Raw genomic sequence first — 80,833 nt, 5'->3', positions numbered from 1 at the left:
GGGGGTTCAATGCCTGGGGCGGCCTTCACGGGGGATTGTATTTCCCCTGGGATCTCGACATGCTGGTGAAACAAAAAGTGCTGGAGATCGAGCGTATGGACCGCTATGATCTTCAGCATTTTATTTTGGAGGGCGGTGCAGTCCATGTGGATGGTGAAGGCACACTGCTGACCACCAGTCAGTGCCTGCTGCACAAGAACCGCAATCCGCATCTGACGAAGCGGCAGATGGAGAAGCTTTTAAGGGATCACCTGAATATTACAAAAATCATCTGGCTGCCCCAGGGCCTGCATAGCGACGAGACAGATGGTCATATTGATGAGGTGGCGGCTTTTGTGAAGCCTGGAGAAGTAGTGATGAGCTGGACGGATGATCCGGATGACCCGCAGTATGCGGTGCTGGGCAGGGCCTATGAAATGTTGAGCCGGGAGAGGGACGCCAGGGGCCGCAGACTGGAGATTCACCGGCTGCATCTCCCGGACCGGTTGATGATAACGGACGAAGAAGCGCGGCGGATTGACACGGCCCATCACAGCTACTACCGGGGAGCAGGCACTGTTTTTGCAGCAACCTATGTAAATTTCTATATCTGCAACGGCGGTGTGATCATTCCCGCTTTTGGCGACCCGAGGGATGCAGAGGCACTGCGTACACTCCGTGGTTTATTCAAGGACCGCAGGGTAGTGCAGATCAATACGCGGGAAATCGCCCTCGGCGGCGGCAATATTCACTGCATCACCCAGCAGCAGCCAAGAGGGTGGTGAAGCTCTGCTGCTTAGCTATAGTAGAACTCTGAACGGCCCTGTTGGCCGTTTCTTTGTGTTGACATCCCTATCTGACTGTATTAATAATAGTAGTACAGTTAATACACTGAGATGCTTGCCAGAAGACAGCATACGAAAGGAGGACTGTCATGTTCGAATTGGACGTCCGCAGCCGCAAGCCGATCTATGAGCAGTTGACCGATAAGGTCAAAGAGATGATCATGCACGGAATTCTGCGGGCAGATGACCAGCTTCCGTCCGTAAGAACCTTATCCTCACAGCTTACAGTGAACCCCAACACGATTCAAAAGGCCTACCGGGAGCTGGAGCGTGAAGGCTATATCTATTCTTTGCAGGGCAAAGGGAGCTTTATAACCCCTTCGCAGCAAGGGCAGAACGAGAGCAAAAGAGCGGAGCTTCGGGAGGAATTGCTGCGCCTGATGGCGGAAGCAGTCTATCTGGGATTCACCGAAAGTGAGATAGGAGCGCTGTACCGCCAGGTGCTGGAGCAAAGAGAGGGAGGGGAGAACCCATGATCGAGATTCGCGGAGTCAGCAAGAGCTTTCAAGGTGAAAAGGCTGTGGACAGCCTGTCGCTGACTGTACATAAAGCAGCCATTTATGGACTGCTGGGCTCCAATGGTGCCGGAAAAACCACGCTGCTGAAGACACTTGCGGGCATCTACCGGCCTGACGAGGGAACGGTCCGCATTGGGAACAAACCGGTGTTTGAGAACCCGGAGGTGAAGCAAAGCCTAATCTTTATGCCGGACAGCCCTTACTTCTTCCCGCAGGCGTCGGTCAACAGCATGGCGGCCTACTACCGCTCGATTTATCCGGGGTGGAGTGACAAGCGTTTTGAGGAGCTGGGGACAGTGTTCCGGCTGGATACGGCACGCAAGCTAAGCCGCTTCTCGAAGGGGATGCAGCGCCAGGCGGCGTTCTGGCTCGCGCTAAGCTGTACACCTGATGTGCTCATCATGGATGAGCCGATTGACGGGCTGGACCCGGTGATGCGCCGGCAGATCAAAAATCTGCTGTTTCAGGAAGTCGCTGAGCGGGAGCTCACTGTGCTGATCTCTTCACATAATCTGCGGGAGATTGAGGATTTGTGCGATCATGTCGGCATTATGCACGGCGGCCGGATGCTGGTTGAGAAGGATCTCGATGACCTGAAGGCGGACACGCACAAGATTCAAGTGGCTTTCCGGGATGAGCGTCATGCGGCGGCACTGGCGGCCAAGCTGCAAATTCTCCATCAAGAGCAGCGGGGCAGCGTGAATCTCTATATCGTAAAAGGCGACCGGGAGCGGATTTCGCAAGCTTTTCATGTCTATGAGCCGTATGTGTTCGATCTGCTTCCCTTGACGCTGGAGGAAATCTTTATTTATGAAATGGGGGATGCCGGGTATGACGCACAGCCGATACTTCTTTAACAGCGGTGTAATCCGCCAGAATGTGCGCCAGCACGGCTGGATCGGAATCATATATACCCTGGGCCTGTTATTTTCACTCCCGTTGCAGCTGTTCATGAGCGGTAATTCAGGTACACAGCCCCAGAAGGTGGATAATCTGTTCCGCGTAGCAGGAGATATTCAGGGGCTGTTCATCGTCGTTCTTCCTGTAGCTGCAGGCTTGTTCGTGTTCCGCTACCTGCAGTCCAAAATGGCCTCCGATCTGTGGCATAGCCTTCCGCTGCGGCGGGAGCATCTGCTTACTGCCCATATGGCGAGCGGACTCGTTCTTCTGCTGCTTCCAGTCTGGCTAACCGCAGCGGTTACCGCCATCGTAACTCCGCTGGGCGGCAATATGTACATCTATTCTGGTGCAGATATTTGGAATTGGTGCCTGATCGTCAGTATTCTTACCCTGTTCCTTTTTGTGTTCAGCACTTTTGTTGGCATATGCACAGGGCAAACAGTGCTCCAGGGAATAATCACTTATATTCTGCTCATTCTTCCGGCAGCATTGTTTCAGCTGGTCAATTTCCATTTGGATACGTATCTGTATGGCTACCCGCAATGGTCCGGGTCCAGCGACAGTCTGTATATCTGGTCACCGCTGCTGCGTCTTATCACTTATACAAATGACATCTTTAGCGTAGCAGAGCTATGCATTTACGCGGCACTGTCGGTTGTATTCATCGCCTTATCCTTTGTGCTGTATCGAAATCGCCACGGGGAGAAGACAGGGCAGGCCATTGCCTTCACCTACTTCAATCCACTATTCAAAGCGGGTGTCATGCTCTGCGCCATGCTTCTCTCGGGGACTTATTTTACCTCTGTGAAACCTCATCAGCTGGGCTGGATGATCTGCGGTTATATTACTGGGGCTATACTGGGCTATATTGCTTCTGAGATGATTATCCGTAAAACCTGGCAGATCCTAACGCGTAAAGTGCCAATGGAGTTTGCAGTGTATGGTATTCTGCTGGGTTTGCTGCTCTACATTCCGGTATCCGGATTAACCGGATATGAGAGCCGGGTGCCCGCGGCGGAACATATCACGGGGGTGTATGCAGGAAGTAATTACCAGATTTACAATGACGATTCCTATCCGCGGGTATACAGTTTCAGAGCAAGCGTAGATTCATCCGGCGTGAATCAAGATCCTCCTTTGGCTAAGCCGGATTTCTACACTACCGATAAACAGTACGTTGAAGCGGTCCGCAGACTTCACCATGCCCTCGTAACGATGCGGCCAACGAATCAGGACTCAGTGATACACGATTCCCCTGGAGCCAGAATGTTCACTCTTGCCTATCAACTGGACAACGGGCGCAAGCTGGTGCGGCAGTACTGGATTCCGGGTGAGGGATTTGAACCGGAGATGAAGTCGGTTATGGAAAGCAAGGGCTTCAAACAGAATGAATATATGCTATATCAACTGGATGAGGACATAGAGAGCATCCGCCTTGGCTCCATTTATACCAATAAAGCTGTTACCATCTCTGATCCACAGGAGGTTAAGGAATTTACCGGGCTATTGAAGCAGGAAATTTTGAACATGAGCTATGAAGATCAGACTGGCGACCAGAAGCCGATCGCTACTACGCAGATGAACAGCAAGCCCAACCATAGAGGGTATGGTTTTTATTATGCCTTCGATTGGAAGCCTTCCTTTCATGAGCTGGGGAACTGGCTCGTTCAGAAGGGATATGCGGATAAGGTCCGTTCTACAGCACAAGATGTCATCTCCGCTGAACTGATCCAAGATGATTATGCCGGCAAGCTCCCTGAAGAGACTAGGTTTGACGCTGAACAACATGTGAAGCTGGCACGCAGTGAGAACCGTGCTGTTATCGTTAAGGGTGCGACAGAGATTAACGATATTCTGAGCCGCCAGCGCAATTTTACAGGCAAGAATGGCGATTATATGGTAAAGCTGGTCTATAAAGGCGGATTCATAGATTATGCTTCGCTGCATGAAGAAGACTTAGCGCCAGGCCTTAAAGCACTTATTCCCTAGAACTGGGTTGACAGAACCTGGAACCGTGGATTATGCTTTTGGAAATATTATGATGCCCACATCGCTAAGCGTATGCTTACGAAGTAATGCTAACCAAACTTTTAGGAGGTCAGGACAGATGAATGAACAAGGAAAACTATCGTACCCGAATCTTATCCATTTGCTTCCCATTTATCTGTCCGCCTCGTTCGGCAGGCTGGCCCTAGCAGCGGTTGATTCATTTCCGGCAGCAGCAAGTGATCTTGTTCACGGGAAGTAATTTGCCTGAATATGCATGAGGCGAAAGCATGGCCATGGACGATGGAGTCCATGGCCTTTTTCGACTTTTTATCTTGAAAAAGATTGGAGGAGATACATCATGTCTGAAATTCATCAATCCATTATCCGCGAGCTTCACGCCATCGAATCCGAGGAGGATGTCCGTATCCTGTACGCTTGTGAGTCCGGCAGCAGGGCCTGGGGCTTCCCCTCCAAAGACAGCGACTATGATGTGCGGTTCCTTTACCTGCGCCGCCCGGAAGCTTATCTCTCGATCTTCGGGCAGCGGGATGTCATTGAGCGTCCAATCAGTGACTTGCTGGATATTAACGGATGGGATCTGAAGAAAGGGCTGACCCTTTTCCGCAAATCCAACCCGCCGCTCCTGGAGTGGCTGCAATCCCCGATTCGTTATGAAGAGAACTATACCGTAGCAGACAGAATCCGCCGCTTGTCGCCGCTTGGATTTTCGCCCAAATCCTGCATTTACCATTATCTGAATATGGCCCGCGGGAATTACCGGACTTACCTTCAGGGCAGCGAGGTTAAGATCAAGAAGTATTTTTACGTTCTCCGGCCAATGCTGGCATGTGCCTGGATTGAGAAGTATCAGGAGGTGCCCCCTCTGGAGTTCACAGTGCTGGTAAAAGACCTGATTCCGGAAGGAACGGAGCTGAGAGAAACGGTCGATAGGCTGCTGGTCCGCAAAATGTCAGGCGATGAACTGAACCTGGAGCCTCGGCTTGAGTGTATTAACAAGTATCTGGAGCAGCAGATCAGCCATTTTGAAGAAGCGGCGGCTCGGTTTGGACCAGGAAACGGGGTAGAGGACCACGTGCTGGACGAACTGTTCCGTTCCGCACTGCTTGAGGTGTGGGGCGGAGAAAGCCGCTGGATCCCTTAGAGAGAAAATCGAGTAACGTAGAAGGAGAGATGGGCGCTATGCATTTAACAATCAGAGCAACGGGTGCGGGTGCGGGCATGCTGTCCCACCTGCTGGCCAAGAACCCCAGTAACCTGTATGAACGGATGGAAAAAGATTCGCGCGTGCGAATCGTCTTTACCGCCTCTTCCGAGGAGGAAGCCGAGGCAGTCATTTATGTCACGCCGGACCCGGTTGAGCTGGTAAAAGGCGATTCTTCGGCGCACAATGATATTACACAGTATATTAATGATCGTGAATTTGTGGTGAGCAGCCTGTTCTGTACTTACATCCGTTCCGCGCTGGGTACTGCACTGAACGGCAAGACGAAGGAAGCTTATGTGCCGTGGGTGGGACGGAAGCTGAATCTGGAGCTGGCCTTAGGCCCTGTAGCATCCAATTTACCGGACCGGACGCTTACGGAGCTGTTCACCGCTCTTGGCTATGAGGTGCTGCTGGAACGGGGCGATGCCGATTATGCCTTTGATCTGAAGAGCCGAAGCTCTGTCCGGTATATCCGGCTGAAAGGCATGCAGACGCTGCAAACAGCGCTCCGGCAGCTGTTCGTGCTGATCCCTGCGCTGGATGACTACAAGCATTACTATATCAGTGATGATGAGGTAGACAAAATCAGGCGCTACGGAGAGGGGTGGCTGGAGGATCACCCGCAGCGCGGGCTGATTCTGAAGCGCACTCTGCGCTTTGCCGGCGCGATCAAGCAGTATGAAGGATGGATGACCAGGGATGACAAGCAGATAGAGAATCGTACGCCGAACATAGCCTTAGCCGCGGGGACAGCGGGCGCCGGATTCCCGGTTGCCCTGGGATCAGACCCCTCTATGGAAACCGCAGAAGCGCCCAAAGTCAGACTGAATGATCTGCGTTATGCTGCGATCGCAGAGATCGTCGAGGGCCTTGTATCCAGGCGCAGAATCGTTGATTTCGGTTCCGGTGAAGGGAAGCTCTCGGCGAGGCTGGGAAGTGTGCCTGGGGTGCATGAGATCAAGGCGGTGGAGCCCTCTGCCTCAGCGCAGCTGCGGGCGATGGACCGCTTCGCCAAGATGGAAGGTAAGTCCGGTGTTACTGTGCCTGAGCCGGTGACAGGATCACTTTTTTATTACGATGAATCGCTGCGGGGCAAGGATGTGATGATTCTCTGCGAGGTCATCGAGCATATCGATGAATACCGGCTTGGCCGGGTGATGGATACGATTTTTCACGAATATGCCCCCGGTACATTGATTATTACTACACCGAACAAGGAATACAACGCAGTGTATGAGATGGATCAGGAGGAGATGCGCCATGGGGATCACCGCTTTGAGTGGAGCCGAGAGGCTTTTGCCGCTTGGTGTTCCCGCTGGACCCCGATCTATAATTATTCTGCAGAACTAAAGGGTATAGGCGAGTTCGATCCGAATTATGGTTACCCGACGCAGATGGCCATATTTACGAAGGGGGAAGCGTTGTAATGACGGACAGACAAGAAGGGCAGCGGGTGATTCCGTTCCCGCATGGAGGCATTGTTGTGCTCGTCGGGCCTTCAAACAGCGGCAAAACTACTCTGCTCCGCAGACTTGTGCAAGAAGGCGTGCTACTGCAGACGGAGATCGTCTCTTCCGATGAATACCGGACACTTGTAGGTGATGTTGAATATATCGACTGGAAAGGACGCTCCCGGGAGGAGGCGGATATCCTCTACAATGATTACCAGCTGCTGTCGAAGCTGGCTTTTGAGGCGATGAATACTGTTGTGTCCATGCGCTCCCGCCTGGGCAAGCTGACAGTGGTGGATGCGACACATCTGCAGCCCGAATACCGCAGGAAATATATCGATTTGGCAGCAGCCTATGATATCCCTTGCGCCGCCTGGATTTTGGATCTTCCGGAGCAGACGCTGCTTGAGCGGGACCGAGATCGGGACCAGCCGCGCGGCAGACAGCGTGTGAAGCAGCAGTTCGTCCAGTTCAAACGTTCACTCCGGGGATTGCGTGATGAAGGCTTCGACTTCACTTATATGCTCAAAGAAACGGAAACTGTGCAGTTTACCCGCAAAACGAACCCGCTGGTCGCTGAAATTGGCAATGGGATCGATGTGATCGGAGATATTCACGGCTGTTATGACGAAATGATGGAGCTGCTGGGACAGCTGGGCTATGTACCGGATGATGCCGGACTCTACCGGCATCCTGATGGCAGGATGCTGATTTCCGTAGGGGATGTGATGAGCCGGGGGCCGAAATCGCTGGATACGATGAGATTCTGGAAAAGGCACTGCGATGCCGGAATCGCCCGCATGATCGACAGCAACCATGGCTGGAAGATTGCCCGCTACCTCAGCGGTCGTAATGTAACCCTGAGCCATGGTGATGAGAATGTTGCGGTGGAGCTTGCGCAGCTAGCAAGTGAATCCGGTGAAAAAGCAGCCGATATGCTGAGGGAAGAGCTGAAGCAATTTCTGCTGTCTGCACCGAGCCATCTGGTCTTGTGCCATGAGGGTGTACGTCGTGTAGTGGTTGCCCATGCCGGAATCCGGGATGAATATATCGGCAAGCAGTCCAGGCGGATACAGGATTTCTGCCGCTATGGAGATACTGACGGCATGGATGCTTCAGGCGCCCCTGTCCGCAAGGAGTGGTATGTAGAGCACAAGTCGGGAGAGCTAATTATCTGGGGACATGACCCAAGGCCATACCCGGCAGTGGTGAAAGATACGGTCAACATTGATCAAGGTGCGGTATTTGGAGGCTCTTTAACGGCCTACCGCTACCCTGAGCAGCAGTTTGTCGGCGTCAAGGCATATAGGGATTATGCGCAGGACCCGGACAGTCCCCTGATCCGCTGGGAACGCGGGAGATTCTCACCCCCTAATCTGCGCAAGCTTGTGGAAGGTTATTCTGTCATGACAGAGGCTTATGGCGAAATTTCTGTGCGCGGTGAATTTGTAAAAGCCGCAATAGACACGGTATCACATTTTACTGTTCCTATGGAGGAACTCATCTACATTCCGCCAACGATGAGTCCGTCACCGGCAGTGTCTGCCGATGAAGCTTACCTGGAGCACCCGCGTGAAGCGATCGCCTACTTCCGCTCGCAGGGCGTGGGGACAATGGTTGCCGAGAAAAAACACATGGGCAGCCGCGCAGTTCTGCTGCTGTTCCGGGATGAAGCCGCTGCTGTGCCTTATGTGGGAAGTGAAGTACTCGGTACGATTTACACCCGTACCGGCAGGGCCTTCTTTGACAAGGATACCGAAGCGGTAGTACTGTCCCGGCTGAATGCAGATTTGCACCAAGCAGATTACTGGGCCTGCCATAATACGGACCTGCTGCTGCTCGATGCCGAAATTATCCCTTGGAATCTGAAGGCGCGTGAGCTGATCGCCACCCAGTATGCCCATGTCGCCGAAGCTGCTGCCATGGACCGCGAGCATGTTCTGGAGAAGCTGCGCGAAGCTGAGATTGCCGGACGTGATGTGTCGGGCTGGGTGCAGGAGATGGAGGGTAAGCTGAAGAACGCCCGTGTATTCCGCGAAGCTTTTCAGCAGTACTGCTGGGATACAAACGGCCTTGCCGGCGTCCGGATTGCCCCGTTCCATACGCTGGCGCACAGCGGGCAGAGCTTTTTTGACCATAGCCATATCTGGCACATGGAGCATAGCCGCGAGCTTGCCGGGTTGTCACCGCTCTTTATGGAGACAGAATACCGGACGATCACCAGTGAAGCAGACGAAGCAGACGTCATCCGCTGGTGGGAGGAGCTGACAGAGGATGGACATGAAGGCATCGTGATCAAGCCGGAGACCTTCATTGCCCGCAACGGCAGATCGATCATTCAGCCTGCCATCAAGGTCAGGGGCCGCAAATACCTGCACATTATCTATGGCATCGATTATCTGCAGCCGGACAATCTGTCCCGGCTCAAGCTGCGCAAAACCAGCAAAAAAGAGCGCCACGCCCTAATGGAATGCGCTCTGAGCGTAGAATCTGTGGAACGCTTCATCCGCAAGGAGCCGCTGGAGCGTGTGCATGAATGTGTGCTTGCCGCCCTTTCACTCGAATCCGATCCGGTGGACCCGCGGCTCTAAGCATAGAACAGTGAAGTTAGACCAAAGACCAAATGAGGTGTAACAAATGTTGAACCCAGATGCAGAGGTTTCACTCAGCAAATTTATGACCAAGATGCTCCGGCATACCCCGTCAGCGTATGGGCTGGTCCTTGATCCTGAGGACGGCTCCTGCCTGCTGGGGGATCTGCTGTGTGTCATCCATGCCGCCCCGAAATGGGCCGGCATCACTGTAGAGGACATCTGTCAGGTTGTCCGAAACAGCGAGAAGCAGCGCTTTGCCATTGAAGGTGAGCGTATAAAAGCGCGGTATGGGCACAGTCATGCCAAGCTTACATATGAGCCGGGAACCCCGCCTCCTATGCTGTATCATGGCACTAATCAATCTGCATTGTCCGCGATCCTGAAAGAAGGGCTGAAGCCGATGGGGAGGCAGTATGTACACTTGTCAGAGGGGCTCCATTTTGCCAGCTTGGCCGGGAGCCGCAGAGGCAGGCTGGTTCTGCTGAGCGTGGATACGGTTAGGGCTGTGCATTTGGGAGTAACCTTCTATTATGCGGGTAATGAGGTATGGCTGGCGGAGCCGGTTCCACCTGCTTGTATTGCCTTACGGGAAGAAGAGTAGCCGGGTACCGCCAGCTTCCAGCTTACAGGAGGGATGTCCCATGGATGAAGTGCCGGATCACCTCGATCACGGCTTGCAGATTGTATTTATCGGCTTCAATCCCAGTCTCCGTTCCGGAGAGCTGGGGCATCATTACGCCAATCCGCGCAATCATTTCTGGCGCATTCTCGAACACTCCGGCCTGACGCCCCGCCTCTATGATGCCTCGGAGGACGGAGAACTGCTCCGGCTAGGCTTGGGCTTCACCAACATCGTTGCCCGCCCGACACGTGGAGCGGAGGACATTACCCGTGGGGAATATGCGGAGGGACGTCAGATTCTCCGGGACAAGCTTACCCGCTACCGCCCGGAGATCGCCTGTTTTGTAGGCAAGGGGGTCTATACGGAATTCACCCGCAGAGCAAAGGCGGACTGGGGGTTTCAGGAGGAGCAGCCCCCGATCGTAGATGGCGTGAGGGAATTCGTGGCTCCTTCGTCCAGCGGCTTGGTACGAATGCCGATGCCGGAGATCGTGGCTATTTACCACAGGCTGTATGAGTATATTCAGGAAAATACTTGATTCCGCCCCACTGGCCGGATACGGGGCTGTAGCTGTATAAGCAAAGTTTCATGGAGTATAGCGATCCGTTAAAAAGTAGTGTTTGCACTACATAGGTCGCCGCTTTTGCTACTCGTAGCGCTCATTCGGCAGACCTGCACTCAACGCAAAACACCCTTGATGTTCAAGGGTGTTTTGCTGTATTACTGTGCCCTTACCCCTATCCCAGTCTGCGTCAGGTCTGGATCAGCAGCAGAATGATTGAGGAGAGCGACAGGCAGACGCTGGCCAGATAAAGGACGGCAACAACCTGCTTCTGGTTCAATCCGGCTTTGAGCAGACGGTAATGAACCTGGGTTGCATCGGCTTGATAAATCGACTTGCCTTGCACGAACCGTTTGATGACGACAAATAAATTGTCGAAGATCGGCACGCCCAGTGCGAGAATCGGGATGAACAGCGACAAGACCGTTGCCTGCTTGAATGCACCATCCAGTGCAATTACAGCCAGGATATAGCCGAGAAAGGTGGCGCCTGCATCACCCATGAAAATTTTGGCCGGGGCCTTGTTGTACCGCAGATAGGCAATGGTGACACCCACGAGAGTGATGGCCATCATGGCTGAGGCGGATTGCCCTTTGGCCAAAGCGACCACAAATAAAGTTACTGCGGAAATGGCCGTCAGCCCTCCTGCCAGACCGTCCATACCGTCCGAAAAATTAATCACAGTCGTCACGCCGAAGATCCAGAGAATGGTAAGCACAAATTGCAGGATTACCGGCAGCGAGATATAATCCCCGGAGAAGGGATTGAAGAATCCGGTGAACGCATTGCCCGACAGAAAGACCAGAATCGCAGCCGCGATCTGAACAATGAACTTCGGCAGCGCCGGGAAGTCCTTGCCCTTGGTTTTGTACCAGTCATCGATGGTGCCTATGGTCAGCAGGAGCACACCGCCAATGAACAGGGCGAGTGTACCCAGCGAGAGATCACGGGTAAACAGCAGGTATGTAATGAAAAATCCGATGAATATCGCATAGCTGGCTGTCAGCGGAATGGGCTCCCTATGTATTTTTCGCTCGACGTCCTGCCGGGGTTTGTCCACAAAATCGAGCCGGAAAGCAAGCCTGCCAAGCGGAGGAATAAGCAAATAGACGATGCAGAAGGACACCAGAAACGCTAGAACGTAAAAAATGACAATCACCGCCGTTACATTTTTTGAAAGAGCCTCTCTGAATTATATCGCAGATGGCAGGTGCTTGTCGACGAGACTCGAAATAGGAGGGAATATGGGAATATGAAATACGAGGTCATTTTATTTGATGCCGATGATACCCTGTTTGACTATGGAATGGCTGAGAGCAAGGCGCTGTACAATGCTTTTGTCCATTTTGGCTTGCCTACGGGCGCCGAGGATTATGCTGCAAGCTACCAAGAAATTAATAGGGCACTGTGGAAAGATCTGGAGCAAGGACGGACCACGTCTGCTGTGCTGCGGGTTGAACGGTTCAACCGGCTGTTTGCTGCGCATAAGCTCGAACTGAGTCCTGAAGCATTCAGTGAAGCCTATTTAAAGTTTCTGGGTGAAGGGACGTACCTGATTGAGGGGGCGGTGGAGCTGTGTCAGGAACTGAGCGGATACAGACTTGCGGTTATCACCAATGGGATCAAGGATGTACAGCTGTCCAGAATTCAGGGCTCGCCGCTAAGTGATACCTTTGAGCAGATCATTATTTCCGAAGAGACAGGCTATCAGAAGCCGGAAGCGGGGATTTTTGATTATGCTTTTGACAAGCTGGGGATCTCTGACCGGAGCAAAGTGCTGATTGTCGGTGATTCGTTGACCTCGGATATTCAGGGTGGAATGGGCTATGGCATCGACACTTGCTGGTTCAACCCGCTGGGCAAAGAAGGCGCTCCGGGCATTCATCCAACCTATGAGATCCGGGAGCTGTCCGGGCTTTTGGAGATTATCCGATAGTCCGGCTATATGGCCCTGAGATTGAAAACTTTCCCAGGTGTTAAATATATTAAGATACAATACTCATACTCTATTATTTAATTCTAATGGGAGAGGATCAACTTGAACAAAAAGTGGCTAATTGCCGCTGTCGCTGCAGGCATGACAATCACCGGATCGGCAGGTGTCTATGCAGGAGCCAAGCTGGAGCAGATCAAGGCCTATCTGAATCACAGTATTGGTGTGGTGGTGGATGGCACCCCTTATTGGCTGAAAGATGGCAATGGTAAAACCTTAACACCGATCACCTACGAAGGTATTACGTATTTGCCGGTCCGTTCAGTCGCCGATGCCCTGAAAGTACCGATAACTTATGATGCCGCGAACTATAAAGTGAGAATTGGCAGCGGCGCCGAGACTGGAGGAGCCACGGGAACAGGCGCTGGGACAACAACCCCCCCGGTGGAGAGCACAGTGCGGCCGGTGAACCTGCCGAAGGATTTTCCGATTCCGGAGGATGCCCTGATTGCGACTACACTGGATACGGACGCCGATGGGGTGAAGAAGGTGGCTTTTACCTACTCCACGCAGGAGACGTTGGAAACGATGGGTTTTGTGTACAGTGAATATGTGCGGATCAAACGGCTGGAGAATGCTTCCCAGACCGTAAGCGCCACTACAGTCAAAATCTCAGGCAGACTGGGCGGGACTAGCCCGCTGTCCATCACCGCCAAAGCTTCAACTGCGCGTCCGGGCTTCAATATCTTCACCATCACTTTCTCGGAGAGCTGATTATCCCTATTGTTTACAAAAAACAGCTGCGCCTTCAAAAGGTCGCAGCTGTTCAGCAGTAATTCCCTTGCTGAGTTGGTCTTCCAGAACCGCAGCGGAGTGCAGCCGCCTTGTAAGCTGTGCAGGTTCCAGCCCAATCACTGGATTATGCCTGCTGCCGTGCATCCGGCCGAATCACTGGATTAAGCTTGCTGCCGAGTATCCAGCGGCTTCAGGTGCGCTTCAATCTGCTCGCGCTTCGCTTCGAGGAAAGGCGGCAGGGCCAGGGACTCGCCCAGATGCTCAATATCCTCATCCGTGGCAAAGCCCGGGCCGTCTGTTGCCAGCTCGAACAGGATACCGCTCGGCTCACGGAAGTACAGGGAGCGGAAATAAAAACGGTCCACGAAACCCGAGTTCGGGAGCTGGTAGCTGCCGATCCGCTCGATCCATTGCTTCAGCTCGTCGGCGTTGTCTACGCGGAAGGCCACGTGATGAACACCGCCGCGTCCGAGCCGTTCCTGAGGCAGATCTTTGCGTTCTTCCAGATGGATCTCCGAGCCGGAGCCGCCTTCGCCGGTCTCGAATACAATGACATCCGGCTGCCCGACAACCGGGGAAGGATAGCTGCCTTTACGGCGGAACCCGAGCAGATCCACAAGTACTTTTGCGGAAGACTCTGCCGTCTCAACGGTCAAATGGACCGGACCCAGACCGAGGATGCCGTAAGCCGCCGGAACCGGACTTTTAGCCCAAGGCTTGCCGCCTGCAACACCCTGATTATGCTCATCCGATACAAGAATCAGGCGCTGCCCCTCGTGATCCCGGAAGGATAGCGTTTGGCGTCCTCCGCGATCTGTGATCTCGTCATGCTCCACCTGGAACTGCTCGAACCGCTGGGTCCAATACTCAAGTGACTTATCGTCCGGCACCCGGAGCGACAGTGCGGAAATACTGTTATTACCGTCACGGTTGCGCCCTGCGTTCGGAATCTCGAAGAAGGTGACTTCCGTACCGGGATTGCCTACTTCGTCCCCGTAGAACAGATGGTAGACGGAGACGTCATCCTGGTTGACTGTTTTTTTGATCAGGCGCAGTCCAAGTACCTCGGTATAGAATTTGAAGTTTTCCGGGGCTCTGGCGGTTAGGGCCGATACATGGTGAAGACCTTTTAATGTTAAACTCATGATAGTTCCTCCTCAAAGGCATGGATTGAAGTACTGATAACAGGGTTTATTATGAATGTGATGTAAAGTATATAATTATTATTAAGTTACTTACATTTTAATAGTAAAATGAATAATTGGCAAGTAAGAATTTCATTACCTTGAAATACAAGGATCTGCAGGGTTTCAACTATAAACGATCCTTCTATACTTGGAGATTAAGGAAGCTGCCTCTTTCAGGGACAGTTAACCCTTCTCTTCTTATCTGCAAAGGAGAGCGATATGATACATACACAAATTAGCTTGATGGAGCAGCTGAAAGGAATGGGGATTGATCCGCAGGGGACACTCCTCGTCCATTCTTCGCTGAAGAGTATCGGGGAAGTCCAGGGAGGTGCAGACACAGTACTGGATGCGCTCTCTGCCTATATGAAACAAGGCCTATTGGTTCTCCCAACGCATACCTGGTCTTATATCGATGCGGATAATCCGCGATTCTCCGTCCAGGAGTCCCCTTCGTGTATCGGCATCCTGCCGGAGCTCTTCCGGAAACGGGCGGACGTTATCCGTTCGTGGCATCCGACCCATTCTGTAGCAGCACTGGGTAAGGATGCGGCTGCATTCACCGCCGGTGATGAGCGCTGGGATACGCCTTGTGCCCGCGGTTCCGTCTATGGCAAACTTCTGGACCGCCAGGCGGACATTATGCTGCTTGGTGTAGATTTGCGGCGGAATACCTTCATCCACGGAATTGAAGAATGGCTCGATATTCCCGGCAGAATGACGGATGAGCATGAGCAACTGTACACGGTGACACCCGGCGGGGAAAAGCTTCCAGTCCCTTCGCGGAGGCACTGCGGACTCTCCTGGTCGCAGCATTTCTGGAAGGTAGAGCGGGTGCTTGAGCAAGGCGGAGCACTGCGCAGAGGCCGTTTTGGAGATGCGCCTGTGATGATCTGCGGGACAGTGGCAACAACGGATATTCTAAGCCGTATGCTGCGCAGCAATCCGGATCTCTTCTCGGACAATGAACCATTGGATGGTTTAGAGGTGCCCGAGCCGCTGCCCAAGACCAAGCGGGCTGTTCCGGATTGACTGCGCACCAGATGTGCCTCCTTGGCTTAGTCAAATAGGTAATGAATTTCAGGTTCTTGTCCGCAATCTGGCGGGCAGCTATCAATGTATGGTATATTATTCTCACAAAAAACATAGTAAGGAGATTGGAAATGGAAAAAACTTTGATTTTTGGACACAAAAATCCGGATACGGATACTATCTGTTCGGCTATCGCTTATGCGGCATTGAAGAAGGAACTGGGCTGGGATGCTGAGCCGGTTCGTCTCGGCGAAGTCAGCGGCGAAACTCAGTATGCGCTGGACCACTTCGGCGTGCAGGCTCCGCGCCTGGTTGAGAATGTAGCAAGCGAAGCTAAACAGGTCATTCTGGTTGACCATAACGAACGCCAGCAAAGTGCGAATGATATCGATCAGGTCCGTGTGGTCGAGGTTATTGACCACCACCGGATCGCTAATTTTGAAACGGCTCATCCGCTGTACTACCGTGCTGAACCCGTAGGCTGCACAGCAACGATCCTTAACAAGCTGTACAAAGAAAACGGAGTAGCTGTTCCAAAGGATATCGCCGGTCTGATGCTGTCCGCCATCATTTCCGACTCCCTGCTGTTCAAATCGCCTACCTGCACCGAGCAGGATGTGGCGGCTGCGCGCGAGCTGGCGGCCATCGCCGGTGTTGACGCTGACAGCTACGGTCTTGCCATGCTCAAGGCGGGTGCCGATCTAAGCGACAAGAGTATCGCCCAACTGATCTCCCTGGATGCCAAGGAATTCAAAATGGGTGAATACAAAGTGGAGATTGCCCAGGTAAACGCTGTAGATGTGAACGATGTGCTCTCCAAACAAGCTGAACTGGAAGCAGCCTTGACTGCAATCATTGATGACAAAGGCCTGGATCTTTTCCTGTTCGTAGTTACAGATATCCTGAACAATGATTCCGTAGGTTTGGCCCTGGGCCGTGTGGCAGGTGCGGTTGAGCAGGCTTACAATGTGAAGCTGGACGACAACAAAGCTGTTCTGAAGGGTATCGTTTCCCGTAAATCACAGATCGTTCCAGTTCTGACTGAAACCATTGCCAAGCTGTAACAGACAGGCCCGGTAAGCGGAGTTATTCAGCAATTCATTGGATAGAGTTATGACACAGCCCGGCTGTGTGCCTTCTTTATGGGAGGCCCGCAGCCGGTTTTTGTATATATAGGCTATCTCAGCAACTTATTTCCGAAAAGAAGGGAAGCTTCTGGTTCAACTCCGTGGAATACTCCTATATGTTTAATGAGAAAGGTAATCGTTTCTAAAATGCAGATTTCCATGGTTTAGCGGACAGCATAATTACAGCAGAAGGTGAATCCTTTTGCCAAAAGGACCCGCAGACTCTATACTTAAGCTTACATCGAAGTGTAAAGGAGCGGAGGAATATGACTAGAACACGAAACAGCGGAGCTCTTCAATATAAATCGTTTGGTCTGGTTCTGCAGGCACTTGTGATTATGGCCCGTAAAGAGGGCAATACCTGTTCCAGCTGTGAAATTGCCGGGCATTTGTCGTCCGAACCCACCGTTCTGAGAAAAGCTCTGGCCAAGCTGACCAAGGAACACATTCTGGTGACCCGTGAAGGGCGGGATGGCGGCTACATGCTGAACCGTTCCCCGGAAGACCTGACGCTGGCTGAAATATACAGCGCCATGGAGGCCTGCGGGGTGCGCAGCAATACTGTGAATGAGACGATGTGCGAGAACGCTTTTGGGCGGCAGATGAAAGGCGCATGCGGAGACATTCTGGAAGAGATGGATCAGAGTGCAGTAGCTGTTCTGCAGAAGTATACCCTGGCAGATCTTGTGCGCCGAACGGAATGTTGACAGGGTGCTTTTTTATGAATTATACTGTGCTTATTAAATCACAGTTAAACGCATGACAATAAAACAGGGATAGGAAGAGGAGGAATAAGTTATGGCAGCAGAACTGAAAGTAGAACAGGAATTCAGCAAGGTGATTCGGGAACGGCGTTCGGTGCGGAAGTATGATCCTTCCTGGAAGATTTCAGATGAGGAGATCAAGGAGCTTCTTGCAGAGGCTACCCTGGCTCCATCTTCCTCCAATCTTCAGCCATGGCGGTTCATCGTCATTACTGATCAGGAAATTAAGGGGAAGTTACTGCCTGTCGCGTTCAATCAGGCGCAAGTAACGGAGGCTTCGGCGGTGATCGCTGTACTTGGAGATACGGAAGCTTACAGCAACGCGGAAGCAATCTATGGTCATGCCAGTGCTAACGGGCTTATGCCGGAGGATGTTGCTGCCGCTATGGCCAAACGCAGCCGTGAAGGCTATTCCAGCCTGCCGAAGGAAAAGCTGGAGGACATAGCCCTGGTAGACGGCGGGCTGGTATCCATGCAGCTGATGCTTGCAGCCAGAGCCAGAGGCTATGACACGGTGCCGATGGGTGGTTTTGACCCTGCGGGTCTCAAAGAGTTGTTCCAGATCTCTGACCGTTATATTCCGGTGATGCTGATTGCGCTTGGCAAGGCTTCAGTGGAAGGACGGCCAACAGGCCGCTTGCCGCTGGAAGAGATTGCTTACTGGAACGGCTTCCAGGCATAAGCCGGACGGACATCCTCTTATTTACGGATATCTCAGTTTTACTGCAAGACGCTCTAAACCCCGGTTTCGCTGTCCCTATGGGGATGGTGAGGCCGGTTCTTTTGGAGATCAGGTATCTTCCTTGATCGAGGACGATGCCTTTTTTGTTGGTCGGAATCTTGTGGGCTGCTGTTCATTTCTGGTTTCCGGCGCTTTCTGCTACACTAGGATTAGCTGGATTGATCCATGAATTATCTCAGGAGGGGATCACATGATACGAGTATACCCGGCGGAATCCGCCCATCATTTTGACCATGGCTGGCTGAAAGGGATGCACAGCTTTTCGTTCGGTGATTATTATGATCCTGCCAACACGGCTTTTGGGCCCATGCGCGTCTGCAATGATGATATCATCGCTCCGGGAAGAGGCTTTGGTGCTCACCCGCACAGCGATATGGAGATTGTCTCCATTGTGCTGTCCGGCACGCTCCGGCATGAGGACAACCTCGGCAATGTGGTTGAGACAACTTTTGGCGGCATCCAGCGGATGTCGGCAGGTACGGGGGCTATCCATACCGAGCATAATCCCTCGGAGTCGGAACCGGTAAGGCTGCTCCAGTTATGGTTCATGCCGCGTACCCGGGGTACAGCACCTTCCTACGGTACTGGCCGTTTTGATCCCGCGAAGCTTGAGGGAAAACTGCTGCCTGTAGTAGCGGCTGTGAGTACAGAAGAGGTTGTGGGGATCGCTCAGGATATGACGATCTATCTGGGCCGGGTGAAAGCCGGAGAGCAGCTGAAACATCAGCAAAATCCCGGACGGCGGATATATGTTTACTTAATAGAGGGGCAGATTGAGCTGGGCGGAAATGTGCTTCGTCATTCCGGAGATTCTGCTCGGATCGAAGAGGTTAGCGGGCTGAGTCTTGTCGCGAGTGAAGATGCTTTTGTCATGCTGATTGATCTGCCCTAATATTTGTATATTCGCACAAGGAGGGAACAGCGATGGAACAGGAGAGAGTTCTAATAAAACATTCTGTAACCGGACGTATGCTGGTCAACAGCACAGAAGGAGTGTCCTACACCTTTGACCAACAGGGAGGTCTGACCCTGATCACTCTGTGTGGGGTATCTGCCGAGAAAGGACAAGCGGTTGTGGAGCTGAAGAGCGAACTGAATGTTTTCCGTTTCGAAGAACCGGAAGCTGGCCCTGCCATCAAACATTGGTATTATGTCGGGGATAATCCAGTGAACTATGATAGCTCTTCCAGATGTCTGAAGATCACTGTGCAGTCGGAAATCGAATATCGTCCGGATCAATACTGGAAATAAGTTTATTTTCATGGGATGAAAAGGATAAAACACATTGACAATATTCTCTAAAAGTACTAGCTTTGTTATGAAACATAACATGAAAAAAGTAGAGATAGGAGTAATGAGACCAATGGAATTGTTTGCAGCAATGGAGCGGGACGACTACGAGGAACTGTTGTTTTGTCAGGACAAGGCATCGGGACTTAAAGCCATTATCGCCATTCATGACACAACACTGGGTCCCGCACTGGGTGGAACAAGAATGTGGACCTATGCTTCGGAGGAGGACGCGATTGTAGATGCGCTCCGGCTGTCCAAAGGAATGACTTACAAGAATGCTGTAGCCGGGCTCAATCTGGGCGGCGGCAAGACGGTAATCATCGGGGACCCCAAAAAAGACAAAAACGAGGCGATGTTCCGTGCCTTCGGCAGATACATACAAGGTTTGAACGGCCGCTACATTACAGCCGAAGATGTGGGCACCACGGAAGCGGACATGGATATCATCCATCAGGAAACGGATTATGTGACCGGGATTTCGGCAACCTATGGTTCTTCCGGCAATCCGTCCCCGGCTACGGCTTTTGGCGTATACCAAGGGATGAAGGCAGCGGCGAAGGCGGCTTTTGGCAGCGATTCTCTGGAAGGGAAGACCGTTGCAGTGCAAGGTGTCGGCAATGTATCCTTCACACTGTGCAAGTATTTGCATGAGGAAGGTGCACAGCTGATTGTAACCGATATTAACAAAGAAGCGGTGAAGCGGGCGGTAGAGGCCTATGGGGCCAGAGCGGTTGATCCTGCAGACATCATCTCTGTCAAAAGTGATATTTATGCGCCCTGCGCCCTCGGCGCGACGATCAATGATGACTCGATTCCGCTTCTTCAGGCGAAGGTTGTCGCCGGTGCTGCCAACAATCAGCTGAAAGAACCGCGTCATGGAGACACCTTACATGAGATGGGAATCGTATACGCTCCTGACTACGTCATTAATGCGGGCGGTGTAATCAATGTGGCTGATGAACTGAACGGATACAATAAGGAACGCGCCTTCAAGCAGATTGCCAAAATCTATGACAGTATTTCGCGGGTGCTGGAAATCTCCTCTACCAGTGGAATACCTGCTTATGCGGCGGCAGATCATCTGGCTCAAGAGCGCATCAACCTGCTGCGGAACAGCCGCAGCACATTCCTGCGTGACAGTCACCATGTGCTCAGCAGAAGATAACAGCTGCGGATATAGTAAAAAGCCTCTTTTCCGGGATGGGAAAAGAGGCTTTTTGCATATGTGCCGGAGATTCATGAGTAGATGTAGCCTGGAAAAAGCCTACTGTACCTTTTGCGGTTCCGGATAAGTTACGCCTAGCGTATCCACGGTGACCTTCTTCATGACCGGCGGTTGTTCCGGACGGTCTGAGCTGTCACGGGGCAAATTCACGATGGCATCTACTACATCCTGGCCTTCGGTAACCTTCCCGAAAGCAGCATATTGGCCGTCCAGGCTTGGATACGCAGCAGCCATAATGAAGAACTGGGAGCCGCCGGAGTTCATATCCTCGCTTCTTGCCATCGACAGTACGCCCTGCGTGTGCGCCAGATTGTTGGTGAAGCCGTTCGCTGTGAATTCACCTGGGATGCCGTAGCCTGGTCCGCCCGTGCCCGTGCCATCCGGATCTCCGCCCTGAATCATGAAGCCTGGAATGACGCGGTGGAAGATTGTTCCGTCATAGAAGCCTTTTTGAATCAAAGAGATGAAGTTATTGACGGTATTAGGAGCGACCTCAGGGTACAGTTCGGCCTTAATGATGCCGCCGTTATCCATCTCTATCGTGACTACCGGATGGCTGGCGGTTGCCACAGGCACACCTTCAGTCGGTGCCGCAGCGCTCTCTTGAGGAGCAGGACTCGCTGCATTGCCCGATGTATTACCCGCTGCACTGCTGCTGTTTCCGCTATTGGCTGAACTGTTGTTATTCCCGGGCTTGTTACCGCAGCCAGTGGCAATCACCAGCAGGAGGCTCATCATCAGCAGCAGGATGACGGGATTTCTTCTTGTACGCTTCACGTTCTTAATCGCTCCTTTGATCTATAATTATCGTAGTTCATCTACCCTATCATACCCCGTTTGTCCTGCTCCTTGCAAAATGAAGGGACGGTATTGGTTGGCACATCCCTGTATGAGAGTTACAATGAAAGGATGATGCTTCCAAGAATACTCAGAAGGGACGTGTGCAGCATGCGTTTTTCATGGAAGCGGAACCTGATCGTGCTTTGGGTAGGGGTGTTTTTTTGCAGTACAGCATATTCGATCTCGATTCCGTTCCTCTCGATCTTTCTGAGCGACCAGCTGGGTGTTACGAATCATTTGGAAATCTGGTCAGGGTTCAGCTTTGGCATTACCTTTCTCGCCAGTGCGCTGATCTCACCTTACTGGGGGTCGCTCGCCGACAAATACGGGCGCAAGCCGATGCTGATCCGGTCGGGCTTCAGCCTGGCGGCGCTGTATTTGATCAATTTTTTCGTGCATGATCCATATGTGTTTATTATCGTGCGTATTTTTCAGGGACTTTTGGCGGGTTTTGTTCCGGCAGCCATTGCGATGGTCGCCACCAATACCCCGGAAGACAAGACAGGTTATGCGCTCAGTATTATGTCTACAGCGGGGGCTACCGGAAGCATTATTGGCCCGCTGATCGGCGGCGTAGTCAGCTATTATTCCAGCAACCGCAGCGCATTTCTGTTCTCGGCAGTGATTGTGCTGGTATCGGCGCTGATCGCCACCTTTTTTGCAAAGGAAGAGAATTATGACCGGTCGGCACCAAGATCGCATGTACGTGATGATATCCGGGAGGCGCGGGCGAATCCCGCGTTTATGACGCTGCTGCTGCTGGCAGGGCTGGCGACCTTCTCCGTGATGATCCTGGAACCGCTGCTGCCGATCTATCTGCTCGACATGGGGGTTTCAAGGAACAGCGCCACCCTAAGCTCCGGCATCGTCTTCTCTGCTGTAGGGATTGCCACAGTAATTATGGCTCCGCAGTGGGGGCGTATCGGCAGCCGCAAGGGCTTTGGATTCATTCTGTTCATCGGCCTGGTCGGCGGAGGTATCGGCAATATTCTGCAGTATTTTGTATCGGGCTATGTAGAGTTTGCCATCCTGCGATTTGCTTACGGCTTGTTCTATGCCGGTGTGCTACCTTCGGTGAACGCGATGATTGTGCAGGTGATAGACCCTGGCTTCCGCGGCCGGGCCTTCGGTCTGAATCAGGCAGCCACCCAGCTGGCAACCATGGCCGGACCGATTATCGGCGGACTGCTGGGTGCGTTTCTTCCAATCCGCTGGATATTTGTTATTAACGGTGTGATGCTCCTCATGGCGGCAGTGCTGGTCAAGACCCGCAAGCTGGAGGCGAAAGTCGCAGCCACCCACCACGGCACCGGACAAATGGTGATACTGGACAATTAATAACAGAAGCTGTTGACAGACGTCTGCCTGAAGGCAACTCTTCAGCGGACGGTGTTTTTGATGCTATCCTTTTTAAGGACCATCGTAGCCGTTTTTATTTGCCTGGCGCAGCTGCTTGACGGTTCCCAGTGTGGTACCTTCAGGAATGCGGACCCACTCACTTTTGGATATTCCAATCTGCTGGGACGTATAGATGCCTGAATGTCCGGAGAACAGGTAGCTTACCAGGCAAGCGATGAACATATAGACTGCCCCACCGGAGCCGAACAGTTCAATTCCCATTAGAAAACAGGCGATCGGTGTATTGGTCGCTCCGCAGAAGACGGCAATGAATCCCAGCGAGGCCAGAAAAGGCGCATATAGATGAAGAAACCCGGCTAAGCTGTTCCCCAGCGTGGCACCTATGGCAAAGAGCGGAGTCACTTCTCCCCCCTGAAATCCGGTTCCCAGGGTAAATGAGGTGAAAATTAGCTTCCATAGAAAGGCGAAGGGGGCAACATCCGTCTGAAACGAATCCTGAATCAGAGGAATCCCGAGACCCAGATAATCTCTGGTGCCGGCAATATAGACCAAGGCAATGATGATGAACCCGCCGAGCGCGCTTTTGAACATAGGATTCTTCACTAATCGGGTGAAGGTTCTTTTCAGATAATGGGTCAGCTCGCTGAATGCAATACTGGCAAGTCCGAACAGAACGGAGGCCAGGATGACTTTGAGCAGTACAATCATGGAAAGCGCCGGAAAGGCATCTACCTGATAATGGATGTGATGTACGTTCCATAGACGGGTAGTCACGATATCTCCGACAAAGCTGGCTGTGAAGCAGGGGAGCAGTGCCTTATGGCTGATCAGACCGATGGCGATGACCTCCAGACCAAACAGTGTTCCAGCCAAGGGTGTTCCAAAAATGGAGCCGAACCCGCCGCTGATTCCGCACATAAGCAGAATTTGACGGTCAAGGGAATTGATGCGGATCAGCCTGCCGAAGGCTTCCGCCAGACTTCCGCCCATTTGCACAGCCGTTCCTTCCCGTCCCGCGGAACCTCCGAATAGATGGGTGACGAGTGTTCCGAACAGGACCAGGGGAGCCATCCGCAGCGGAATCGTCTCATTTCCTTGCTGAATCTGCTCAAGAATCAGATTATTCCCCTTACCGCTGTTTTTGCCGTACCGCATGTACAGATAGCTTACCAAAGCTCCGCCCAGCGGGAGCAAATACAGCAGCCAGGCGTGATTCAAGCGTACTTCTGTCACTGCATCCAAGCTCTTCAGGAAAATGGCTGAGGCTGTACCGGACAGCATACCGACAACGCCGCCAAGTACAATCCATTTCATAAAAGTACCCCATAGGGCCCAATAACTGCTCCTTTCTATAAGCTTCTGCCACCGTGCGTACACTGCTCTCATCTTCCTAGCCCCCAATAAATAATGATGCCACAACATGGTTCCCTAAAATCAAACAGACTCCTACCAGCGAATGGACTGCTGGTAGGAGTCATTAGTCTCTAGAGACGGTTAATGGCGAACTCCATCGCCGTATTGAATTACAACCAATATTAAGGACATCATGTGAAAAAGTCAATGCGAAAAATAACGGTGTTATTCATCCTCACCATTTGAGCCATTCAGAACATCTGTACCCGGCATGACATCGATTGGCGGGGAGACCGGATCAATGGCTGTTCCAGGTTCAATCTCATCGGCATCGGGAATATCTTCAAGCGGAAGCTCTTCATCATCGTCATCTATAAGCTCTTCATCATCGGCGTAATCAATCGCATTGCCGGCCAGTCCGGCAGCTTCAGCAGCAAATATGGCATCCGATTCCAGCACCTCGTCCCGCTCGGATGGCGGAGGAGAAGTCATGCGGGTGACTCTGTCTGCCCGGCGTCCAAGTGCGGGTTCAGGAGCATTGAGGTCGATATCGGCAGCAAGAATAGGATCACCCTCCAAGACGGGATCGGAGCCGTCATCTACCACACCATCCCAATCGACAGGCTTCTCGTGGACCGGGGGTTCCTCAAGCGGGATATCCTGCTCGGATGAAGCTCCGCCCATTTTACTATAACGCTCATATACAAAGTCGGCTTCAGTCTTATTAAATTCATTACCCATCGTAGTTCAGCTCCTTTTGGCGTGATTACTTTTGGCCTCATGTACTATAGTAATTCTATACCCTAATCTCTTGCGGCGAATCTTCATGCCTTCCCCTGCCTATGCTTAATATAATCATTCTGCTGATGGATTAACCATTATTGAAGGGAGCGTTCATTTTATAAGCTGAGATATAACGTCTTTTTTCGAGGATTTTTGCAAGAATAGGCAGGTAAAATGCGAAGGTTGTCGAAAATAAGAGTTGTATGGACTACATAAATCCAACTAAAGATTTACTGAGGTGCCACAATGAAGTTTTCATCAACAAAGGCAGCGGCAGTTATTTTCACAATGCTGCTGCTGATTGTTATAGTGCCTACGGCTATTGCCTCACAGTGGAGCGGCAAGGCGGGAACCTTATTGCCAGGCTGGGAGTTGAAATGGGAAGACTCAGCACTGTGCAATCCTGCTGCAGCAGCTTCGGCCCCTGACAGGGATTGGATCTCAGTTGCCGGGCAATCTGCCAGACCCCTGGCTCCAGCAGGGGCTACAGCCGTTTGGTTTCGCTTTTCTCTCCCGGAGACCGGGGCAAACCCGGCCCTTTTGATTGATAAGGTCTATGGGAATAATCTCAGGGCTTATATGGATAATAAGCTCATTTATGATTCTCAGGATGTAGTGAATTATAATGGGAGCAAGGTGTTGATCCCTTTGTCTGGCGCCGGGGAGCCTTCCCGGCTTTATCTGTGGAGCAGCGGAACCGGTCAGGACTTTGGGGTTGATGGCACAATCACAGCAGGAAGCTACGGCAAACTGCTGGCTGTTTATGTGAAGCAGGATTTGGCGGATATTGTGATTGGTGTTGCTTTTTTATTTATGGGTGCGGCATTGATGGTTTGTTTGCTGTTTCTCAAGCTGGATTTCTTCAAGGGCGGTTTTTTTCTGGTTCTGGTCATTGTTTGCTTTGGCATACTGTTCATCACTTATTCGCCGTTTTTGCCGATTATTTTGCACACCCGGGGACATTGGATAGAGATATGCTTCGATCTGGCGTTATTGACACTGTTGCCGTCGTTTACATTTTACTTTGAGCAAATCTTTGGTCCAGGCCGGCATGGACTGATTATGCGGCTGCGTCAATTTCAGCTGGGCTACTCTCTAATCTGTGTACTATTTCTGGTTATCAACGCTCTGATGTCTTACCGGTTAGACGGAATCTATAGAATCTTCACCGTAAATATTCTGGGTCTATTGATGATGATGCAAGTGATCTATTTGTTGTACGTGGCTGTTCAGGCTGCATTCCGGGGGAATAGCGATGCGGTGATCTTCTCGGTCGGGTTCTCGGTATTTGCTCTATTGACACTAACGGAGCTGGTTCTGTACTATGCCAACGGCAGCTATCACTTGCAATGGTGGAAGTGGGGGGTTATTGTGTTTGTCCTTTCGCTTATTATCATTCTGGGCAGAAGATTCGCCAGCAATCATGAACAAGCACTGGAATATTCCCGGGAGCTGGAGAGATTCAATGATGATCTGCAGCGGTCGGAGAAAATGGAGATTATTAGCGAACTCGCGGCCTCGGTGGCTCATGAGGTACGTAACCCCCTGCAGGTTACCCGCGGATTTTTGCAGATTCTGGGGGAACGCTCCGGCAAGAAGGAGAAGGAATACCTGCAAATGGCCTTAGAAGAGCTGGACAGAGCCTCGCTTATCATCACGGACTTTCTGACCTTTGCCAAGCCTGGACCTGATTCACTGGACAGCTTTGAGGTAGCGGAGGAGCTTAAGCATATCTCGGGCATTCTGGTACCGCTGGCCAACATGCAGGGAGGGGCCATCAAGCTTCAGCTCCAGAGCGGACTCCAGGTACTGGGCAGCACCTCCAAGTTCAAGCAGGCTTTTATCAATCTGATCAAAAACGCCATTGAATCCCTTGAGGAAGATGGGCTGATTACTATTGCTGCATGGAAGTCTGGCGAGCATGTCATTATCAGTGTGCAGGACAACGGGGAAGGGATGAAAGTGAGCGAGCTGGCGCATCTGGGTGAACCGTATTATTCGAATAAAAAGAAGGGGACCGGGCTTGGCCTAATGGTGACGTTCCGGATTATTGAAGCTATGAACGGCTCCATTCAATTTGAGAGCCGTAAAGGTGAAGGCACCCAGGTGATTGTTAAATTACCATCGTCCGCAAATAAATAGGAATTATTTTGGTTAATTCCGTTTTTTTGAAGGGATGGACTGTAGATGGGGCGAAGTACTAACAATAACAGAACAATAGCTTCTGAAATTTACTTCTGAGGTGCTCGCATGCGCTTGTTCGCTAGAATTCTACATCTATCGGTAGTTCTATTCGTACTTTGTATGGCTTGTGGTGTGCTTCAGGCATCGGCAGAAGGTCGGTATGGCTCCACAGAAATCACAAACTGGCAGATGAAATGGGGAAGCCCGGACGGGGAGACAGGCCGGGAGGTTCCGCTTGCGGACGAGCAGGGATGGATGGAGGTCCACGCTCTGCAAGGTACACCTGAGCTTCCCAAGGGAATTTCCTCCGCGTGGACGCGAATAACGTTACCGGAGAACGGGTATACTTCGCCTGCGGTCTACATTAATACGTTATACGCGCTGCATGTTAAGGTGTATGCAGGGGACCGTCTCATTCTGGAGGGCGACCGCAGCTTCATCCATGACAATTATTCCTTGCTTATCCCCCTTAGTACCCAAGACAACGGCAAAACCTTATACATATGGACGGAGACCCTGCAAGACCGCATCGGAATCAAAGATAAAGTGCTGCTGGGTGAGCATAGTCTCCTGATTAAGGATTATTCAAAAAACGGACTGGTCGATGTAGTCTTGGGCGGCGCTTTTCTGTTCGTAGCTATCGTTCTTTTTGTTTGCTCATTTTACTTGAACAAGGAATATTTCCCTATCGCGGCTTCCCTGTCCATAGTTATCGCCTCCACCGGGATTCTATCCATTACTTATTCTCCCTTTACCTACACCTTCTTCAGTTATTTAGGCCCGCTTAGCGTCGTGCTTTTCGATTTGGCACTGCTGTCGCTTCTGCCTGCATTAACCTTTTTATTCGAGAAAATTTTTGGCAGCGGCAAGCGTGGAATCATCCGCCGTTTTCGTAAATTTCAGGTGGTGTACTCCATGTTCTGCATGGTCTGTCTGATTGTGAATTACCTGTCGGGCAACCGGCTGGTGGAATTTTATTATTTTGTGTCTGCCTCCGTGATCGGCATTATCATGATTCTGCAGTTCATCCTTCTGACCGCCTGTGTCGTCCTGTTCTCTCTGCGGGGGAACAAGGATGCAATCACCTTTGCCGTCGGGTTTGGTACTGCTGCCGTGACCGGGGCGGGTGAGCTGGTGTGGTATTACATCCGGCAGGGCAATTATGATCTGATCTACTGGAAGTGGGCGCTGGTGGTGTTCATTCTCTCGCTGATCATCATCCTTGGGCGCCGTCTCGCTTTGAACCATCAGCAGGTTGTCAAATATTCACGGGAGCTGGAGCTGTTCAACAACGAATTGCAGCGGTCCGAAAAAATGGAGATTATCAGCGAGCTGGCTGCATCGGTGGCGCATGAGGTGCGCAATCCCCTGCAGGTGACAAGAGGGTTTCTGCAGCTTCTAAGCGAAAAGTCGAGCGGTGATGAGAGACGGTATTTATTCATGGCCCTCAGCGAGCTGGATCGCGCATCCAATATCATTACGGATTTTCTTACATTTGCCAAACCCGAATTCGAGAAGATCTCCCTGCTCAGTGTCCAGGATGAATGTAAGCATATCGAGAGTATCCTGCTGCCGCTATGCCATTTGAACGGAGGCAAGATGGTGCTTGAGGTCGCCGGAAATTTATGGGTGAAGGGCAATTCCTCCAAGTTCAAGCAGGCATTCATTAATATTATCAAGAACAGTATTGAGTCACTGGGAGAGGATGGGAGCATTCATATTACGGCCTATGCCAAAGGAGATAAAGCATTCATTCATATCAAGGACAACGGGTCGGGGATGGATCCATGGGTTCTGAGCCGGTTGGGAGAGCCTTATTTCTCTTCCAACAAGACCAAAGGAACGGGACTCGGACTGATGGTGACGTTCCGGATTATTGAGGCGATGGGGGGCGAAGTCCGCTTCATAAGCACAAAAGGAGCCGGAACCGAATCCATTACCACTCTGCCTTTGGCAGAAGCGCCGGATGGTTCTGGCTCCTATGAAGCTAAGCTTGGTTAAGATTACCAGGTGCTGTGTAGGCTTACCAGGTGCTGTGTAGGCTTACCAGGTGCTGTGTAGTATTACCAGGTGCTAAGTGTGTTAAAATCCGTTTTCATTACACCTGATGCCGGACTAGGCGGGATAACCAGGTAGAACTCGTTGGATCCTTCTTCAACGGTCTTGAGTGTAATATCATCGGGAAGTTGAATGCCTAGCGCTTCTTGGAGGGCTGCTTTTGGATCTGTGAGTAATCTTTGCTTGAAACCCGGATCTTCCCATGCCTTCTGAATCACTTGATTTCGGAGAATTGCTTCTGACAAAATAATCACCCTTCCCAAAATGGTTATATTTTCCTGATCAGTATAGCATAGCCCAATCTATTATTCTACATCCTATTTCCTATTTACAGATTAATATGTTTGGATAACCAGTAGCTGAGACCCCCGTGCTGCAAAAGCTGCTTTTCGGCTTCAATGGCTGCGGCCATGTGCTGCAGATTCTTAACCATCATCTGGTGGAAGGATATGAGATGAGGGGAGTTGAGCTGGCAATGCTCCAGCTTTCTGTGATTGGATAATGCCGTCTCGGCATACTCGGCAAGTCCGCCTGTGGTATAAATATAATCCTTGACCTGTGTTTTGGTAAGCGCTTCCCTTTGAGTGTTGAAATGACAGCAGACCAGTGACAGCAGACAGTTGTAGCTCCCCCCGGCAAGATCCTGCTCCCAATCCTCGTAGTCGTCCAGCATTTGCAGCGTCAGCAGTATCGTGTGGAGTACATCTTCCGCTTCCGTAATCAATGAAGCATTGCCGGAATACAACAGGACAGCTGTACTGGTAAGCTTCAGCGGACTGGCTTTGTGAGCAATCTTCAGGCGGTCATTCAGAAAATAATCCCCATGCGCCTCACCGGCCATACTGTCAGCCCACTCCAGGATATAACGGTTGAAGCAGAGCCAGAAGAGTGAGTCCGACGGGAATAGCGGTCTGTATCTGTTGAGAAATTCAACATACAGCAGATTGGCAAGCGGGAGCTTGCGGGCTGCACTGTCCTCGCTGCTGTCAATCAAGTCATCCTGAATGAAGAAATACAGCATACAAAAGACATTGCCCACCGACAGTTGCCGGACTTCCGCATCCGTAAGACCATAGCCGTCCCTAAGCCAGAAGGGAAGCAGATAACAGATGTAATTTTTGTGGCTTCCTGTACTAAACACGTTAAACTGTTCGAGATAGGATAGTCCTTGGGCACGAATCGGTTCAGGGAATCCTGAAATAATGATGCTGCAGTCCTTAAATACCAAACGGAGCTCTTCATCGAAATCATGCAGCCAATCCATAGTTTTGTCTCCTGTCATCAGCTTTTTTGAAGGATTTATGGTTCGCATTTACAGGTAATAAATGGTTATTCAAGATGATTATAGTCTTCCCGTCAGGTGTTTTCAATCTAAATTCGAGGGGGAATTCTACTATGGAATGGTATACGTTCGGGCAAATGCTGATGCATATCCGCTTGGGACAAAAGGCGGCCACTCCTGATGGGCGTATAGTGCTTCGGACCTCTGCCGGATTGCTCTGGCAAGGGGGAAGGATGGATGGGGTTTTCGTAGAAATTAAGGATTATCTGTTCTCCGATCTATGGAGGATTTACGAGGATGAAGCGAGCTTGAAGGAGAGCCATAACCGTGATTTTTTGGAGCGGAGAGAGCGGGAAATGTTGGAGAACCAATATGAAGAACAGCGCTGGAACTATATGAAGGAACAAGGAGGGACGAGAGGAGAATAATTCTACTGCGTGGGTTGACCAAGATATTAAGGGTGAAGGGGAATTAGGTATGGATAAAGTAGTATTTGGACTGGTGGGCGGGGGCTGGCGTGCGGAGTTCTATTTAAGGATCGCCCGAGAACTGCCGGAGCGGTTTACCGTTGGGGCCATGTTTGTCAGGAATAAGGAAATGGCAGCAGCTCTTAGCAGAACTTGGGGTGTAAAGGTGTACACCACTATCGAGGAATATATCTCATCGGGAGCTTTTTCATTCACCGTAGTGAGTTTGAAAAAAGATATCAGTACAGCCTACGTGATCCGATTGGCCGAGGATGGGATTCCGGTGCTGGCTGAGACACCTCCCGCTTCAGACCTGGCACAGCTCAAGGAGCTATGGAACCGAGTGGGCCACTCCGCGAAGATTCAGATTGCTGAGCAGTACTTGTTCCAGCCGATGCACGCCGCAAGAATTAGACTCGCTGCATCAGGCAGGCTTGGAGCCGTCAGCCAGGCTCAGGTATCCGCTGCGCATGGTTATCATGGAATCAGCCTGATCCGCCAACTGCTCGGCATGGGCTTCGAGGATGTCAGTATCCGTGCGCAGAATTTCCGCTCCCCGATCCTTCAAGGACCGCAGCGGGGCGGTCCACCTTCCGCCGAAGTACCGGTGCAGGCTGTCCAGACCCTGGCAACGCTGGATTTTGGGGATAAGCTGGGTGTATTCGATTTCACCGGTGAGCAGTATTTTTCCTGGATCCGCGGCAACCGTGTCCTCGTTCGCGGGGAGCGTGGGGAGATAAGGGATCATGACGTATCCTGGCTGCAGGCCTATGACACGCCGCTGTACAGCAAGCTCCGCCGGATCGATGCTGGGCATGGCGGGAATCTGGAGGGCTTTTACCTCAAGGGAATTATGGCCGATGGAGAATGGCTGTACAAGAATCCATATGGACCTGCGCGTCTGTCGGATGATGAGCTTGCCATCGCAGAGAGCCTTACCCGGATGCAGCAATATATCCAAGGCGGGCCATCATTCTATAGCCTGGCTGAAGGAAGCCAGGACCAATATTTGGCGCTGCTGCTGGAACAGGCAGCCGAGAGCGGCGAGACGGTAGTTTCACAGCGTCAGCCTTGGGCGGTGGAATGAGCCTGCGCCGAGGGGAACCGGGTTTGGCCCGTTCAACTACGGCAGCAATGCCGTTGTTGAACGGGCCTCGGTCGGAAAAGGCTTCAACAACGGCAGCAATGCCGTTGTTTGCCCAAAAAAGCTGCCCGTTCGCAGTAATACATGCGGCAGGGCAGCTTTTCGGCTTTTTAACGGTTAGTTTCTTTTTACAGTTACTTGTTCTTACAGGTTAGGTGACGAGTTATAATGCCGCCGAACCGGTTAACTCAGCAGCCAGCCCGATGTACTCGGAGCGGAGCCGGACCAGCTTCGAGACACTTTGCTCCAAACCGCCGGGCCGGTTACGCTGAATCCACAGCTGGCGGTAGTGGTGAAGCAGAAGGTCAAGGTCTTTGATCTGCCGGTGGATCAGGGACGGGTCTAATGTGCCGGCACCCTGTGCCAGATGTTTCTTAATTCGGGCCAGCTGCACTGCATGCTGTACAAAATGAATGCCATTCCGCAGCTCCTCCAGGACAAGACGGGCATCGCCGCATCCAAGCTCCAACTGCTCAAGCTGTGCTTCTATTCCTTCTATATAATGCTCCAATTGATCGAAGTGCCCGTCCGTCAGGTTGGTGACAAGCTGCACCTGATGCAGCGGGGTACGCATCAGCATGGACATTTCCGTATCATTGGGACGGACAACCCCAGATTCATACTTGTAATAGTTGCCCAGATCAAGCAGCAGCTGACCGATTTTGCCCGAGCGGTCATGGAAGACAGCTGTATTCAGATAAGCGGCAACATCTGCTTCAAGATTATTCTCCACGTTCCAGGCTACTGCCGCACCATAGGCGAATCCGGCATAGCTGACGGGCAGGTGCTGCCAATGTCCGAAATCACCCCAGTCGGTGATCAGGTAGCCGATGGCACCATTATTTTTGCCATGCACTGCAGCGCTGCGCAGATTGGCCAGCATGTTATCGCTGCGGCCCGTGAGTGAATTCCAGGAGCTGGTTCCGGGGCATACGTAGAACGGAATCCCCGCTTCCCGGAATTTCAGCGTATCTGCCTCAAACGGGTGGGCTGCGCTGTAGCCCCATTCCATAGCAATGATATCTTTGGGCAGCTGGGGGATAAGCTCGGGGTGCTGGATGATAATATCTCCCCAGAACTGCATCGTTTTGCCGCGCTCCAGGACAAGCTTATGAATCTTCTGTAGGAAAGACAAATACAGCTGACCTTTGCCTGCGGCCCCGGCCGACGCTTTGCTTTTGCCAAGACCCAGTTCATACGTCTCATCACAGCCTACATTGAACTGCTTCGATGTGAAATAAGGAAGGAGGTCGTCATACATGGTTCCTAACAGTTCGAGGACTTCGGGATCTTCGGTATGGAAGGTACCGGGGTGCATGAACAGTCCTTCCGGGTACATTTCGCTGTCGTACATATTCTCCGGGAGCATGAAGCCTTCCGGAATTTCGGCCAGGGTATTGAACTCCGGACGGGTCAGCCAGCCTTCCATGTGCCCGAAGCTGTTTTGATTCGGAACCAGCTCGATATAACGTTCCTTGCAATAGGCGTCCAGCAGCAGAATTTCCTCCCCGGTGATGGGCGTTTCCAGCTCCCAGACCTGTGGAAAGGACTCGTAAGCGAATGGAGAACCTTCTATATATAACTGTAGCTGGTTCAGCTTCAGATCCGCCATGAAATCAATAATGTGGTAAAGGGTTTCGAGCCTCGGGATTTTGTTGCGGCTGATATCGATCATCAGTCCTCTGGCGGCAAAGTCAGGCTGGTCCATAATCTGCAGATACGGGATGCTCCTGCCGAATTGCTGCAAAATTTGTTTTAGCGTAGCTGTAGCATAATAGGCTCCTTCTGGAGAACTGTAAATGATGGCAATTCCGCTCGAATCGATGCGGATTTCATAGCCCTGTGCGGGTAGCAGGGGACTATAACTAAAGTGATAGACGGAACGGGTAGCTGAACGTGTGCCTACAGACAAGGAAAGACTGAGCTGCAGGACCTGCGACAGGATGAGCTGAAGCCTGCGCGCGGCAGGAAGAACGGAACCCTCTGCTTCTCCCGCAAGAACTATGCTTCCTGCGGAGGGATGCTGGAACCGGCCTTCGGACCTGACCAGCACCTGTGGCATAGGAAACAGCTGCAATGGATGATTATCAGACATAGCGTGGACACCTCTTGTTCATGTAGAATATGATCATCTTCAGATTAACCATATCACTCCTGGATAGAGGGAGGAATGCACATCATGTCCGAGGTCATGGATTATATGATCAGTCCATACCCCATAAGGATTATTGATCCCAAAGTAGAGTCTTCCAGGCTCAGGCTGAAGGCGATACAGATAGGTCAAGCGGGTCATCTTCCGGGAAGAATATTGTTTCGTACAAACGTTGTATTCGAACATTGGGCACTTGTATATATTTTATCCGGGAACGGTACCTATAGGGAGAACGGCGGCAAGATACAGCAGGTGCGTGCCGGAAGCCTGTTTTTCTTCCGTCCGGGCTGCAATTACAGCTTCGGACCTCCGCAGGGAGGAAGCTGGGACGAATACTATGTTAATTTCACAGGTACCCGTGTGACCGAATGGCTGGAAGCGGGACTTATTGAGGGGGGGACGGTATTCGAGGCTGCTGCATTTCAGGGGCTCACTTCCCTATTCGAGCAGGTGCTCGGACTGATGGAAGGCGGTGTACCTGCAGATGCGGACAGAGCGGCAGCTATGCTGGAGGGGATATTGCTGGAGTGCTCGCTAATCACTCAAGGCTTTGCCTGGACACGGGAGGCCGACATTATGCCCCAAATCCGCGAAGCGTTGAACACCTGCATCTACGGAACGCCGGATCTTTCGGACATTGCTGCCAGACATCATATTTCCATGTCAACCCTTCGCCGCCTTGTGCGGCACAGCAGCGGATACCCTTTGCATGAGTATATCCACCGGCTCAAAATGGCTGAAGCGAAGCATCTGCTGCTTAACACCTCCCTTCAGGTAAAAGCAATAGCCGGGATGCTGCATTACGCCGATTGTTTTTATTTTTCAAGGTTATTCAAGAAATATATGGGCATGTCTCCGCTCAACTGCCGCAAAAGCTTATAATTACCGACAAATTTCTACTTCATATGACGTAGACGTGTCGGAATTTGCGGTTTTTTCATTGACATCGGCAAAAATTAAATGTTATTATTTAGGGAATATTTGCAGAATCACGATAGTTCTTATAGACTATGCCGGAGATGAAGCCATGAGGGAATTTTACTGCATCAGTTGCCGCAGTCTCCATAAGGTGGATATACACAACCACACCGTACGTATTTTATCCACTGGTTATCATATCGTTGGCGAACAACGCTATCAGATTTGCATTTGTAATTCATCCAAGTTGCCCAAAGCTTTGCCGTCGGTGACCGAGTAGACTTCGAAAGACTGGAACGATTACCACAACCATAGATTTCAGCTGACAAAACAGTCTGTCCCATTTTAAGGGCAGGCTGTTTTTAGTTTAAATGCATGCTGGAATATATTACTTATTAATGAATTCGCTATCTTTAGAAAAGATGGATTGGATTTGATGATCCTTTGAAAAAAAAAGCCCTATTTAATGCAAAAATCATCAAATGTAAACGTTATCAACAAAAACAGGAACTTGTTATTGTGATTTTTCTCATGTATGATGCTTTTAAACAAAGCTTAGAAAAAGCTCGCATTTTCCAAAAACTGGAGAATAGGGTGGTGGGATGAAAATTAAAGCAACCGCGGAAGACAGAATGATTACACTTTACAGAAACATTTCTTTGTCCCTCACATCATTGATGTACCTCCTGGATCATACGGGACCTTCCGTCTTTTATAAATCCCTATTAATCATGCTGTTATTTTTATTTGCCCTAGTATTCACTGTTTATTACCGGAGGCTGCGTAAATGGCCGCGTGTTCTTATGCTTGCAGTGAGCATTGAGATCGCTGGAATCATTGTACTGGCGTTGTGTACTGGCGGATATGACAGTCCGTTTAAACTATACGTGCTTAATCCAGTACTCATCGCAGCAGGTTCCCTGTCCTTTTACTTCAGTTGGAGCCTGTTGTTTGGATATTTTGGGATATTCGCTGTATTTTGTTACTTTTTCATGAACTCATCCGGTAAAACATTTGCAGAAGCAGTGCTTGATAACGGCAACCTGTTTCTAGTCCTGGTACTTACGGTTATAATTATGCAAATGGTCAATCGGATCAAGCGGCAGCGGGAAGCGGCAAACGCACGGACGAACGAAACCATGGAGCATATTAAATCGCTCTATCACATTGTAGAGACTTCAAGTCAGCATGATTTTATGAACATCGGGCAAGTCATTACGGATTATGTGGTGAAGCTTACTAAGCTGGACAAAGCATTGTTCTGGTTTGCAAAGAAGAGTGGGGAGCCTGCCCCTGAGAGCCGTCAGACCGGCTGGCAGCAGGAGGAGGAATGGTTCCTGTTTGCAGAGCTGGAAAAGCATGAGCATGAATGGAGATTGCAGCGCGAACCTGTATTTAAAAGCCTACCCGGACTCGGAGACTTTCTGCTCATGCCTGTGAGAATGAGTACACGTTTTGTGGGCATGATTGGTGTCAAGCTGGAAGCATCGGAGGGGCTGGAAGGCCGCAGATGGTACATCCAGCAGTTAATGTTTCTTTCGGAGCTGAGCGCCATTATTCTGGAGCGTCATGAGCTTGGCGTTATTGAGAACCGGTTGATCATCACCAATGAGCAGAACCGGATTGCCGATGAAATGCATGATAGCGTGTCGCAGAGCCTTTTCGGCATTGTCTACGCAACTCATTCTCTGAAGCAGGCCTGGCGGAAGATGTCCGAATCCGAGCTGGAGGAGCAAATCGAGCTGATCCATGATTCAGCTACCAAGGTTGCAAAGGAGCTACGCATTACCATTTACAGCCTCAGCTCCAAAAAGAGCGGCGGTCCTACATGGCTGGGCATGGTTAGATCACATTTAAAAAGCTTATCCAGGCTGAATGATGTGGAAATTGAGTTAAAAATAACGGGGGATGATTTCAGTCTTCCTTATCCTTACCACAAGGCGCTCTTCCGGATTATATCCGAAGCGACAGGCAATGCCATACGTCATGGTGCTGCCAGCCGGGTGGATGTCGAACTGTCACTTAAGCCGAAATGGATCAGACTTTCGATAAGCGACGATGGCGTTGGTTTCGATACTGATCTGCTCTGGACCGAATCCGAGGATAATACCGGCGGACTAGGCATGAAGAATATGCAGTATCTGGCACAATCCCTAGGCGGTGACTTCCAGTTGTCCAGCAGTGAGAATGCAGGCACCAGAATATTAATTTCGATACCTGTCGGCGTGGCTGAACTAAAAAATGCATAAACTTTAGGCAGGAGGTCGTTCTAGTGAAAATCGTCATTGTTGATGATCACCCATTGGTTAGAAGAGGACTCGCGGCGGTCATTTCCATGCAGTCGAATCTGCATTTCGCCGGCGAAGCAACGAATGGCCAAGAAGCTCTTCTGATCATAGAAGAGACGCAGCCTGATCTTGTGCTTATTGATCTCAAGCTGGCCGATGAATCAGGTCTGGATGTCATCAAAGCAGCGCGTTCACGTGGGGTGATCAGCAAATTCATCCTATTGACCTCATCGGCGAGCCGGGAGGATTTCCTGAAGGCGGAAGAAGTACTGGTTGACGGGTATGTGCTCAAAGAAGCGCTGCCTGAGGAACTGCTGTTTGCCATTCAGCTGGTTCACAAAGGCCGAAAGTATTATGACCCCGGACTGATGGAAGATAAGATGCGGATGAACGGCAACAGTCCAACAGACGAATTGACTCCGAAAGAAAAAGAGGTGCTCATTGAGCTTGGACAGGGGGCAAGCAACCGGGAAATCGCCTCAAGGCTGTTCATCAGTGAGTTCACGGTGAAAAAGCATGTTAGCCAGATTCTGGCGAAGCTTCAAGTGGCTGACCGGACACAGGCAGCACTATACGCGAACGCGGTGGGGCTCACCAAGTATGAAATGTCATACGATTAACTTCCATTTAATTTAAATTATGTAAGAACACGGACGTAATAGTCTGTGTTTTTTTTTGCCTTCAGGAGGTTTTTTCGTACGATTTTTGTATTTCCTCTGATGTTAGAAAAGCCATCTGAACAGAATCTGAACAGGATGTACATGCCCATATGCCTGCGGACGTAGCTATTCATGCCACGGCTTGTCAGGCTTTTCCAGTCTTATGGTACTAAAGTATACCATGCGGTCCCTCTTTTGTAGTAAACCTCCTCACACGAAAGTGAAGATTAAAGTGATGGTATGACCCATGTGGGGATTCCCGGAGATTGATAAAATAAAAGCAAGATATCTGAAACTTTCATGATTGCTTTCAGAATGCAACGAATGCGGAAGGAGGGTTACTGTGGAAAAGACGATTTTAGATTACATTAACCTGATAAAGAAGAGGTTATGGTTAATCACACTGTTTGTATTAATCTCCTGTGCCACCACCTTCTATGTCAGCAAGAACTTCGTCGTGCCTGTCTACTCAGCCTCCGGACAGCTGCTCGTCAACAACGCCGCGAATGTCCCCGAGAGCAACAATCTTAATAATCTGAACTTCAGTCTCAACCTCATCGAGAGCTATAAGGAAATTATGAAGTCGCCAACGATTATGAAGAGCGTAGTAGCAGAACATCCGGAGTTCAATCTGACAGAACAGCAATTGGCTGGCAAGCTGCAGATTAAGTCTTCGGAAAAAAGCCAGGTGATCAACCTGAGCGTACAGGATGAGAGCTACACCAAAGCGGCTACGATAGTAAACGCGGTCTCACAAACATTCATCCGCAGTTTGCCGGCACTGATGAATCTGGACAACGTGGCATTCCTGACACCGGCAGATCCTACTGATGTTCCTGGACCCGTTAACGGCGGATCCACAATGAACATTATCATCAGTTTTGTAGTCTCGCTGATGGCAGCAATCGGAATTATTCTGCTGATGGAAACTCTCAACGGTACACTCCGGACAGAGAAGGAAGCAGAGTTCGATCTCGGACTTCCGGTGATCGCCAGCATTCCTGCGATCCGCAAACGGGACTTAGGAAAGTCGGCAAACGCTAAAGCAAGAGTAGGGGAGGGTGCTTATGTTACGGCTGAATAAAAGTCTGATTGCGGACATCAATCCATCCTCGCATATCTCCGAATCCTTCCGCTCGCTGCGCACTTACATTAGGCAGCTTGGGCTGCTGAAGGGCAGTGGAGGGCAAGTGCTCCTCTTCACTTCTGCTGAACGCGGGGAAGGCAAGACGACGATATTGTCGAATCTTGCAGTTTCCTTTGTACAGGACGGTAAAAAGGTGGCGGTTGTAGACTGCAACCTGAGACGTCCGGGGCTGCACAATGTGTTCGAGGTTGAAGGCAGTCAAGGACTTGCCGCATATCTCGGGGGCATGGAAGAAGCGAAGGACATTGCCGTTTACGGCAATCTGGCCAATCTGGCTGTAATCCCGGCGGGAATTACCAGCGTGAGTCCTCCGGACCTGCTGGGCAGTGAGAGAATGGCAGCCTTGCTGGAGGAACTGAAGGCGAACTTTGATCTGGTGCTGCTTGATTCGCCACAGGCAGTTGAATTCAGCGATGCACGCATCCTGGCTCCTCTGTCTGATGGACTGATTATCGTTGCCAGACACGGCAAGACCAAACGCGAGTCGCTCAAAAAGCTGAAAGGCCTGATGGAGCAGACAGGCGTGAAAATTCTCGGAATTGCTATGAATCAGACCAGATAGTACTTCCAAGCGGGTTTTGTTCTAAAGAGAAAATGAGTGGAGCCAATACTTACAAAACCTGGTGTATGCTTCCGAAGCAAGTTTTGTACGAAGAATATTCGGATGAGGCATATGCTTACAAAACTCTTAGGAGGTAAGTGCGATGAAGAAGGTAAAAAAGGTGATTATCCCCGCAGCAGGACTAGGAACGCGCTTCCTTCCGGCGACGAAAGCAATGCCTAAGGAAATGCTGCCAATCATTAACAAACCCACTATTCAGTACATTGTGGAAGAAGCGATCGCTTCCGGCATCGAAGACATCATCATCGTTACAGGTAAAGGGAAACGCGCAATTGAGGATCACTTCGACAACGCTTTTGAACTAGAGTCCAGACTGCTGGAAGACGGCAAGCTGGAGCTGCTGAAAGAGGTTCAGCGTTCATCGAAAGTTGAAATTCACTATATTCGTCAAAAAGAACCCAAAGGTCTGGGTCATGCAGTATGGTGCGCCAGACGCTTCATCGGAGACGAGCCCTTTGGCGTAATGCTGGGTGACGACATCGTAACCGGCAAAGTTCCCTGCCTGAAGCAGCTGATCGACCAATACGAGGAAACGCAGAATTCAGTCATCGGAGTCCAGGAAATTCCTGATGAATTCACCAACCGTTACGGCATCATTGAACCCGATTTGCAGGATGGACGATTGTACCGGGTTAATAATTTTGTCGAAAAACCGGCGATTGGCACCGCGCCATCCAATCTGGCGATCATGGGACGTTACGTATTCACTCCAAAGATCTTCAAATACCTGGATCTTCAGGAAAAAGGCGCAGGTGGTGAAATTCAGCTCACGGATGCCATTCAGAAGCTGAATCAGAGCGAGCGGGTATATGCTTATAACTTTGATGGTACGAGATACGATGTCGGTGAACGGCTGGGATATATTTTGACTACACTTGAATTTGCACTGCAAAGCGAGGATCTGCGGTATCCGGTGATGGATGCGATGGCTGAATGGCTCAGCAAAGAGGGATTAACTCTGAATAGTTGAAAGCCAAGTTTATACTTTCGAAAAGAGCAAACTTTTAGGAGGAATGAGGAGAAATGAGCATGCAAAAACTGCCGGAAGACTATGAGGCCGTCCTGCCGAAACTTTACATGCTACATGCCAAAGAAGGAAGTAAAGAAATGGATTCCTATCTGGTGATGAAGCGGATTATCGACATTTTTTTCTCCGCTCTTGGCCTTCTCGTGCTGCTGCCGCTGTTCATCGTGGTGGCGATCCTGATTAAGCTGGAAGATCCGAAAGGAAAGGTGTTCTTCCGTCAGAACCGGGTTGGCAAGGATGAGAAGCTGTTTCCAATGTATAAATTCAGATCCATGGTCTCCAATGCCGAGGAGCTGAAAGCGAATCTTTTGGCCTACAACGAGGTCAGCGGCGCGATGTTCAAGATCAAAAATGATCCCCGCATTACCCGTACAGGAAGATTCCTGCGCAAGACCAGCATTGATGAATTGCCACAGCTCTGGAATGTGCTGATGGGTCATATGAGTCTGGTGGGTCCCCGTCCTCCGCTAGTGGAGGAAGTTGCCCAATACACGGAATATGACAAGCAGCGGTTAATGGTTACACCAGGTTGCACGGGCTATTGGCAGGTAAATGCGAGAAACAGTGTCGGATTTGATGAAATGGTTCAGCTGGATCTGACCTACATCCATATCCGCAGCACGATGCTGGATCTCAAAATCATCTTCAAGACAGGCCTGATGCTGCTCGGCTCTAAAGATGCGTATTAATAAAATGGGAATTGGGTGAATGCCGATGCTTGTATACGGAGACGTTCCTAAGATTTCCATAATCATCTGTACCTACAACCGGGCAGCTTTGCTGCTTAAGACGCTTCAGTCGCTGTTGCCGCTGGAGAATCTGGATCAGGCCGAAGTCATTCTGGTGGATAACAGCTCCAAGGATGATACGGCAGCAGTGGTCAAGCGGTTTATGGATACGGAAGGTACAGATATGGATATCCGTTACATTCTGGAGCCGGTACAAGGGTTATCGGCGGCCCGGAATACAGGGATTCTGGCTTCCAAATCGCCGCTCATCGCTTTTCTGGATGATGATGCGATTCCTTGCCGGAATTGGATAACGACAATTGTAGACACGTTTGATCAAAAGCCTGAGGTCATGGCCATGGGCGGCAAGATTGCTCCAATCTTCGAAAGCAAGCGTCCGGATTGGCTGATCAAGCCGTTCGAGCTGCCTTACACCATCGTCGATTTGGGCAACCGCATTAAGGAATATCCGAAACGGCTTCATCCCTGCGGCGCGAATATGGCGATGCGCAAGGTGGCCTTTGATATCAGCCTGTTTCCACTGGAGCTCGGAAGAAAAGGAGATTCACTTCTCTCCGGTGAAGAGACCTGGCTGTTCAATCAGATTGAAAGTCAGGGACATTCGATTCTTTATCATCCGCAGATGGCTGTCGATCATTTCGTACCGGCCAACCGTTTGACGGAGGATTGGATAATGAAAAGATATTACAGTCAAGGCATATCCAACGCGATGAAAAGCGCTGGTGTGAAGGATAATCTGCTCCTGCTGGGTAAGACGGCCGCCAAAATCATCTATGTGATGGCTGACTCGATCCTCTCCAGAAGCCAGGGAAGAAAACTTCTGAACAAATGCCGGTTGGAGAGTATTCGCGGAACTCTTCATATGATCTGGAACCGGAAGAGGGAATCTGCAGCGGGGTGAGGGAGACAATGACGAATTTTGAGTGGGGCTCCAAAATAAATGCTTTACCATACGGAATGCTCTATCTCATGTCCGCACTGTTCCTAGGAACAGCGGTCATCTATCAGCCGGTAATAGCGATAGCAGCCGTACTCCTGATTATATTGCTGGTTGTCTCGATCACTCGTCCTGAACTCATCAGCTATTTCGTCCTGCTCACGACAGCGGTCTCCATCAACTTTCTGTATCCCGGCAGCATGTTCGGCGTTGAGATTCTCTCGCTTTACAAGCTGGTGATCCTGATGCTGCTGGTACCCTGCATTCTGGTGAACGGATTGAAGTTCCGTTTGAGCCCGCCCCTTTGGGCGATGGTGGGGCTGCTATTCATCACCTTTGGCACCTCCATATGGCTGCCGGAGATGAACGGGTCCATTGCAATCAAGGCATTTATCGGTTTGTCCCTTCCTTTTGTCTTCCTCCTGATTAACTGGAAGAGGGAAGTAGCTGAACGGCAAATCCGTATTATCGCTTCGCTCCCACTAATGAGTGTGCTGGCCGGAATCGCCCTGCAAGTCGCACATCTTCACTCATTCCTCGATGTGGAGTTCACAGGCGCTGTACGAGTTCAGGGAGCGAACATTCCGGCGCATCTGGCGATGCTGGCCTTCATGGGCGTGGGAATTGCCTTCATTGAGATCAAGCGCAGTCCGCAGCATGCACGTTACTTCTATACCATGCTGGCGCTGAACTTCCTGATTCTCATTGGAACCGGGACACGCGGACCGATATTGGCACTGGTGTTAATGGCTCTGTACTATTTCTACGATATTTCGCGGCAGTACCTGAAGGGCAGAACACAATTTCTGATTCCGCTCCTGTGCTCGGTTATTCTGATCTTCTCGGCGGTATATCTGCAGCTCGACAACATCAAGAAGCGTTCCTTCGAACGCACGACGGAGACGACGGTTGACTTATCGGGACGTGCAGAAGCCTGGGAGTACTTCCTGAACAAGGCGGCAGATTCTCCGTGGTCGGGCAGAGGACTTGGAGCCGTTACGGTGGCGAACGACGGGACACTGTATAAAGGATTCGTGGTTCCCCACAACGAGTATATCCGCTTTTACTTTGATGGAGGGTATATCGGAGCCATACTGCTTCTCATTTCATTATTGGCTGTGTTTACTCTGGTGTACAGAGCTTTGGCAAAGCCAGTCAAACCATATTATCTGTTCTTCTTAGCAGGGTTTATGATTTATTCGTTTTCCGACAACACGCTGTCGACGGTCCAATCGATTATTCCATTTTGTTGGTACCTGAACTGCCTGTATCGATCTTCACAGCCAACCGATTCCCCACAAAAAGAAGTGATACGATGAACCAAGTGAACATGTTCGATGTCAATTTCGATAACTATGATTTCATGGACCTGCTTGATTACATTGATAAGACTATTCAGGAGCGGTCACAATCGTACATCCTGACCTGCAATGTCGATCATGTGATCAAGCTTCGCAAGGACAAAGAGTTCCAGACCGTCTATTCCGAAGCAGGTGCTGTAGTGGCAGACGGAATGCCGCTCATCTGGGCCTCAAAAATGCTTGGTAAGCCGCTGAAGCAAAAGGTATCGGGAGCAGACCTTTTCAGCCGCCTAGGCAATGCCTTTGAGCAAAGGAAGTACCGGCTGTTCTTCCTCGGCTCTGCACAAGGTGTGCCGGAGCAGGCAACCAAGAATCTTAAAGCGGCCTATCCCGGCATGAATATTGTCGGCTGCTATTCTCCTTCCTACGGCTTTGAGCACAACGATGAAGAGAACCAGCGTATTATCGAAATGCTGACAGAGAGTCAGCCGGATATTGTGTTCGTAGGCGTGGGAGCGCCGAAGCAGGAGAAGTGGATTTACCGGCATTACAACTCTTACGGGGCGCCGATCTCCATTGGCGTGGGAGCGACCTTTGACTTTTTGTCAGGATCGGTGAAGCGGGCGCCGGATTTTATGCAGAAAACAGGACTCGAATGGTTCTGGCGACTCAGCCAGGAACCGGGCCGGCTCTGGAAAAGATATCTTGTCGATGACGCTCAATTCCTGGTTCTGCTGCTCAAGGAGCTGCGCAAACGGGATAAAGCAAAGGGAGGCAGGCTGGAATGAATGTAAGTCTTCCGTCCATGAAGTCAGCAGGAACGCTGCTGCTGATCTGCGGTATATGTCTTGGGCTTCCGCTGATGATCGGGTTTGCCAGTGCGAAGCTCAGCTCTTCCAATAGTCTTCAGGGGATTATCCTGGCGGGAATCCTGTTTCCGGCCTTCCTGCTGGCATTGCTGAAGCCGAAGGCGCTAATCGCCTATACCTTGCTGGTCTGGGCGGTTGCTCCAGAGCTGCGGCGGATCGCTGATTGGTCGGAGGGAGTCTATCATTCTGTATCACTGCTCAGTCTGGCGCCGCTGCTCACGGGTGCTACCCTGGCAATTCCGGTGCTGGGGGAGATTCACCGCATCCGCAAATCCTCCACCCGGATTATCCTGTTGTTCTCGGTGGCACTCGCTTACGGAGCGCTGATTGGCCTGGCGAAGAACGGCATAGGCTCAGTGTACGATCTGGCCAATTATATCGTACCCTTGCTGCTGATTCCGTTCTTCGCGGTAACCCGCTTTAGACCGAAAGACATTGACCGGTTGCTGTATGCTTTTGCGAACATCGCCGTTCTCGTAGCCATTTACGGAATCGTCCAGTATTTGATCGTTCCGCCTTGGGACGCCTTCTGGATGAAGAATGCCGATATGATGTCCATTGGCACACCGTATCCTTTGGAAATCCGGGTTTTCTCCACGCTGAATTCACCCGGACCTGCAGCGACCTTCCTGGTCTTTGCCCTGGTACCGATGATTCTGGAGAAAAGATGGCAGGGTACCCTGCGCTGGATTGGCGTTATGCTCGTTGTCGTCTGCCTCCTGACCACATTGGTGCGTTCAGCCTGGCTGGTCATGCTGGTCATGCTGCTGGTATACATCGCTTCCTCCCCGTCAAAGGGCAAATGGAAGGCGCTGCTCCAACTGGTCTTCGTCGCTGCCGTACTGTTCTGGATTGTCCCTAAGCTTCCGGGCGCGGAAGGGCTGGTCGCCCGTATGGAGACACTGACCTCTGTGCAGGAAGACCACTCCTATAATGAACGCCTGAGTCTATGGCAGAACATGCTTCCGATGGTGGCGTCCAATCCGATCGGCCAAGGCATAGGCAGTGTAGGCCAGGGTACCAAGATCGGCAACGGTGGAGAACTTGGCGAATACGGAAATATGGACAACGGTGTGATCGCCTTACTGCTCACCTTCGGGGTCCTGGGCGCATTGTTCTTCTTTGGTGCCCTGGGCGCAGTCATTAAACAAATTATAGTCAGAGTGACCAGCAGAGACAGTCTTCAGCCATATGCCCGGTTATCACTGGCAGCATGGATGGGAGCAGTGGTCAGTCTGGTATCGGACAACGGTTTTCCCGGACTCAAGGGCTACCTGATCTGGATGCTGATCGGACTAGGGCTTGGGGCCAAAGAGATTATTGATAGCAGAAAGAAGGGAACACCACATGCAGCCATTGAACGCGAAATCACTTCCCACTAGCACCGTCTGGTCCTCGCTTCGGCGGTTTACCAAGAGCAAGGACAACAGCTCCGCAGCTGTGAAGACTATGTTCGTCAGCGTGCTGATCCTGCTGGTGAATATGCTGACCGGTGTGCTGACCGCCCGCTACCTGGGTCCTACAGGACGCGGAGAACAGACAGCTATGGTGAACTGGTCACAGTTTCTGGCGTTCAGCATGAGTTTCGGGATTCCTTCGGCGCTGATCTACAACGCCAAGAAGAATCCGGATGAAGCAGGCGTACTCTATCGGGTGGCCTTGCTAATCGCACTGGCCTTCGGGACCGCAGCCATGATTGTCGGGATTGTGATCCTTCCGTATTGGCTGAAATCCTTCAGCCCGAATGTCGTACTGTTTGCGCAATGGTCAATGATCCTGTGCCCGCTGATCGTGGTCTCACAGATCAACAATGCAGCTTTCCAGTTCAGAGGTGATTACAAGACCTTCAACTGGCTGCGGTATCTGCTCCCGCTGTTGACGCTGGTAGCCATCGGAATTCTGATCCTCACCCATTCGATGAATCCTTTTACAACTGCAGTTGCATATCTGGTACCTTCAGTGCCGGTCTTCATCTGGATGACGGTTACCCTGCTCCGTACCTACAGAGTGAAGATGAAGGATGCTTACAAGAATTTCAAAAGACTGTTCACCTATGGACTCGGTTCCTACGGAAATGATCTGCTCGGACAGTTCTCCTTCTATATCGACCAGATCATTATCGCCGGCCTGCTGCGGCCAGCCGATCTGGGATTATATGCGGTAGCGGTAAGCCTCTCGCGGATGGTCAACTTCTTCTCGAATTCGATCACCGTGGTGCTCTTTCCAAAAGCTTCCGAGCTGTCCAAGGATGAGGCCATTTCCCTTACCTTCAAAGCCTTTCGGATCAGCACAACGTTCACCCTGCTGGGCTCCCTGTTCCTGATGCTGGTTGCACCATTCGTGATTCCGCTGCTGTACGGCAAAGATTTCAACACAGCTCTGACAGTGTTCCGGCTGCTGCTGCTGGAAGTTACGATCAGCGGAGGCACATTGATACTGGCCCAGGTGTTCATGGCGCTCGGCAAACCGAAGTTCGTATCGATCCTGCAAGGGGTCGGATTGATCCTGGTGATTCCGCTACTGTTCCTGCTGGTGCCGAAATTCGGATTGTTCGGGGCAGGGGTAGCGATGCTCTCCTCGGCAGTGCTGCGGTTCTTATTTATTATCCTGAATATCAAATACAACCTGAAGGTCAAGCTGCCCCGCCTTATCATTAACGGGGATGACATTCAGTGGATGAAGACGACGATGAATTCCTATATTCGCAAAAAACCTATGGATACCTAAGCAAGCGAGCAGAGGCACTAAGCGAGCCGCTTCTCTGCTTAAATAATAATGGACGGTGTTGAGAGGAAAGTAGAGAAAGTTTGGAGCTGTAGAAGCGTAGCGTTCGCCTTTGTCTTCTGATTTCAACCGCAGCTGCGGTCTTAAATAAAGAAATCAGAAGACAACAGCGATCGGAAGCCCAAACATTTCTCGAATTGACGACAAACACCGGACTGAAAAGGAGGATACCTTCATGGATTCAGTGAAAAGCGTGCTTGGCAGCCCGGGCAGTTACCCGATATCCGCTGTCATCATTGCTCAGGATGACGAAGTTCGAATATCCAAAGCAATTCAGTCCTGCCGACTATTCGCCGATGAGGTGGTTGTAATCGACGGAGGGAGCAAAGACGGGACGGTGCAACTCGCCGAAAGCTTGGACTGCCGGGTGTTCGTTAACCCATGGCCCGGATACGCGAAACAAAGGGAATTCGGAGTGGAACGCGCCGTCCATGATTGGGTCTTCCTGATTGATACCGACGAAGTGGTCAGCGATGAGCTGGCGCAGGACATTCTGGACCGCAAGCCGGGACTTACAGACAGGGAAGTAGCGTTCTCGCTGTACCGGATCGGTGATTTTCTGGGCAAGTGGCTGGATAAAGGTGAATACCTGGTGCGTCTCTATAACCGCACGGCATATGCCATCCGCAACAGTCTGGTGCATGAAATACCTGAGGTACCAGAGGAAAAGACGGTCAAGCTGAACGGAATACTCTGGCATCAGGGCTTCCGCAGCATCAATGACCATGTCGCCCGCTTTAACAAATATACCGATCTGGAAGCACAAACGGCTTATGCCAGCGGCAAGCCCTTTAAGATCAGCCGCTTGCTGATTCGCCCGCCGGCTCGCTTTTTACAGAAATATTTCCTGCATGGTCTGTACAAAAAAGGGATTTCAGGGTTTGCGGTATCCATATTCTGGGTGATGTATGAATTCATGGTCGGCTTCAAGCATTACGAACTGAACAGCTCCGGCAAGCTGGCCCGGCATAATGCACTGGGTCAGGCGGAAAAAGAGAAAAAAGGGGAGAGAAGCTATGCCGTACAGTGACGGATTGAACATTATGACTACTGGCCTTAGCTGGCCCTCTTTACAGCCAGGCGGACTCAACACGTATTTCAAATCCGTCTGTGAGCAGCTCTCTTCACGCAACAAGGTGCACGCGCTGATCTGCAGTCAAGAGACGCCTGCCACCGCCAAAGAGCTGATTATCCACAACGCCGGCGACCCCAAACAGACCATTTGGAAGCGCAAGGATGCGTTCCAGCGTAAGGCAGCGGATCTGATGGGGAATGGAAGCGGACGTATAGATATTCTCTATTCCCACTTTGCACCTTATGGAATCGGCCCGGCGCTCGAAGCCAAGAAACGCGGCATTCCTGTGGTGATGACCTTCCATGGTCCGTGGAATGAAGAGATGAAGATCGAAGGTCAAGGAATCAAACACCGGGTCAAAACAACCATTGCCAAATCGATTGAACATAAAGCCTATAAGCTTGCGGACAGATTCATCGTACTCAGCGAATACTTCCGCGACATGCTGCACAGCCTGCACGGGGTGCCGCTGCATAAGATCACAGTGATCCCTGGTGCTGCTAATGTGGACCGCTTCATCCCTGCTACGAACAGGCTGGCGATCCGGCGGACACTGAATCTTCCAGAGGGAGCAACCACCGTTCTAACGGTGAGACGCCTGATGAACCGGATGGGGCTTTTACAGCTGCTGGAGGCCTGGAAGCAGGTCGCCGAGCGTTTCCCGAATGCGATTCTGCTGATTGGCGGCAAAGGCCCGTTGCGCGGAGAGCTGGAGGAGAAAATTGCAGACTACGGACTCGGCAACAAAGTAAGGCTGCTGGGATATATTCCTGACCATGAACTAGCCTCTTATTATCAGGCAGCGGACATGTTCGTGGTTCCATCCCAGGCACTGGAAGGGTTCGGACTCATCACCGTCGAGTCATTGTCCTCCGGACTTCCCGTTATGGCGACTCCTGTAGGCGGCAACAAAGAAATTCTGCAGGGCTTCCGGCCGGAGCTGCTGTTCAAGGGTTCATCCAGTGATGATATGGCGGAAGGCATGATTCACATGCTGAGTAACCGTAAGCTGCTGCCGGGCCGTGACGAATGCAGAAACCATGTGCTCGAGAAGTATACCTGGCAGCATGTAGGCGACCAAGTAGAATCCGTATTCCTTGAAACGTTGGGAAAGGGTGTGGCTGCAGGATGCTAAAAGTCGCTTATATCGATCACACCGCCAAATGGAGCGGCGGAGAGGTGGCGCTGTTCAACATCCTCACCAATATCGGTGAAGAGATTGAACCGCTCGTGATCCTCGCTGAAGAAGGAACACTTGCCGAACGTCTCCGGGAGAAAGGCATTGATGTACGCGTCATCCCGATGGATGAAAGCATCCGCAACCGCGGACGGAATGCCGTCAATCTCGGTGCACCTGCTGCCGCGCTTGGACTACTGTCCTATGGCCGCAAGCTGGCTCCCATCCTCAAGCAGGAGAAAGTGGATTGTGTGCATACCAATTCCCTGAAATCGGCATTCTACGGAGCCGTTGCCGCCAAAAAAGCCGGTGTGCCGCTGATCTGGCATATCCGCGATCACATCGGCGCCCCTTACCTCAAGCCGGTTGTCGCCAAGGCGATCCGGCTGATGTCGCGCCTGCTGCCGAACGGTGTCATTGCGAATTCGCATTCCACGTTGAATGCGCTGGAGCTACCCCGTACGAAGAAGACACTGGTTGTCTATTCCGCTTTTGCCAAAGCAATTGGTGAAGGCATCGGCAAAAGGGATCAGAAGGATTTCAACGTTCTGCTGGTAGGCCGGCTCGCGAACTGGAAAGGCCAGCATATCGTCCTGGAAGCGGCTAAGGCTTTTAAGAACGATAGCCGGGTGAAATTCTGGCTGGCCGGGGATGCCCTGTTCGGTGAAGAAGAATACAAAAATGAGTTAATTCAGAAGATGCAGCAGGATCAACTGACCAATGTCAGCCTGCTGGGTCATGTGGAAGATATACAAGGCCTAATGAACAAAGCCGATTTGCTGATCCACACCTCGATTACACCTGAACCGTTTGGCCAGGTGATTGTCGAAGGCATGGCGGCTGGACTTCCGGTCATTGCCTCCAATGAAGGCGGGCCGGTAGAGATTGTGGTTCCCGGTGTCACGGGAATGCTGATCCAGCCTGGAGACCCAGTCGTACTTGCAGACTCCATCACCTGGATGCTGAACCATCCCGAAGAGCGAAAACGGATGGCGGATAGTGGAATGAAACGGGTGAAAGAGCATTTTGTCATCGAAAATACGGTCAAGGATATCGTCGATTACTACAAAGGCTTGCTGGCAGCGACCTGACCTTATGTAAGACAAGAGCTTGTAGCTCGATCAGGAACTAATACATCCATGCGTTCACTACTTGATGATGCTGCTCCATAAAACTTTGAGGATGATTCACATGAAAATTGCGATAGCGCACGATTACTTAATCCAAATGGGCGGGGCGGAAAGAGTAGTGGAGGTATTCCACCACATGTATCCGGATGCTCCGATCTTCACGACGGTTTTTAACGGAAGCCGGCTGACCGACAACCTCAAAGACGCGGATATCCGGGCCTCCTGGCTGCAAAAAATCCCGGGAGTGAAGACCAATTTTAAAGGGGTGCTGCCGCTTTATCCCATGGCCATCCGTGATTTGGACTTTCGCGGGTATGATATCGTCCTGAGTTCCAGCAGTGCTTTCATGAAAAGCATACAGGTGCCCGAGTCTACGTTTCATCTTTGCTACTGTCATACTCCAATGCGGTTCGCCTGGGACTATGACACCTACATGGAGCGGCAATCGAATTCCGGATTGTTCAAAAGACTGCTCAAGGTCTACATGCAGCGCCTTAAGAACTGGGACCAGCGGACTTCGAAGAATGTAAACCAGTTCGTTGCCAATTCGTCCGTAGTAAAAACGCGGATTCAGAATTATTACCACCGGGATGCGGATGTGATTTTTCCACCGATCAACACGGCACGCTTCAGCAGTTCGTCCTCTATAGGCGATTACTACCTGATTGTATCCCGGCTTGTATCCTACAAGCGGATTGATCTGGCGGTGGAAGCCTTCAACCGCAACGGTCTGAAGCTCTATATCGTCGGTGACGGGCCGGACCGCAAGCGTCTGGAGGGCATGGCCAAAGACAATGTATCGTTTCTGGGCCGGCTTGAGGATACGGAGGTTACGGGCCTGATGTCGAAGTGCCGGGCGTTCATTTTTCCCGGAGAAGAGGATTTTGGCATCACGCCACTTGAGGCGAATGCCGCAGGAAGACCAGTGATTGCCTATCAGGCCGGAGGGGCACTGGATACCATCGTACCCTATGTCAACGGCGTATTCTTCCAGCATCAGGAAGTTGATGATTTGCTTAAGGCCATTTACGAAGTGGAGTCCTACGCGTGGGACATTGGGCAGATTATGGGTCATGCGCGTAAATTCGATGAACAGGCGTTTATGGTTCAGTTCAAGCAGTATGTAGAACAGGCCTACGTCAATTTTCTAAAAGGAGGATGAGTGTATGAAGCTGACAGTAATCGGTACCGGCTATGTCGGTCTTGTATCTGGCGTATGTTTTACACTGAATGGGAACCATGTGATTTGCGTGGATAAGGATGAGGAAAAGATTGAAAAGCTGGGCCGGATGGAATCCCCCATCTACGAGCCGGGTATCGAAGCGCTGATAGAAATGAATTTGCGTGAAGGCAGGCTTTCTTTCTCCTCCGATCTTCAGGAATCGGTAAGACGCTCCGATATCGTCATTCTGGCTGTAGGGACACCTTCACTACCGGGCGGCGAAGCGGATCTGAGATATATCGAAGGTGCAGCCATAGAAGTCGCTCAAGCGATGGAAGGCTACAAAATCATCATGACCAAGTCAACTGTTCCTGTTGGCACGAACGAGAAAATCCGTGGTATCATCGCTTCCCATACGAGTCATCCCTTCGATATCGTCTCCGCTCCGGAATTCCTGCGTGAAGGCTCAGCCATCCGCGATACGCTCCATCCTGACCGGATTGTCATCGGACTTGATAACCCGGAGCTTGAGCCAACGATGCGCCAGCTTCACCAGGGCTTCACGGAAAATGTGTTCGTAACGGATATCCGCAGTGCGGAAATGATCAAATATGCATCCAATGCTTTTCTGGCAACCAAGATCTCCTTTATTAACGAGATTGCCAACATTTGCGAAAAAGTGGGAGCTGATGTAACCCTGGTGGCGGAAGGCATGGGGATGGACCGTAGAATCGGCTCCTCGTTCCTGCAGGCCGGCATCGGTTATGGAGGCTCCTGTTTCCCGAAAGATACCAATGCGCTGATCCAGATTGCGGGCAACGTGGATTACGAGTTCAAGCTGCTGAAATCCGTAGTCGAGGTGAACAAGGGGCAGCGGTTCATGATTATCTCCAAGCTGCATGAATCCCTTGGCAACCTGCGTGGCGCAGTGATCGGTGTATGGGGCCTGGCCTTCAAACCGAACACCGATGATGTACGCGAAGCACCCGCCCTTGAAATTGTTGAGGTACTGGTGGCCGAAGGCGCTATAGTGAAGCTGTATGATCCGATTGCTGCAGATAACTTCAGACAGCAGTACGATCATCCGCAGCTCCGCTGGTGCGGTCTGCCGGAAGAAGCGGCAGAAGGCAGTGATGCAGTATGCCTGCTGACCGACTGGAGCATGTTCAAGGATATTGATCTGCATAAGCTTGCGGAGAGCATGCGCCGCCAGGTGCTGATCGATGGCCGCAACGTGTACTCCAAGGAGCAGATCGAGGGCACCGGCCTTGAATACCATTCCGTCGGCCGCCCGCAAATGGGGGGCCTGAGCGGCTACTCCCCCAGCGTAGCCGGAGCGGTCTAAGCGCTGCTAAGTCGGCCCGCTCTCGGCTCTTCCCTGCCGCGCAAACAAGCGGCAATGCCGGATCTTTAGCAGGGCGCTTCGCCTGCTGGGTGAAGCAAGCAGATAGGCTGTTAAGGGAAGAAACGGAGAGGAATTTTGGAACTGTAGGAGCGGAAGCGACCGCCTTTGTCACCGGATTTCAACTGCGCTTAGCAGTCTAATCGAAGAAATCTGGTGACAACAGCGGCCGAAAGTCCAAACATTCCTTGCAGTGACTCCCGCAACAGCTCGATTCCAAGCTTTTCACAAGTCAAAGCGCACAATAACAATCCGATATTTTCGCGACAACACATAAATGAGGAGGGTTCACTTATGAAACTGGTACTTCTATCTGGCGGTTCTGGTAAACGTCTCTGGCCTTTATCCAATGATTCACGTTCCAAGCAATTTCTGAAGGTACTGCAAAGTCCGGCTGGGGAGCCGGAATCCATGGTACAACGTGTATGGAGACAACTGCAGGAGACAGGGATGGCGGAATCCTCGTACCTTGCGACCGGCCGCAGCCAAGTGGAGATGATACAGAGCCAGCTCGGCGCAGAGGTGCCTATCATTGTGGAGCCGGAACGCCGGGATACCTTCCCTGCCATCGCTTTGACTGCAGCTTATCTGTATTCCGTGGCAGGAGTGTCTCCCAGCGAGACAGTGGCCATTTTGCCGGTCGATCCTTATGTGGAGGCATCATTTTTTGACACCGTCGTCCAGCTTGAAGCAACGATGGAACAAAGCGGCGCAAACCTGGCGCTGATGGGGGTTGTTCCTGAGCTGGCTTCCGAGAAATACGGCTATATTATTCCTACCAGTGACGAGGCAGCGGCAAGCGGCTATCTGCAGGTGAGCCATTTCCAGGAGAAGCCGGACCGTGTACAGGCTGAAGAACTGATCAGCAAGGGCGCGTTGTGGAACTGCGGAGTATTTGCATTCCGTTTGGGTTATTTGCTGGATATTTTGCAGCGTAAAGGTCTGCCTTTGAACTATGAGGAGCTGCAGAAGCAATATAAATTGCTGGCTTCCATCAGTTTTGACTACGAAGTGGTAGAAAAAGAGGAGAAGATCGTCGTTCAGCCTTACGCCGGTTTCTGGAAGGATCTTGGCACATGGAATACCCTCACAGAAGAAATGAGCAGCAACCACGTGGGTAAAGGGTTCGTGACTGCCGATTCTGAAGGAACCTGCCTGATCAACGAACTGGATATTCCGATTACAGTCATCGGTGCGAAAGATTTAATCATCGCAGCCAGCCCGGATGGCATTCTGGTCACTCACAAAGCCGAAAGCCCGCGGATTAAGGAAGTGCTGAAGTCTTTTGAACAAAGACCCATGTACGAGGAACGCCGCTGGGGCCACTATAAGGTTATTGATTATGTGAAATATGATGAGGGCAACGAGGTGCTGACCAAGCGGATTTTCATAGCCGAAGGTAAAAACATCAGCTACCAGCTGCATCACAAACGCAGTGAAATCTGGACGATTGTCAGCGGGGAAGCCAGCATTGTGCTGAATGAGAAGATGCATAATGTGAAAGCAGGAGATGTAGTGCGCATACCGGAAGGCACAAAACATGCAATCCTGGCGCTAACCGATGTAGAGTTCATTGAGGTGCAGACCGGTTCAGAGCTGGTCGAAGAGGATAATATCCGCATCACACTGGACTGGAAGGATATTGCTCTTCATCAATTCATTTCTTAAAATAGGAACGCTGATCGCGCTGTAAAATTCGACTGAATCGTCCCGGTTGATGTATAGGATGGGCCTAAACCTAGGGCTAAATTATCTATTTACCCAATTGTGTCAAATCCAAAACAGGTATTAAGAACCATTTATTAAGAAAAATTCATTAATGCTCTAAACTAAAAAATTAATAGAGACGATACTTACGGTAAGAGGGATAAATCCTTCCAAAACGAAAAAGGCAAACCTAATCGAAAGATAGGGACGCAAAGCTATAGGGCCTTCGAAAGAGTGGCAGCCTAGCTACCGAAAGGAAGATGAATTTTGACAACTTACCGTAAGTCGCGTCTGCTGTGCACCATTGTAACTATTGCCCTGTTGTTGACCGTTGTACCACTGGGTTTGGGGGCTGCGCCTTCCACCGTAGCTGCTTCGAGTTCTTCAGCACCGGTTAATCCGGATGCTTCAGCTGAAGCTGTCAAGCTGCTTGACAATCTGTACTCCATTTCCGGAAAAGGCATTATCACAGGCCAGCATGACTACCTGGAGAGCCCGGATGAGTTCAGCAACAAACTGAAGGGAACCAGCGGACAATTCGCTGCCCTCCATGGCTTCGAGCTTGGTGTGATCAGCGGCCAGTCGGAAAGTACTGCAGCAACTCAGCGCAAAAATGTAGTGAACAGTGCGATCAACTGGTATAAAAATGGCGGCATTGTCGCTATGACCTTCCATGAGCAACTGCCAGGGACTTCTTATCTGTGGTCCAATGTGCAGAAGACACTCAGCCAAGAGGACTTCAATAAGTATGTAACACCTGGAACAGCCCAATACAACAGCCTCATCGCCGATCTGGACAAAGTGGCGGTTTCACTCAAAAGCTTGCGGGACGCGGGCGTTCCTGTACTTTGGAGACCTTACCATGAAATGAACGGCAACTGGTTCTGGTGGGGGAAGAAGAACAATTTTGCAGAACTTTGGAATATTATGTATGACCGCTTTGTGGGCGTTCATCAATTAAACAACCTGCTGTGGGTATGGAATCCGAATGCTCCCAACGCCTGGTCTGATCCATATGAACTGACCTATCCGGGAGCGGATAAGGTAGACATCCTTGCAGCAGATATATATAACAATGATTATATGAACAAGTATTATGACGACCTTTTGAGTCTCGCCAACGGCAAACCCATTGCTATCGGTGAAAATGGTGAGATGCCAAGTACAGCCAAGCTCCAGCTTTCCCAGAGAAAATGGGTATACATGATGAACTGGGGAAAAATGCTCTATGAGAATAACAGTACAGATACCATCAAAAATTTCATGAGTGACAGCTATACAGTATCGCTTAATGAATATAAAGCGGAGGTAGTGCAGACACCTGCTCCGACTGCCACACCAACGGCAACGCCAACTGCCACACCGACTGCAACGCCGACTGCCACAGCAACGCCAACGCCAACTGCTACGCCAGTACCTTTACCCACAGCAACGGTAAAGCCAATAACCACTCCGGCGTCCGGTGATAATGTACAAACGCCTGTTGTGAATGGCCTTCACGGAGAGTATTACAATAACATGACGCTTTCAGGCACACCTGCAAAGGTACGTGACGACGCGCTGCTTAATTTCAACTGGCGTCAAGGCTCACCGGACAGCTCCATAAAGGTAGATGGGGTCTCGGCCCGCTGGACAGGGAAAATCAAGCCTTTATACAGCGAGACCTACCAGATTATCACTACTTCTGACGATGGTATCCGTGTCTGGATTAACGGCACAGCCGTAATCGACAGCTGGACCAAGCAGAGCGGAACTGAACGTATCGGAAGTATCGCTATGACGGCTGGACAGCTCTATGATATCAGAGTGGAATATTATGAGAATGCAGGCGATGCCAACATCCGTCTGATGTGGCAAAGCGCAAGCCAGGTCAAAGCGACCGTCCCAACAAGTGCATTGTTTGTAAATACGTCAGCAGCCAGCGTTAGCAAAACATCGTTGGCGCTTGTAGAAGCACCAACGCCGGTGCCAACACCGACACCAACGCCAGTGTCAACACCGACACCAACGCCAGTGCCAACACCGACACCGACACCAACGCCAGTGCCGACACCGACACCAACGCCGGTGCCAACACCGACACCAACGTCGGTGTCAACACCGACACCAACGCCGGTGCCAACACCGGCACCAACGCCGGTGCCAACACCAGCACCAACGCCAACACCGATACCAACGCCGGCTCTAACAGCGGCGGCTCCTGCTGCAAACGGACTGCAGGCGGAATATTTTAATAACATGCAGTTGACCGGTGCTCCGGCAGTTGTACGCACCGATGCTTTGCTGGATTTCAACTGGCGGCTGGGTACACCGGATGCTGCGATTGGCATTGATTTCTTTTCCGTAAGATGGAGTGGCAAGATCAAACCGCTGTATAGCGAAACCTATCAGATTTATACAACATCAGATGATGGTGTCCGCGTTTGGATCAATAACACTCTTGTCATTGACAGCTGGATGAAGCAGAGCGGGACCGAACGCACAGGAAGCATAAGCCTGCAAGCCGGGCAACTATATGATATCAAAGTGGAGTATTATGAGAACCAAGGGGATGCAAGAGCGCGGCTGATGTGGGAAAGTCCAAGTCAAGTCAAAGGGACGGTCCCTGCCAGCGCACTGTTCCTTCCTTCCGCTTCCTAAAGTACTGCTGAATTCATCACCGAACGCCGATACTGGTTAAGACGTTACAATTCTAAAATCCTAAAAGTCCGATGGCCCTGCTAAACAGCAGGGCTACTAAGCTATTAGTCTGTATGGCCTCAGGTTGGTGTAACCCTTGGAGGGAAGACCATCCATAAGCGTCAATACAGCACTTTAGGCTGGAGAGAGGAGATTACATTGAACACTTACCGTAAGTACCGGCTTTTTATTACGATTATACCTATTATTTTCATCCTTTCCCTGCTGCCATGGAGTGAGGTGCGTAGTCTTGCCGTTGAAAGAAGTATAGACATTCCTGCGGAGGCGAAGGCGGAGGCAGTTCCACCAGTGAATCCTGCGGCTTCGAAGGAAGCTGCCAGCCTGCTCAATTATCTGGTTAACCTGGGGGGGAAAGGCATGATTTCCGGGCAGCATGATTATCTGGAGAGCCCGGATGAATACAACAACAAGCTGAAGAATGCAACGGGGGATTATGCCGTCTTGCATGGGTATGAGCTTGGAGCGATCAACAACCAGTCCGAGAGGACTATTGCCCGTCAGCGGCAGGGTGTTGTGGATAGCGCTATCGAATGGTATGAAGATGGCGGCATTGTGGCAATGACGTTCCATCAGAATCTACCCGGCACAACTCCTGAATGGGCGAACGTCCACACGAGTCTTAGCCAGGAGGCGTTCGATGCCTACGTAACTCCGGGCACCCCTCAATACAAAAGCCTCCTTGCTTCCCTTGATGAGATTGCCGTTTATCTGGGGGAATTGCGGGATGCAGGGGTTCCTGTCCTGTGGCGTCCATATCACGAGATGAACGGGAACTGGTTCTGGTGGGGGCAAAAGGATAACTTTTCCAAGCTCTGGGACATCACTTACGACCGTTTGGTCAACAAGCATAAACTAAATAATCTATTGTGGGTGTGGAATCCGAATGCACCGAATGAGTGGGCAGATCCTTATAGTGCCTACTACCCGGGGGCGGATAAGGTGGATATATTGGCAGCAGATATCTACAATAATGATTACAAGCAGTCCTACTATTCAGATTTGCTCAATCTGGCTGATGGCAAGCCTATTGGCATAGGAGAGAGTGGAGAGCTTCCAGACCCTGTCACATTGTCTCAAACCCAGCGTAAATGGGTATATACGATGACATGGGGGAAAATGCTGACTGAAAAAAACGACCTCCAGAAAATCCGAAGCTTTATGACGGATAAGTACACGGTTTCGAGAAAGGAATACATTGAATCCCTAAGCGCCACACCGAACACTCCGGTGCCCGTTATTGCCAAAAAGGGCTTAACAGGAGAATATTTCAACAATGCCGAACTCTCAGGGACGCCTGCACTGATCCGTAATGACAAGAAGATTGATTTTAACTGGCATGGAAACGGTCCGGCTGCGGGCCTTAATAAGGACACATTCTCCGTTCGCTGGACGGGTAAAATTAAGGCAGGCTATAGTGAGATGTATACCTTCACTGCTTCCTCGGATGATGGCATACGTGTATGGATCGGCGGCCAGCTAATCATCGACAGCTGGAAGAAGCAAAGTGGTGTCAGCCGCGAAGGAAGCATGCAGCTAAGCGCAGGAGTCTCTTATGACATTAAGGTCGAGTATTACGAGAACCGCGGAGATGCAAGCATCCGTTTGATGTGGGAAAGTCCGAGCCAGAAGAGTGCGGTCATTTCCCCAAGCGCCCTTTCCTTTCCTTGATGAACGAAGCAGACCAGCCTTTACAGAGTTGAACACGCACCCCGGAAGAAAGCGAGGACAAGGGAATGAGAACTAGGACTAAGAAAAAAACATACAAGCCTCTTCACATACTGCTGAAATTCGTAGCACTGACCGTCTTGTTTCTGTTGTCCGTCTCTGTCTTCGGAGATGAAGGAACGAATAGGGGCAAGGTGGAAGTAGATATGAACAAGCTATCCTCAGCGGGTGATGTGGGACCGGAGCTGCCAGAGGGCACAGTGCTCTGGCAGCTGGGACAGCATGATGGATCTGCTGGAGAATTTGCCGAGACTGGCACCGCGAATGTGGAGGAAACGGTTAATGCCGCTTCTTCCGCTCAAAAAGCCTCTGTACTCCAGAAGATCCCTTCTGGACTCAGGGGGGATACCAATCCCGAACTGCGGATTTCGTACAAGCTGGATAAGATCCCGGTGAACGGGGTCTTATTTCGCGTAAGCATCCTGGATGCATACAAATCCGTTCCGCAGATGAGTGTGTTCTCCAACCGCCAGCTCTCGGGGATCATTCAGATCGCCGGTGTTTCCGGAACGGACAGCAAATATACCTTCCAAAAAACATATGAGCTGTATATTCCGAAGGAGCAGCTGGTTACCGGTACCAATGAGCTGAAGCTGCAGGTAGCGCGCGGAATTTATTCCTCTGACATGGAGGATAAATACAACTGGTGGACCTGGGACAACCTCAGCCTGGAGTCCCTGAAGTCTCCGATCAAGGAGCCGATTCATGGCAGCTACACCCTGACCGGCACTATGGTCAACAATAAGCAGTTTTATTTTGACGAAGGTGCGGTTACGCATCTGCCTTATATTATGAAGTGGCTCGGAGTAGCTTATAGCGGGAATATTATGCGCACCAGCTGTGCCAGCGATGTGGGGCGTTCCTGTTCCAATATGGGGGATTATTACAAGGTCCTCAAAGATTACAATATGCAGGCTGTAGCTTTGTACCTGTATACCGGAGATATCAAGCTTAAGGAAGATGGCTCGTTGCCGGATGATGCGGAGAAGAAGCTAACCGATTATTTCGAACAGTACAGCCCGTACTTCCAGTATTATGAGGTGGATAATGAGCCGGGGCTGTTCAACCGTTCCAAGGCGGTGAACCTGGCTATTGCCGAATGGCTGAACAAAAAAGGCAAGACCATCGCCCCTCATCTGAAGACCGTAGCTCCAGGCTGGGCCTATTGGCCGAATTACAGTAAGGATTCCTGCGGCAATCAGAAGGGCACGGCACGCCAGTGCGGCGATCCGGACGGCTGGGAACGTGATCCGGAGCAGCGGGAGGAGCTGGAGAAAGTCACCGATCTGACGAATGGACATTCCTACGGGGAGTCCTATATTTTCAGCAACGGAGGCAGTTTTACCGAGAATCTCAAAACCTTTGGCGGAGCTGCGGACGGACTTCGCAAAAAAATGCTGACGACGGAGTTCGGAACCTCCGACTCTCATGTGGATGCTTACCAATACGGGGCCTCTGAGCGCACGGCGGCGGTGTTTGACCGGATTATGCGCGCTCATATCGGTTATGTGGATATGTTTGTGCAGCATGCCGCTTTTTTCAAGAATTTTAGTTTGTTCAAATACGGCTTTAATCTGGAAGAGCATGATCCGGCAAAAACGGAAATCTATTATACCAAGAAGGGTGAGGATTCCCGGGTCAGTATCATGAGACGGCTGGATCTGGCCTATGCAACACACGGTGCTCCGCTCAGCTATAACATCACCAATAAGAATGCGTTAGCTGACAAATTGGTCTATGTCCGTGCGGTAGATACCTCTACACTTGAGCCTTTAGCGGGTAGCGGGGCCACCTCAAACAAGGTACTGGTGAACTTTGTGAACTTCGAAGAAGCCCCGCAAACCGTTACGGTGAAGGTGACGATGCCTAAGAAAACCGTGTATGAGGGCGAACGCTTTGGTAATGGCGATACGTATGAAGAAGCCCGAAGCTACGTTTCGGATAAAAAGGCTACACCTGTTCTTGAATTTACAGAAACGCTCGCACCAGGAGAGGCAGTACAGTATATACTGGAGCCCTCATCCGAGGTAGCGGACGTTGCGCCTCAAGGCTTAAACGCGGCAGCCGTCAAAGGGCTGGCTGTTAAGCTGAGCTGGCTGGAGGCCCCTGGAGCAAGTTATGAAGTGCTCCGGGCCGAGGGCTCAAGCAGTGATATGAAAGTGATTGCAAGTGGTATAACCGATACCGGGTATACAGATAGCAATCTGAATGAAGGCACGCTATATACTTACGCGGTAAGAGTGGCGGGCTCAGGAGTAATGTCGGAAAAAACTCAGATTACCGCGACTGGATTGGTTCCTTTGGACCGTTCGGATTGGAAGGTGTCATCCAATGTGAATACGGAAGCCTCTAATCCGGCGAATGCCATTGACGGAGACAGGCGGACTCGCTGGGATACCGGCAAACACCAGGCATCGGGAGAATATTTTCAGATTGATCTTGGCCAAGTACATTCAGTGGAAGCTGTTGATTTGGACTATACCTTATCTTCGTATGATTATCCCCGGGGCTATGAGCTATATATTTCGGATGATGCTAAGAACTGGAACATGATCGTTTCGGGTAAAGGAAAACTGGAGATGACCAAAATTGTGTTTGCCCCGGTCAAAACCAGATATATCCGGATATTGCAGACCGGATCTGGCGGGAATTACTGGTCGATCCAAGAAATGCAGGTATACTCAAGAGAATAGCATCTGGATAACCTCCGTGGATTCACAGAGCCACTGGGGTTTTTTACTGCGAATTGGGAAAGCTGAATACAGCATTGGTTACTTTGGAGGCCCACTGCTTACCAGAAAGGCGGTACCATAGACATGACTCACCTTGCGGACGATATTATTTTAGTGCTGGCTGCGCTGATGCTGGTGGGTGTGCTCTCCACCAAATTCTCCACACGTTTTGGCATGCCGGCGCTGGTGCTGTTCATCGCTGCGGGAATGGTGCTCAGCCGCTTTGTTTTTTTTAACAATGCCTCATTGACACAAGTAGCCGGTATTTTTGCGTTGATCGTTATTTTGTTTGAGGGCGGTATGCAGACCAGCATGAAGGACATCCGGCCTATCATCGCCCCAGCGCTATCATTGGCTACGGTAGGAGTGCTCCTGACGACAGCGATTGTGGGAATATTCGCAAGACTTGTACTGGATGTGCCATGGGCTGAAAGCCTGCTGTTCGGAGCAATCGTGGGCTCCACCGATGCGGCAGCCGTGTTCTCCGTGCTCGGCGGCAAAAATATTGATAAGCGCCTGACTTCTACACTGGAGGCAGAATCAGGAAGTAACGATCCGATGGCTGTTTTTTTGACGGTATCGTTAATTGAATGGATTCAGCATCCCAATACAGCCGTTTGGAGCCTCATGCTGTCCTTTATCTGGGAAATGGGGATAGGCCTGTTCATGGGGATTGCTGTCGGGAAGCTTGCCGTCTATTTGATAAACCGGATTAATCTGGATTCCACCGGGCTGTATCCGGTAATGGCAATAGGATTTGCTGTATTGACCTATGGCCTTGCAGTGACGGTGCACAGCAGCGGCCTTCTGGCGGTATACATCATGGGTCTGACTCTGGGTAACTCCGAGCTGATGTATCACCGTACCATCATGAATTTTAATCACGGCTTTGCATGGATGATGCAAATCGCGATGTTCACACTGCTGGGCCTGCTTGTATTTCCTGATGAGCTGACGGAGATTGCCTGGCAGGGCCTGCTGTTGTCAGTTATTCTCATGCTGGTCGCAAGACCGGTTGGGGTATTCCTAAGCCTGCTGTTTTCCAGGTTCTCGCTCCGGGAGAAAACGCTGATCTCCTGGGCTGGACTTCGCGGGGCGGTACCGATTGTATTGGCGACCTATCCACTGCTGGCGGGGCTTCCCCAAGGGCAATTATTTTTCAATGTAGTATTCTTTGTGGTATTGACCTCGGCAGTCATTCAAGGAACGACCATTTCCCCGTTGGCCTCCAGACTGAAGCTGGTTGGCAAAGACGATGCCCAGCCTTCGCTAATGGAGCTGGTGGCACTCGGCAAGACGGATTCCGAATTCAATCATATTGCCATCGACAAGCATATGCCCATAGCCGGTATGCAGATCGCACAGATGGGGCTGCCCGATGATATTCTCTTTACTGCCATCATCCGCAATAAAAGTATCGTGACCCCGCACGGGAGTACTGTTATTGAGCCTGGTGATACAGTCTATGTGCTCAGCCCCAAATCCAAGCGAGACGAGATGAGATCCATCTTCCGGAGCGGCAAAGGTAAGGCGGCGGAATCCAATATTCCTATGGTTTAAAAACAGATTGCAAAAGAATGAGAAATGTGTTAAATTGTATATAGATTTAGAACGAGTCTAAATACAAATAATATATATAGGTCACATGAGGGTAGTGGAATGAGTACACAAATTAAAAGCCAGACTGAACTGCACGCTGCCTTGAACCGCCAAACCGCAAATTGGACACTGCTTGGAGTCAAGCTGCATCACTATCACTGGTATGTGAGCGGATCGCAATTCTTCACGCTACATGCCAAATTTGAAGAGCTGTATACCGAAGCAGCTACATATGTGGATGATCTGGCAGAACGCCTGCTTGCTATTGGTGGACAACCGGCCTCGACCATGGCACAATATTTAGCCCTGTCTGAGCTTAAGGAAGCCGTTGGCGGTGAAACAGCCAAGGAAATGGTCGCTCAGCTGGTTAAGGACTTTGCTGTTGTGGCTGAAGAGCTGAAGAGCACGATTTCAGCTGCAGAAGAACTGAGCGATCAGCCTACTGCCGACCTGCTGACTGGAATCAGAAGCAGTGTCGAGAAATCCTCCTGGATGCTGAACGCTTTTATGGGATAATACAGAAGCTGAGGAAGTGAAGAGAGCTTCCCGATCGCTTGAGCATAATAGCAATATATACAAAGAGCGCCGCGCGATGTGAATTCGCGGGCGCTCTTTTGCGGGTGTAGAGGCAATCTCATCTGGGCTACTTAATGAAGACTCCGCCGAAAGGAATGGCTTCACGCAGAAACCGCTTGATAATGCCGTCTTCATTATTGTCACGCTCGAAGCGGCGGCTTTGGCGTCCAGCCTGAAACATCACCGGCCCGTGACCGGTCATTTTCCAGTGGTAGCTCATATGCTGGCTGGCTAAGTGATTGCCGTAGACTGTCAGTTCAAGCTTGGCATTTTCGGGATAAGCGATGATACTGCCGGCATCAATATATATTGGATCGAAGGGATGCAGCTCGGCTTCACATACCGTTCCTTCGGTCAGAATACCGATGCTCCCCGGTCCGGAGAACTTGACCTTGATAATGTCGCGTGTCACAAACATGTTCTTCATGCTTAGCACTCTTGTCTGCATGGTGATTCCTTTGCTGTAGAAGAACAAATGCCTGAAATCATAGAGCAAATCGCTTTTCCCGTCCAGATGGAAGGTCTTGACGCGGTAGCCGGGAGGTAAAGCGGCTACAAAGCGGCAGGGGCCGGTCATATCCGAACGGATCAGTTTGCGTTTGCGGTACATTCCCTTGACATCCATCAGCCGGTCCGCACGGCCTGAAGAAGGGCCTTGATATGCGATAATTTGCTGCGGATGCAGCACATGGATCTCCTCGTTCGCTTCTACAGTGAAGGCCACGGCTTGTCCGCTGCCGCTGTCACCTTCATCCTGGATATCAATGTTCATCCTTTACACTCCCTCATGTACTCATTAACCCAGGCGGTCACTTTTTCTGGACCGGTGGCGCATGCCCAGCCGCAGCAGCCGGATCATCAGGAAGTAACCGAGTACAAGTGCAATTCCGGTATAAATAGTATTTTTGATCCGGTTATAGTACTTTTCCCTGGCCGTACGATCATCTTTCAGTTCATTGACCACTTGGCTAAGCTTGCGGTTCTGTTCCTGCAGAGCGGCGTTCTGGGCTTGATAGTCTGCCATCTGCTGCAGGGTCTGGCCCAGTTGGTCTTTAGTCTGCCCAAGCTCGTCCTTCGTCTGCTGAAGCTCCTCCGCCGTTTGCTGATAACTCTCCTGCAGCTTGTTAACCTCACCGGGAAGCTCCGAGAAACTCTGCAATCCATTGTATATATCATTGATATAATTAGCTTTTGCCGCAGGAGCGGGAAAGATGACTGACAATCCCAGGAGCAGCAGTGCTGAAGACAACAATTTGGCATAAGTGCGTTTTACCTTTTGCTTCATTATAAATCACCACCTGTATTAGGCTAGCCTTCCTTCTTTATTTTAGCATAGCAGGACAACATTCGCGCGGCATATGGTGCCGAAGATGGGCCGGATTTGGCGGTTTAAGGGGTTATTTCTCCTGAATGACAACCACCTATCAGTAATACCGCATAAGCCTCCTGATGGTTTCTATTTCATGGTTGAAAAGGTACAGCTGTAAGTGGGCAGCAAAGGCGTATCTGATGTCTACCGTTTCCGCTTAAATTAACGTATACTTTGTACGGAAAGGGGCTGCATGCTATGAATAAATGGCTCAAAACCCTGCTGTTTCTTGCAGGTTCTGCACTTCTAACCCGGTGGATACCGTTCTCCTCGCTGTTTCGTAATCTGGATACCCTGTTCCATGAATTTGGCCATGCGCTGGTGACACTGTTGCTCTCGGGCAGAGTGCTGCGGATTGAACTGTACGCGGATCACAGCGGAGTTACCTATTCGGCAATAGAAGCGGGTGGCAAAGCGATTCTGGTATCACTTGCGGGTTATCTGTTGGCGTCTGTATTCTCGCTCCTGCTATTCTATTTATATACTAGAGGGCGCTATCCATGGGGGCTGATCATGGCCTCCGGCGTGGCCCTGATCATGCTTGTCCTGTATGTGCGGGGCGGCTTTGGAATGCTGTGGCTAAGCGGATTCATCCTGTTAAATCTCATGATGCTGTTGGTCTGGCCAAAGGCCGGCAAATATTATTATTTATTTCTGGCTTTTCTAACCCTGGAGGAATCCGTCACGGGTACACTGTTTCTGGTCTCAGCTGCGGCAATTACACCAGACCGTGCGGGCGATGCGACCAATCTGGCAAGACTTACACCTCTGCCTGCCTTTGTCTGGGCACTCCTGTTCTTTGTATTCTCGCTGCTGTGTGCAAAATGGGCACTCGGGTTCTTTTTCGAGGGGGAACGGAGCAGACGCTACTCGGACAAACTACTAAAATAATGGCAATCTTCCGCCATCTTTAGACAAAAGAATGAGCTTTCGCAAAGAGGCACTCTACTTTACAGGGGAGTGGCTCTTTTTTTGTCGATATTATAGGACCGAACATATATTCCATGACAAGGAGTTGTCCGCCAATATTGGTACATTAATAGAAGACCCAAAAAAAGAAAGAGGTGGAAATATGCAAGCAAGTATTCAACCCATATTTACATGGAGCCAGGAACGGATTTTTGCCGGCGGAACCCAAAATGTCATTCTGCTCATAGAGTGGAAGGGGATTTCGGGGAAGGAAGAATCCCGTAGGCAGAGCCGGAAGGTGGTAGCCCGTGAGATTGAACTTAGGATCTGGCTGGAGGCGCATGTGACCTTCACTGAATGTCATGGCTGCACCGCAGAAGCCGGAGAAGGACGTTCTATACTGCTAAGGCTTGGAAAAATACAATCCAAGGCACGTAAATTTATCGCATTGGAATTCTCAATGGCAGCTAAACCGGCGGGAATTCATGAAGCTCTCTGGCTGCAGTGGCAATACAAGCAGCCTCCGGTAGAACGGATCCGCGAGCTGCCACTGAAAAAACTCAGCTTGGAGTATTCGCATCATACGGATGTGTTGTCAGAAAAATGCTGCTTCCATGTAGAGAAGCATTTGGAGCTGCTGAAGACAAAAAAACTGCTGGAAGAAGCGGTGTTGCATCGGACAAAAAGCTCTGTGCAGACGGACTTCGAGCATCTCCGGAGGCAAGCGGATGACCTGCTGCTCCTGGCGGCCAGATCAGGAGATATGCAGCTTGTGAAGGAAGCGGAAACCGTGTATAAACAGCTTGACGCAGAGGTTAATGTATGGAGTAAGACCGCAACAAGATAGAGAGCTCTCCGGCATATAAGCAATCCTGCCAATACATACATAAGATCAATCCATCATAGAAGTTTGCTTGGATTTGTTGACTGCTAATATGATTTTTATATGTGGTAATATAGTAAAATAGTTCTATTATATTTATTAATTTCGGTTATAAGATCATTGGTTATAGATACATATAACTAATTTACTTAAAATAATGGGTCTATTTTACCATGAACTCAAGGGGAACTGAAAATGACAGACCGATTGATCCGGCTAATGCGCATCATTACGCTAGTACAAGCCAAACCTGGAATTTTGGCCCGTGAACTGGCGGAACGCTGCGGTAACAGCGAGAGAACGATATACAGGGATATGGACGCGCTGAGTGCCATGCACATCCCTATAACCCATTTGGGACATGGGAAAGGATATGCTTTTATAGGTAATTTTGCTTTATATCCTCTGGATTGGTCGGAAGAAGAATCGGCCGCTTTTTCACAACTGCGAGGCATTTTGGATGATATCAAACCCATGCTGCCTCCCAGCTTTGAGAGCGCCTACGAGAAAGTAATGGCCGCAGCCTATAAGCAGAAGGCGGAAAGGGAAGAAACCATGGAAACTGCCAAGAAAGAAGCAGGACAGCTCTGGATGGAAAGAAGCGGATACCAGGATGAGCCGCCCCCCTTTTTGACTGAAATATTGGCCGCCATTATGAAGCAAAGCAGTATTCTAGCCGACTATAGTTACAATTCCTATGAAGAAAGAGGCATCCGAATTGACCCATACTGCCTTGTTCCCTTGGAGAATCGTTATCATTTAATCGGTTTTTGTCATCGATTCGGGATTATCCGGACGTTTCATCTGGGTGGGTTCTCTAATGTAAAGCCGACGAATCACTGGTTTTCCAAAGAGCAATTTGATCTGCAGGCTTTTATGGAGGAGAAATGGTCTCTGGACCAGGACAGTCTGCAGGTAGAGTTCAAGATCAGGTTTTCGGAACGGATGATGGACCGGATCAAAAATGAGGATATGTTCGTGAGGCCGAGCAAGGTTGACCGTCAGAGCAGGTCTGTGCATTTTAAAGTGGCGGTGGAACAGGACATTGGTTTTGTCCGCTGGATCTTAAAATTTGAAGAAGAGGCGGAGATTGTAGAGCCTCTCTATTATCGGGAATTGCTGAGAAATCAATTGGAAAAATGGCTATCACTATATAAATAGCGATATATTTATTTAATAGGAATTAATTTACTATACTATAACATTTGATGTTAGTTTTATGCATAAGTTTCTCTTGTCTACAGTAGAATTCTATAGTAATGTTATACATTAAATAACAACAATGGTTTTTTAATCCCAAATTCATTCCGCTATGTGTTAGATATGGGTTAATGTTTCTATCTTTTGTGAGGTGAGTCACTTTCCTTTCATTTGACCTTTGTTCAATTTTTAAGTGGAAGAGAGGTATCGTCTTGATCCAGCCTATTTTGAAAATTGAGGATCTTCATACGCATTTTTTTACCGACCGGGGCGAAGTGCCGGCTGTGGACGGGGTTGATCTGTATATTAATCCGGGTGAGGTTCTGGGTGTGGTAGGAGAATCGGGTTGCGGTAAAAGTGTTACTTCGCTGTCCATTCTGAAGCTCGTTCCGAATCCGCCGGGTAAAATAGTGAGCGGACATATTTGGCTAAAGGGCCGGGATATCGTGCCGCTGAAGGAAAAAGAACTGCGGAAAATCCGCGGTGACACCGTATCCATGATTTTTCAGGAACCCATGACTTCCCTTAATCCTTTGTTTACTGTCGGCCAGCAAATCATAGAAACCGTCCGGCTGCACCGGGGGCTGGCCAAGAAGGATGCCCGTGCACATGCGGTGGATATGCTTCGCAAGGTAGGCATTCCACGGCCGGAGGCCATTATTGATGAGTATCCGCATCAATTGTCAGGAGGGATGCGGCAGAGGGTGATGATTGCGATGTCGATCTCCTGCAGTCCCGAACTGCTCATTGCCGATGAGCCAACAACGGCACTCGATGTGACGATACAGGCACAGATTCTGGACCTGATCCGCAAGCTCAACGAGGAGCAGGGAACGGCGGTTATGCTAATCACTCATGATCTTGGCGTGGTTGCGGAAATGTGCCACAGGGTTGCCGTAATGTATGCCGGCAAGGTGGTGGAGGAAGGCAGCGTGCGGGATATTTTTAAGAATCCTCTGCACCCTTATACTCGAGGGCTTATTGAGTCGGTTCCAAGAATGGGTGAAACCAGAGAGCGGTTGTACTCCATTCCCGGGAATGTCCCTATCCTGAGCAAGGAGATGCAGGGATGCCGGTTCGCGCCCCGCTGCCCGAATGGGATGGAGATCTGCAGTCAATCGCTTCCACAGCTCAAACTGCAGGATGAGAACCACAGCTGCAGATGCTGGCTGCATGATAATCAACGGGAGGATGCGGTATGAGTGAGAGCCTGCTGGAGGTCAAGAACCTCAAAAAGTATTATCCAATCAACAAAGGCTTCTTCAATAAGACTGAGGTGTATGTGAAGGCTGTAGATGATATTTCCTTCGCTGTCAAACCAGGGGAGACCTTTGGCCTTGTCGGGGAAAGCGGCTGCGGCAAATCAACAACCGGACGTTCATTGCTTCGTCTGATTGAGCCCACGGCGGGAGAAATCTGGTTTGAAGGCCAGGATATTACGAAGCTGTCTATGGAAGAGATGCGGAAGCGCCGGAGGGAAATGCAGATTGTTTTCCAGGACCCGTTCTCTTCACTAGACCCGCGTAATACCGTGCAGCGCATCCTCGAGGAACCGATGATTGTGCATGGCGTAGGCAATGCGAAGGAACGGCGGGCTTCAGTGGAGCGGCTGGCAGATGTTGTCGGTCTGGCCAAGGCTCACCTTCAGCGGTATCCGCATCAGTTCTCCGGCGGCCAGCGCCAGCGGATCGGGATTGCCAGAGCGCTTGCACTGCAGCCGAAGCTGATTATTGCTGATGAGCCCGTATCTGCCCTGGATGTGTCTATCCAGTCCCAGGTCATTAATCTAATGCAGGATTTGCAGAAGGAATTCGGACTAACCTATATATTTATAGCCCATGACCTCAGTGTGGTGAAGCATATTTGCGATCGTGTCGCCGTAATGTACCTGGGACGGATTGTGGAAATCACCGACAAGAATAAGCTATATGACCAGCCGGAGCATCCTTATACTCAGGCGCTGCTGTCTGCAGTGCCTGAACCTGATCCGGATATCCGTAAGGAACGGATTATTCTGCAGGGGGAAGTGCCTAGCCCGGCAAATGCGCCGGTAGGCTGTGCTTTTAATACCCGTTGCCCGCGGGTGATGGATATTTGCCGTAACGTAAGGCCCCCGCTGCTGGAGACGGGGGCCGGGCACTTGACCGCATGTCATTTGTATACCTCAGGGGCAAGGCTCATTTAGCCTAGAGTGTACAGCAGGAAGACTATTCCTTAATCAATCATTAGCCCTGGTTTATGGCTGCACTTTGACGCAGCTCCATATAAACGTTTTAACACTTTAAATGGAAGAAGGGAGCTTTTTAGAGATGAAGAAATGGAGTAGTCTTGCACTGGCAGTAACGCTGGGGACGGTTTTGACATTAAGCGGCTGCGGAGGTAACAACAACAATTCTGCAGCAGAAGCAACTGCCGGCTCGAATGCGGCGGCGACCACCGCACCGGAGAACTCTCCTGAATCGGCAGCAACGCAGGATACATTGATTGTGGGACGCGGCGGTGACTCTGCCTCGCTGGACCCGGCTATTGTGACCGACGGCGAATCTCTGAAGATTGCCCATCAGGTATTCGACTCTCTATTGGAGTATAAACCGGGAACTTCTGAAGTGCAGCCTTCGCTTGCTGACAGCTGGGAGGTTTCTGCAGACGGTCTGACTTACACTTTCAAGCTGCATCCGGGTGTGAAGTTCCACGACGGAACGGATTTTGACGCAGAGGCGGTAGTGTTCAATTTCACCCGCTGGAGCGATCCGGCAAGTGAATTCAAATTCGAAGGCGATTCTTTTGATTATTATGATTCCATGTTCGGTCCTGAAGGCAGCCGCGTGATCAAGGGAGTTAAGGCTGTGGATGCGACGACTGTACAATTTACACTGAACCAGCCACAAGCGCCATTCCTGCAAAACATTGCGATGACTTCCTTCGGGATTGCCAGCCCTACAGCTATTAAAGAGAAGAAAGAAAACTTCAAAAATGAGCCTGTAGGCACCGGGCCTTTTGTCTTCACTGAATGGAAGCACAATGATTTCATCACGCTGGACAAGAATCCCAACTACTGGAAAGAAGGACTTCCTAAGCTGAACAAAGTCATCGTTCGTTCTATTCCGGACAATTCGGCACGCTTCAATGCCTTGCAAAACGGCGAGATTGACCTGATGGAGGATTTGAGTCCGGATGATCTGTCTACGCTTGAAGGCAATACTGAACTGCAGAAGATTCAGCGTCCGCCGTTCAATGTCGCATACCTCGGCTTCAACTTCAAGAAGAAACCTTTTGATAATGTAAAAGTGAGACAAGCGCTGAACTATGCTGTAAATAAACAGGCAATTATCGATGCCTTCTTCTCAGGCCAGGCTACTGTCGCAGTGAACCCTATGCCTCCATCACTGTGGGGCTACAATGATGCTGTGAAGGATTATGAATATGATCTGGATAAAGCCAAGGCGCTCCTGGCTGAAGCCGGATACCCTAATGGTCTGCCGGATACTGTAACGCTGTATGCAATGCCTGTATCTCGTCCTTACATGCCTGACGGCAAAAAGGTTGCAGAAGCCATTCAAGCGGATTGGGAAAAAATCGGCGTCAAAACCGTTATTGAATCCCCGGAATGGGCGACTTATCTTGATGATACCAAAGCCGGAGAAAAAGATGATATCTACATGCTCGGCTGGACAGGCGATAACGGGGACCCGGATAATTTCCTGTACACACTCCTTGACAAGGATGCGATTCCAGGCAACAACCGCACCTTCTATGTAAATGAAAAACTGCATACCCTCCTGATCAATGCCCAGAAAGAAACGGATCAGACCAAACGTTCCGATCTGTATAAGCAAGCTCAGGAAATCATCAAAGCGGATGCGCCTTGGATTCCACTGGTGCACACCACACCACTGCTGGCTGCCAAGGCCAATCTGAAAGGTTATGTTCCAGGTCCGACAGGTACGGAATATTACAGCGAAATATATTTCGAATAGTATGCTCCATAAGTATTTCCTTGCCGCCGCTGCCTGCGGCGGCAAGTTATGCTTAAGGAACTCTGGAAGGTGAGCCGAATTTGAACTCCTACCTATTAAAACGCATTATGGTTCTAATCCCTGTGTTGATCGGGATGACAATTATCGTTTTTTCCATTATTCATGCAATACCGGGTGATCCGGCAGAAACTATCCTTGGTCAAAAGGCTACGGAACAGTCGAAGCAGGCGCTTCGGGAGCAGCTCGGTCTGGATAAACCATGGCTGCAGCAGTACTTCAACTATATGGGTGATTTGCTGCAAGGTGATCTGGGAACCTCCATACGGACCAAGACACCGATTGCCAAAGAAATTATGCCTTATCTCGCGGCTACACTGGAGCTTACGGCTGCCAGTATGCTGTTCGCTACAATTGTAGGTGTTAATGCGGGGATTCTGAGCGCTTGGCGGCAAAATTCATGGTTTGACTATACCGCAATGGTTATTGCACTCATTGGCGTATCCATGCCGATCTTCTGGCTTGGGCTGATGGAGCAACTGTTATTCGCGCTGAAGCTGCATTGGCTTCCCTCCATAGGGAGGATGGACCAGCGCAATCCGGTGGACAGCATCACCAATCTCTACGTAATTGATACCATCATTGCTGGACAGTGGGGACAGCTGTGGACGGTTATCAAGCACTTAATCCTGCCAAGCATCGCGCTGGGCACGATCCCGATGGCAATTATCGCCCGGATGACCCGTTCCAGCATGCTGGAGGTTATGAGTTCAGACTACATTCGTACGGCAAAAGCCAAAGGCATGTCGCAATTCCTGGTCGTGTATAAGCATGCGCTCAAGAATGCACTGATACCTGTGCTGACGGTAATAGGTTTGCAGACCGGCGCTCTTCTCGGCGGCGCGGTGCTGACGGAGACAATCTTTGCTTGGCCGGGCGTGGGGAGATATATATTCGAGGCGATCAGTTCCCGTGACTATCCGGTGATTCAGACGGGGATCCTGATCATTGCCTTTATTTTTGTTTTGATCAATCTGCTTGTGGATCTGCTCTACGCTGCTATCGATCCGCGCATCAATTACAAGTGAGGGATGAACCTATGGGACAGGCATCAATTCATGCAACGCCTCCGGCTGCTGTACCTGGCGACAAGGTATCCGGACCTTGGCGTGATGCGTGGAACGCTTTCCGCAAGAACAAGACAGCTATGCTCGGGTTAGGCATTATCGTGTTTTTTGTGCTGATTGCATTGTTGGCACCACTCATCGCGCCGTATGGCTTCAAAGATCAGGAGCTGGTTAACCGGCTAAAAGCACCGTCTGGTGACCATTGGTTCGGCACGGACGATCTGGGGAGAGATATGTTCACCCGCATTATTTATGGGGCGCGTATCTCGCTGTGGGTTGGTTTCTTCTCAGTCATCGGATCTATTATTGCGGGGACCTTTCTGGGCGTGCTGGCCGGCTTCTACGGGAAATGGATGGATATGCTGATCTCGCGTCTGTTCGATATCCTGCTTGCCTTTCCGAGTATTCTGCTCGCTATTGCTATTGTGGCTATTCTTGGACCTTCCTTGCAGAACGCGCTGTACGCTATCGCAATCGTAAATATCCCTTCCTACGGCCGGCTTGTGCGGGCTAAGGTTCTCTCGCTGAAGTCGGAAGAGTACATTACAGCGGCAAGAGCGATCGGGATGACCAACACCCGTATTCTGCTTACCCACATCCTCCCTAACAGTCTGACGCCAATTATTGTGCAGGGTACACTCGGCATCGCTACTGCAATCATCGAAGCGGCCGCCCTTGGCTTCCTTGGCCTTGGCGCCCAGCCGCCAGATCCTGAATGGGGTAAAATGCTCTCTGACTCGCGTCAATTCATCCAGAAGGCTCCCTGGACGGTGGTGTTTCCTGGTCTGTCCATCATGCTGACTGTGCTGGGCTTCAATCTCATGGGGGATGGCCTGCGGGATGTGCTTGACCCACGGATGAAGAATTAGTGAATTGGTGCTCTTCCGTGTGGTCCTTTAGGCGTTCGTTACGCCTAAAGGTCTTTTTTTGTGTTAGTTAAGAAACGCCAATTCCAAACAGCCTAACTACACATATCTAAATATATACAAACATAATCAAACGTATAGATAAACCAAAAAGGATATGCTAAAATAGCATCTAAATATACAAGATACATACATGGGAGGAATGGAAATGTTCAAGAAACTTGGAGTAGTTGTAATGGCTGTGCTGCTGGCAGTGGCTTTGTCGGCGGTACCTGAGAAGCAGGTTGAGGCGGCGAAAAAAACTGAAATTATTATCTCTGCCGCAGCGAGCCTGCAGGACAGTCTCGACAAGATCGCTGTACTCTATGAGAAACAGCATCCTGATATTGATCTTGTGTTCAACTACGGTGCTTCCGGTACGCTGCAGAAACAGATAGAGCAAGGCGCTCCGGCCGATCTGTTCTTCTCAGCAGGGGATAAGCAGATGAAAGCTCTCGTCGATGGCGGACTGGTTTCTGATAATACGGAGCTTTTGAAGAATCAACTGGTGCTGGTTGTGCCTTCCGATTCCAAGGCTTCCATTTCAACGATTACTCAACTTACGGATAAAAGCTTCAAAAAAGTGGCTGTAGGACAACCTGAATCGGTTCCGGCGGGACAATATGCGCAGCAGTCATTGACAGCCAAGAACGTATGGGATACGCTGCAAAGCAAGCTGGTATTTGCCAAGGACGTGCGCCAGGTGCTCTCTTATGTGGAAACGGGAAATGCTGATGCCGGATTTGTCTACAAGACGGATGCTCTTACTTCGAACAAAGTGAAGATCGCTCTTACCGTAGGCGCCCATGTGCACAAGGCGATTAATTATCCGGTAGGCCTTGTGAAGGAATCGAAGCATCAGGCGGAGGCCAAAGCCTTTTACAGCTATGTTCAGACCAAGTCGGCAAACGATGTCTTCACCAGCTACGGGTTTAAGCTTGCTAATTAACCTAAGGGAATCTAAAGTTTAACTTATTTAACATATACACGGGGTGAAGAGCGATGGAGATCAATTGGACTGATTTTTTCGCCCCGGTCTGGCTTTCGATTAAGATCTCAGTCATAACCAGTATCATTGTGTTCCTGCTGGCGACACTGGCAGCCAAGATGATGGCGGGACGGAGGTTTCCTGGCTACAGTCTGCTTGAAACGGTGCTGCTGCTTCCGCTGGTGCTGCCGCCAACCGTGGTCGGGTTCGTATTGCTGGTGATTTTGGGCCGGAGGAGCTGGATCGGGAAGCTGTACGAGCAGTTTACGGAGCACACGATTCTATTCACTTGGGGCGCGGCGGTTATTGCTGCGGTTGTCGTTGCTTTTCCCCTCGTATACCGTACAGTGAAGGCGGGCTTTGAAGGGGTGGAAAAGGATCTGGAGGACGCTGCACGTGCGCAGGGAGCCAGCGAGCTTCAGGTGCTTACATATGTGACGCTTCCGCTCGCCGGCCGCTCGTTGGCAGCCGGATATGTACTAGGGTTTGCCCGCGGGCTTGGTGAGTTCGGAGCGACCATTATGGTGGCTGGCAATATTCCCGGCCGGACGCAGACGGTGCCTACTGCCATTTACGTAGCTGTCGATGGCGGGAATATGACGCTGGCCTGGATGTGGGTATGCTCGATTATTGTCATTTCCGCGCTCATGCTGATGTTCGTTAACCGCCGTTCCTGACAGAGTGAAGGTAGTATGGGTTATCCATGATAGCATACAGAGCAGATCTTTGGGCAGAGCAGTGCCTACAGACCTGCTTTTTGCTGTGTTATTGTTGATAAGCAGCTCATCGAAGGATACCGGGCGGACAGGCGGGAAATGCTCGGACCTTTAGTGGAAAGATACAAGGATGACTTGTACCAGTTCTGCCGCCACCATACCCTGTAACTGTATGATCTGACCATAAGCTGTTCAAAGAGCTGGAGACGAATAAGGAGGGGGAGGAAGAGCTGCAGATACAACAAACCGGCACCTACAAGCTGGAGATCGTAGGAACCGGAACGAAAGGGAGCTATAAGTTCAGCTACAAAAAGGAAAATAAGGATTCTGAGTAAGCTGGCGGCGATAGAAGTGTATCAAGTTTCGTAAATAACGTTGCCGGTCTCGCTAAGGTCATAGCCATGAATGGAGCTGAGCTCGTTCTTAAAGGCGGTTGAACGTAAAATATCAATAACGGTTCCGATCAGTGCCTCGTGCTCCGGTGTCTTGAGTATCACCAGATCGTACCGCTCCTGGATGAGCGGGATGAAATCAACACCGTCAATAATCTTGGCGGCTTTTTCTGTGCCGATGCCCACATCAGCTTCTCCCCTGGCGACTCTGCCGGCAATAGCGAAATGGCTGTTCTCCTCGTTGCCATACCCGCTGATGCTGGAGGAAGAGATGCCATGGAGGCGGAGCTGCTCGTCCAGCAGAACCCGTGCTCCTGCACCGCGTTCCCGGTTGATCAGCTTAATTCCGCCCTGCTGCAGATCGGACCAGTTATGGATGCCTTTCGGATTGCCCTTTTGCACATAGAAGCCTGCACTCCGGGACAGCATATGCACTACGATATAAGAAAAGCCGACCAGCAGTCTGCGGATATAGGGCAGATTGTACTCCCCTGTATCTCCGTCCAGCAAATGGGTGCTGACAATGTCGGATTCCCCGTGGTACATCGCAATCAGGCTGTCCAGACTCCCGGCATACGACCGCAGAGGACGGGCAGAAGACTCGCTGCGTTCCAGATGAGTTGCCAAGATGTCCAGTGACATATCCTGCCCGGTAATCACCACATTCACGCCGGCGGCTTTGCCGGAGTGTCCCTGCGTCTGGTTAAACTGCAGCGGCAGGACGGGCTTAGGCATGGACACCGGCGCTTCGGCCAGCCCTGGGGCTGTCGTCAGACTTCCGGAAGTACCACTGCGCGAGTTCTGTTTGTATGCCTCCAGGTCGGAAAGATCCACACGCATCTGCTTGCCGACCCGGTAGGAGGGCAACTCCCCTTTTTTGATCAGATCATAGACCTTGAGTTTGGATATCTTCAACAACCGGGCGATCTCCTCGGTTGTGTAGGATGTATTTTCGGACATGGATAAAGCCTCCTAAGGATGAACTGCGGCAGTTCTCTGAATACAGCTATAATAGCTCAAGACTACCTTATTTTAAGTTCCTGTGCAATTCATTCACACGGGAGGCTGGAGACTTAGAGGAGGCTAAAATGCCAGATGTCTGCGTTGCTTGACCTGCTGGAAATCGGACAGTCCGATCATATCGGAAACGGTGACAAAGCGGAAGCCTTGCTTCTGCAGCTCGGGCAGAATAATTTTCAGTGCCTCCAGGGTTTGCGATTGTCCATGAACATGGTCATGCAGCAGCACGATGTCGCCACTGTGCGCATTGCGGATCACGCGGCTGGCGATGCTGTACACACCCGGGCGTTTCCAGTCACGTGTATCCTGATGCCAAGACCAGAGCACCGGCGTAAGGCCCATGCTGTTGGAGACATCGACCAGGGTCTCGTCGTACATGCCGCCAGGCGGCCTGAACAGGCTGCTGTGCCTGCCGGCTACCTTCACAATCTCCTTCTCGGTCAACGCAAGCTCCTCTTGAATCTGCTGCCCGGAGACCGGCTTTTTGAAATAGATATGGTTATAGGTGTGGTTGGCCAATTCATGTCCGTCTGTGATCACCCTTCGGGCGACATCGGGGTAGGCTGCGATTCGTTTGCCGATAGCGAAGAAGGTGCATTTGGCGTTGTACTGACGAAGCACCGCCAGAATCTGATCAGTCTCGGAGGGATCGGGACCATCGTCGAAGGTCAGGGCGATTACTTTTTGGCTGGTGTGCACTTCCCAGATCATGTCGCCTCTCTGCTCGTAATAGTCACGGTTTTTGACAATGGGCTTGCCTTGTGCAGGGTTTGTCATGCCAGAGACTAGTATTATTGCTGCAAGTGCAGCGGCAGTGGTTCTCCAGACGGATTTCATTGGCTTCAGGTCCATTCCACTCTGTATCCGGTACAGGTTATTTGCATTGCTGTTCTAGGATGCGCCAGGACGGATATGAAATATTCATACCTGTCCGAGTCCCCCGATTATTTCTATTTAGGAGTGAAAGTTCCGGGTAAAATGACTATAATGAAATACTAAATACAGAACATGGATGGGGGCAGCGGATATGACACTAATTGAAAAGAGAGAGCACCGGCAATATCCGGAGATTACCCGCCTGGAAACCTCTAGAGCCGCATATGAACGTGATTATTCACGTCTGATTCATTCGCCGACCTTCCGCCGGCTGCAAGGCAAGTCACAGGTATTCGGTGCAGGCACGGGAGACTATTACCGGACGCGTTTGACCCATTCGCTGGAGGTGGCGCAGATTGCGCGTGAGGCGGCCAAAAGCCTGCTGCGCTCCTACCCGGAGGTGGAGACCGGACAAGCAGAGAATCCCGGGCTGGTCATCGATCCGGAAGTGGTGGAATGTGCAGCGATCGCCCATGACTTCGGTCACCCGCCGTTCGGCCACAAGGGAGAAGAGGTGCTCGACAGCATACTGGAGCAGCTTGTGGCGAAGAAGACAGCGGAGGCGGTTCGCAAATCCGGCGCAGGTCCGGTGCAGCAGCAGACGATCCGTGAGAACATGAGACGGCAATATGAGCATTTTGAAGGCAATGCCCATAATTTCCGGCTGATTATGTTCCTGGAGAAACGCGAAAATATCGACGGGCTGAACCTCTCGGATGCGGTGCTGCTGGGGATCAATAAATACCCTTTTCCCGGTACGGTCTTGAAGAAGGGCATGTATCTGCACGAATGGAATTATATCTCGGACATCCGCAGCCAGTGGGGAGTTCCGGAAGGAAAGAAGACGCTCGAAGCCCAACTGATGGACCTTTGTGATGACATCGCGTATTCTGCGCATGATCTGGAGGATGGCATTAAAGCCGGTAAAATTGAGGTGCATGAGCACTTCATGCATGATGCGTATATCCAGAAGCTGATCGTAGAGAAAATCACCACTTTAGAGGATGCCTTCTGGATGGGGTGGAAGGATGCCGACATACACATCAAGGTTGAAGAGGTACTGAGCTCGTTCCTGCGGGTATGGATGGAGAAGATGCCTACCTGTGAGAATGATTATTCCCGTACCCGGCGCGAGGTCAAGGCTTATTGGGTTAGCACCTTTGTAGCCAGCCTTGGTGTCATTGAGGACGGGGACTGGAAGAAGGTTACCTTCATTAAAGATGGTCAAGAGGATGAGGACATGCTGCGGACCGTCAGTGTGCTGAAAAGCTTTGCCTGGGTCACGATGATTCGTGATCTGCGTGTGCAGCGGCTGCAAAAACGCAGCGAGTGGATTCTGCGGCGCTTATGGGAGGCATTCCTGGACCCGGAAGCCTCACGGGCGATTATTCCCAGCGATTGGCTGCAGCGTTTTGAGAAGGATCAGCGTCAGGCTAAGCCCATCTGGACCTGGGAGCATATGGTGATCGATTATATCGCCGGAATGACGGATGCTTTTGCCGAGAAAATATACAATGAGCTGTACGGATTAAAAGTCGGATCGATATATGATCTGGACTAGAATGAAGCTGATCGACGGAAGCTGCTGAAGCTGCTGATCATGAGAGTGAACCTTCCTAAATAAAGTGAGCCGTTCCTGTAAGGGGCGGCTTTTTTCTGGTCTCTTATTTTCTTTTCTGGTCTTTGCTTTAGAATTCTGGTGTTGCCTTGCTCTATTTTGTTATTATATTGTTATTATTTTTGGTTGAGGTGGTTCAGTTGAGCGCCTCCGTTTGTAAAAAGG

The 80,833-nt window shown here is 50.8% G+C and carries 72 protein-coding genes and 2 riboswitches; of the genes, 60 read left to right on the top strand and 12 right to left on the bottom strand.

What is annotated here, in order from left to right; translation table 11 throughout:
• The 10 genes from A3842_RS14425 to A3842_RS14385 form a co-directional block, all read left to right on the top strand.
• The coding region (locus A3842_RS14425; RefSeq protein WP_083609588.1) for an agmatine deiminase family protein at positions 1-764 on the top strand (764 nt) is incomplete at its 5' end.
• 149 nt (positions 765-913) lie between these two features.
• Positions 914-1,300, top strand: a complete 387-nt coding sequence (locus tag A3842_RS14420) for a GntR family transcriptional regulator (RefSeq protein WP_074101850.1) — start codon at positions 914-916, stop codon at positions 1,298-1,300.
• Positions 1,297-2,199 (top strand): ABC transporter ATP-binding protein, encoded by a 903-nt coding sequence (locus tag A3842_RS14415; protein ID WP_074101849.1) that lies wholly within the window; start codon positions 1,297-1,299, stop codon positions 2,197-2,199. The genes A3842_RS14420 and A3842_RS14415 overlap by 4 nt, the downstream gene beginning before the upstream one ends.
• Positions 2,153-4,231 (top strand): DUF6449 domain-containing protein, encoded by a 2,079-nt coding sequence (locus tag A3842_RS14410; RefSeq protein WP_178382353.1) that lies wholly within the window; start codon positions 2,153-2,155, stop codon positions 4,229-4,231. The genes A3842_RS14415 and A3842_RS14410 overlap by 47 nt, the downstream gene beginning before the upstream one ends.
• 118 nt (positions 4,232-4,349) lie before the next feature.
• Positions 4,350-4,490, top strand: a complete 141-nt coding sequence (locus A3842_RS32540; RefSeq protein ID WP_167374734.1) for a hypothetical protein — start codon at positions 4,350-4,352, stop codon at positions 4,488-4,490.
• 99 nt (positions 4,491-4,589) lie between these two features.
• Positions 4,590-5,393, top strand: coding sequence for a nucleotidyltransferase domain-containing protein (locus A3842_RS14405; RefSeq protein ID WP_074082990.1), 804 nt, complete (start codon positions 4,590-4,592; stop codon positions 5,391-5,393).
• Positions 5,394-5,431: 38 nt separating this feature from the next.
• Positions 5,432-6,883, top strand: a complete 1,452-nt coding sequence (locus tag A3842_RS14400; RefSeq protein WP_074101847.1) for a 3' terminal RNA ribose 2'-O-methyltransferase Hen1 — start codon at positions 5,432-5,434, stop codon at positions 6,881-6,883.
• Positions 6,883-9,498 (top strand): polynucleotide kinase-phosphatase, encoded by a 2,616-nt coding sequence (locus tag A3842_RS14395; protein WP_074101846.1) that lies wholly within the window; start codon positions 6,883-6,885, stop codon positions 9,496-9,498. Before A3842_RS14400 ends, A3842_RS14395 begins: the two co-directional genes overlap by 1 nt.
• 46 nt (positions 9,499-9,544) lie before the next feature.
• On the top strand, positions 9,545-10,102 hold the full coding sequence (locus tag A3842_RS14390; RefSeq protein ID WP_074101845.1) for an RNA 2'-phosphotransferase: 558 nt from the start codon (positions 9,545-9,547) through the stop codon (positions 10,100-10,102).
• A 40-nt stretch (positions 10,103-10,142) separates the two neighbouring features.
• Positions 10,143-10,661: a mismatch-specific DNA-glycosylase gene (locus A3842_RS14385; protein ID WP_074082993.1), complete on the top strand. Its 519-nt coding sequence runs from the start codon at positions 10,143-10,145 to the stop codon at positions 10,659-10,661.
• A 214-nt stretch (positions 10,662-10,875) separates the two neighbouring features.
• On the opposite strand, the gene A3842_RS14380 is transcribed toward A3842_RS14385, so the two are convergent.
• A complete protein-coding gene (locus tag A3842_RS14380) occupies positions 10,876-11,835 on the bottom strand; it encodes an MraY family glycosyltransferase (RefSeq protein WP_371916002.1) in 960 nt (319 codons plus the stop codon).
• Positions 11,836-11,937: 102 nt separating this feature from the next.
• On the opposite strand from A3842_RS14380, the gene A3842_RS14375 reads away from it, so the two are divergent.
• The 3 genes from A3842_RS14375 to A3842_RS32530 all read left to right on the top strand — a co-directional run bounded on the left by A3842_RS14375 (position 11,938) and on the right by A3842_RS32530 (position 13,578).
• Complete coding sequence (locus A3842_RS14375) at positions 11,938-12,621, top strand: YjjG family noncanonical pyrimidine nucleotidase (protein ID WP_074082997.1); 684 nt, start codon at positions 11,938-11,940, stop codon at positions 12,619-12,621.
• A 102-nt stretch (positions 12,622-12,723) separates the two neighbouring features.
• Positions 12,724-13,392, top strand: a complete 669-nt coding sequence (locus tag A3842_RS32535) for a stalk domain-containing protein (protein ID WP_074101844.1) — start codon at positions 12,724-12,726, stop codon at positions 13,390-13,392.
• Between the two features lie 9 nt (positions 13,393-13,401).
• The gene (locus A3842_RS32530) at positions 13,402-13,578 is read left to right on the top strand and encodes a hypothetical protein (RefSeq protein WP_178381869.1); all 177 of its coding nucleotides are present in this window, start codon (positions 13,402-13,404) and stop codon (positions 13,576-13,578) included.
• Here the strand turns inward: A3842_RS32530 and A3842_RS14365 are convergent.
• The gene (locus A3842_RS14365) at positions 13,575-14,558 is read right to left on the bottom strand and encodes a ring-cleaving dioxygenase (protein WP_074101843.1); all 984 of its coding nucleotides are present in this window, start codon (positions 14,556-14,558) and stop codon (positions 13,575-13,577) included. The two genes, A3842_RS32530 and A3842_RS14365, sit on opposite strands and share 4 nt — an antisense overlap.
• Positions 14,559-14,819: 261 nt before the next feature.
• Here A3842_RS14365 and A3842_RS14360 point away from each other — a divergent pair, with 261 nt between their 5' ends.
• From A3842_RS14360 to A3842_RS14330, 7 genes are all read left to right on the top strand, one after another.
• Positions 14,820-15,632 carry an AAC(3) family N-acetyltransferase gene (locus A3842_RS14360; RefSeq protein WP_074101842.1) on the top strand — a complete coding sequence of 271 codons (813 nt, stop codon included), beginning with the start codon at positions 14,820-14,822 and terminating at the stop codon, positions 15,630-15,632.
• A gap of 131 nt (positions 15,633-15,763) precedes the next feature.
• Complete coding sequence (locus A3842_RS14355) at positions 15,764-16,696, top strand: manganese-dependent inorganic pyrophosphatase (protein WP_074101841.1); 933 nt, start codon at positions 15,764-15,766, stop codon at positions 16,694-16,696.
• 329 nt (positions 16,697-17,025) lie between these two features.
• Positions 17,026-17,466 (top strand): RrF2 family transcriptional regulator, encoded by a 441-nt coding sequence (locus A3842_RS14350; protein ID WP_074083005.1) that lies wholly within the window; start codon positions 17,026-17,028, stop codon positions 17,464-17,466.
• A gap of 91 nt (positions 17,467-17,557) precedes the next feature.
• On the top strand, positions 17,558-18,205 hold the full coding sequence (locus tag A3842_RS14345) for a nitroreductase family protein (RefSeq protein WP_074101840.1): 648 nt from the start codon (positions 17,558-17,560) through the stop codon (positions 18,203-18,205).
• A 250-nt stretch (positions 18,206-18,455) separates the two neighbouring features.
• Positions 18,456-19,157, top strand: a complete 702-nt coding sequence (locus tag A3842_RS14340) for a pirin family protein (RefSeq protein ID WP_074101839.1) — start codon at positions 18,456-18,458, stop codon at positions 19,155-19,157.
• Between the two features lie 32 nt (positions 19,158-19,189).
• Entirely contained in the window at positions 19,190-19,516 is a 327-nt protein-coding gene (locus tag A3842_RS14335; protein ID WP_074101838.1) for a hypothetical protein, read from the top strand.
• A gap of 112 nt (positions 19,517-19,628) precedes the next feature.
• Positions 19,629-20,723 (top strand): Glu/Leu/Phe/Val family dehydrogenase, encoded by a 1,095-nt coding sequence (locus A3842_RS14330; protein ID WP_074101837.1) that lies wholly within the window; start codon positions 19,629-19,631, stop codon positions 20,721-20,723.
• Positions 20,724-20,822: 99 nt separating this feature from the next.
• On the opposite strand, the gene A3842_RS14325 is transcribed toward A3842_RS14330, so the two are convergent.
• Entirely contained in the window at positions 20,823-21,521 is a 699-nt protein-coding gene (locus tag A3842_RS14325) for a peptidylprolyl isomerase (protein ID WP_074101855.1), read from the bottom strand.
• Between the two features lie 210 nt (positions 21,522-21,731).
• Here A3842_RS14325 and A3842_RS14320 point away from each other — a divergent pair, with 210 nt between their 5' ends.
• Positions 21,732-22,961, top strand: a complete 1,230-nt coding sequence (locus A3842_RS14320) for an MFS transporter (protein WP_074101836.1) — start codon at positions 21,732-21,734, stop codon at positions 22,959-22,961.
• Between the two features lie 72 nt (positions 22,962-23,033).
• Here A3842_RS14320 and A3842_RS14315 read toward each other — a convergent pair whose 3' ends face one another.
• Entirely contained in the window at positions 23,034-24,368 is a 1,335-nt protein-coding gene (locus A3842_RS14315) for a voltage-gated chloride channel family protein (protein ID WP_074101835.1), read from the bottom strand.
• 75 nt (positions 24,369-24,443) lie between these two features.
• Positions 24,444-24,506, bottom strand: a riboswitch (Fluoride riboswitch).
• A 54-nt stretch (positions 24,507-24,560) separates the two neighbouring features.
• Complete coding sequence (locus tag A3842_RS14310) at positions 24,561-25,076, bottom strand: hypothetical protein (RefSeq protein ID WP_074101834.1); 516 nt, start codon at positions 25,074-25,076, stop codon at positions 24,561-24,563.
• Positions 25,077-25,364: 288 nt separating this feature from the next.
• Between A3842_RS14310 and A3842_RS14305 the strand changes: the two genes are divergently transcribed.
• Positions 25,365-27,260, top strand: a complete 1,896-nt coding sequence (locus tag A3842_RS14305) for a sensor histidine kinase (protein ID WP_074101833.1) — start codon at positions 25,365-25,367, stop codon at positions 27,258-27,260.
• 108 nt (positions 27,261-27,368) lie between these two features.
• Positions 27,369-29,303 (top strand): sensor histidine kinase, encoded by a 1,935-nt coding sequence (locus A3842_RS14300; protein ID WP_074101832.1) that lies wholly within the window; start codon positions 27,369-27,371, stop codon positions 29,301-29,303.
• Positions 29,304-29,365: 62 nt separating this feature from the next.
• Here A3842_RS14300 and A3842_RS14295 read toward each other — a convergent pair whose 3' ends face one another.
• Both A3842_RS14295 and A3842_RS14290 read right to left on the bottom strand, forming a co-directional pair.
• Complete coding sequence (locus A3842_RS14295; protein WP_371916000.1) at positions 29,366-29,605, bottom strand: NHLP leader peptide family RiPP precursor; 240 nt, start codon at positions 29,603-29,605, stop codon at positions 29,366-29,368.
• Positions 29,606-29,688: 83 nt separating this feature from the next.
• The gene (locus tag A3842_RS14290; RefSeq protein ID WP_074101831.1) at positions 29,689-30,624 is read right to left on the bottom strand and encodes a hypothetical protein; all 936 of its coding nucleotides are present in this window, start codon (positions 30,622-30,624) and stop codon (positions 29,689-29,691) included.
• Positions 30,625-30,755: 131 nt separating this feature from the next.
• On the opposite strand from A3842_RS14290, the gene A3842_RS14285 reads away from it, so the two are divergent.
• Positions 30,756-31,070, top strand: coding sequence for a hypothetical protein (locus A3842_RS14285; RefSeq protein ID WP_074101830.1), 315 nt, complete (start codon positions 30,756-30,758; stop codon positions 31,068-31,070).
• Positions 31,071-31,119: 49 nt separating this feature from the next.
• Positions 31,120-32,196 carry a Gfo/Idh/MocA family protein gene (locus tag A3842_RS14280; RefSeq protein WP_074101829.1) on the top strand — a complete coding sequence of 359 codons (1,077 nt, stop codon included), beginning with the start codon at positions 31,120-31,122 and terminating at the stop codon, positions 32,194-32,196.
• Positions 32,197-32,416: 220 nt separating this feature from the next.
• Here A3842_RS14280 and A3842_RS14275 read toward each other — a convergent pair whose 3' ends face one another.
• On the bottom strand, positions 32,417-34,348 hold the full coding sequence (locus A3842_RS14275; RefSeq protein WP_074101828.1) for a beta-N-acetylhexosaminidase: 1,932 nt from the start codon (positions 34,346-34,348) through the stop codon (positions 32,417-32,419).
• 84 nt (positions 34,349-34,432) lie between these two features.
• On the opposite strand from A3842_RS14275, the gene A3842_RS14270 reads away from it, so the two are divergent.
• The 24 genes from A3842_RS14270 to A3842_RS14145 all read left to right on the top strand — a co-directional run bounded on the left by A3842_RS14270 (position 34,433) and on the right by A3842_RS14145 (position 64,631).
• Complete coding sequence (locus A3842_RS14270) at positions 34,433-35,287, top strand: helix-turn-helix domain-containing protein (protein ID WP_074083032.1); 855 nt, start codon at positions 34,433-34,435, stop codon at positions 35,285-35,287.
• 480 nt (positions 35,288-35,767) lie between these two features.
• Entirely contained in the window at positions 35,768-35,929 is a 162-nt protein-coding gene (locus A3842_RS32525; RefSeq protein WP_178381870.1) for a hypothetical protein, read from the top strand.
• A gap of 125 nt (positions 35,930-36,054) precedes the next feature.
• Positions 36,055-37,572 carry a sensor histidine kinase gene (locus tag A3842_RS14265; RefSeq protein WP_256701697.1) on the top strand — a complete coding sequence of 506 codons (1,518 nt, stop codon included), beginning with the start codon at positions 36,055-36,057 and terminating at the stop codon, positions 37,570-37,572.
• 23 nt (positions 37,573-37,595) lie between these two features.
• The gene (locus A3842_RS14260; protein WP_074083036.1) at positions 37,596-38,231 is read left to right on the top strand and encodes a response regulator; all 636 of its coding nucleotides are present in this window, start codon (positions 37,596-37,598) and stop codon (positions 38,229-38,231) included.
• A gap of 382 nt (positions 38,232-38,613) precedes the next feature.
• The gene (locus A3842_RS14255) at positions 38,614-39,354 is read left to right on the top strand and encodes a YveK family protein (protein WP_074083038.1); all 741 of its coding nucleotides are present in this window, start codon (positions 38,614-38,616) and stop codon (positions 39,352-39,354) included.
• Positions 39,338-39,979, top strand: coding sequence for a CpsD/CapB family tyrosine-protein kinase (locus tag A3842_RS14250; RefSeq protein WP_074083040.1), 642 nt, complete (start codon positions 39,338-39,340; stop codon positions 39,977-39,979). The genes A3842_RS14255 and A3842_RS14250 overlap by 17 nt, the downstream gene beginning before the upstream one ends.
• A 142-nt stretch (positions 39,980-40,121) precedes the next feature.
• Positions 40,122-41,009 carry a UTP--glucose-1-phosphate uridylyltransferase GalU gene (gene galU, locus A3842_RS14245; RefSeq protein WP_074083042.1) on the top strand — a complete coding sequence of 296 codons (888 nt, stop codon included), beginning with the start codon at positions 40,122-40,124 and terminating at the stop codon, positions 41,007-41,009.
• A gap of 53 nt (positions 41,010-41,062) precedes the next feature.
• A complete protein-coding gene (locus A3842_RS14240; protein WP_074083044.1) occupies positions 41,063-41,755 on the top strand; it encodes a sugar transferase in 693 nt (230 codons plus the stop codon).
• Positions 41,756-41,774: 19 nt separating this feature from the next.
• Positions 41,775-42,716, top strand: coding sequence for a glycosyltransferase (locus A3842_RS14235; protein ID WP_244169847.1), 942 nt, complete (start codon positions 41,775-41,777; stop codon positions 42,714-42,716).
• Positions 42,717-42,724: 8 nt separating this feature from the next.
• Entirely contained in the window at positions 42,725-44,071 is a 1,347-nt protein-coding gene (locus A3842_RS14230) for an O-antigen ligase family protein (protein WP_074101826.1), read from the top strand.
• On the top strand, positions 44,068-44,841 hold the full coding sequence (locus tag A3842_RS14225; RefSeq protein WP_074083048.1) for a WecB/TagA/CpsF family glycosyltransferase: 774 nt from the start codon (positions 44,068-44,070) through the stop codon (positions 44,839-44,841). Before A3842_RS14230 ends, A3842_RS14225 begins: the two co-directional genes overlap by 4 nt.
• Positions 44,842-44,858: 17 nt before the next feature.
• Positions 44,859-46,304: an O-antigen ligase family protein gene (locus A3842_RS14220; RefSeq protein WP_371916001.1), complete on the top strand. Its 1,446-nt coding sequence runs from the start codon at positions 44,859-44,861 to the stop codon at positions 46,302-46,304.
• Positions 46,270-47,649 carry an oligosaccharide flippase family protein gene (locus tag A3842_RS14215; protein ID WP_074083052.1) on the top strand — a complete coding sequence of 460 codons (1,380 nt, stop codon included), beginning with the start codon at positions 46,270-46,272 and terminating at the stop codon, positions 47,647-47,649. Before A3842_RS14220 ends, A3842_RS14215 begins: the two co-directional genes overlap by 35 nt.
• 232 nt (positions 47,650-47,881) lie before the next feature.
• Entirely contained in the window at positions 47,882-48,736 is an 855-nt protein-coding gene (locus A3842_RS14210) for a glycosyltransferase family 2 protein (protein ID WP_074083054.1), read from the top strand.
• The gene (locus A3842_RS14205; protein ID WP_074083058.1) at positions 48,723-49,916 is read left to right on the top strand and encodes a glycosyltransferase family 4 protein; all 1,194 of its coding nucleotides are present in this window, start codon (positions 48,723-48,725) and stop codon (positions 49,914-49,916) included. Before A3842_RS14210 ends, A3842_RS14205 begins: the two co-directional genes overlap by 14 nt.
• Complete coding sequence (locus tag A3842_RS14200; RefSeq protein ID WP_074083062.1) at positions 49,910-51,049, top strand: glycosyltransferase family 4 protein; 1,140 nt, start codon at positions 49,910-49,912, stop codon at positions 51,047-51,049. Before A3842_RS14205 ends, A3842_RS14200 begins: the two co-directional genes overlap by 7 nt.
• Before the next feature lie 100 nt (positions 51,050-51,149).
• Positions 51,150-52,250 (top strand): glycosyltransferase, encoded by a 1,101-nt coding sequence (locus A3842_RS14195; RefSeq protein WP_074083064.1) that lies wholly within the window; start codon positions 51,150-51,152, stop codon positions 52,248-52,250.
• 4 nt (positions 52,251-52,254) lie between these two features.
• Positions 52,255-53,595 carry a UDP-glucose dehydrogenase family protein gene (locus tag A3842_RS14190; protein ID WP_074083066.1) on the top strand — a complete coding sequence of 447 codons (1,341 nt, stop codon included), beginning with the start codon at positions 52,255-52,257 and terminating at the stop codon, positions 53,593-53,595.
• A gap of 351 nt (positions 53,596-53,946) precedes the next feature.
• Positions 53,947-55,320, top strand: coding sequence for a sugar phosphate nucleotidyltransferase (locus tag A3842_RS14185; protein WP_074083068.1), 1,374 nt, complete (start codon positions 53,947-53,949; stop codon positions 55,318-55,320).
• Positions 55,321-55,532: 212 nt separating this feature from the next.
• Positions 55,533-55,613: riboswitch (cyclic di-GMP riboswitch) on the top strand.
• Positions 55,614-55,626: 13 nt separating this feature from the next.
• On the top strand, positions 55,627-57,999 hold the full coding sequence (locus A3842_RS31525; RefSeq protein ID WP_256701696.1) for a glycosyl hydrolase: 2,373 nt from the start codon (positions 55,627-55,629) through the stop codon (positions 57,997-57,999).
• Between the two features lie 198 nt (positions 58,000-58,197).
• The gene (locus A3842_RS14160; protein ID WP_074101824.1) at positions 58,198-59,727 is read left to right on the top strand and encodes a glycosyl hydrolase; all 1,530 of its coding nucleotides are present in this window, start codon (positions 58,198-58,200) and stop codon (positions 59,725-59,727) included.
• Positions 59,728-59,792: 65 nt separating this feature from the next.
• Entirely contained in the window at positions 59,793-62,477 is a 2,685-nt protein-coding gene (locus A3842_RS14155; protein WP_371915999.1) for a discoidin domain-containing protein, read from the top strand.
• 123 nt (positions 62,478-62,600) lie between these two features.
• Entirely contained in the window at positions 62,601-64,076 is a 1,476-nt protein-coding gene (locus A3842_RS14150) for a potassium/proton antiporter (RefSeq protein WP_074101823.1), read from the top strand.
• Positions 64,077-64,175: 99 nt separating this feature from the next.
• Entirely contained in the window at positions 64,176-64,631 is a 456-nt protein-coding gene (locus A3842_RS14145) for a Dps family protein (protein WP_074083076.1), read from the top strand.
• A gap of 127 nt (positions 64,632-64,758) precedes the next feature.
• Here A3842_RS14145 and A3842_RS14140 read toward each other — a convergent pair whose 3' ends face one another.
• Together A3842_RS14140 and A3842_RS14135 are read right to left on the bottom strand one after the other, a co-directional pair.
• On the bottom strand, positions 64,759-65,463 hold the full coding sequence (locus A3842_RS14140) for an AIM24 family protein (protein ID WP_074083078.1): 705 nt from the start codon (positions 65,461-65,463) through the stop codon (positions 64,759-64,761).
• A gap of 24 nt (positions 65,464-65,487) precedes the next feature.
• Positions 65,488-65,976, bottom strand: a complete 489-nt coding sequence (locus A3842_RS14135) for a hypothetical protein (protein WP_074101822.1) — start codon at positions 65,974-65,976, stop codon at positions 65,488-65,490.
• A 282-nt stretch (positions 65,977-66,258) separates the two neighbouring features.
• Here A3842_RS14135 and A3842_RS14130 point away from each other — a divergent pair, with 282 nt between their 5' ends.
• The 10 genes from A3842_RS14130 (at position 66,259) to modB (ending at position 76,723) form a co-directional block, all read left to right on the top strand.
• On the top strand, positions 66,259-66,951 hold the full coding sequence (locus A3842_RS14130; protein WP_074083082.1) for a M50 family metallopeptidase: 693 nt from the start codon (positions 66,259-66,261) through the stop codon (positions 66,949-66,951).
• Positions 66,952-67,132: 181 nt separating this feature from the next.
• Positions 67,133-67,816 carry a hypothetical protein gene (locus A3842_RS14125; RefSeq protein ID WP_074101821.1) on the top strand — a complete coding sequence of 228 codons (684 nt, stop codon included), beginning with the start codon at positions 67,133-67,135 and terminating at the stop codon, positions 67,814-67,816.
• A gap of 231 nt (positions 67,817-68,047) precedes the next feature.
• Positions 68,048-69,013 carry a helix-turn-helix transcriptional regulator gene (locus A3842_RS14120; protein WP_074101820.1) on the top strand — a complete coding sequence of 322 codons (966 nt, stop codon included), beginning with the start codon at positions 68,048-68,050 and terminating at the stop codon, positions 69,011-69,013.
• A 251-nt stretch (positions 69,014-69,264) separates the two neighbouring features.
• Complete coding sequence (locus A3842_RS14115) at positions 69,265-70,254, top strand: ABC transporter ATP-binding protein (protein ID WP_074101819.1); 990 nt, start codon at positions 69,265-69,267, stop codon at positions 70,252-70,254.
• Positions 70,251-71,237, top strand: coding sequence for an ABC transporter ATP-binding protein (locus tag A3842_RS14110; protein ID WP_074101818.1), 987 nt, complete (start codon positions 70,251-70,253; stop codon positions 71,235-71,237). The genes A3842_RS14115 and A3842_RS14110 overlap by 4 nt, the downstream gene beginning before the upstream one ends.
• Before the next feature lie 124 nt (positions 71,238-71,361).
• A complete protein-coding gene (locus tag A3842_RS14105) occupies positions 71,362-73,029 on the top strand; it encodes an ABC transporter substrate-binding protein (protein ID WP_256701695.1) in 1,668 nt (555 codons plus the stop codon).
• Positions 73,030-73,109: 80 nt separating this feature from the next.
• Positions 73,110-74,114, top strand: coding sequence for an ABC transporter permease (locus tag A3842_RS14100; protein ID WP_074101816.1), 1,005 nt, complete (start codon positions 73,110-73,112; stop codon positions 74,112-74,114).
• Positions 74,115-74,125: 11 nt separating this feature from the next.
• Positions 74,126-75,022, top strand: coding sequence for an ABC transporter permease (locus A3842_RS14095; RefSeq protein WP_074101815.1), 897 nt, complete (start codon positions 74,126-74,128; stop codon positions 75,020-75,022).
• A gap of 205 nt (positions 75,023-75,227) precedes the next feature.
• Positions 75,228-76,007 carry a molybdate ABC transporter substrate-binding protein gene (gene modA / locus A3842_RS14090; protein WP_083609585.1) on the top strand — a complete coding sequence of 260 codons (780 nt, stop codon included), beginning with the start codon at positions 75,228-75,230 and terminating at the stop codon, positions 76,005-76,007.
• A gap of 53 nt (positions 76,008-76,060) precedes the next feature.
• Positions 76,061-76,723, top strand: a complete 663-nt coding sequence (modB, locus tag A3842_RS14085) for a molybdate ABC transporter permease subunit (RefSeq protein ID WP_074083091.1) — start codon at positions 76,061-76,063, stop codon at positions 76,721-76,723.
• A gap of 395 nt (positions 76,724-77,118) precedes the next feature.
• Here the strand turns inward: modB and A3842_RS14080 are convergent, their stop codons facing one another.
• Positions 77,119-78,114, bottom strand: a complete 996-nt coding sequence (locus A3842_RS14080) for a helix-turn-helix transcriptional regulator (protein ID WP_074101813.1) — start codon at positions 78,112-78,114, stop codon at positions 77,119-77,121.
• 123 nt (positions 78,115-78,237) lie between these two features.
• Positions 78,238-79,026, bottom strand: coding sequence for a polysaccharide deacetylase family protein (locus tag A3842_RS14075; protein WP_244169850.1), 789 nt, complete (start codon positions 79,024-79,026; stop codon positions 78,238-78,240).
• 175 nt (positions 79,027-79,201) lie between these two features.
• Between A3842_RS14075 and A3842_RS14070 the strand changes: the two genes are divergently transcribed.
• A complete protein-coding gene (locus A3842_RS14070) occupies positions 79,202-80,611 on the top strand; it encodes a deoxyguanosinetriphosphate triphosphohydrolase family protein (RefSeq protein WP_074083093.1) in 1,410 nt (469 codons plus the stop codon).
• The last annotated feature ends 222 nt before the right edge of the window (positions 80,612-80,833 follow it).

It is taken from the genome of Paenibacillus sp. P3E, assembly GCF_001909045.1.
GTDB classification, from domain to species: domain Bacteria; phylum Bacillota; class Bacilli; order Paenibacillales; family Paenibacillaceae; genus Paenibacillus_AQ; species Paenibacillus_AQ helianthi.
Note: the sequence above shows the minus strand (reverse complement) of the source record. Positions and strands in the feature narration are given on the sequence as shown.

Bases quoted from the DNA above. Each gene is read 5' to 3' on its own strand.
- A3842_RS14420 (WP_074101850.1), top strand. From the start codon at position 914: ATGTTCGAATTGGACGTCCGCAGCCGCAAGCCGATCTATGAGCAGTTG.
- A3842_RS14415 (WP_074101849.1), top strand. From the start codon at position 1,297: ATGATCGAGATTCGCGGAGTCAGCAAGAGCTTTCAAGGTGAAAAGGCT.
- A3842_RS14410 (WP_178382353.1), top strand. From the start codon at position 2,153: ATGAAATGGGGGATGCCGGGTATGACGCACAGCCGATACTTCTTTAAC.
- A3842_RS32540 (WP_167374734.1), top strand. From the start codon at position 4,350: ATGAATGAACAAGGAAAACTATCGTACCCGAATCTTATCCATTTGCTT.
- A3842_RS14405 (WP_074082990.1), top strand. From the start codon at position 4,590: ATGTCTGAAATTCATCAATCCATTATCCGCGAGCTTCACGCCATCGAA.
- A3842_RS14400 (WP_074101847.1), top strand. From the start codon at position 5,432: ATGCATTTAACAATCAGAGCAACGGGTGCGGGTGCGGGCATGCTGTCC.
- A3842_RS14395 (WP_074101846.1), top strand. From the start codon at position 6,883: ATGACGGACAGACAAGAAGGGCAGCGGGTGATTCCGTTCCCGCATGGA.
- A3842_RS14390 (WP_074101845.1), top strand. From the start codon at position 9,545: ATGTTGAACCCAGATGCAGAGGTTTCACTCAGCAAATTTATGACCAAG.
- A3842_RS14385 (WP_074082993.1), top strand. From the start codon at position 10,143: ATGGATGAAGTGCCGGATCACCTCGATCACGGCTTGCAGATTGTATTT.
- A3842_RS14375 (WP_074082997.1), top strand. From the start codon at position 11,938: ATGAAATACGAGGTCATTTTATTTGATGCCGATGATACCCTGTTTGAC.
- A3842_RS14365 (WP_074101843.1), bottom strand. From the start codon at position 14,558: ATGAGTTTAACATTAAAAGGTCTTCACCATGTATCGGCCCTAACCGCC.
- A3842_RS14360 (WP_074101842.1), top strand. From the start codon at position 14,820: ATGATACATACACAAATTAGCTTGATGGAGCAGCTGAAAGGAATGGGG.
- A3842_RS14355 (WP_074101841.1), top strand. From the start codon at position 15,764: ATGGAAAAAACTTTGATTTTTGGACACAAAAATCCGGATACGGATACT.
- A3842_RS14350 (WP_074083005.1), top strand. From the start codon at position 17,026: ATGACTAGAACACGAAACAGCGGAGCTCTTCAATATAAATCGTTTGGT.
- A3842_RS14345 (WP_074101840.1), top strand. From the start codon at position 17,558: ATGGCAGCAGAACTGAAAGTAGAACAGGAATTCAGCAAGGTGATTCGG.
- A3842_RS14340 (WP_074101839.1), top strand. From the start codon at position 18,456: ATGATACGAGTATACCCGGCGGAATCCGCCCATCATTTTGACCATGGC.
- A3842_RS14335 (WP_074101838.1), top strand. From the start codon at position 19,190: ATGGAACAGGAGAGAGTTCTAATAAAACATTCTGTAACCGGACGTATG.
- A3842_RS14330 (WP_074101837.1), top strand. From the start codon at position 19,629: ATGGAATTGTTTGCAGCAATGGAGCGGGACGACTACGAGGAACTGTTG.
- A3842_RS14325 (WP_074101855.1), bottom strand. From the start codon at position 21,521: ATGATGAGCCTCCTGCTGGTGATTGCCACTGGCTGCGGTAACAAGCCC.
- A3842_RS14320 (WP_074101836.1), top strand. From the start codon at position 21,732: ATGCGTTTTTCATGGAAGCGGAACCTGATCGTGCTTTGGGTAGGGGTG.
- A3842_RS14315 (WP_074101835.1), bottom strand. From the start codon at position 24,368: ATGAGAGCAGTGTACGCACGGTGGCAGAAGCTTATAGAAAGGAGCAGT.
- A3842_RS14310 (WP_074101834.1), bottom strand. From the start codon at position 25,076: ATGGGTAATGAATTTAATAAGACTGAAGCCGACTTTGTATATGAGCGT.
- A3842_RS14305 (WP_074101833.1), top strand. From the start codon at position 25,365: ATGAAGTTTTCATCAACAAAGGCAGCGGCAGTTATTTTCACAATGCTG.
- A3842_RS14300 (WP_074101832.1), top strand. From the start codon at position 27,369: ATGCGCTTGTTCGCTAGAATTCTACATCTATCGGTAGTTCTATTCGTA.
- A3842_RS14290 (WP_074101831.1), bottom strand. From the start codon at position 30,624: ATGGATTGGCTGCATGATTTCGATGAAGAGCTCCGTTTGGTATTTAAG.
- A3842_RS14285 (WP_074101830.1), top strand. From the start codon at position 30,756: ATGGAATGGTATACGTTCGGGCAAATGCTGATGCATATCCGCTTGGGA.
- A3842_RS14280 (WP_074101829.1), top strand. From the start codon at position 31,120: ATGGATAAAGTAGTATTTGGACTGGTGGGCGGGGGCTGGCGTGCGGAG.
- A3842_RS14275 (WP_074101828.1), bottom strand. From the start codon at position 34,348: ATGTCTGATAATCATCCATTGCAGCTGTTTCCTATGCCACAGGTGCTG.
- A3842_RS14270 (WP_074083032.1), top strand. From the start codon at position 34,433: ATGTCCGAGGTCATGGATTATATGATCAGTCCATACCCCATAAGGATT.
- A3842_RS14265 (WP_256701697.1), top strand. From the start codon at position 36,055: ATGCTGTTATTTTTATTTGCCCTAGTATTCACTGTTTATTACCGGAGG.
- A3842_RS14250 (WP_074083040.1), top strand. From the start codon at position 39,338: ATGTTACGGCTGAATAAAAGTCTGATTGCGGACATCAATCCATCCTCG.
- galU (WP_074083042.1), top strand. From the start codon at position 40,122: ATGAAGAAGGTAAAAAAGGTGATTATCCCCGCAGCAGGACTAGGAACG.
- A3842_RS14240 (WP_074083044.1), top strand. From the start codon at position 41,063: ATGAGCATGCAAAAACTGCCGGAAGACTATGAGGCCGTCCTGCCGAAA.
- A3842_RS14235 (WP_244169847.1), top strand. From the start codon at position 41,775: ATGCCGATGCTTGTATACGGAGACGTTCCTAAGATTTCCATAATCATC.
- A3842_RS14230 (WP_074101826.1), top strand. From the start codon at position 42,725: ATGACGAATTTTGAGTGGGGCTCCAAAATAAATGCTTTACCATACGGA.
- A3842_RS14225 (WP_074083048.1), top strand. From the start codon at position 44,068: ATGAACCAAGTGAACATGTTCGATGTCAATTTCGATAACTATGATTTC.
- A3842_RS14220 (WP_371916001.1), top strand. From the start codon at position 44,859: ATGAAGTCAGCAGGAACGCTGCTGCTGATCTGCGGTATATGTCTTGGG.
- A3842_RS14215 (WP_074083052.1), top strand. From the start codon at position 46,270: ATGCAGCCATTGAACGCGAAATCACTTCCCACTAGCACCGTCTGGTCC.
- A3842_RS14210 (WP_074083054.1), top strand. From the start codon at position 47,882: ATGGATTCAGTGAAAAGCGTGCTTGGCAGCCCGGGCAGTTACCCGATA.
- A3842_RS14205 (WP_074083058.1), top strand. From the start codon at position 48,723: ATGCCGTACAGTGACGGATTGAACATTATGACTACTGGCCTTAGCTGG.
- A3842_RS14200 (WP_074083062.1), top strand. From the start codon at position 49,910: ATGCTAAAAGTCGCTTATATCGATCACACCGCCAAATGGAGCGGCGGA.
- A3842_RS14195 (WP_074083064.1), top strand. From the start codon at position 51,150: ATGAAAATTGCGATAGCGCACGATTACTTAATCCAAATGGGCGGGGCG.
- A3842_RS14190 (WP_074083066.1), top strand. From the start codon at position 52,255: ATGAAGCTGACAGTAATCGGTACCGGCTATGTCGGTCTTGTATCTGGC.
- A3842_RS14185 (WP_074083068.1), top strand. From the start codon at position 53,947: ATGAAACTGGTACTTCTATCTGGCGGTTCTGGTAAACGTCTCTGGCCT.
- A3842_RS14155 (WP_371915999.1), top strand. From the start codon at position 59,793: ATGAGAACTAGGACTAAGAAAAAAACATACAAGCCTCTTCACATACTG.
- A3842_RS14150 (WP_074101823.1), top strand. From the start codon at position 62,601: ATGACTCACCTTGCGGACGATATTATTTTAGTGCTGGCTGCGCTGATG.
- A3842_RS14145 (WP_074083076.1), top strand. From the start codon at position 64,176: ATGAGTACACAAATTAAAAGCCAGACTGAACTGCACGCTGCCTTGAAC.
- A3842_RS14140 (WP_074083078.1), bottom strand. From the start codon at position 65,463: ATGAACATTGATATCCAGGATGAAGGTGACAGCGGCAGCGGACAAGCC.
- A3842_RS14135 (WP_074101822.1), bottom strand. From the start codon at position 65,976: ATGAAGCAAAAGGTAAAACGCACTTATGCCAAATTGTTGTCTTCAGCA.
- A3842_RS14130 (WP_074083082.1), top strand. From the start codon at position 66,259: ATGAATAAATGGCTCAAAACCCTGCTGTTTCTTGCAGGTTCTGCACTT.
- A3842_RS14125 (WP_074101821.1), top strand. From the start codon at position 67,133: ATGCAAGCAAGTATTCAACCCATATTTACATGGAGCCAGGAACGGATT.
- A3842_RS14120 (WP_074101820.1), top strand. From the start codon at position 68,048: ATGACAGACCGATTGATCCGGCTAATGCGCATCATTACGCTAGTACAA.
- A3842_RS14110 (WP_074101818.1), top strand. From the start codon at position 70,251: ATGAGTGAGAGCCTGCTGGAGGTCAAGAACCTCAAAAAGTATTATCCA.
- A3842_RS14105 (WP_256701695.1), top strand. From the start codon at position 71,362: ATGAAGAAATGGAGTAGTCTTGCACTGGCAGTAACGCTGGGGACGGTT.
- A3842_RS14095 (WP_074101815.1), top strand. From the start codon at position 74,126: ATGGGACAGGCATCAATTCATGCAACGCCTCCGGCTGCTGTACCTGGC.
- modA (WP_083609585.1), top strand. From the start codon at position 75,228: ATGTTCAAGAAACTTGGAGTAGTTGTAATGGCTGTGCTGCTGGCAGTG.
- modB (WP_074083091.1), top strand. From the start codon at position 76,061: ATGGAGATCAATTGGACTGATTTTTTCGCCCCGGTCTGGCTTTCGATT.
- A3842_RS14080 (WP_074101813.1), bottom strand. From the start codon at position 78,114: ATGTCCGAAAATACATCCTACACAACCGAGGAGATCGCCCGGTTGTTG.
- A3842_RS14075 (WP_244169850.1), bottom strand. From the start codon at position 79,026: ATGGACCTGAAGCCAATGAAATCCGTCTGGAGAACCACTGCCGCTGCA.
- A3842_RS14070 (WP_074083093.1), top strand. From the start codon at position 79,202: ATGACACTAATTGAAAAGAGAGAGCACCGGCAATATCCGGAGATTACC.